Here is a 114566-nt window from a genome sequence, read left to right as displayed (position 1 = left end):
ACCCGGCTCGGTCCGGTGGTCGCCGGGATGGACGACCTCGTGCGGCACACCGAGGAGAACGGCCGGGCACTGTTCGACGTCGAGGGAGCGCCGATCGTGAACGCTGAGGCGGCGGCGCCGGTGCGCCTGCTCGGACAGTACGACAACGTGTGGCTCTCCCACGCTGCGCGCGATCGGGTGACCACGGCGCTCAACCGCAAGCGCTGGATGGGACCGAACGGCGGGATGGCGAACACGGTCTTCGTCGACGGCATGCTCGAGGGGCTGTGGCGGGTCCTCGACGACGCCCTCGAGTTCGAGCTGTTCCGTGACCTGACCCGTGCCGAGCAGCAGGAGCTCGACGCGGAGGCCGCGCGGGTCGAGGCGCTACTTGCCTCGTGACTCCGGTCCGGGGATCACCGGCACCCGCTCCACGCCGTACACCAGCGAGCTGTGCCGGAAGCCGAGGTCGGAGTCGGCCAGCTGCATCTGCGGGAAGCGGCGCACCAGCGCGGGGAAGGAGGTCCGCAGCTCCATGCGGGCCAGCTCGGAGCCGATGCAGCGGTGCAGGCCGTGGCCGAAGGCCAGGTGGCCGTGTGCCGGCCGGGTCGGGTCGAACGCGTCGGGCGCGTCGCCGAAGACCGGGTCGCGGTTGACGCCCGGGACCGAGACCAGCACCACGTCGCCCTTGTGCACCCGGTTGCCTCCCACGGTCATGTCCTGCTTGGCGAACCGCGGGAACGCCACCTGCACCACCGAGAGGTAGCGCAGCAGTTCCTCGACCACCGGGTTCACCGACTCGTCGTCGTCGCGCAGCCGCTCCCAGGTGGTGCGGTCGCCGAGCAGCACGGCCGTGCCCATCGCGAGCATGCCGGCACTGGTCTCCATGCCGCCGGTGAAGACCCCGTCGGCGAGCCCGGCCAGGTCGTAGTCGCTGATCTCGTCGCCGTGCTCGCGAAGGATCTGGCCGATCAGGCCCGGACCGGGCTCGGCGCGTTGCCGGCGGGTGGCCTCCTTGAGGAACTCCCGCGAGTCCGAGATGGCACCGAGCGTGCCGTAGCCACCCTCGGTGACGTCGAACCGGGCGCTGCCCAGCCCGCGGAAGATCTCGCGGTCGTGGTCGGGCAGCCCGAGCAGCTCGCAGATCACCAGGAACGGCACGGGGAACGCGAAGGTCGGCACGAGGTCGACGACCTCCTCATCGCGGGCACGCGCGGCGATCTCGTCCAGCTGTTGCTCGACGATGCGGGTCACCATCGGGCGGATGCGTTCGAGCCGGTGCATCGTGAACTCGGGCGTGATCAGCTTGCGCAGCCGCGTGTGGTCGGGCGGATCGGTGAAGCCGAGACCGCCGATGTCGCCGTCGGACGCGCCGCGCTTGCCGACGTACGGGCGGATGTCGGTGCTGTACGCCGTCGGATCCATCAGCACCTCGCGGCCCTCGTCGAGCCCGGTGACGAGCCACACGTTCATCCCCAGCAGGGCGGTGAGGTGATGGACAGGGGCCTCGCTGCGGGTCTCGGCGAGGCGGGGCTGGGGGTCGAAGCCGTTGCGGGCCAGGGGCCAGCCGAGTGCGTCGGGCACCTTGTCGAGCCGGGACAGGTCAATGGTCTGGGCCGGCATCAGACGCAGCAGGGTCTTGCGCACCAGCCCCTGCAGCTGTCGCTTCATCACACTCATGCCTCCAGCATCACCGAGTCCGTGCTGCCTCACATCGGGGTTCTCCCCGAGTGCGTCCCCCATTCAAACCCTCCTCCGGTCACGACCAACGGTCAGTGCCCGCCAACAACGCGGCCACTGCGGCCAGCCCGGCGGTGGAGGTGCGCAGGACCTCGCGTCCCAGGCGCACGGGGCGAACCCCCGCGGCCTCGAAGGAAGCGAGCTCCTCGTCACTGATGCCGCCCTCGGGACCGACCACCACCACCATGGTGACACTCCCCTGCACAGAGATCGCGGACAAGGGCTCCGTGGCGCCTTCGTGGAGCACGACGGCCACCCCGGCCTCGCCGAGCAGGGCGACGACGTCCTCGGTGGTGGCCAGCGGCGCCACCGTCGGGAACCAGGCGCGCCGGGACTGCTTGGCCGCCTCGCGTGCCGTGGCCGCCCACTTCGCGTGTGACTTGGCCACGCGGTCACCACGCCACACCGCCACCGACCGGGACGCTGCCCACGGCACGATCACGTCGACGCCGATCTCGGTGAGCACCTCGACTGCGAGCTCTCCGCGGTCACCCTTGGGCAGGGCCTGGACCACCGTGACCGACGGGGCCTGACGCTCCTCGTGGCGCGGCTCCGCCACCTCGACGGTGAACACCCGCTTGCCCGTGGTTGCCACGACTCCGCGGGCCGACGTACCAGCACCGTCGGTGAGCACGACGTGCTCCCCGACCCGGAGCCGGCGTACGGCGACCGCGTGGTGGGCCTCGTCGCCGGAGATCTCCACCACGTCACCTGCGGCCACACCCGCGAGGGTGGGCACCAGGTGCACGGGCAGCGACATCAGTGGTTGAAGGCGTCGCGGAGGCGACCGAAGACGCCCTTGTGGGTGGCCTGGACGCTGCCGTCGGGGGTCTCCTCGCCACGGAGGGCGGCGAGCTCGCGGAGCAGCTCCTCCTGGCGCGGGTCCAGGCGGGTCGGGGTGTCGACCACCACGGTCACGATGAGGTCACCGCGGCCGACGTTGCGCAGGCCGGGAACCCCGCGTGCACTGAGCGTCTGGGTGGCGCCGGACTGGGTGCCGGGCCGGATCTCGAGGGCGAAGCTGGTCTCGACATCGGAGTCGTCACCGGCCAGGTCTGCCTCGAGCGTCGGCAGGGTCAGGGAGGCACCCAACGCGGCCGCGGTCATCGGCACCGTCACCGTGCAGTGCAGGTCGTTGCCGTGGCGGGTGAAGGTCGGATGGGGAGCGACGTGGATCTCGACGAACAGGTCGCCGGCCGGGCCACCGCCCGGGCCGACCTCGCCCTGGCCGCTGAGCTGGACACGCGTGCCGACGTCGACCCCGGCCGGGATCTTCACGGTCAGGCTGCGGCGCGAGCGCACGCGACCGTCGCCGGCACACTCGCGGCAGGGGTCGGGGATGATCGTGCCGAAGCCGCGGCAGGCCGCGCAGGGGCGCAGGGTGCGGATCTCGCCCAGGAACGAGCGCTGCACGTGGGCGACCTCTCCCGCGCCGCGGCAGGTCTCGCAGGTGATCGGCTTGCTGCCCGGCGCGGCACCGTCGCCGTGGCAGGCCTCGCACTGGATGGCGGTGTCGACCTTGAGCTCGCGGGTGACCCCGAAGGCCGCCTCGGCGAGCTCGATCTCGAGGCGGATCAGGGCGTCCTGGCCGCGGCGCATCCGTGGTCGCGGTCCACGACCGCCCTGGCCGGCCTGGCCCTGGCCACCGAAGAAGGCGTCCATGATGTCGGTGAAGGAGAACCCGGCGCCCTGGCCGAACCCGCCGGCGCCCATGCCGCCGCCGAAGGGGTCGCCGCCGCGGTCGTACGCCGCACGCTTCTGGGGGTCGCTGAGCACCTCGTAGGCCAGCGAGACCTCCTTGAACTTCTCCTGGGTCTCGGGGTCGGGGTTGACGTCGGGGTGCAGCTGTCGGGCCAACCGTCGGTAGGCCTTCTTGATGGCGTCCGCATCCGCGTCTCGTGACACGCCGAGGAGTTCGTAGAGGTCCTGGCTCATGAGTCCTTCTGGTTCGTGGTGGTGATGATCGAGTGGGTCACGCTTCGTTGAGGATCCGCGAGACGTAGCGGGCCACGGCGCGAACGCTGGCCATGGTGCCCGGGTAGTCCATGCGGGTGGGACCGACGATGCCGAGGGTGGCCAAGGCCTGCTCCTGCGGGCCGTAGCCGGTCGCGATCACGCTGGTGGTGGCGAGTTCCTGGTAGGGGCCCTCGTGTCCGATGCGGACGGTCACGGCGTCGCCGTCGCCGGCCTCACCGAGGAGCTTCAGGAGCACGACGTGCTCCTCGAGCGCCTCGAGAAGGGGTCTGATGGTGGTGTCGAAACCGTCGCCGAAGCGGGCCAGGTTCGCCGTACCGCCGACGGCGACGCGAGCGTCGGAGCGGTGGTCGGACATCGCCTCGACCAGCGCGGCGACGACGGCCGTGGCCACGGGCCGGCCGGCTGGCGGCAGCTGGTCGACGACGTCGTCGAGGGCCAGGGCCGCGACGGCGATGACCTCGCCGATGGCAGCCCGGTTGACCAGGGTGCGCAGCTTCTGGAGATCGTCGTCGCCGAGGTCGCCGTTGAGGTCGAGCACGCGCTGCTCGACGCGACCGGTGCTCAGGATCAGCACCAGCAGCAGGCGGTTGGGGGTCAGGGCGACGATCTCGACGTGGCGCACGGTGCTGCGGCTCAGCGTCGGGTACTGCACGACCGCGACCTGGCGGGTCAGCTGGGCCAGCAGTCGCACGCTGCGCTGCACGACATCGTCGAGGTCGACCGCGCCCTCGAGGAAGGATGCGATCGCGCGCTGCTCGGCGGCGCTCATCGGCTTGACCGTGGTGAGTCGGTCGACGAAGAGGCGGTAGCCCTTGTCGGTGGGCACCCGGCCGGCGCTGGTGTGGGGCTGGGTGATGAACCCCTCCTCCTCGAGCGCGGCCATGTCGTTGCGGACCGTGGCCGGCGAGACACCGAGCTGGTGCCGCTCCACGAGGGCACGCGAACCGACCGGCTCCTCGGTCGAGACGTAGTCCTCGACGATCGCCCGGAGCACGGCAAGGCGGCGGTCCTCGACCATGGTCGTCCTCCTCGATGCTGGCACTCCGACTTTACGAGTGCCAATGCTACTCGGCAGGCCCCGCGAACGCCGAAGCCGTGCCGTGAGGGTCTGGTCACCCCATGTTCATTAGGTTAGGCTGCCCTAAGTTTCAAGTAGAGAGCGAGTCCATGACCACCACCAGCCCGTCGTCCGACCCGGCCAGCCTGGCCGCCCACGCCCGCAGCATCCTGTCCTGCCCCGAAGGCGTCAGCCTCGTGGTCGAGGGCGCCGAGTACGACCTCGACGAGGGCGTCTCACTGCACGACGACGCGGGCACGCCTACTTTCTTCGCGCCGTTCGGCTGCACCGTCGACCGGGCTGCGGGCGAGAACCGCAACGCCCTGCTGCGGGTCACCGGCCGACTCGACGCCGACAATGAGGTCCGCTCGCACGTCGTCCTGGCCGGCACCCTGCGGGTCCAGGGCGAGTGCTGCCACGAGGACACACTGCGAGTGGTCACGCTCGAGATCGGGATGGTCTCTCTCGTCCTGACCGGCGACGGCCATCCGGAGCGCCACCTCACCGTGCCGACCTCGCAGTTCCGGCACCCGGCCCACCGCCTGAACCGCGGCTACCTGCACAGCTGCGCGCAGCATGCCAACGAGTGCCACCAGGACGAGCTGCTTCGGGCGGTCGCCCTCGCCACGGGCACGCCGCTGGGCCAGCTGGCCGGCGTCACCCTGGCCGACCTGCGTCCCGCGGGCGTCAGCCTCCGGTGGATCGACGCCTCCGGCTCGCACTCGCGCGAGATCGCCTTCTCGGTGCCGGCCCGCAACCCCGAGGAGCTGGCCGGCCTGCTCAGCGCCCACCTCCACAGCGACCTCTGCTGACCCTTCCCGCGAACCGTGCATTCTTGATGCGCGAACCGTGGATTCTTGTGTCGCGAGCCTGCAGTTGTTGATGCGCGAGCCTGCAGTTCTTGCGGTGACGCGGCACGGCCGTACGGCGTCCGCGGGCCACGTCCTAGTCTGGCCGGATGGCTACTCCCCTGGTCGAGGTCGCGGATCGTGTCTGGGTCGCGCGACACGAGTGGTTCGACGTCAACGTCACGGTGATCGGTGGCACCACCGGCCTCGTGGTCGTCGACACCCTTGCCTCGACGCGCGAGATGCGCGGCACCCTGGACGCCGTACGACGCCTCGGTGAGGTGGTCGCCGTGGTCAACACGCACGAGCACTTCGACCACGTGCTCGGCAACTCGCTCTTCGACGGCCTCCCGATCCATGCGCACGAGGAGACGGCGGCCGCACTCGAGCGCTTCCGCGACGACCGGCCGGCGTACGACGGCGAGCGGGGCGAGGAGATCGACGCCTCCCCCGTCATGGTGCCCACCGACACGTTCTCGTCCGCGCGCGTGGTCGACCTGGGAGATCGACAGGTCGAGCTGCTCCACCCCGGTCGCGGCCACACCGCCGGCGACATCGTGGTGCGCGTGCCGGATGTGAACGTCGTGGTCACGGGCGACCTCCTCGAGGAGTCCGCGCCACCGGCGTACGGCGAGGACTCGTGGCCCATGGACTGGCCCACCTCGCTGGACCTCGTCATCTCGCTGATGACCGACGAGACGGTCGTCGTACCGGGCCACGGGGCGGTCGTGGACCTCGACTTCGTGCACGAGCAACGCGGTGGGATCGGCGTCGTCGCGGAGACGATCCGCGACCTCGCCGGGCGCGGCATCCCCGCGAGCCAGGCGCTGGCCGAGGGCGAGTGGCCCTGGCCACACGAAGCGCTGCGGCACGCCGTCGCTCGCGGCTACGAGCAACTCCCCCGCGCGTCGAAGCGGCTCCCGCTGATCTGATCGGGCTAGCGTTCGCAGGGTGTCTTCCCCCAACGACCGCTACGGATCAGACGTGCTCAACACCGACTGGCGCGCGCCCAAGAACGGCCGCGCCACCGAGGTGGAGGCCGACATCGGGTTGGTCGTCGAGGAGATCACCACCGACTGGTGCGGCGAGATCGTGGCCGTCGACCGCGACATCGACACGGTGACGCTCGAGGACCGCCGCAGCCAGCGCCGCACGTTCCCGCTCGGCCCCGGGTTCCTGCTCGAGGGCAAGCCGGTGATCCTGACCCGGCCGACCCGGTTGAAGACTCCCGCCAAGCCGACGCGTACGGCGAGCGGGTCGGTCGCCGTACACGGCGCGAAGGCCCGCGTGGCGCGGGCCAGTCGCATCTTCGTCGAGGGCCGCCACGACGCCGAGCTGGTCGAGAAGGTGTGGGGTGACGACCTGCGCATCGAGGGCGTGGTCGTGGAGTTCCTGGGCGGCGTCGACGACCTGTCCGAGCACCTCCGCGACTTCAAGCCGGGCCCGGACCGGCGGGTCGGCGTTCTCGTCGACCACCTCGTCCGCGGCTCGAAGGAGAGCCGGATCGCCCAGTCGATCGCGAAGTCCCCGGTCGGCAAGCACGTGCTCATCGTCGGCCACCCGTTCATCGATGTCTGGGCGGCGGTGAAGCCCGAGCGACTGGGCATCGCCCGGTGGCCCGACGTGCCGCGCAACATCGAGTGGAAGTACGGCGTCTGCCAGCAGCTCGGCTGGCCGCACCGCAACCAGACCGACATCGCCCGCGCCTGGCAGCACATCCTCGGCGGGGTGCGCGGCTTCCAGGATCTCGACCCGGCTCTGCTCGGCAGGGTCGAGGAGCTGATCGACTTCGTGACCGCTCCCTGAGGTCGCTGCCTGGCGCCAGACCGCAAGGACTGCAGGTTCGGACGTCAAGGACTGCGGGTTCGAGGCGCAAGAATCCACGGTTCGCGCATCAAGAATGCACGGTTGGTCAGATGAGGTCGCGGACGACGGCGTCGGCCAGCAGCCGGCCTTGCAGGGTCAGCACCAAGCGCCCCGGGTCGAGTGGGCCCTGGTCGTGTGGGTTCGGGTCGAGTGGGTTCGGGTCGAGTGGGTTCGGCTCGAGTGGGTTCGGCTCGAGTGGGTTCGGCTCGATGAGGCCGCGGGCGAGCAGGTCGGGCAGCAGCGCGCGGGCCTGGTCGTCGAGCAGGTCGAGTGACAGTCCGTCGCGGATCCGGATCTCCAGCAGCACGCGCTCGACCCGGCGGGTCTCGTCGTCGAGGACCTCCCGGGCCAGCGCGGGGCTGACTCCTCGGGAGATGCGCTCGGCGTACGCCGCCGGGTGCTTGACGTTCCACCAGCGAACCCCGCCGACGTGGGAGTGCGCGCCGGGGCCGACGCCCCACCAGTCCGCCCCCTGCCAATAGAGCATGTTGTGCCGGCATCGCGTGTCGACGCCGGTCGACCAGTTCGAGACCTCGTACCAGCCCAGTCCGGCCGCCGACAGGGCCGCGTCGGTGGCGAGGTACTTGTCGGCGTGGTCGTCGTCATCGGTCATCGGCACCTCCCCCCGGCGCACCCGACGGGCCAGCGCCGTGCCCTCCTCCACGATCAGCGAGTACGCCGACACATGGTCGGGGCGGCACGCCAGCGCGGCGTCGAGCGACTCCTGCCAGTCGGCTGCCGACTCCCCCGGCGTCCCGTAGATCAGGTCGAGGCTGACCTGGTCGAAGCCGGCCTGCCTGGCCCAGTCGACCACCGCCGGGACTCGCAACGGGTCGTGGGTGCGGTCGAGGGTCTTGAGCACATGTGGCACCGCCGACTGCATGCCGAACGACAGCCGGTTGAACCCGCCGTGACGCAGGGCCTCGAGGTCCCACAGGGCCACGCTGTCCGGGTTCGCCTCCGTCGTGACCTCGACGTCGTCGGCCAGACCGAACTCGGCGGAGATCGACGCGACGATGGCGGTCAGGTCGGCCGGAGGCAGCAGCGTCGGCGTACCGCCGCCGAAGAAGATCGTGTCGACGCGACGGTCGACGTCGCCGAGCACGGTGCGCGCCTGGCGGATCTCGGCGATCGCCGACTCGGCGTACGTCGCACGCGTGACGCCCTCACCCAGCTCGGTCGCGGTGTAGGTGTTGAAGTCGCAGTAGCCACAACGCACCGTGCAGAACGGCACGTGGACGTAGACGCCGAACGGGCGGTCGGCGGCCCCGGCCAGCGCCGATTCCGGGAGCCGGCCGTCGGCGGGAGCCGGGTCTCCGGGAGGCAGGGCTGAGGGCACCCGCCCATCCAATCACCGGGTGGCTCAAACCGGGACATTCAGCGTGGCCACATACCCCTTCTCGATCGAGCCGGTGACCTTGGCCATCTGCAACGAGTGGCCGTCGGAGAACACGTTGTCCTGGTCGAGAGGCGTCTGCTCCATGTTCGAAGCGCTCGTCCCGTAGCCGTCCGCGTTCGCGTAGACCTCGTCGCAGACGTCCTCGGGGAAGGCGAGCTGCGAGGTGCGCAGGCGGTTCGACGCACTCGTGGCGTCGTCGAGGGATGGGTAGATCTCGAAGTGGACGTGCGGCCACCTGCCCATGTAGGCGGCCGGGAAGATGGTGGTGAACGTGACGTTGCCCGACTCGTCGGCCGCCTGGACACCGCGCAGGTAGTTCTCTTCGGAGACGGCCTCGGAGTAGAGCGAGTAGTTGCCGTCGCGGTCGCAGTGCCACACGTAGACGGCCGCGCCGGCCAGCGCCGAGATCTTCTCGCCGTCGAGGTCGTAGACCTTCAGCTTGAGGGTCAGCGGTACGCCGGCGGCGACACCGGAGGCACTGCCGAAGCTGCTGGTGATGTCGCTGCGGACCACGCCGCTCTCGGTGAGCACGTTGACGCCGTTGGTGCCGTCGGCCGGGTAGGGGCCGTTGGTCTCCTCGGGGATCTCCCCCTCGGCGACGTCGACGCCTGAGTCCGCACCGCCACCGGCCGGTGGCGCCCCGCCTGCCGGCGGCCCGCCCTGCGCCGCGGACTCCGTGCCACTGACCACGGTCTTGTCCGACCCCTCGGCGCAGGCCACCAGACCCGCGGCGCCCACTGCGCCGAAGAGGGCGAGTACACCGCGCCGCGCCATCGGCCGCCTTCCGCTCTCGACGATGCGACCGAGGTCCTGCGACAGGCCCTCGTCGTGGGCATGGTCATGGCCGTCGCGCTCGCCGTCGTCGTGCACCGGGTTCATCGTCGTACCGCCTCCAGGAAATGCCGAATGGGTGTCGGCGGATCTCTCCGCCGACACCCATCAGAGCCGGTCGACCTGTGTGCCTGCTGTGCGTTGCCAGTGCCGGAGCACAGAGCCCCAGGCTCAGCCGTAGAAGGACGCGATGAGCTCCTTGTTGTTGTCCTCCACGACCTTGCGCTTGACCTTCATCGACGGCGTCAGCTCGCCGGACTCGATGCTCAGGTCGTGGTCGAGGATCTTGAACTTCTTGATCGTCTCCCAGCGGTTGAGGCGGCCGTTGAGCTCGTCGACGTACCCGCTGACCATCTCCTTGGCCTCGGGGCTGGTGACGACCTCGGTGTAGGAGGCCCCCTCCTTGCCGTTCTGGGCGGCCCAGTCGGTCATCTGGTCGGGGTCGAGGGTGACCAGGGCGGAGACGAAGTTGCGCTCGTTGCCGATCACCAGGAACTGGCTGGCGTAGGGGCAGATCGCCTTGAACTGCGACTCGATCGCCGACGGCGCGATGTACTTGCCGCCGGAGGTCTTGAAGAGGTCCTTCTTGCGGTCGGTGATCTTGAGGAAGCCGTCGTCGTCGAGCTCCCCGATGTCACCGGTGTGCAGCCAGCCGTCCTCGGTGAGCGCCTCGGCGGTGGCCTCCGGGAGGTTGTGATAGCCCTCCATGACGTGGGGGCCGCGCAGCAGCACCTCGCCGTCCTCGGCGATCTTCACCTCGCTGCCCGGGAACGGCGCGCCCACCGAGCCGAACTTGTACTGGTCGGGGTGGTTGACCGTGGCGCCGGCCGCGTTCTCGGTCATGCCGTAGCCCTCGAGCACCGTGATGCCCGCGGCGTGGAACCACTCGGCGACCTCACGGTTCAGCGCCGCGGAGCCGGAGATGAAGAACCGGACCCGGCCACCGAACCGGTCACGGACCTTGCTGAACACCAGCTTGTCGAACAGCCCGTGCTGGAGCTTGAGGGTCAACGGGACCGACTTGCCCTCGCGCTTGAGCCGGTCGACCTCGAGGCCCACCGCGAACGCCTTCTTGAACAGCTTCTCCTTGGCGCCACCCTCGGCAGCCTGCATGGTGACGATGCGCGAGTAGGCCTTCTCGAAGATGCGCGGGGCGGCACCCATGAAGGTCGGCTTCACGATCGCCAGGTTGTCGATGATCTTGTCGACCCGGCCGTCGACCGCGGTCGGGAAGCCGCAGGCCAGCTGGGTCGAGAGCAGCACCTTGCCGAACGAGTGGGCCATCGGCAGCCACAGGAACTGCAGGTCGTCCTCGTGGAGGATGTCCTGGGAGGCGATCGCCTCACCCTCGTAGACCCAGGCCCGGTGGCGCAGGCGGACGCCCTTGGGCCGGCCCGTCGTGCCGGAGGTGTAGATCAGGGTGGCGAGCTGCTCGGGGTCGATGGCCGCGGCGTGGTCGGTCACCGCTGCGGGGTTGGCCTCGAGGAACTCTGCGCCGATTCGCTCGAGCTCGGCCAGGTCGATCACCCAGTCGCCGTCGGCGGTGCCGTCGAACGTGACCACCTTGGCCAGGTGGGGCAGTTCCGCGCGGTGCTCGACCAGCTTGGCGACCTGGTCGTCGTCCTCGGCGAAGACCACGCGCGACTCCGAGTCGCTGAGGATGTAGGCCGTGTCGGCCGCGTTCGTCGACGGGTAGACCGTCGTCGTGGCGGCACCAGCGCACATCACGGCGAGATCGGCGAGGATCCACTCGTAGCGGGTGCCTGCGGCGATACCGACGCGTTGTTCGGGCTCGATGCCCAGTGCCATCAGGCCTGCCGCGAGACGGGACACGCGGTCGCCCACCTGCTGCCAGGTGACGGACTCCCAGTTGTCGCCGACCGGGAAGCGGTATGCCTCACTGGCCGACGACTTCTCCACCCTGTCGAGGAACTGCACCGCAACGTTGCGGGGCATCGTCTCGACGAACGATGCGTCGTAGTTGATCGGCATCTCACTCCTGATGGTTCGGCTGTGCGGGCGCGGTCGTCTGACACGACCCACCCTCGTGTACGTACCAGTAACCTAGATCACCGAGGCACCTCGCGCACGCGATCCCGCCCACCAGTCGCACAATGGGCGCAAAAGCCCATGAATCAGGCAGTGCCCCGCACGGACGGCCGGCTGCACCGGCGCGGTCAGCGACCACCGGCGACCCGCAGGGTCGTGCCGGTGACGTAGGACGCGGCGTCGGAGAGCAGCCAGGCCACGGCCTCGGCTATCTCGTCGGGTGTTCCAGCCCGGCCCAACGGCACACTCCCTCCCACCCGCTCGAGCCGGCCGGGATCACCCGCGTCCGCATGGATGCGGGTGTCGACGAGGCCGGGAGCCACCGCCACGACCCGCACCCCGTCGGCGGCCACCTCCTGCGCCAGGCCGACCGTCAGCGCGTCGATGCCCGCCTTGGCGGACGCGTAGTGGACGTACTCCCCTGGCGCGCCGAGGGTCGCCGCGCCGGAGCCGATGTTGACCAGCACGCCTCCTGCCCCGCCGTACGAACGGCCGAGGGCGCGCACGGCCGCTCGGGCCACGAGGATCGCGGCGGTCAGGTTGAGCTCGATGCTGCGACGTACGACGTCGACGGGGGTCTCGGCGAGTGGCGCGATGTGCAGGGTCGCCCCGGCGTTGTTGACCACGCCGGTCAGCGGACCGGCCCCGGACGTGGCGGCCGCGAACAAGGCATCGATGCCGTCATCGGTGGTGAGGTCGCCGCGCACCACTGTGCAGGAGGCACCCGCTTCGCGCACGGCCGCCGCAGTCTCCGACGCGGCGACCTCGTCGCGGGCATGGCCCAGCACCAGGTCATGGCCGTCGGCCGCGAGTCGCAGGGCCGTGGCGGCACCGATCCCGCGCGTGCCGCCGGTGACGAGGGTGACCGGTCGTGTCATGGAGCCAGTCAACCAGTCGTCCGCGTCAGTCCTGGACCGCCTTGGCGAGCGTGACGCACTGGGTGATCCACTCCCGGTCCCCAGCGGTGAGCGGGCCGCCGGCACGCTCGGCGTCCTGCACCGCCCACATCGCGTTGTGCACCATGCGTACGACGACCCAGTCGCGAGTGCGCTCCTCGTCGAGCTCCGCGTGGTCGACCAGCGTGTGGAAGCGCCGGCGTACGGCGTCGCGCAGGTCACCGCCCGCGACCATCTCGTCCCACCTGTTCCACAACATCGGAGCGACCTCGTAGTGCGGGTCGCCACTCATCGGCTTCGGGTCGATCACCAACCAGGGCTGACGATCGCCGGCCAGGACGTTCTCGTAGTGGAGGTCGCCGTGGATCAGCGTGCCGGTGCTGGCAGGGTCGTCGACGAAGGACTTCCCCAGCGCCGTGGCCTGCTCGACGAGCCGCCGCGGGATCGGGGCGTTGCGCGGCAGCCGCGACAGGTCGTCGTTCCACCGGCCGACGAACGAGGTCAGCGAGCGCAGCTGTGGGAGTGCCGGCAGGTGGATCCGCCGGTAGAGGCCGGCCACCACCTCGCAGGCCTCCAGGTCCCAGAGGTCGGTGAGGTCCTCGGGATGCAGCCGTTCGAGGAGCATCGCCCGGCGCCGCGGATCGGCGCGCAGCAGCGTCACCGCTCCATGACCGTGCCAGTGCTGCAGGGCCAGGTGCTCGTGGTCGGACTCCTCGGCGTCGGCGTCCGTGTGCAGCTTGAGCACCGCGGGCAGCCCCGACACGGTGCGCACCGGCAGGACCAGGGAGCAGAAGCCGTGCATCGACGCACCGTCGAGCGTCAGGTCCCACTCGGCCAGCACCTCGGCGGCCAGTCTGGGCAGAGCATCCAGCCAGTCGGCCCACGCGTCGCCCAGCCGGGCCTGCGCGCGCAGTCCGGAGGGGATCTCCACGACGTCACTGTTCACGTGGGCCAGCCTAGGAGTGCCCGTGTGACCCGTGGTTTGCGCGACCCGGAACTGGATAGTCTCCCCGCACCCACTGACCTCCCGGAAGCAGACGACATGAACCTGCAGGACCCGACCCGACCCGACGCTGTCATCCTGCTCCCCGCAGTGCCGGCCACCATGGCGGAGGTCTTCGGGGTGGTCTCCCCGGAGCTGGCAGCCGCCCTCGAGGGTGTGCCGCCGGTTCCCGCGCTGGCATCCCGGGTCAACGGGTGCGAGCTCACCCTCGGTGTCGTGGGTGCTCCGATCACCGACCGGGACCTGCTGGCCGACCTGTCCACGAGTCCACTGCGCGCCACCCTGGAGCCCGCCGTCGCCGCTCACCGTGCGTACGCCACCATCACGGCCCCGACCGACGATCCCTGGACCAGCTCGGACCTGGTCAGCAATCTGGTCGCCTACCTGCTGGACGACACCGATGCGAAAGCGGTCTGGTTGCCGCGCCAGATGATCGTGAACACCGATGTGATGTACGTCCACGACGTGGCCGAGGGTCAGCCCGAGCGCACCTGGTTCCGGGTGCACGCGATGCAGGGCAGCGCCGGTGCGGCGACTGCCTTCACCCGGGGCCTCGGTGCCTTCGGCTGGCCCGAGGTGCAGGCCACCAACTGGCCGGGAGGCCCGGCCGACGCCTTCACCGCACTCACCGAGGCACTCGGAGCTCGGGTGCGGGAGCGACGGGCCCTGGGCGCGGGCGAGCAGCTGGAGCTCGCCGGCACCCGCTTCAGCCTGCAGCCGGGAACCGACGTCGTGGGCCAGGGCCTGGACGTGCTCGACCTGGTCCCCGGAGGAGCGTCGACCGGGCCGACCGTCGCGGAGCCGGCCAGGAAGCGCGGCTGGTTCCGGCGCGGCTGACCCTGCTGCTACTTCTTGGACTTCTCCGTGGGCTGCGTGGTCGAGAGGGCGGCGACGAACGCCTCCTGCGGCACCTCGACCCGGCCGACCATCTTCATCCGCTTCTTGCCTTCCTTCTGCTTCTCCAGAAGCTTGCGCTTGCGGCTGATGTCGCCGCCGTAGCACTTGGCGAGCACGTCCTTGCGGATCGCGCGGATGTTCTCGCGGGCGATCACCCGGGCACCGATGGCGGCCTGGATCGGCACCTCGAACTGCTGCCTGGGAATCAGTTCCTTCAGCTTGCCGGCCAGCATCACGCCGTAGTTGTACGCCGCATCGCGGTGCACGATCGCGGAGAACGCGTCGACGGGCTCGCCCTGCAGCAGGATGTCGACCTTGACCAGGTCGGCGGCCTGGTCACCCGAGCGTTCGTAGTCGAGCGAGGCATAGCCCTTGGTGCGCGACTTCAGCTGGTCGAAGAAGTCGAAGACGATCTCGCCCATCGGCAAGGTGTAGCGCATCTCGACGCGGTCCTCGGAGAGGTAGTCCATGCCGCCGAGCTGACCGCGCTTGGCCTGACAGAGCTCCATGATCGTGCCGATGTAGTCGGACGGCGTCAGGATCGTCGCGCGCACGACCGGCTCACGCACCTCGGCGACCTTGCCGTCAGGGTACTCGCTGGGGTTGGTGCACTCGATGACCGTGCCGTCTTCCATCGTGACGGTGTAGATCACGTTGGGCGTGGTGGAGATCAGGTCGAGGTTGAACTCGCGCTCGAGCCGCTCACGGACGATCTCCATGTGCAGCAGGCCGAGGAAGCCGCAGCGGAAGCCGAAGCCGAGGGCACCGGAGGTCTCCGGCTCATAGGCGAGCGCGGCGTCGTTGAGCTGCAGGCGCTCCAGCGCATCGCGCAGATTGGGGTACTCGTCGCCGTCAATGGGGTAGAGCCCGGCATAGACCATCGGATTCGGATGCTTGTAGCCACCGAGGGCCTCGGTGGCTCCGTGGTGCTGACTGGTGACGGTGTCACCGACCCGCGACTGGCGCACGTCCTTCACGCCGGTGATGAGGTAGCCGACCTCGCCGACCCCGATCTCGCTCCCCTTCACCGGCTCGGGGCTGATCACGCCGACCTCGAGCATTTCGTGCACGACGCCGTTCGACATCATCTTGATGCGGTCGCGGTGGGAGAGCTTGCCGTCGACGACGCGGACGTAGGTCACCACGCCGCGGTAGGTGTCGTAGACGGAGTCGAAGATCAGTGCCCGCGCAGGCGCATCGGCGTCGCCGACGGGCGCGGGGGTCTGCTTGACGATCTCGTTGAGCAATGCCTCGACTCCGACGCCGGTCTTCGCGGAGGTGAGGAGTACGTCGGACACGTCGCAGCCCACCAGCCCGGCAAGCTCGGCGGCGTACTTCTCGACGTTGGCGCCGGGCAGGTCGATCTTGTTGAGCACCGGGATGATGTGGAGGTCCGCGCCCATGGCCAGGTAGAGGTTCGCCAGGGTCTGCGCCTCGATGCCCTGGGCAGCGTCGACCAGGAGGACGGCCGCCTCACATGCCTCGAGCGAGCGCGAGACCTCATAGGTGAAGTCGACGTGGCCGGGAGTGTCGATCATGTTGAGCACATAGTCGCCCGGCCCCGAGTCGATGCCGTGACTCGCGGCTGCTTCCTGCGTGACGGTCCATGGCATCCGGACCGCCTGCGACTTGATCGTGATGCCGCGCTCGCGTTCGATGTCCATGCGGTCGAGGTACTGAGCCCGGGCAGCCCGCGCATCGACGACTCCGGTGAGCTGGAGCATCCGGTCGGCAAGGGTCGACTTGCCGTGGTCGATGTGCGCGATGATGCAGAAGTTCCTGATGATCGCGGGATCGGTGTGGCCGGGCTTCGGCGCTTGCGAGGTCAACGGCGGCATGCTCTCTGGGCTGTGGTGCGGAGTACGACGTGCGGCTCGTCATTGTCCCATGACCCCGGGCCAGCGCCGAACCGACAGATCAGTGGCTCTGGCCGGCGGTGGGCACCCAGTAGCGTCGCTTGTCGCCACGGAGCGACTCGAGCGCCCCGCCGGAGGCCTCGATGGCCCGGATCGAGCCGACGTTGTCGTCGTCGCAGGTGACCAGGGCCGGGTCGATGCCGAAGCCGTGGGCCAGGGGCAGCATCCCTCGCAGCATCGCCGTCGCGTGTCCGCGTCGCCGGGCCGAGGGGCGTACGTCGTACCCGATGTGGCCGCCTATGTCCGCCAGGAAGTCGTTGAGTTCCTGGCGCAGCGCGATCCGCCCGAGGTAGGTCTCGCCGTCGACGTACCACCGGGTGGAGGTCAGTACCCAACGCTCGGGCAGGCGGGACCGGTCGACCTCCTCGGCGGCGAGCTGGTCGACGAAGGCTGCGAAGCCCTCGGCGCTGTGCCACGTGGCGGAGTACTTCTCGATCCAGCCGGCGGTCTGGGTGTCGCGGGCGCCCTCGGCGACGTACTCGTCCATCGCCTCGAGGAACGAGGCCATGACACGGGACGTGGGGCTGACGAGTTCCGGCATGCCTCACACGACATCACGTGGAGGGGCCGTCGCGCATCGCAATTATGTCCGGGAAGGCGGGTCGAGCCGTTCATCCGCGAGTCAACCGTCGCCGAACCGTTTCGGACGACGTCGTGCGGGTAGGGGCGGGGCGTCACCGCATCAACCATCCAGAAAGGGACTGCTCCCATGAGCAAGCTGATCACCCGAGCAGGTGTCCTGCTCGCCGCCCTCCTCATGACCGTCGGCGTCATGGCCGCACTGAGCACCGGCGCCACCGCGGCCACCGCGGCGCCGGCGGCCACGGTCGCAGCCGGCCCCGCCGCAAGCACGACTGCCGCTCCGGCCCGACTGGCCGCGCGACGCTACAACTGGGGGGCGATCGCCATATCGGACGGCGACTACGCCTGGGGCACGTCGTACGACTACGCCACCAAGCGCAACGCGCGCATCTCCGCGATCCGCCGGTGCCGCGCGCACTCCAACTACCCGTACAAGTGCGTGGTCAGGATGGTGATCGTGAACCAGTGCGGCGCCTACGCCTACAAGCGCCGCGCCGACGGCACGCTGCACTGGGGCTACGCTCGCTACTACTCGAAGGCCCGCACCATCCGGACCGCCAAGGCCCGCGCCGGCTACAACTCGCGGCTCCTGACGTGGGTGTGCACCACCCGCTGATCCGACACCCTCATGTGGACGCCGGTCCGCACCTCCGGGTGCCGGCCGGCGTCCTCGTGTCCGCCGTCGTGGCGCAGACAAGACCCCCAGGAGACCATCCCGCATGACCAGCACCCTCCCGGCCCGTCCAGCCAGCGGCACGACCGCGCGCCGGCTCGAGTGGCAGTTCCTCCCGCCGCACATCCGCGCGCTGGTCGAGGAGCACTGCGGCTCCCCCGTCGTCCGGGCCGACTCCCAAGGGGGCGGGTTCGCCCCCGGCTTCGCCTCGGTGCTGACGTGCGAGGACGGCACCCAGCACTTCGTGAAGGCCGCCTCGGTGAAGGCGCAGAGGATGTTCGCGCTCTCCTACCGCGAGGAGGCGCGCAAGCTGGGCATCCTCCAGGAACTCGTGCCCGCACCCCGTCTCCTGTGGTCGCACGACGACGACTGGGTGGTGCTCGGGTTCGAGTACGTCGACGCGCACCTGCCGGCGCGCCCCTGGCAGCGACCTGACCTCGACCGGCTCCTCGACGCACTGGAGGCGGTCGCCGACGTCGAGGCGCCGGCCGACCTGGCTCTGGACCTGATCGAGGAGGACCTCGCCGACCTGCCGGCGTACTGGGACGTGATCCGGGAACGGCACCCGAGCCTGGCCCATGCCGACGAGGCGGCCGACCTGGCCGCCGGGTTCGCCGAGGCCCTGCGTGGCGGCGCGGTGCAGCACACCGACATCCGCGACGACAACACCCTGCTCGGCCCCGACGGCGCCCTGTGGATCTGCGACTGGAACTGGCCGGTCCTCGGGGCGCCATGGTTCGACACGCTGTCTGCCCTGATCGGTCCCCGCGGCGACGGCCTCGACGTCGAGGCTGTCCTGGCCTCTCGCCGGCTGACCCGCGACGTGCCACCCGCACACGTCGACAGCGCCCTGGCCCTGCTCGCCGGGCACTTCCTGAAGTCCGCCGACGACCCGGTGCCGTCCAACTCGCCGCACATGCGCGCCTCCCAGGCCTGGCAGGGGGCCGCCGTGTGGTCCTGGCTCTCCGAACGCCGCAACTGGTGACCCGTCGCCAGTTCGCATCGACCTGTCGCCAGTTCGACCCGAACGACGGATTTGGGGCGTTCCGGGGCCGCTGATAGAGTTTCTCCTTGCATGTCTGGCGCCCTCTTCGCTGACACGCCACGGACCGGATTTCCCGCTGGTCCAACGGGCTTTACTCACCGGCCCACCCAAGACCTCATATCCCAGTCCGAACCAAGTGAAAGCGCAGCAAACGTGGCGAACATCAAGTCCCAGATCAAGCGCAACCGTCAGAACGAGCTTGCGCGCGAGCGCAACAAGTCGGTCAAGACCGGTCTGAAGTCGGCCGTGCGCAAGTTCCGCGAGCTCGCGGAGTCGGGCGACAAGGACGCCGCCGCGGCCGCCGCCGTCGACGCGAACAAGAAGCTCGACAAGGCCGCCTCCAAGGGCGTCATCCACAAGAACCAGGCCGCGAACCGCAAGTCGGCCATCAGCAAGAAGGCCGCCTCGCTCTGAGGTAGCCCTTGCCGCAACCAGGCGCCGTCCCCGTCAGGGGTCCGGCGCCTTTTTGCATGCCGACCCGTCGTGAACTCGAACCGACCCGTCGCCAGTTCGCGAACTCACGACGGGTCGCGAGCAAGGTCAGCGGCCGGGACGCTGCTCGCGCAGACCGGCGACCGTGAGCACGAGTCGTTCGAGGGTGTAGGCCGCATCGTGGGCCGCGCCCTTGATGTCGGCGTCGGCCTGGGCAATCGCGCGGATCGCCGAGCCGAGACCATCGGGGGTCCATGAGCGTGACTGGTCGCGCAGCGTGCGCAGCTTCCAGGGCGGTACGCCGACCTCACGGGCCAGGTCGGCCTCACGCATGCCCCGCGGCGCGGAGACGTAGCGGGCCAGGCCCCGCACACCACCGGCGAAGGCGGACGTGATCAGCACCGGAGGCGTGCCCCCGTCGAGAGCCCAGCGCAGCTCCTCGAGAGCAGGCGCCCGACGCCCGAAGAACGCGTGGTCGGCGACGGCGAACGACTTCGCCTCGGCGCGGCCACCGAAGTAGCGCTTGACCCGTTCGACGGTCAGCGCCTCCCCCGGGTAGTCGTTGACGAGCTGGTGGGCCGCAGCGGCCAGCGAGCGCAGGTCCTGGCCGATGGCCTGGACGAGGAAGTCGGCGGCGTCGTCGTCGAGGCGCGAGCCGTGCCCGCGCACCTCCGAGACCACGAAGCGGGTGAACTCGACGCCCTTGACCGCCTGCGACTTCACCTCGTTGACGGCGCCGACCTTGCGCAGCTTGGTGAGCACGCCGCTCCCCTTCTGCCCACCGCCGTGCACCAGCACCAACGCGATGTCCTCGGCCGGGGCCGCGCAGTAGTCGAGCAGCCCGGCCACCGACTCGTCGGGCAGGTTCTCCAGCCCCCGCACGACCACGCACCGGGTCGTGGAGAACAGCGACGGCGCCGCCAACTCCCCCAGCGTGGCGAGGGTGAGGTCATTGCCCTGGGCCTCGGAGAACTCGGCCTCCGCGTCGTGCTTTCGGACGGCGGCGCGCACTCCGACGACCGTGCGTTCGTTGAGGAACTCTTCGCTGCCGGTCACCAGCGTGACTCGGCCGAGGACGTCTGCTGCGCGTGGTTCTGCCATGGTGCGCCAAGCCTGCCACAGCCCGCCGACAGCGCCGACCCGCGGTGCGGCGGCCGGCCCGCCAGCCCGAGTCCGCGGGGCCATTCAGTCGCCGGTGGAGACCCGGAGCCTTCCGTCATTCAACGCGACAACCACGTCGCCGTCCCGGTCGGTGCGGAAGACCCGGGCTCCGGAGTCGCGCAGCGGTTCCATCGTGGAGGCCGCCGGGTGGCCGTAGTCATTGTCCTCGCCCACCGACGCGATCGCGATCGCCGGATCGAGTGCGACCAGGAAGTCCATCTCCTGGTAGCGGCTGCCGTGGTGAGGGATCTTCAGCACGTCGACGCGCAGGCCCGGGTAGGCGGCCGCGAGTCGGGCCTGCCCGTCGGGCTCGACGTCACCGGTCAGCAGGATCCGGACCCCACGGATCTCGGCCAGCACCACCAGGGAGGCGTTGTTCGGGTCGCCGGCCAGCAGCGTGCCGGGCACGGGGCCGATCACCTGCATGCGCACGTCGCCGATCTGCTGCACCTCGCCGTACGCCGGGGTGCGGATCCGGCCGTCGGTCTCCGCCTGGACCGCGGCGAACCGCTCCTCCGGCTCCGGGAGCCCGCTGACGAGTACGGCGCCCACCCGGCGCCCACCCACCGTCTCGGCGAAGCCGTCGACGTGATCGGCGTGGAAGTGACTGAGCACGATCGTGGGCAGCACCTTCACGCCCAGTCGGTCGAGGCAGTGGTCCATCGAACCGGACTCGGGTCCGACGTCGACCAGCACGGCCTGCCCGTCGCCGGCGTTCAACGCGATCCCGTCGCCCTGCCCCACGTCGCACACCGTCATCAACCACCCCTCGGGCGGCCAGCCCGGCGACGGCAACGGCACCAGCACGACCAGCACCATCAACAGGCAGCAGGCCAGACCCGAGGAGCGGTGGGCCAGCAGCCTGCCGAGCGTGACTGCCAGCCCCGCGCAGATCGCGGTGAGCACGCCGAGCGCGATCCAGTCGGTGCCCCACTCGATCGCGGGGAGCGCCAGCCCTGCGGCGCGGTCGGCGATCGCGATGATGCCGCGCGCGCAGAGGCAGGCCAGCCACCCGGGCACCATGCCGGCCCCGCTCCACACCAGGCCGATGACTCCTCCGAGCAGCCCGCACACCGTGGCCGGGGCGACCAGCGGCCCCGCAGCCAGGTTTGCCAGCACCGCGACCAGGCTGACCTGGCCCGAGATCGCGGCCACCAACGGAGTGCAGGCCAGCTGTGCCGCGGTCGGTACGGCGATCGCCTGGGCCATCCACATCGGCATCCAGTGCGCCAGGGCACGCGACCACACCGGCGAGAGCAGCAGGATGCCTGCCGTGGCCAGCACGGACAGCGCGAACCCGACGGTCGTGGCCAGCCACGGGTCGAGCAGCAACAGGCCCACCACGGCCACGCCGATCGCCCGCACGCCTCGACCGGTGCCGTTCGAGCCCATCCCGAGCAGTGCGACCGTGCCCATCGCGGCGGCCCGCACCACGCTCGGCTCGGTGCGGGCAAGGAGGATGAACCCGACGATGCCCGCCGCCCCGAGTGCGTACTGCCAGCGACCACGCACCCCGCACCAACGGCCCACCACCAGCAGGAACCCTACGACCAGCGTGAGGTTGGTGCCGGAGACGGCCAGGAGGTGGGTCAGCCCGGAGGCCCTGAACTCCTCCTGGACCTGGTCGGGCAGACCCTGGTCATCGCCGTCGACCAGGGCCGGCACCAGGTCGCGGGCCGGGGCCGGACCGACCGAGGAGGACTCCCTGATCGCGTGGCGCAGCGCGGCGGAACCGCGCCACAGGACCGAGGGTGGGTCCGCCCGCGGCGGTGGACCGAACGGTGTCAGCACCGCCGCCACGTCGTGTCCCCCGGCCGGCGCCAACCGGCCGCGCACGGTCATGGTGCTGCCCAGCTCGACGTGCGCCCACGACTCGTCGGCGATCAGCAGCACCGGCGTGTGCACGTCGTACGACGACCCGCGTGCGCCGAGCACGGAGACGGTGCCCCGCATGATGATGGACGTGGCGAACTGCCCCTGCACCGGTCGCGGGTCAGAGGTCACGGTCACCCGCGCGGAGACGGCGGTACGGGTCTGGGACAAGGCCGCAGCCGGACCGGACCGCACGGCCAGATCGCGCAACGCAGCACTGGTCCCGACGGCCAGTGCGATCAGGAACCAGGCCACGACGGCACGCCGCAGCGCCGCCGTCTCGACCAGGCGGAAGACCACCAGGCTGACCAGCGCGCCGGCCACGGCCGAGGGAACGGGCGCGAGCAGTCCTCCCACACCTCCCAGCCAGGCGGCCAGCCCGGCGGCCGGCATCCGCAGGTCGGCGACCTCCGGCACCTCCGCCAGTCGGAGCAGGTCACCGGTCCGCATCAGAGCGTGACGTGCGGCGCCAGGTCGGCCAGCGTCTTCTCACCGATTCCGTCGACCTCGAGGAGCTGGTCGACGCTCTGGAAACCTCCGTTCGTGTCGCGCCACGCGATGATGGCCTCGGCCGTGACCGGACCGACCCCGGGCAGCTCCTCCAGCTCGGTGCTGGTCGCCGTGTTGAGGTTGACCAGCTCGCCTGCCGGAGCACCGGACGGCGGGGGCGACGTGGCCGCGACGCCGGGCGGCGCCGGCACCCCGACCACGATCTGTTCGCCGTCGACCAGGGGCCGGGCCTGGTTGAGACCGCTGAGGTCGGCGCCGCGCCGGACGCCACCGGCAGCCTTCAGGGCGTCGACCACGCGGGCACCGGGCTCCAGCACGACGATGCCGGGGCGTCGCACCTTGCCGGTCACGTCGACGACCAGTTCGGTGGCCGGGGACGCCGATGCCGAAGACATCGGCGCCGACGCCGAGGGCACCCCACCCACCGGCGTTGCCAGGGCGGCACCACCCACCGGCTCCGCGACCGGTGCCCCGGCGTCGTCGCGGATCACCCACCACGCCGTGATCGCCAGACCCACGGCGACCAGCACGGCCAAGGCCGCCACCTGGCCGGCCGTGAGGGCCACTCGACCACGGAAGGCGGAGACGTCGACCCACGAGCGCGTCGTACGCCGGGCGGCGTGGCGTCCCGGCACGGGCAATGCCGGCGCCGGCAGATCGACGGGAGCGTCGGGACCGGACGCCCGTGGAGAGCCCGGCACGACCGACGACTCGGGCAGGGCCGGCTCGGACAGAGGCGGCACTGACGGTGGCGGGACCCAGCCGTCGTCGTCGTCATCAGGCGCGATCGCCGACTCACGCGCCAGCCGCAGCTCACGCACGTGCGTGTGCCCGTCATCGCCGGGCCCGGCGTCGGGGGACGGCGACCGCGGCGGGGACCCGGACGGCGACCGAGTCTCGGGGCCGGAGTGCGCGCGCAGCTCGGCGCTCAGCAGCTCCAGCCGACGGGAGACGGCTTCGGCGTGCGCAGTGGACTGACCTCGGGGACGCATTCCACGACCGTAGGAAAACCCGAGGGCGAACGACAGGGCACCCACTCCGCCCTGTGGACAGGAGCGTGAATCGCGTGCAGCTCAGTGCACGACAGTGCTCAGGCGCCGGTGGGCATCACACACACGGCGACCATTCCGGGGCCGACGTGGGCGCCCAGGACGGCGCCCAGCTCGACGGTCCGGACCGGTGCCTGCAGGCCGAGCCGGGCGGCCAGCTTGTTCGCGAGCTGCTCGGCCCGGTCCGGGCTGGCCAGGTGGGCCACGGTCAGCTCGACCGGGTCCTCCCCCGCGGCTTCGGCTGCAAGGTCCTCGAGTCGCGCCAGGGCCTTGCCCGCCGTACGCACCTTCTCGAACGACTCGATGCTGCCGTTCTCGATGCGCAGCAACGGCTTGACCGCGAGGGCCCCACCGAAGAACGCGGCGGCACTGCCCACGCGGCCGCCGCGCCGCAGGTACTCGAGGGTGTCGACGTAGAACAGGGACGTCGACGACAGGGCCCGCTCCAGGCCGATCTTCCCGGCCTTCTCCGCACTGGCGCCCCCCTCGAGGGCCCGCACGGCGGCGATCGCGGCGTACCCGACCGCCGGACCGACCTGCTGCGTGTCAACCACGTGCACCGGGATCGTCGCGTCACGCGAGGCCATCAGCGCGGACTCGAAGGTGCCGCTCATCCGGCTCGAGAGGTGGAACGTGACGATCTCGTCGTACCCCTGCGCAGCGAGGTCCGCGTAGACCTCGAGCATCCCTGCCGGGCTCGGCCGCGACGTGGTCACCGGCGTGAACGACTTCAGGGCCGCGGCCACCATCTCGGGGCTGGCGCCCTCGTCGACGCCCTCGTCGTAGGAGGTCGCGCCGATGATCACCTGCAGGGGAATCACGACGATTCCGTGGGCCGCGGCCTCGTCGTGCGTCAGTGTCGAGGTGGAGTCGGTGACGACGGCGACACGACGCTCAGGCATGCCCGAACCCTATCGTGGCGGGGCAGATTCACAGGCGAGCCTGTGAATCTGCCCGAATGCCGTGAAGCTTCACGTCATTCGGGCAGAAACGCACGGGCAGGTCAGCCCGCGACGATGTTGACCAGCTTCGGGGCGCGCACGATCACCTTGCGCACGGTCTTGCCCTCCAGCGCCTTGACGATCGCGGGATCGGCCAGCGCCGCCGCCTCCAGGTCGGCCTCGGAGACGTCGGGAGACACGTCCAGACGGGCCTTCACCTTGCCCTGGACCTGCACCACCGCGACCACGGAGTCCTCGACCAGCAACGCCTCGTCGACCACTGGCCAGCCGGCCCGGGCGACCGTCGGCTCGTGGCCCAGTCGGTGCCACATCTCCTCGGCCGTGTACGGCGCGACCAGCGACAGCATGATCGACACCGCCTCGGTGGCCTCACGGACCGCCGGGTCGGCCGGGCCGCAGCCGGAGTCGATCGCCTTGCGGGTCGCGTTGACCAGCTCCATGATGCGGGCGACCAGCACGTTGAACCGGTACGACTCCACCAGAGCGGCACCGTCGTGCAGCGTCCGGTGGGTGACCTTGCGCAGCGCCACGTCGCCGGCCGCCGGGTCGGCGCCGGGCTCGGAGGCCACGTCGCCACTCAACCGCCAGGCGCGTTGCAGGAACTTCGCCGAACCGGCCGGAGACACGTCGGCCCAGTCGATGTTGTCCTCGGGTGGGCTCGCGAAGACCAGGGTCAGGCGTACGGCGTCGACACCGAACTCCGCAAGTTGGTCCCCCAGGTTGATGCCGTTGCCCAGGGACTTGCTCATCTTGCGACCGTTGTTGATCACCTTGCCCTGCGACAGGTACGCCGAGAACGGCTCGTCCCACGAGATCAGCCCCATGTCGCGCATGGCCTTGGTGAAGAAGCGGGCGTACAGCAGGTGCAGGACGGCGTGCTCGTCACCGCCGATGTACAGGTCGCACGGGCCCCACTTCTCGGCCAGCGCGGGGTCGAAGGCCCGGGTGTCGTCATTGGGCGACAGGTAGCGCAGGAAGTACCACGACGAGTCCACGAACGTGTCCATCGTGTCCGTGTCGCGCTTCGCGGGTCCGCCACACGTGGGGCAGGCGACGTTGACCCAGTCGGTGGCCGCGCCCAGAGGCGAGACCCCCTTGGGCTTCAGGTCCGCACCACGCAGGTCGGGCAGTACGACGGGCAGCTGGTCCTCGGGGACCGGAACCTCGCCGTCGACCGGGCAGTGGATGATCGGGATCGGGGCACCCCAGTAGCGCTGGCGCGACAGCAGCCAGTCACGCAGCCGGAAGTTGACCGTGCCGCGGCCCAGGCCGGCGTCCTGCAGGTAGGAGATGGTCGTCGACTTGGCCTCGTCGACCGGCAGTCCGTTGATGTCCAGCGGGGCGTCCACGCCGGCCGCGGGCGAGTTTATCGTCGGCCCCTCGCCGTGGAAGGCCTCGCCCTCGAAGTCGGCCGGCGGCTCGGTGGTGCGCACGATCGGCAGGCCCATCTGCGTGGCGAACTGCCAGTCGCGCTGGTCTCCGCCGGGCACCCCCATCACCGCGCCGGTGCCGTAGTCGGCCAGCACGTAGTCCGTGGCCCACACGGGGATCTGGGCACCGGTGACCGGATTGGTCGCCGTGACGCCCAGGTCGACGCCGGTCTTCGGACGGTCGGTGGACAGCCGCTCGATCTCGGTCTCCCGGCGGATCTCCTCGCGGTACGTCTCGAACTCCGTGCGGCGCTCGTCGGTCACCAGCTCCTCGGCCAAGGGCGCGTCGACGGCCACGACCATGAAGGTCGTGCCGAAGATCGTGTCGGGCCTCGTGGTGTAGACCGTGACGGGTTCGGCCCGTCCCTCGATCACGAAGTCGACGTGCGCACCCTCGGAGCGCCCGATCCAGTTGCGCTGGGCGTTGACGACCTTGTCCGACCAGTTCTCCTGCAGGTCGTCCAGGCAGTCCAGCAGCTCCTGGGCGTACGCCGTGGTGCGGAAGTACCACTGGGTCAGCTCGCGCTTGGTGACCTCGGCGCCGCAGCGCTCACACGCACCGTCGACGACCTGCTCGTTGGCCAGCACGGTCTGGTCGTTCGGGCACCAGTTGACCGGGCTGTTCTTGCGGTAGGCCAGGCCCTGCTCGCGCAGCTTCAGGAACAGCCACTGTGTCCAGCGGTAGTACTCCGGGTCGGAGGTGTGCAGCCGGCGGGTCCAGTCGAAGCTCAGGCCGTACTTCTTGAAGGACTCGAACTGCGTCTCGATGTTGGCGTAGGTGTACGTCGCCGGGTGGGTGTCGTTCTTGATGGCGGCGTTCTCGGCGGGAAGGCCGAAGGAGTCCCAGCCCATCGGGTTCAGGACCTCGTAGCCCTTCTGCCACCAGTAGCGTGCGATCACGTCGTGCAGCGCGGTGACCTCGGCGTGGCCCATGTGCAGGTCGCCCGAGGGGTAGGGGAACATCGTGAGGGCGTAGCGCTTCTCGCGGGGCGAGTCGTCGTGCGCGACGAAGGGCGCCAGGTCCTCCCAGACCTGCTGCCACTTGTCCTGCGTCGCCATGACGTCGTACGTCGCCTCGCGGTCGGTGTCGACCGAATCGACCTGTGTCCGCTCGACCTGCTCACTCATCTGTTTCTCCTCGTGTCATCCCGCGTCCCGCATGTCAGTTCCGGCCGGCATCCAGGCAGTGCCTCTCGCACTGTCTGAGTGCACAAAAAAACCCTCCGGGCAGGGAGGGTGGCCGCGATGATCGTTCTCGATCAGCGCGGCTGGCGAAGAAGCAACCGCTGAGACATGCCACCATGTTACCGCAGGTCCCAGCCGGGGATTGGCCGGTACGAGCCATGGGCAGAAGACATGCACACCGGGGGCATCCGCCCCCGCCGAACACTCAGCCGGAACACCCACACCACTCCGCCGAACACCGAGGGTCCCCACCATGCGCCTGCGCTCCGCACTCCCCGTCGTCGTCTGTCTCGCAGCCCTCGTCCTGACCGGGTGCGACAGCGGCGACTCCACCGAGTCGGCCGTGGCCGGCGACCCCGCCAGTGCGCCCACGTTGAACGTGCCCGAGCCGACGACCTCTCCGACCGACGGGCCGAGCCTGTCACCGACCGTCCCCACCTCCCCGACCTCGCCGTCCACGGACGCCGACGTCACACCCGGCGGCACGGTGCTGAAGTACGGCGAGACCGCCACCGTCGCGCTGACCGACAGCGGGGACGGCGCGCTCGTCGAGTACACCGTCCGGAACGTCGCGATCGGCAAGGCCGGACCTCTCGGCCGCAACGCCCTGGTGACCATCGAGGTACGCGCCGTCGACGACCTGGCCAGCGCGCTGTCGCTGGGCGCGTTCGACTGGAAGGGCATCGTCGACACCGGTGAGGAGACGGTCTTCGGCATCGAGGAAGGGTGCGACGGACAGCTGCCGGTCACCGCGGCCGGTGAGAGCGGCACCATGTGCGTGGCGATGTCGGTCCCCGACGATGCCAAGGCCGTGACCGAGGTCCAGTACTCCGGCCTCGGAATGTCCGGTGACCCGATCGTCTGGAAGCCCTGAGGCCGTTCCACGGCGAGCCGCCGGAGCGGGTCCGGACCGTGATACCAATGTGCGCATGAGCCTCTCCGACCTGTTCCGACTCGACGACAAGGTGGCCGTCGTGACGGGCGCCTCCAGCGGCCTCGGGGTCGCCTTCGCCCAGGGCTTCGCGGAAGCGGGAGCCGACGTCGTGCTCGGCGCCCGCCGCGTCGACCGCCTCGAGGAGACCGCCGAGCTCGTGCGCGCCGCCGGACGCCGCGTGCTCACCGTCGCCACCGACGTCGCCGACCAGGCCCAGTGCCAGGCCCTCGTCGACGCGGCGATGGCGGAGTTCGGGCGGGTCGACGTGCTGGTCAACAACGCCGGCATCGGCACCGCCGTCCCCGCGACGCACGAGACGGTCGAGCAGTTCACCAGCGTGATCGACGTGAACCTCAACGGCTGCTACTGGATGGCCCAGGCCTGCGGCCGCGTCATGGAGCCGGGCAGCTCGATCATCAACATCAGCTCGGTCCTCGGCCTCACCACCGCCGGGCTCCCCCAGGCCGCGTACGCCGCCAGCAAGGCCGGGCTGATCGGCCTCACCCGCGACCTGGCGCAGCAGTGGACCGGCCGCAAGGGCATCCGCGTGAACGCGATCGCCCCCGGCTTCTTCACCTCCGAGATGACCGAGCAGTACCCGCCGGGCTACCTCGAGCAGCAGCAACAGCGCATCCCGGCCGGGCGCAAGGGAGACCCGCGCGAGCTGGCCGCCACCGCGGTCTTCCTGGCCTCCGACGCAGCGGGCTACATCACCGGCCAGACCCTGCCGGTGGACGGCGGCATGACGATCACCTGAGCCGGCGGCGACGTACCGGTCGGCGTCACGGCTCGATCAGGCCCACCCTGATCGCGTAGCGGGTCAGCTCCGTGCGGTCGCGCATGCCCAGCTTGGCGAGCACGTTCTCACGGTGCCGCTCGACGGTCTTGACGCTGATCGTCAGCTCCCGAGCGATCTCCCGTGACGAGTGGCCCTCCGCGATCAGCTTCACGACCTCGTCCTCACGCGGCGTGAGCACGGCACGGGGCAGGCGCTCGCCGCGGCTCAACCGCGCGAGGTAGTCGCGCACCAGCGTCGACTCCGCGCCCGGGTAGAGGAACGACTCGCCACGCAGTGCGGCCCGGCAGGCGTCGACGAGGTCGCGGTCGGCCACGGACTTCAGCACGTAGCCGCTGGCGCCGACCCGCAGCGACTCGAAGAAGTACTGCTCGTTGTCGTGCATCGAGAGCATCAGGATCCGCGGCGGATCCTTGCGCCGCGAGATCTCGCGGGCCGCCTGGAGTCCGGTGAGCCGCGGCATCGCCACGTCGAGGATCGCCAGGTCGACCTCGGTGGTGCGCAGCAGCTCCACCGCCTCGGCTCCGTCGCCGGCCTCGGCCACCACCTCGAGGTCGGGCTGCTGCTCGAGGATCATGCGTACGCCGCGGCGTACCAGCGTGTGGTCGTCGGCCAGGAGGATCCGCGCCGACCTGCTCACCACGGCACCTCCAGGCGTACGACGGTGCCACCGCCGTCACGACGCTCGACGGCCAGGTTCCCGTGCACCAACGACGCCCGCTCGCGCATGCCGCGCAACCCCGTGCCGGTCGCGCCGGATCGGATGCCGCGGCCGTCGTCGGCCACCGTGAGGACGACGTCGCCGCCCACCTGCGCCAGCGACAGCTCCACCGTGGCCGCCTCCGCGTGCCGCGCCACGTTTGTCAGCGCCTCCTGGGCGACCCGGAAGACGACCAGCTCGACGGCGTCGTCCAGCACCGGCAGCCCAGGCATGATGCCGCGACTCACGTGGGTGGAGGTGTGCGTGAAGAGCTCGGTGGTCAGTGCGGCCAGGGCACTGCGCAGGCCGAGGTCCTCGAGCACGTGCGGCCGCAGCTGACGGGCCACGCCGCGCACCTCGTCGAGACTGGCTCGCGTGGCTTCGCGGGCCCGCTCGAGGGAGGCGGCGGTCTCGGGTGGAGCCTGTTCGGCCAGCGCGCCCAGCTCGAGGAGCACGGCGGTGAGCGACTGTCCGACGCCGTCGTGCAGCTCCTGGGCGATGCGGGCCCGCTCGGCCTCCTGTGCCGCGAGGGCGGCCAGGCTGCTGTCGCGCTGCGCGGCCTCGATCCGGCCCAGCAGGTCGTTGACGGAGATCGCGAGCTCCCGCGAGATGCCGGACTCGGGGACCGGCAGTCTCTCGATCGGATCGGTCGAACGGGCCCTGTCCAGCTGGGCGACGAGTCGGTCCAGCGGCCTCAGGTTGCTGCCGACGAGCACGGAGTTCGCCACGATCATCACGGCCAGGCCGACGGCCAGCACGATGACCTCGGACCACAGGGGGCGTGGCGACACGGTGGCCGGGGAGAACGCGAGCAACGCCGTACCGAGGGCGAACAGCACACCGTTGATCAGGATCACCCGTGAGGAGAGCGAGACACCGTGGGCGCTGGTCATGCCGCCATGCTCACGCACCCGTCCAAGCCTGTCCACGCAATCACGGCCTCGCAGGCAGTTTTGGGGAGCAGACCCCATGTGTTGTGGCGCGGCAGTCGCGAAGACTGGAGACCAGCGGGGCCCCGCCTCGATGTCCTTGCATCGGATCCGGCGGGGCCACCGCACCAGCACGGCGCACAGGAAGGGGCGAGGCATGCTCGTCGTGGTTGTCGGGCTCGTCGCGGTCTCGGTGCTGCTCGTGTGCGTCGCGGCGTTCCTGCGGCGTACCTCCGAAGCGACGCCGGAGCCGCACCGACTCTGGGCGGTCGCCTCGGCCAACACCACGGACGGGGTCACCGCGCGCACGGGAGTCGAGTTCGTGGTGCACCTGCCCGGGGCGGTGGCCGACGCCGGAACACTCAGTGACGCGGTGGAGGACCTGCTGCGCCGCGGGATCGCGGCCTCACCTGCCCATGCGCTCCCCTCGATCGGCGATGACCCGGCCGGGTTGTCCGGCGCCACCGTGGCCGGCGTCGCGATCGAGAGCGCGGTCGTCACGTCGTCCGAGGTCGAGGTCACCCCCGAGCTGCGCCGCCTGATGCTCGACCGCACGACGCCGCACGGGACCGGCTGACCGGATGGGCGCACCTCCCTCATGGATCTGAACGTGGCGATCCTCGGTGCCACCCTGGTCCTGCTGGCCGGGGTGGCAGCCGTCCGCGTGTCCGCCCGTGCCGGTGTGCCCAGCCTCCTGCTCTACCTGGCCATCGGCCTCGCGATCGGCGAGGCCGGCCTCGGCCTGCAGTTCGAGGACGTCGACCTCACCATGCTGCTCGGCACCCTCGCCCTGGCCGTGATCCTGGGCGAGGGCGGGTTCAGCACGAAGTGGTCGGTGATCCGGCCCGTCGTCGGCCTGGCCGGGGTGATGGCCACCCTCGGCGTCGCGGTCAGCGTCGCGGTGACGTCGGCCATCGCCTGGCTGGTGCTCGACGTCGACGTGCGTACGGCGCTCGTGCTCGGCGCGGTCGTGGGTTCGACGGACGCCGCTGCGACGTTCTCCGTGCTGCGCCGGATGCCGATCAGGCCGCGGCTGCGGTCACTGCTCGAGGCGGAGTCGGGCTTCAACGACCCACCGGTGATCATCCTCGTCACGGTGGTGGTCAGCGACGCCTGGGACACCGCGAACCCGTGGCAGATCGGCGGCCTGATCGTCTACCAGCTGACCCTCGGCGTGCTGATCGGCCTGGTCGTGGCCTGGTTCGGCCAGCACCTCCTGCAGCGCAGCGCGCTCCCCTCCGCCGGGCTCTACCCGCTGGCCACGATCGCGATCATGTTCCTGGCCTTCGCCACCGCCGGTGCGGCCGGGGCGAGCGCGCTGATGGCGATCTACGTCGCCGGCATGTGGCTCGGCAATGCCGACCTGCCCCACCGGCAGGCCACCGCCGGCTTCGCGGACGGTCTCGGCTGGCTTGCCCAGATCGGGCTCTTCGTCCTGCTCGGCCTGCTGGCCAGCCCCTCCCGCCTGCCGGAGGCCTTCGCGTCCGCGGCGATCGTCGGCATCGGACTGACCTTCGTGGCCCGCCCCGTCTCGGTGTTCGTGTGCACGTCCTGGGCCCGGATCCCCCTGCGCGAACAGGTCTTCCTGTCGTGGGCGGGCCTGCGGGGCGCCGTGCCGATCGTGTTGGCCACCATCCCCGTGGCACAGGGACTGCCTGCTGCGCAACGCATCTTCGACGTGGTCTTCCTGTTGGTCGTGGCATTCACGCTGGTGCAGGCACCGACGCTGCCGTGGCTGGCTCGTCGTACCGGCGTGACCGTGGACTCCACACCCGAGGAGCTCGAGGTCGAGTCGGCGCCGCTGGAGCACATGCACGCCCACCTGTTGCAGTTCCGGGTCCCGTCGGGGTCGCAGCTGCACGGGGTCTACGTGAGCGACCTCCGGCTCCCACCCGGTGCCGCACTCGCCCTGGTGCACCGCGACCGGGAGCTGCTCAGTCCCGACGTACACACCTCGTTGCGTGGTGGCGACCACCTGCTGCTCGCGGTCCCGGACGACGCCCGGCAGGCCACCGAGGAGCGGCTGCGCGCGATCGGGAACCATGGCCGGCTCGCGGTCTGGTACGGCGAACGCCCGGCGCCAGCCCCGGCCTGAGCGGGGTGCCGACGAGGTCAGTCGCGGACGACGACGACCGGGCCGGAGGCGTGCCGGATGCACTGGTCGGCCACCGAGCCGAGGACCAGGCTCTTGAACCCGCCGCGCCCGCGGCTGCCGACCACGAGCACGTCCGCGGTCTCTGCCGCCTTGATGAGTGCCTGCGCCGACGGACCGCAGGCGACGTGCACGTGCACCTCGATCGCGGAGTCACCGACGATGCCGGCCACCCGGGCCTTCTCTGCCTCGAGCGTGGCCTCCTCGAGCTCGAGCATCGATGGAGTGATGCCCAGCGGGACGTCGTCGGGCCTGATCGCACTGGTGAAGGTCCAGGCCCGGATCACGTGGACGGCGCAGCCCCGACGCGCGGCCTCGCCCACCGCGTAGGTGATCGCGGCGGCCGCGGATCGGGATCCGTCGTCGCCCACCACGACGCCGCCCTCGGGAGTGATGTCGCGGTTGAGCTGGTCCCTGACGCCTGCCATGGGTCAACCATGCACCATCGCTGCGGTCGACGGCGAGGGTTCGGAGTGGTTCGCCCCGGTTCGGCAGGTCAGGTCAGGCGACGCCCCGACTGCTGCTCCGGGTGCGTCCCACGACCTCGTCGATGACGTCGAGGATCGCGTCGGGATCGTCGATCATCGGCACGTGGCCGCAGTCCTTGAGCGGCACGTGGCGCGCCGCCGGGAGTCGCAGGCGCGCCGTCCGGGACTGTCGGTAGGGCAACAGCCTGTCCTTGGTCCCCCACGCCACCGTGGTCGGCACGTCGACCTGCTCCTCGAATGCGTACCCGACGCCCGAACGGGCGGTCGGGAAGAATCCGCTGCTGCGCTTCATCGCCAGGCAGTCCTGGTACGTCGCCCACGCCGTCATGCGGTCCGGATGGGCATAGAGCGGAGCACCGACCAGGCGCCTGCCCGCGGCTGACCCGGCGACCAGCTGGAGGACCCGATCGGGCAGGGTCGCCGCGACTCGCATGAGTACAAGAGGGACCAGCGCCTGGAAGCGGTCGACGCGGCCGAAGAACCCGGCCGGGCTGATTGCGGTCACCGACGACGCCAGACCACGGGCACCGAGCTCGAGGGCGATCGCGCCACCGAGCGAGTTGCCGACGACGTGCGGGCGGTCGATGCCCCACTCCGCGAAGTTCGCCGCGAGGTCGGCGCACGCGTGGTCCATCGTGTAGGCCACGCCCTTCGGGTAGCCCGGGGAGTCACCGAACCCGGCGAGGTCGAGCGCGATCACGTCGTAGCGGTCGGCGAGACGGTCGAAGAGCGGCGCCCAAGCACCGCGCCGGTGACCGATGCCGTGGATCAGCACGACGGGTTCACCAGAACCGGCGCGATCATGGACCAGGTGGGACAACTGCATGTCGACAAGCCTCCTGAAGTACGTGTTACGTGGAGTCTCACATACTTCAGGTACGAAGGGAACAGGCACGACCGGCATTGCTGGAGGGAATCACGCAGGTTCCGCGTGATTCCCTCCAGCAGATCGACTGCCTGCGACTGTCTACGGAGTGCCGGGGAAGCGGGCGAACCGGACCCGGTCGACCCCGCCGACCGTGGTGAAGGTGCCGCCGACCGACAGCGAGTTCGGCGTCGGGGTGATCGCCCAGACCCCCATGTCGCCACCGACGGGGTTCGGGTCCCAAGGGGTCACCGTGCCGTCCGAGGCGTTCAGCGAGGCCAGGAAGCAGCGCTTGATCTTGTAGGTGACGATCTGGGAGAAGTGCCCGCCGATGTAGACCTCGGTCGCCGTGGGGTAGATCGCCTGCGTGTCACCGCTGGTCTTGCGGATCCACACCAGGTCGCTGGTCGCCGTGTCGTAGGAGAAGAGGCGGTTGTCGGGCGTCGAGAAGTAGAGACGTGAGCCGTCCGGGGAGAGGCCCAGCGTGATCGAGAGGTCGCTGCCCTCGGCCGGGTTGAACGCCGTGGCGTCACCGGTGGTCGAGGCGATCGCCCCCACACCGAACGGACGGTCGAGCCCGCCGAGCTTGGAGAACGCACCGGCCGCATAGACGACCGCGCCGTCCGGTGACACCCGGATCGACTTCACCCCGGCATTGGCGCGGGAGCGGAAGTTCGAGATGACGTCACCCGACGAGCTCAGCGCCACGAGCGAGGCACGGACGGTTCCGTCGATGCCGCTGAAGGTGCCACCCACGTAGAGCCTGTCGGCGTACGTCGTCAGGGCCGAGATGCCGGGCGACGTGCCCGTCGTGTCGGCCTGCCAGGTCGGGAGCGCGGTCCCGGTCGCGATGTCGACCGCCGCCAGGTTGGCGCGGGCAGCGCCTCCGGCCGTCGTGAACCTGCCGCCCACGTAGACGGTCGTGCCGTCCGCCGAGCCGGCCAGTGCCCGGACGATGCCGTCGGTCGACGGGTTGAAGGTCGGGTCGAGGGTGCCGTCGGCGCGGATGGCGGCCACGTTCGCCCGCGGCTTGCCGCCGACCGTCGTGAAGTCCCCTCCGATGATCGTCAGGTCGCCCACCTGGGCGATCGCGTAGACGGGGCCGTTGACCCGGGGCGTCGCGTCCGTGGTCATCGACGGACTCGCCTGTGTCGGCTGGGCGAACATCATCAATGCCATGGCGACCGCCGCGATCACCGTGCGTCGCCCACGTCGAATCAACAGCTCAACGTCCATCGTGCGGCCTCCCAGCTCGACGCTTCGGCCGCACGGTGCGTCCAGTGTCACGTTAGGTTTCGGGACGCCCCGCGAGCATGCCGCAATTTGGTGACTTCGCGGGCCGCACGTGGGCCCACGCCGGCGACAAGCCAGGAAGACCGCCTGCCGGCGTGCCGTTGAACATGCAGTTCGCACCTTCACCCGCCCCGGTCACGCTCAACAGCCGGCTCGCGGAGCCCAACTGCATGTTGAACGGCACGGCTCCCGGTGCACCAACGCAGAACGGCCGCCCGAAGGCGGCCGCTCTGAGATTTGGTGGAGCTGAGGGGACTCGAACCCCTGACCCCCTGCATGCCATGCAGGTGCGCTACCAGCTGCGCCACAGCCCCATCATCACCAGCCTTGCGGCTGACAACGTCGGGAAGTTTAACCAACGTCCGGTCGAGATGCGAAATCGGGGGTCGGCACGGCACTTGTGCGGCGCTGTTGACGGATCGCACGTCGAACGACGCGTGTGGAGCGACCGTCACCCCGCGTCACCCGGGAGGGGTGGGACGGGCGATCAGGTTGTAGGCCGCGAGCCGGAATCGACCACCCTCGTCGAGCTCCTCGAGCACCGCCCAACCGCAGTTGTCGAGGCCCTGGAGGCCGGAGGCCTGCTCGCCCGGCCAGTTGAGTGCGGCCATCAGCGCCACCTTCAGCGCCGCGCCGTGGGCCACGACGACGCCACACTCCCCCGCGTCCAGACCGGCCACGACGTCGTCGAGCCCGTCCGCGAAGCGGGACACCACGTCGGCAGTCGTCTCACCTCCGGGAACGGCCGTGAAGTGCCCGGCCCGGAAATCGGCGTACTCGGCCGGGAACTGCTCGGCGTACTCCGCCATGGTCAGCCCGGTGCGCGCCCCGAGGTCGAACTCGCGGAACCGCTCGTCGAGCCGCGCGTCGAGGCCGGTCTCCTTGGAGACGTACGCCGCAGTCTGGCGGGCGCGGGCCAGGTCGGAGGACCACAGCACGGTCGGTGCGTACGCCGCGACGTACGGCGCCACGGCGGACGCCTGCTCGTGCCCCGTGTCGTCGAGCTCGACGTCGGCATGCCCCTGCCCACGGCCGATCGCGTTCCACGCGGTCTGGCCGTGCCGGAGCAGGACGAGTCGTCGGGTCACTTCTCGTGGGAGACGACGTCTGCCGGCAGCTCGATGGCCGGACAGTCGCGCCAGAGTCGCTCGAGCGCGTAGAACTCGCGCTCCTCCTCGTGCTGCACGTGCACGACGATCTCGCCGTAGTCGATCAGCACCCAGCGTCCGTCGCGCTCACCCTCGCGACGGATCGGCTTGGCACCGATCTCGCGGAGCTTGTCCTCGATCTCGTCGACGATCGACTTGACCTGGCGGTCGTTGGAGGCCGAGGCCAGCACGAACGCGTCGGTGATCGCCAACTGCTCGGAGACGTCGAAGGCAATGATCTTCTGGGCCAGCTTGTCCGAGGCCGCACGTGCGGCGGCATGGACGAGCTCGACGGCATGGTCGGTGGCGGTCACTTCGTTGCTCCAGAGGGATAGAGGTCGTGCTTGGCGATGTATTGGACGACACCGTCCGGCACGAGGTACCAGACCGGTTCGCCGCGTTGCTTGCGGTCACGACAGTCGGTCGAGGAGATCGCCAGGGCGGGAATCTCGACCAGCGTCACCCGTTCGTGCGGGATCGAGGCCAGGGTCTCGGCCTCCATCTCGTAGCCGGGCCGGGTGCAGCCCACGAAGTTGGCGAGCTTGAACAGCTCCTCGACGTCACGCCAGGTGAAGATGTTGGCCAGCGCGTCCGCCCCGGTGATGAAGTAGAGATCGGCGTCGGGCAGCTGCTCGCCCAGGTCGCGCAGCGTGTCGATCGTGTACGTCGGACCGTCCCGGTCTATGTCGACCCGGGAGACGGTGAACCGGGGATTCGCCGCGGTCGCGATCACCGTCATCAGGTAACGGTGCTCCGCCGGTGACACCACGCGATCCGACTTCTGCCACGGATCGCCGGTGGGCACGAAGATGACCTCGTCGAGGTCGAACCACGCCTGCACCTCGCTGGCCGCGACGAGGTGTCCGTGGTGGATCGGGTCGAAGGTGCCACCCATCACCCCCACGCGACGGCGTTCGCCCATGATCAGCTGTGCTCGCGCCCGCCGCCGATGGCAATCAGGATCAGCAGTGAGGCCAGCAGGAGGCCGAGCGCGATGGCGCCGACGACGTACGGGCTGACGGCGGGCTCACTGTGGGCCTCGGCGGCGATGATGGTCAAGGAGGTCAACGACATGGCCGCGATCCTATCGTGAGCCGGGCGTCGGCCACGCCACCGGACGCCGATCCGGATTCACCGGCACCGGACTCAGTGGAACAGGCTGGTCAGACCGGCCAGGATCACCCACGACTGGATGCTGCGTCCGACGAAGATGGTGGTGACGTACATCGTCATGTTGAACCGCAGGGCGCCGGCGATCGCACCCATCACCAGCAGGGGTGGCGCACCGACCAGGGCGCTGGAGAACATGAAGGCCGCGGCCAACCTCGGCCGGGCCTCGATACGCTTCTCCCAGCGGTCGAAGCTGTTCTTCCAGCGCTCGGACTCCATGCGCTTGCGCATCCACGGCAGCTGCAGCGACTTCTGCGTGCCGTGGTACCACAGCACCTTGCCCAGGGCCTGGCCCGCGCCCGCCGCAATGGCGACCGGGAGGGCGGCACTCTTGGGGATCTGGGTGGCGAGAGCCACCAGGTAGACCTCGACGTTGAAGATCGGCACGACGGCCGAGAGGATGCTGAAGCCGAGTGTGCCGAAGAACGCCTTCATGCCCCGGCTCCCCCGAGTCGCACCCCACGCATGACAGGGACGCTACAGGCTGTTGCCTCAGCGGATGTGACCGTCCCCCGTCACGACGTATTTCGTGCTGGTCATCTCGACCAGTCCCATGGGGCCGCGGGCGTGCAGCTTCTGGGTGCTGATGCCGATCTCCGCACCGAAGCCGAACTCACCCCCGTCGGTGAATCGCGTGGACGCGTTGACCAGCACGGCGGCCGAGTCCACGGCCGTGGTGAAGCGCCGGGCCGCCGCCTGGCTCTCGGTCACGATCGCCTCGGTGTGCTGGCTGCTGTTGGCGCGGATGTGCCGGATCGCCCCCTCGATGTCGGGGACGACGGCAGCCGCGATGTCGAGGCTGAGGAACTCCTCGGCGTAGTCCTCGTCGGTGGCCGGCACCACCCCGTCGTACTCACGGAAGCGCTCGTCGCCGTGGATCGTGACGCCCTTGTCCTGCAGGGCGTCGATGATCGTCGGCAGGAAGTCATCGGCGATGTCCTCGTGCACCAGCAGGGTCTCGGCCGCGTTGCACACGCTCGTGCGGTGGGTCTTGGAGTTGACCACGATCGCGACCGCCTTCTCGAGGTCGGCGTCGACGTCGACGTAGACGTGGCAGTTGCCGACCCCGGTCTCGATCACCGGCACCGTCGACTCGGCGACCACGCTGCGGATCAGGCCGGCACCTCCGCGCGGGATGAGTACGTCGACCAGGCCGCGCGCCCGCATCAGCACCTTGGCGCCCTCGTGGCCCTCCCCCGGCACCAGCTGCACGACGTCGGGGTTGAGGCCGAGTCCCTCGATCGCCGCGCGGAGCACCTCGACGATGCGGGTGTTGGAGGAGAGCGCGGAGCTGGAGCCCTTGAGCAGCACCGAGTTCCCGGACTTGAGGCAGATGCCTGCGGCGTCGGCGGTGACGTTGGGACGGGCTTCGTAGATGATGCCGACCACGCCGAACGGCACCCGCACCTGGCGCAGCTCGAGGCCGTTGGCCAGCGTGCTGCCGCGCACCACCTCGCCGACCGGGTCGGCCAGCCCGGCGACGTCGCGGAGGCCTTGGGCCATGCCCTCGATGCGCTCGCGGTCGAGGCGCAGTCGGTCGATGATGTTGGGCGGCGTGCCGGCCTGCTCGGCCCGGGCGATGTCGTCGCGGTTCGCGGCCACGATGGACTCGGTCCCGGCCTCCAGCGCGTCGGCCATCGCCGCCAGCACGGCGTCCTTGGTCGACCTGGTGGCGATCGCGAGATCGTGGCTCGCCTCCCGGGCGCGCTCCGCGACTGTCCTGACGTCCTGCTCGATGCTCACTCCTTGAGCCTAGTCGGCGAACGACGCAACCATCGGGGTGTCTCAGGCGTCTGACACAGCAGGGAGTCCATCCATCGGGAGGCAACACGTGAAACGTTCCAGGCTCGTCATCGCCCTTGCTGCTCCACTCACCGCACTCGCCTGTGTCGCCGCCGGCAGCACGGCCGGGGCGGCACCGACCCTGTCCACGGCATCTTCCGGGGCCTCGGGCGTCTCGACCGCCGACGCGGCAACCCCGTCACCGCTGCGACTGACGGCGCCCCGCCTGGTCGAGGGCTACCTGTCCGGCACGCGGGTCGAGTTCGACCCGTCGCTGCGACTGGTGGCGCAGGGTGCCCCCTTCGAGATCAGGTCGAAGCGCACGGCGTACGGCGCCCCGATCGTCACCACCTGGCACCACGGGGGCGAGGTGGTCACCCTTCCCCGGCGTACGGTCACCGACTTCGCGGGCCTGCCCGGCTTCCTGCGGATGGACTTTCGCAAGGGCGGCGAACTCGTCACCACCCGCTACCGGTCCGGCTGCCTGAACAGCTGGTCCACCGAGAGGGCACACCCCGATGCCCCGCTGCGCTCGCCGTACCCCCAGAGCTGCTCGACCAGCCGCATCATGCTCGGCTCGGTGATGGGCATCCAGGAGGGCTACGCCACACGGCTCGACTCCTGGATGCGGCTGAAGCTGGCGCCGGGGCGCTACCAGGTGACGGTGGCGGTCACCGCGAAGTACCGCACCCTTTTCGGCATCCCCGCCTCGGACGGGGTGAAGACCTTCACCCTTCGGGTCACCAAGGACGCACCCGACTACGACGATCACGAGCGTCGGACCGTCACGCCGTCGTTGCGACCAGGCACGACCGAGCCCACCAGGGCGGCAGCCGGTGCACCGGGCGAGCCCCAGCCCGACCTGCGCTCGATCCCCGCGTTCGGCATCCGGGTGGACGGCTCGGGCAACTACCTGCAGTTCTCCGCGAACGTGTGGAACGCCGGCAACAGTCCCCTCGTCGTCGACGGCTTCCGTCGGCCGAACGAGGACATCATGGACGCCTACCAGTACTTTCTGGACGCCGACGGCAACCAGGTCGGCTATCGCCTGGTCGGCACCATGGCGTGGGACGACAAGGACACCCACCAGCACTGGCACTTCCGTGACTTCGCCCGCTACCGCCTGCTCGATGCGCACAAGGTGGGCGTGGTCCGCTCGCGCAAGGAGGCGTTCTGCCTGGCCAACACCGACGCCATCGACTACACCGTCGACGGCGCCGACTGGCAGCCCGACACCACAGACCTGCACACCGCGTGCGGTGAGCGCGACTCCCTCAGCATCCGCGAGGTGCTGGCCTCGGGCTCGGGTGACACCTACGCGCAGTTCCGGGCGGGTCAGTCGTTCAGCCTGAAGGGGCTGCCCAACGGGGTCTACTACATCGCGGTCGAGGCCAACCCGGTGCACAACCTGGTCGAGAGCGACACCACGAACAACGTCGCCTACCGCAAGGTGCTCATCGGCGGACGGCTCGGTGCCCGCACGGTCAAGGTCTACCCGATGAACGTCGACTGACCCGTCGCCAGTTCTCGCCGACCCGTCGCCAGTTCCCGTTGACCCGTCGCCAGTTCTCGTGGTCCCACCGAATTCACGACGGGTCGACCGAAACTGACGACGGGTCGATCAGGACTGGCGACGGGTCGACCGAAAAGAGGAACGCCGCGTCCTCCCCGACGGGAGGACGCGGCGTTCGTCGTACGACGTGCTGGCGGCGAGGGGTCAGCCCTTGCGCTGGTTGATCGCCTCGGTCAGGGCCGGGAGGACCGTGTGGAGGTCACCGACGACACCGAAGTCGACGAGCTCGAAGATCGGGGCCTCCTCGTCCTTGTTGACGGCCACGATGGTCTTCGAGGTCTGCATGCCGGCGCGGTGCTGGATCGCACCGGAGATGCCGTTGGCGACGTAGAGCTGCGGCGAGACGACCTTGCCGGTCTGGCCGACCTGGAAGGTGTGCGGCTTCCAGCCGGAGTCGACGGCGGCACGCGAGGCGCCGACGGCGGCACCGAGCGAGTCGGCGAGCGCCTCGATCGGGTCGAAGTTGCCGCCGGTGCCACGACCACCGGAGACCACGATGGCGGCCTCGGTGAGCTCGGGGCGACCGGTCGCCTCACGCGGCTGCGAGGCCACGATCTGGGCGGTCTTGGCCGCGTCGGAGATCGTCGCGGCGAACTGCTCGACGGCACCGGCACCGGCCACCTCCTCGGGGGCAGCCGAGTTGGGCTTGACCGTGATGATCGGCGTGCCCTTGGCGACCTTGGCCTGCACGGTGAACGAACCGGCGAAGACCGACTGGGTGGTGACACCGCCGTCGGTGACGTCGGTCGCGTCGGTGATGACACCCGACTCGATCTTGATCGCCAGGCGACCGGCGATCTCCTTGCCCTCCGCGGAGGACGGGATCAGGATCGCGCCGGGCGAGGCCTGGGCGGCGATCTGGGCGAGCACCTCGGCCTTGGGGGCCACGAGGTAGCCCTTGATCTCGGCGTCGTCGACGACGTAGACCTTCTCGGCACCGAACTTCTTCAGCGCCTCGACGGGGGCCTCACCGGAGCCGATGAAGACGGCCGACGGCTCGCCGAGGCGGCGGGCGATCGTCAGGAGCTCGTTGGTGGTCTTGCGGACGTTGCCGTCGACGTGGTCGACGAGTACCAGGATTTCAGACATGTTCAGGCTCCTCAGATGAACTTCTTGGAGGCGAGGAAGTCGGCCAGCGCCTTGGCGCCCGAGCCGTCCTCGTCGGTCACGATCTCGCCGGCGGTGCGCGGCGGGCGGGCCGTGGTCTCCTCGACCGTGGTCCAGGCGGCGTCGAGGCCGACCTGGCCGGCGTCGACACCGAGGTCGGCCAGCGTGTAGGTCTCCAGCGGCTTCTTCTTCGCCGCCATGATGCCCTTGAAGGACGGGTAGCGGGCCTCACCGGTCTGGTCGGTGACCGACAGCAGGACGGGCAGCGTGGCACCGATGACCTCGGTGGCGGCGTCGCCGTCGCGCTTGGCACGGATCTGGTCGCCCTGGGTCTCGACGACCGAGGCGAAGGTGACCTGCGGCAGGCCGAGGCGCTCGGCGAGCATTGCGGGGACGAGGCTGGTGCCGGCGTCGGTGGAGGCCATGCCGGTGACGACGAGGTCGGCAGCGCCGTTGCCCTCGGCGATCTTCTCGATCGCCTTGGCGAGGATCAGCGAGGTCGCGACGGCGTCGGAGCCGGCGATCGCGTCGTCGGTCACCAGGACACCCTGGTCCACACCCATCTGGAGGGCCTTGCGGACGGCGTCGGTGGCCTTCTCGGGGCCGATCGAGAGAGCGGTAACGGTGACGTCGTCACCGGACTTCTCCTTGATCTGGAGTGCCTGCTCGACGGCGTACTCGTCGAGCTCGGACAGGAGCCCGTCGACGCCGACGCGGTCGACGGTGTTGTCCGACTCGAACCGCCGGTCGGCGGTGGCGTCGGGGACATGCTTCACGAGGACAACAATGTTCATGGTGGCGCGGCCTGGTCGGCCCCTCCTGTGCAAGTGGATACGACACGCCGCGGCTGCGGCGAGAACGATTGTGCTGTGAGGTTACCGGGTGGTCGCGGCGTGACGGAACAGCGTCCACGGCGAGATAACTCACAACCGACGGGCCGTACGACGTCCGCCGTGCCTTGACGCAACGGTGGAGAGCACTGACTGCAGCGACCTTCACCGAATCCGGGTTCGGGCGCGGCCGTGTCTGGCGCGAGGAGACACACCGAAAGAGGCCCGGCACGTGGCACACACCATCCACACACCGGGCCTTCGGCTCGTCAGCGCCCCACGGCGCTGCGTCGTACGGTCAGGGGCGGATGACCTTGTCGAGCACCTTGCCGATGACCAGCCACACCACCGCGCCGATGCCCCAGTTGAAGAGGGCGTTCTTGATCTCGGCGTTCTTGCCGGTGAACTCCTTGATGCCGTTCTCCAGGCTGAAGATGCCGAGGTCGAGTCGGCCGGCCCAGTCGCGCACGAACTCGACGAGCCCGTTGTCGGCGTTGGCCTTGAGCGCATAGGTCAGGGCGCCGAGCGCCAGGATCAGCGCGAACACGGCGCACAGCAGCCACACGACCTGGGCGACCCGGGTGCGCACTGACCCGAGGCTGATCTCGATCGGTGCCTTGCGCGAAGAGGGCTTCTCCTCGGCCTTGCCCTTGGTCTTGTCCTGGTTCTCGGCCACTACCGATCCCTTCGTTGGTCTCAACTCTCCAGCACGAACATTAGGGTCAACGCGCCGTCGGTGCAGGAGTCACGCGCCGCGGAACTCCGCCTTGCCGGGGCCGTTCTCCACGAACGACGACATCCCGATGGTGCGGTCCTCGGTGGCGAAGAGCGCTGCGAACTGCGCCCGCTCGATCTCGAGGCCGGTCTCGAGGTCGACCTCGAGTCCGCGGTCGATGGACTCCTTGGCCGCGCGGACGGCGTACGACGCGGCGCCGGCGAACTGCGCGGCCCACTTCACGGCCTCGGCGTACACCTCGTCGGCCGGGACGACGCGGTCGACGAGGCCGATGGCCAGCGCCTCGTCGGCCTTCACGAACCGGCCGGTGAAGATGAGGTCCTTGGCCTTGCTCGGGCCGATCAGGCGGGTCAGTCGCTGGGTGCCACCGGCGCCCGGGATGATGCCGAGGAGGATCTCGGGCTGGCCCAGGGTGGCGTTGTCGGCGGCGATGCGCACGTCGGCGCAGAGGGCCAGCTCGCAGCCACCGCCGAGGGCGTAGCCGGTGACCGCGGCGACGACCGGCTTGGGGATCTTCGCCACGGCCGTGAACGCGGACTGCAGGCCACCGGAGCGGTCGACCATCTCCGTGTAGGACATGTCGGCCATCTCCTTGACGTCGGCGCCGGCGGCGAAGACGCGCTCGCCGCCGTAGACGACCACGGCCTTGACGTCAGCGCGTGCCGTGGCCTCGGCGGCGGCGGCCCGGATCTCCTCCTGGACCTGCTTGTTCAACGCGTTCATCTTGGGTCGGTCGAGGCGGATGGTGCCGACGCCGTCGGCCACCTCGAGCCGGACGAATTCGCTGGTGCCGGCGGTCTCGTTGGTGCCCATGTGCGGTTGCAACTCCTGACGTGGTTCGGGTGACGGATGCGACTCTAGTGGGCGGGCTCGTGGACAATGTCGCGGGTGACTCCCGGAATCTGGACCCACCCAGGGCAACACGCCGCCGTGTGGCCTGGGCGCAACTACCCCCTCGGCGCCACCTGGTCGGCGGAGGCGACGAACTTCGCCGTCCACGCGCCGGCCGCGACCGGCGTGACCGTGTGCCTCTTCGACGAGCACGGCGGTGAGAAGCGCCATGCACTGACGGAGCAGTCCCTGGGCATCTGGCACGGAGCCATCCCGGGCGTGCCGGTCGGCACGTTGTACGGCTACCGCGTCGACGGGCCGTGGCACCCCGAGTCGGGGCTGCGGTTCAACCCGGCACAGCTTCTGCTCGACCCCTTCGCCCGTGCGGTCTCCGGGGCGGTCACGCATGATCCGGCAATCTATGCGCACCAGCTCGAGGCGCCCGACGAACGCAACGACACCGACTCCTCGCCGTACGTCCCGCGCAGTGTCGTGGTGCACGACGACTTCGACTGGGGCGGCGACGCACCCATGCACCGCCGCTGGCGCGACACCGTCATCTACGAGCTGCACGTCAAGGGCATGACCGCGCTGCACGACCGGGTTCCCGAGGAGCTGCGCGGCACGTACGCCGGGCTGGGCACCCCGGCGGTGACCGACTACCTCAAGGACCTCGGCGTGACCGCCGTCGAGCTGCTGCCGATCCACCAGTTCGTCTCCGAGCCCCGGCTCATGGAGAACGGTCAGGTCAACTACTGGGGCTACAACTCGATCGGTTTCTTCGCGCCGCACAACGGCTACGCCGCCTCCGGCGACCGCGGCGAGCAGGTCACCGAGTTCAAGGCCATGGTCAAGGCGCTGCACGAGGCCGGGCTCGAGGTGATCCTCGACGTCGTCTTCAACCACACCGCCGAGGGTGGCGCGCTCGGGCCGAGCCTCTCGTTCCGCGGCCTCGACGACCGCGGCACCTACCAACGGGTCCGGCCCGAGCCGAACGAGGACGACACGCCGCCGCCGTACGACGACACCTACTGGGACGTGACCGGGTGCGGCAACACGGTCGACGCCTCGAACCCGCACGTGCTGCGGCTGATCCTGGACTCGCTGCGCTACTGGGTGACCGAGATGCACGTCGACGGGTTCCGCTTCGACCTCGCCTCGGCGTTGACCCGGGTGCGGCAGGAGGTCGACATGGACTGTCACCTGCTCACCGCGATCGGCCAGGACCCGGTCCTGCGGCACGTGAAGCTGATCGCGGAGCCGTGGGACGCGTCGATGGACGGCTACCGCGTGGGTGAGTTCCCGCCGCCGTGGGTGGAGTGGAACGACCAGTACCGCGACACGATCCGCGACTTCTGGCGCGGACACTCGGCCGGCATCCGCACCGTCGCGACACGCCTGGCAGGTTCGTCCGACCTGTACGCCGACGACGGCCGCTCGCCGTACTCGACGGTCAACTTCGTGACCGCCCACGACGGGTTCACCGTGCGCGACCTGGTCACCTACGACCACAAGCACAACGAGGCCAACGGTGAGGACAACCGCGACGGCACCGACAACAACCGCTCGTGGAACCACGGCGTCGAGGGCGAGACCGACGACGCGGAGATCGTCGCGTTGCGGCGTCGCCAGGCGGCCAACCTGATGGCGACGCTCTGCCTGTCGAACGGCACGCCGATGCTGACCGCGGGCGATGAGCGCGGGCGCACCCAGCACGGCAACAACAACGCCTACACGCACGACGACGAGACCTCCTGGATCGACTGGCGGCCCGACGACGCGTGGCTCGACGTCTACGAGGTCACCAAGGCCGCGCTGCGCCTGCGCCGCGAGCACCCGGCGCTGCGCCAGCGCCACTGGTTCGAGGGACGTCCGGCGATCAAGGACGGGCCGAAGGACCTTGCCTGGCTGCACCCGTCCGGACGCGAGATGACCGCCGACGACTGGTTCGACGAGTCACTCGCGGTGATCGGCATGTTCGTCTCGGGGGCACCGCTGCGCTCCCCCGGCCCCCGCGGCGAGCAGCAGGTCGACCGGTCCTTCATGATCTGGCTCAACGGCTCGGGCGACAGTGTCACCTTCACGTTGCCCGAGAACGAGTGGGTGCAGAGCGGCGAGGTCGTGCTCTCCACCGACCCCGATCAACCCCCGGGCGCCGCGGTGAAGGCCGGTGGCGCGATCGAGCTGGGCGCCCACTCCGTCGTCGTGCTCCGCCAGACCTGAGCCCCGAGGCTGAGACTCACTGGCCGTCGCACTGCTCGCGGAGGTCCTCGAGTGCCTCGTCGGCCTCGTCCATGTCGTTGCTCATGATGCCGCGCATGATGCGCTCGCCGGACTTGGCGAAGCCGGAGTCCTCACCCTCGGCAGCACGCGCATGACTGCCGATCGCCAGCAGCCGGTCGGCTTTGGTCGCGTCGAACTCGTCGAGCATCTCCTTGACGGACTCGTCATCGGGAAGCGCGTCGATGGACGTGCACGCGAGCTCAATGTCCGTCTCGGGGGCGGCGAAGGCGACCCGGCCGATCAGCAGGCCCACCCCCACCGCGAGGATCACACCGGCCACGACCAGGATCATTCGACGATTGCCAGGAGAAGCATCCATGGCGCCCACGCTAACAACGTTTGACCCCGTGACCGCGGGGCGGAAGGATCAGCGACCGTGACCCAGTGGCTCCGGTTGACCCGTCAGCACCCGTCGGCCGTCCTGCTGTTCGTGCAGCTGCTCGGCATCCTGGCCTACCCGTTCCTCGGGGAGGCGCCGGTGGGACGAGCCGTGTTCGGCACGTTTGCCCTTGTGGTGCTGGCGATTGCGGTGATGGCGATCCGGATGACCCCGGCGCTCAGCTGGGTGGCCGTGCTGCTGGGCGGGCCGGTGATCGTGTTGACCGTCCTCGAGGCCACCTCGCCCGACAACGAGGCGTTCGCGCTGTGGTCGGCGGTCTTCCACGCCGCGTTCTACTTCTACACGGCGTTCGCGCTGATCCGTTACATGTTCTCCGACACCGTGGTCACCACCGACGAGGTCTTCGCCACCGGGGCCACCTTCACCGTCCTGGCATGGGCCTTCGCCTACGTGTACGCCGCCACGCAGCTCATCTGGCCCGACTCGTTCAACGCCGCGGTCAACACTGCCGACCCGCGCTCGTGGACCGAGCTGCTGTTCCTCTCGGTCACCACGCTGACCAGCACCGGGCTCTCCGACATCACGCCGATCCGGCCGCACGCGCGCTCCTTCGTAATGATCGAGCAGATCGCCGGCATGCTCTACCTCGCCCTGGTGGTGGCCCGCATCATGGCGCTGCTGTCGGCCCGCGCGACCCGGCTGAGTGCCTCGCACGAGGAGGTTCGCGCCGAAGCATGGACCCCGGAGCCCGACGACGACCGGGCCGAGGGCTCGGGCACCGACGCAGCGCCGTCCTGAACGGGCCTTGCGGGTGGGCTTCCCCGGCGTCGCCGATGGCATCGACGTCGTGGGCGCGCACCGGTCCGATTCCTTCCAGCTCCGACGAGATCTCGTGCATCGGCCCGGACACGAGCTTCAGCTTGAGGTCGGCGGCGGTTCGGCGGGCGGATCCTCGGGGGCGAACCGGTCGAGCATGACCGAGACGCCGACCGCTGCCTCCCGGGCACTGGGAGTGAACCCGAGGACGACAGGCAGGAAGCGGTCCGACAGCAGGGCCCACAATCGGGCGTCGGTCGCGGCCACCACCGTCGCCGTGCGGGGCGTGCGCCGCAACAGCGCGATCTCGCCGAAGCCCTCTCCCGGGCCGAGGGTGGCCACCACGGCCCCGTCGCCGACCACCTGGACCTCGCCCACCTCGATCACGTAGTACCGGTCCCCGAGGTCACCCTGGGAGAAGACCACGTGGCCCGCCGGCACGTCGAGCGGCTCCAGACCCCGGGCCAGCTGCTCGACGGAGGGCAGCGGCAGCGTCCGCAGCATCGACACCTGCTGGAGGAGCTCGACGTCGTGGTCGTGCTCCCCCACCGTGCCGTCGAGGAGTCGCAGCCGTCGCCACGCGACCACCGCCAGGACGGGACACACGAGACCGATGCCGACCAGTGCGTAGCGCGGGCCGGAGATCGCGACCACCCAGGACGCGGCCACCGCCCCGATCCCGATGAACACCGCGACCAGACTCTCCAGGACCCCGAACACCCGGGCCAGCACCTCGTCGGGCGCCAGCCGACCGAGCAGGGTGAAGCCCGCGACGTCGATCAACGCGTTGCCGACGCCGACGAAGGCCACGAGGAAGAGGGCCGGCCACTCCTCGGGGAAGGCCCCGACGAGCGCGAGCGGGAGCCCCCACAGTGCGACGCCCACCGCGAACCAGGCGCCCAGTCGGCGGGTGCCGACGAGAAGCGAGGCGGCAAGTGAGCCGAGCACGGCACCCACACCGACGGCCGCCATCAACGTGCCGACCCCGGCGTCTCCCGTGCCGAGCAGCTCGAGGGGAACCACGACGGAGAGCACGGTCAACGCGCCCCGGGTGAAGGACTGGGCCGCGGCGAGACCGAGGATCAGGGCCAGGTCGGCGTTCCGGAGCACCGCACGCACTCCCTCAGCGGCCTCTCGGACGAGCCGAGGCCGGGCCGCTGCCGAGGGTCGGGGCGGAGCGTCGTACGACAGCCGGAGCAGGAGCCCGGCAGCCCACAGGGACGAGGCTGCCGCCATTGCGAAGACCACGGCCACGTCGGTGAGCCCGAGCAGCACCGCCGCCAAGAGCGGGCCCACCAAGGTGGCGGCGGAGTCGAGGAAGCCTCGGACCACGTTGGCACTGGCCAGCTCGTGCCCGGTGTGGCACAACGAGGGCAGCAACGCGGAGTGTGCCGGCCGGAACAGGGTCGCCGCGATCGTCGAGAGCACAGCCAGGACGTAGATCACGACGGGCGGGCCCGCGAGTGCGGCAACGACTGCCGCTCCGGCGGTCGCGACTCCTCGCACCGTCGACACCACGATCAGGACCCGTTCGCGACGTCCGCGGTCGGCGAGGGGCGACAGGAGCGGGGCGATGAGCGCGGAGGGCGCCATCCGCAGGAGCCCGACCAGGCCCACCGCGGTCGCGCCACCGTCGCGGTAGGCGACGATGCCGAGGGCCACCGTGAAGGCCCACTCGGCGGTCCAGGCACCGAGGAAGCTCAGCTGGGCCCGGCGCAGGTCGGGGTTGCGGGCGTTGCTGGTGAACGCCGCAGCGGCGCCGGCCAGCCGGTTGCGACCCGCAGAGTCCCTCACGGACCGACTGTAGGTCCGCTCCGTCACCGTCGGTGCCGGAACGCCCCGATCAACCGGAGGGCCGACTCAGGGCAGGGCGACCAGTCCGAGCTCGGCGGGCGACGCCAACAGATCGTGACGCGGCAGGATGCGGACCGTGTAGCCGAAGGGGCCGGGCCGCTCCAGCGTGACCGCTCCGTCGAACCGGTGTCGGCCGCCGTCGTACGACGCCACCGGCTGCAGGGACTCCCCCACGGTGTCTGCCAGCGTGTCGTCAGCGGAGATCGTGCCGTGCACCAGCTGCACGTCGACGTCCTCGGGTGCGAGACCGCCCAAGGACACGAACGCGTGCACCGACAGGCGCGAGCCGACCTCGGGTGAGTCGGCGACGTCGTGGGACTCGACGTGCTCGACCCGCACCCCGGGCCACGCGGAACGCACCCGTTGCTTCCACTCCGCGAAGGCCGCTGCGCGCGCGTGGTCCGTGAGGTCGCGCGCGGTGCCGACCGTCGGGGCGTAGAGCTGCTCGACGTAGTCGCGCACCATGCGGCTCGAGAGCACCTTCGGGCCCAACGACTTGAGCGTGTGGCGCACCATCTCGATCCAGCGCGAGGGCACGCCGTCGTCGTCCAGGTCGTAGAACCGCGGCGCGATCTCCTCCTCGATCAACGTGTAGAGGGCACCGGCCTCGAGGTCGTCGCGACGGTCGGGATCGTCGATGCCGTCGGCGGACGGGATCGACCAGCCGTTGCGGCCGTCGTACCACTCGTCCCACCAACCGTCGAGGATCGAGAGGTTGAGGCCACCGTTGAGCGCGGCCTTCATGCCCGACGTACCGCAGGCCTCGTAGGGACGCAGCGGGTTGTTGAGCCACACGTCGCAGCCCGGGTAGAGCGGCTGCGCCATGGCGATGTCGTAGTTGGGCAGGAACACGATGCGGTGCCGCACCTCGGGGTCGTCGGCGAACATGACGATCTCCTGGATCAGCTTCTTGCCACCGTCGTCGGCGGGGTGCGACTTGCCGGCGATGACCAGCTGGATCGGGCGGTCCGGGTCGAGCAGCAACCGCTTCAGGCGCTCCGGTTCGCGAAGCATCAGGGTCAGCCGCTTGTACGACGGCACCCGGCGCGCGAACCCGATGGTCAGGACGTCGGGGTCGAGCGCCTCGTCGACCCAGCCGAGCTCGGCCTCGGCGGCACCCCGGTGCTCCCACGAGGCGCGCAGCCTGCGGCGGGCGTCCTCGACCAGTCGCTCACGCAGCAGCCGCTTGACCCTCCAGATGTCGGTCGAGGCGACGCGGTCGACGACGTCCCAGGCGCCGGGACTGTCGGTGGAGACCTCGCCGCCCACGGCCGAACCCAGCTCGAAGACCTCGCGGGCCACCCAGGTCGGGGCGTGGACGCCGTTGGTGATCGACCCGATCGGCACGTCTGTCTCGTCGAAGCCCGGCCACAAGCCGTTGAACATGCCGCGTGAGACGTGGCCGTGCAGCTGCGAGACGCCGTTGGCCCGCTGGGCCAGCCGGAAGCCCATCACCGCCATGTTGAACACACCCGGGTCGCCGCCCTCGTAGTCCTCGGCGCCGAGGGCGAGCACACGGTCGGACGGTACGCCCGGCACAGCGCCGCCGCCGTTGTCTCCCGAGCCGCCGAAGTACTGCGCGATCAGGTCCATCGGGAAGCGGTCGATGCCGGCCGGGACGGGCGTGTGCGTGGTGAACACGGTGCCGGCCCTCGAGACCTCGAGTGCCGTGTCGAAGTCGAGCCGTGGCCCGGCCTCATCGACGGTGAGCTCGCGGATCCGCTCGAGGCCGAGGAAACCCGCGTGGCCCTCGTTGGTGTGGAACACCTCGGGTGCCGGGGCTCCGGTCAGCCGTGAATGGGCCCGCAACGCCTTGACCCCACCGATGCCGAGCAGGAGCTCCTGGAGGAGGCGGTGCTCGCTGGTGCCGCCGTACAGGCGATCGGTGACGGTGCGCAGGTGCTCCGCGTTCGCCTCGGTGTCGGCATCCAGCATCAGCAGCGGCACCCGCCCGACCCGCGCCACCCAGACGCGGGCGTGCAGCGGGTCGTCGCCGGGGAGCGGAACCGTGACCGAGGCCGGTTCGCCGTCCGCCTCGCGCAGCAGCGAGATGGGCAGGCCGTTGGGGTCGAGGACCGGATAGGTCTCCTCCTGCCAGCCCTCGCGGGACAGGTGCTGGCGGAAGTAGCCGTGTCGGTAGAGCAGGCCGACGCCGACGATCGGGACGCCGAGGTCGGAGGCCGTCTTCAGGTGGTCGCCGGCGAGGATGCCGAGGCCGCCGGAGTACTGCGGCAGCACGGCGGTGATGCCGAACTCGGGAGAGAAGTAGGCGATCGACGTGGGCCAGGTGCCCTGCGTCGCCGCGGTCTTCTGGAACCAGCGGTCGCCGGTGAGGTACGTCGTGAGGTCGGCATGCACCGCCCGCATCTCGCCCAGGAACGAGTCGTCGGCCGCCAGCTCGTCGAGGCGCGCGGGCGGGACCGCGCCCAGCAACCTGACCGGGTCGTGGTGGACCGACTCCCACAGCTCGGCGTCAACGGCCCGGAAGAGGTCCTGGGTCGCGGGGTGCCAGGCCCAACGCAGGTTGGTGGACAGCTCCCCGAGCGGGTGCAGCGCCTCGGGCAGGACGGGCTGGACGGTGAACCTTCGGATCGCACGCATGGCCTGACGCTAGCCCACGGCACAACCGCCACGCCTCGGACAAATCAGCGTTCTACTTCCAGAGTTTCGACATCTAATCCAGAATGTAAAGACAACCCTGGGGAGGGAGAAGAATGGCAGACCCTGTCATGCAGGAGAGCAGGCTCGAGGGCAGGGAGACTGCCCCGCTCGTCTCATTGGTGCTGGTCGTGCTCGGCCTGCTCTCGGCCGTGGTGGGCCTGGTGCTCTTCGCCGGCAGCGAGCAGACCGGCAAGGGCTTCGCGTGGGAGTTCGCGAGTCCCGTGACCGCCGCGCTGATCGGCGCGGGCTTCCTCGGCGCAGTGCCGATGATGCTGGGTGCCGCGATGCGCGACCACTGGGAGGAGGTCCGGATCGCCGTGCTGCCCGCACTCTTGCTGGTCAGCGGGCTCCTCGTCGTCACCGTGATGCACCTGGGCGAGACCCGGGTCGGTGGCGGACCGGTGATCGCCTACGTGCTCTCACTCGGCTGGCTCGCGGCGATGGCTGCCCTGCCGTTCGCCATCCTGTCTGCCCTGGCCGCGCAGTCCCGTGAACCCGCACTGCCGATGGAGCGCCGCTTCCCGATCCCGCGTTGGGCGTTGCCGGCCATCGCCGTCGAGGGAGCGGCCGGTCTCGGTCTCGGGCTGGCCCTCCTCGTCGAACCGGGCTGGTGGATCCCGATGCTGCCGTGGGACCTGCAGGTCGTCGACGCCCGCGCACTCGGCGTGTGGGTGCTCGTCCTGGGCGTCGCCCTGCTCCAGGCGCTGGTCGAGGACGACCTCGAACGGGTGCGCCCGGGGCTGGCCGGCGTGATGATGATCGGCGCCCTCGGCCTGGTCGCGCTGGCCTGGCACCACGCTGCGATCAGCGGTCGGGGCTGGCCCACGATCGCAGCGGTCGCCCTGGTCGGCGGGATGTTCCTCACCGGCCTGGTCGGGCTCGTCCTGCACCGCCGGGCCGTCCGGGAGCAAGCGCTTCCGACAGCAGTCTGACCCGGGTCGCCCTGCCGTTTGCTTGTGGCGGGGCGATCCGGAAGTCTGGGGCCCATGGTCGGACGCATACCCGTGATGGACGTGACCCCGGTCGTGGACCTAGGCCGCCAGCCCGCCAAGGCCACCCTTGACGAGCCGTTCCCGGTGACCGCCTCGGTCTTCCGCGAGGGCCACGACAAGCTCGGCGCCGAGGTGGTGCTCACCGATCCTGCCGGCGTACGACGCCCGCCGGTGCGGATGACCCTCGACCCTGACGTGCCCGACCGCTGGACGGCCTGGGTGACCCCCGACCGCGAGGGTCCGTGGACCTTCGAGGTGCACGCGTGGTCCGACCCGGTCGCCACGTGGCAGCACGCGGCCGACATCAAGATCCCCGCCGACATCGACACCGAACTGATGTTCACCGAGGGACGACTGCTCCTCGAGCGGGTGCTGGCTGCCGTGCCCGCGACCGACCGCGCCACCCGCGACCTTGTCGGTTCCGCGCTCAAGGCCACCACCGACACGAGCCGGCCGGTCGCGGCGCGCCTCGCCGTGCTCCAGTCGCCCGAGCTCCGGGCCGCCCTCGTCGACCACCCGCTGCGCGACCTGGTCACCGTCGAGGGCCCGTACGCGGCGTACGCCGACCGCCGTCGCGCCCTCTACGGCAGCTGGTACGAGTTCTTCCCGCGTTCCGAGGGCGCCACCCTCGACCCGTTGACCGGCAAGGTGACCACCGGCACGTTCCGCACCGCGGCGAAGCGGCTCGACGCGGTCGCCGACATGGGCTTCGACGTGGTCTACCTGCCGCCGATCCACCCGATCGGCGAGGTCAACCGCAAGGGACCCAACAACACGCTGACCCCCGGACCCGACGACGTGGGTTCGCCGTGGGCGATCGGCTCGAGGGACGGCGGCCACGACGCCGTCCACCCCGACCTCGGCACGATCGACGACTTCGACGCCTTCGTCGCCCGCGCCGGCGAGCTCGGCATCGAGGTGGCGCTCGACCTGGCGCTGCAGGCTGCCCCCGACCACCCGTGGGTCACGACCAACCCGGAGTGGTTCACCACCCGCGCCGACGGCACCATCGCCTACGCGGAGAACCCGCCGAAGAAGTACCAGGACATCTACCCGATCAACTTCGACAACGACCCGACCGGCATCTATGCCGAGGTGCTCCGGGTCGTGTGCCACTGGTTGAAGCACGGCGTCCGCATCTTCCGCGTCGACAACCCGCACACCAAGCCGCTCGCCTTCTGGGAGCGCCTGCTCGCCGAGGTGCGCCGCATCGACCCGGGCGTGCTGTTCCTCTCCGAGGCCTTCACCCGGCCGGCGATGATGCACGGGCTCGGGGCGATCGGCTACCACCAGAGCTACACCTACTTCACCTGGCGCACCGGCAAGCAGGAGCTCGGCGACTACCTGCTCGAGCTGAGCCACGAGTCCAGCCACCTGATGCGGCCGAACCTCTTCGTCAACACCCCCGACATCCTCCACGCCTACCTGCAGTACGGCGGCCCGGCGGCGTTCAAGGTGCGCGCCACGGTGGCCGCACTGGGCGCCCCGAGCTGGGGCGTCTACGCCGGGTTCGAGCTCTTCGAGCACGTGGCGGTCAAGCCCGGGTCGGAGGAGTACCTCGACTCCGAGAAGTACCAGATCCGCATCCGGGACTGGGCCGCTGCCGACGAGCAGGGCCGCACCCTGGCGCCGTACATCACGAAGCTGAACGCGCTGCGGCGCGCGCACCCTGCGCTGCAGCTGCTGCGGAACGTGACCGTGCACCGCACCGACGACGACGCGATCCTCTGCTTCAGCAAGACCGGCCCGTCGCGTGGTCTCGAGACACGCGCTGGCGAGGGTTCTGAGTCTTTCGGTGGTCGAGTAGCGAGCGCCAGCGAGCGTATCGAGACCGACATCGTGATCGTCGTGGTCAACCTCGACCCGCACGCCACGCGGGAGACGATGGTGCACCTCGACCTCGCTGCCCTCGGCCTCGACCCGCACGAGGCCTTCGTCGTCCACGACGAGCTCACCGACCAGACGTGGAACTGGACCGAGCACAACTATGTCCGGCTCGACCCGTCGGTCGAGCCGGCCCACATCCTGACCGTGAGGAGCCCCCGTTGACCGAGAGCCAGAGCATCGGCGAGAGCACGATCGGCGACCAGCCGGAGTGGTTCAAGACCGCGGTCTTCTATGAAGTGCTGGTGCGCTCGTTCCGCGACTCCAACGGTGACGGCACCGGCGACTTCAAGGGACTGACCGAGAAGCTCGACTACCTCGAGTGGCTCGGCGTCGACTGCCTGTGGGTGCCGCCGTTCTTCACCTCACCGCTGCGCGACGGCGGGTACGACGTCGCCGACTACACCAACATCCTTCCCGAGGCGGGGTCGGTCGACGACTTCCACGAGTTCCTCGACGAGGCCCACAAGCGCGGCATCCGGGTGATCATCGACTTCGTGATGAACCACACCAGTGACGCCCACCCGTGGTTCCAGGCCAGTCGTGAGGACCCCGACGGCCCGTACGGCGACTTCTACGTGTGGTCCGACACCGACGAGCTCTACCAGGACGCGCGGGTCATCTTCGTCGACACCGAGCCGTCGAACTGGACCTGGGACCCGGTGCGCCAGCAGTACTTCTGGCACCGGTTCTTCAGCCACCAGCCCGACCTCAACTTCGACAACCCCAAGGTCCACGACGCCATGTTCGAGGCGATGGCCTTCTGGCTCGACATGGGCCTCGACGGCTTCCGCCTCGACGCGGTGCCCTACCTCTACGAACGTCCCGGCACCAACGGCGAGAACCTCCCCGAGACCCATGAGTTCCTCCGCAAGTGCCGCAGGTTCGTCGACGAGAACTACCCCGGGCGGGTGCTGCTGTGTGAGGCGAACCAGTGGCCCGCCGACGTGGTCGACTACTTCGGCAACCCCGAGGTCGGCGGCGACGAGTGCCACATGGCCTTCCACTTCCCGGTGATGCCGCGCATCTTCATGGCCGTACGGCGCGAGTCGCGCTACCCGATCTCGGAGATCCTCGAGCAGACTCCGGCGATCCCCGACTCGTGCCAGTGGGGCATCTTCCTTCGCAACCACGACGAGCTGACCCTCGAAATGGTCACTGACGACGACCGCGACTACATGTGGGACGAATACGCCAAGGACCCCCGCATGAAGGCCAACATCGGCATCCGCCGGCGGCTGGCACCCCTGCTCGACAACGACATCAACCAGATCGAGCTGTTCACCGCCCTGCTGCTCTCGTTGCCCGGCTCCCCGGTGCTCTACTACGGCGACGAGATCGGCATGGGCGACAACATCTGGCTCGGTGACCGTGACGGCGTACGCACGCCGATGCAGTGGACGCCCGACCGCAACGCCGGCTTCTCCTCGGCGACGCCCGGCAAGCTGCACCTGCCGGCGATCCAGGACCCGGTCTTCGGCTTCCAGGCGGTCAACGTCGAGTCACAGATGGAGAACGCCTCCTCGTTGCTGCACTGGACCCGCCGCATGGTCCACGCCCGTCGCCAGCACGACGCCTTCGGGCTCGGCACGTTCCACGACCTCGGCGGGTCCAACCCGAGCGTGCTGTCCTATGCGCGCGAGCACGGCGACGACGTCATCGTCTGCGTCAACAACCTCTCCCGCTTCCCACAACCGGTCGAGCTCGACCTGCGACAGTGGGAGGGCCGCTCCCCCACCGAGCTGCTCGGCGGGGTGCCGTTCCCCGCGATCGGCGAGCTGCCCTACCTCCTGACCCTCGGTGGCTACGGCTTCTACTGGTTCCGCCTGCCCAAGGAGGAGACCGCACCGTGACCGTGCACGACCACCTCACCGCCTTCGTCGAGTCCGCACGGTGGTTCGGCGGCAAGGGGCGCGCGTTCACCGTCACCTCGACCCGCCGTACGGGTGTGCTGCCGGCGTCCGACGACAGCCCCAAGGTCGCCATCGACCTGGTCGAGGTGACCTACGACGACGGCGACCGTGAGCTCTACCAGGTGCCGCTGTCGTTCCGCAGCGAGGCCGACGGCCGACTCGACCACGCCCTGATCGGCACCTGGACCGACGACGACTTCGGCGACTCGTTCGTCTACGACGCCGTGCACGACCGCGACGCGATGGGCCAGTGGCTGAGCGCCTTCGCCGAGGCCGGGTCCGACGCCTCCAGCCGGCGCGACCTGCTGGTCTTCCACCGGCTGCCGGGCCACGACCTCGACCTGACCGCACACTCGACCCTGTTCAGTGGCGAGCAGTCGAACTCCTCGGTCGCCTTCGGCGAGGACTGCCTGATGAAGGTGTTCCGCAAGGTGACGCCGGGGGTGAACCCCGACATCCAGATCCACCACGTGCTCACCGAGGCCGGCTCCGAGAACGTAGCCGCGCTCTACGGCTGGCTCGACACCGTCGACGAGGCCTCCGACTCGATCATCCAGCTGGCGATGCTCCAGCAGTTCCTCCGCACCGCCAGCGACGGGTGGGAGCTGGCGCAGGCGAGCGTGCGCAACCTGTACGCCGAGGCCGACCTGCACGCCGACGAGGTGGGCGGCGACTTCGCCTCCGAGAGCGAGCGGCTCGGTGCCGCCCTGGCCGAGACCCACCAGGTCCTGGCCGAGGCGTTCCCCACCGAGCAGTTCGCGGCGGCCGACGTCACGGCCCTTGGCCGGGGCATGCACGACCGGCTCACCGATGCCATCGAGATCGTGCCCGGCCTCGCCGACCACGCGCCGGCACTGCGGGCGATGTTCGACCGCTTCGGGTCGCTCGGTTCCCTCACCGTGCAGCGCATGCACGGCGACCTGCACCTCGGCCAGACGCTGCGCACGGTCAAGGGCTGGAAGATCGTCGACTTCGAGGGCGAGCCTGCCAAGCCGCTGGCCGACCGGCTGCTGCCCGATTCCGTGTGGCGCGACGTGGCCGGCATGCTCCGCTCGTTCGACTACGCCGCGGCCGTCGTCGAGCGCGCCTTCCGTGGCTCCGACGACACCGGCAACGCGCAGCGCGCGTACCGCGGCGAGGAGTGGACGCAGCGCAACCGCGACGCCTTCGTCACCGCGTACGCCGGCCGCGACCTCACCGACGACGAACGGCTGGTGCTGGCCGCCTACGAGGCCGACAAGGCCGTCTACGAATGCGTCTACGAGGCCCGCAACCGCCCCACCTGGCTGGACATCCCGCTCGCCGGGATCGCCCGGCTGACCGCCTGATCCACGCCCGAACCGAGGAGGTCCACCGTGCCGGTCCGACCGATCGACCACACCGAGCTCGAGCTGCTGGTCAGCGGCGGTCACGGCGACCCGCACGCAGTGCTGGGCGCCCACCCCCACGAGGGCGCGGTGACGGTGCGGGTGCTGCGCCCGCTCGCCTCGTCCGTCGAGGTGCTGCACGGACAGGAGCGCACCGCACTCGCGCATGAGCACGCGGGCGTCTGGGTCGGCGAGCTGCCGGTCTCCGAAATCCCCGACTACCGGATCGCGGTGGCCTACGACGGCGGCGAGCCCACGACGTACGACGACCCCTACCGCTACCTGCCGACGTTGGGCGAGACCGACCTGCACCTGATCAACGAGGGGCGTCACGAGCAGCTGTGGCAGGCGCTCGGCGCCCACGTACGCCGCTACGACAGCGGCGTGACCGGCACGTCGTTCGCGGTCTGGGCGCCCAACGCCCGCGGCGTGCGCCTGATCGGCGACTTCAACGGCTGGGACGGCCGGTCCACCCCGATGCGCCAGCTCGGCAGGTCGGGGGTGTGGGAGATCTTCCTGCCCGACGTGGGCGACGGTGCGACGTACAAGTTCGCCCTGCTCGGTCCCGACGGCCAGTGGCATGAGAAGGCCGACCCGCTCGCCTTCGCCACCGAGGTGCCGCCGCAGACCGCGTCGAAGGTGACCACCTCGGCGTACGCCTGGGGCGACGACCAGTGGATGCGGCAGCGCGCGCAGCAGCGGCACACCGAGGAGCCGATGTCGGTCTACGAGGTGCACCTCGGGTCGTGGCGCAAGCACGGTTCCGAGATGCTCGACTACGCCGAGCTGGCCGACGAGCTGGTGGCCTACGTGCGCGGTCTCGGCTTCACCCATGTCGAGCTGCTGCCGGTGATGGAGCACCCGTACGGCGGCTCCTGGGGCTACCAGGTGACCTCCTACTACGCGCCGAGCGCACGGTTCGGTGACCCCGACGGGCTTCGGTTGCTGGTCGACCGCTTCCACCAGGCGGGCATCGGCGTCCTGCTCGACTGGGTGCCGGCGCACTTCCCGAAGGACGAGTTCGCGCTGGCCCGCTTCGACGGCACGCCGCTCTACGAGCACCCCGACCCGTCGCTCGGCGAGCACCCCGAGTGGGGCACCTACATCTTCGACTTCGGCCGCAACGAGGTGCGCAACTTCCTGGTCGCCAGTGCGCTCTACTGGCTCGAGGAGTTCCACGCCGACGGCCTCCGGGTCGACGCGGTGGCGTCGATGCTCTACCTCGACTACTCCCGCGAGCCGGGCGAGTGGACCCCCAACGTGCACGGCGGGCGCGAGAACCTCGAGGCCGTGCAGTTCCTCCAGGAGCTCAACGCCACGGTCTACCGGCGGGTGCCCGGCGTGATGATGGTGGCCGAGGAGTCGACCGCCTGGCCCGGGGTCACCCAGCCCACCTCCGACGGCGGGCTCGGGTTCGGGTTCAAGTGGAACATGGGATGGATGCACGACACCCTCGCCTACGTGCAGCAGGACCCGATCCACCGCGTGCACCACCACGGGCAGCTCACGTTCCCGATGGTCTACGCCTACGCGGAGAACTACGTGCTGCCGCTCTCGCACGACGAGGTCGTGCACGGCAAGGGCTCGTTGCTGCGCAAGATGCCCGGCGACCGGTGGCAGCAGCTGGCCAACCTGCGCGCCTACCTGGCATTGCAGTGGGCCCACCCCGGCAAGCAGCTGCTGTTCATGGGGTGCGAGCTCGGCCAGGAGTCGGAATGGGCCGAGGCGCGTGAGCTCGACTGGTGGCTGCTCGACCACGTGGAGCACCGCGGCATGCACGACCTGGTCCGCGACCTCAACGGCGTCTACCGCGACTCCCCCGCCCTGTTCGCGCTCGACCACGACCCGGCCGGCTTCGCGTGGATCGACGCCAACGACGCGCAGCGCAACGTCTTCTCGTTCGTCCGGCGTGCGAACAACGGGCCCGACGTCGTCTGTGTCACCAACTTCTCACCGGTCCCGCACCACGACTACGTGCTGGGCATGCCTGCCGCCGGCGACTGGCACGAGGTGCTGAACACCGACGCCACCGCCTACAGCGGCTCCGGTGTCGGCAACCTCGGCCGGGTCGAGGCGGTCGTCGGGGAGTGGTCCGGCCAGCCGGCCCGCACCACCGTCGTGGTGCCGCCCCTGGCCACGATCTGGCTGCGCCGCGACGAGGAATCCTGACTTGTTCGACGCCGGACTCACACCGCTCGAGGGCGGGCACAGTGGCGAGACCTTCCTCGGCACGAGCGGCGGGGAGAAGGTCGTCGTACGCATCCTCGCGGCGCGGTCGGCACAACGCGGGCCGGACGCGGTCGACATCGACGCCGCCGTCCTGCGCCTGGTGCGCGGACTGCTGCCGGTGCCCGAGGTCCTGGAGGTACGCCGACCCGACCCGGTGGGCGACGTCCCCGGCATCCTGGTCACCTCGTTCCTGCCCGGCGAGCGGCTCGACCTCGTGCTGGCCGACGCCGACGAGACGTTGCAGGGCAGGATCGGCGTCCACCTCGGCGACGTGCTGACCCGGCTCACCCGGATGCCGTTCCTGCGCGGCGGTCCGTTCGTCGACGCGGACCTGCGGATCGGCTCCTTCGGGGCTGGGGCCGCCGACCTGCGCACGTTCGTCGAGCACGTCGTCCCCGGCTCGGCACTGGAGGCCTGGGCGCCGGAGGACCTCGACAGGCTGTTCGCGCTCGCCGATCACGCCCAGGACCTGCTCGACCCGATCGCCCGGCGCTGCCTGGTGCACAGCGACTTCAACCCGAAGAACCTGCTCGTCGACCCCGGGACGGGTGAGGTCACCGGCGTGCTCGACTGGGAGTTCGCGCACGCCGGCCTGCCGGTGACCGACCTCGGCAACCTGCTGCGCTTCGAGCACTCTCCCGCGTTCGTCGAGTCGCTCCTCGACACCGTCGAGATCGACGGCCTCCCCGGCCGCGAGGACGGCGGTGCCGGAACCAGCGACGACGGCACCGTCAACGCTGGTACGGGGCGGATCCACAGCGCCCGGCTGCTCGAGCTGGCCCGGGCCGCGGACCTCTGGGCGCTGGTCGACCTGGCCGGCCGCGCCGGCGAGAACCCGGTCGCCGCCCGCGCCCACGACCTCCTCCTCACCCTCACCCGCACCGGCGACCTGCACCCCGCCTGACCCCCACGAGCCTGCAATTGTTGATGCGCGAACCGTGGATTCTTGATGCGCGAACCGTGGATTCTTGATGGGCGAGATCTAGAGAGTGACGCAACACCCCGTTAAGCGAAGGGGTTGTTGTGACGAAGTCGATCGAGGTTCGTCGTCGGTTTTGGCAGGGCATCCGGGCAGGGTGCTCGGTGGAGGAAGCAGCGGTCGCTGTGGGTGCGTCGCGCACGTGGGGCGCGGAGGTCTTCGAGCAGGCTGGCGGGGTGAACCCATTCCCGGTTGCTGAACCCAAGGGCCGCTATCTCTGCGAGGCCGAGCGTGAGGAGATCATGCACCTCGATGCCCAGGGGGTGTGTCCGGCCGAGATCGCCCGGCGGCTGGATCGAGATCGCTCCACGATCGGTCGAGAACTCGATCGGGGGGACACGGTCAGTCGTGGGTACCGTGCCTCGGCAGGTCAGCGTGCGGCCGACAAGGCACGGCGGGGTCCACGGCGATCGAAGCTGGCCACGAACCTGCGGCTTCGCAGCGCGGTGCAGGAGGGACTCGAGCGGCACGACAGCCCGGCCCAGATCGCTGGCAGACTCAGACGCGACTTCCCCGACGACCCGGAGATGCACGTGTGCGCCGAGACGATCTACCAGTCGCTCTACATCCAGGCCCGTGGCGGCCTCAAACGAGAGCTCACCAAGCACCTGCGGACCGGACGGTGGATGCGCAAGCCCCGCCGCAACGAGGCGGAACGCCGCGGTCGGATCCCCGACATGATCATGATCAGCGACCGCCCCGAGGAGGTCGAGAAGCGTGACGTGCCCGGTCACTGGGAAGGTGACCTGATCCTGGGGTCGAAGGCATCCAACAGTGCTGTGGGCACGGTTGTCGAACGCGCCAGCGGGTTCGTGATGCTGCTGCATCTGCCCAACGGGCACAGCGCCTTGGAGGTGCAGAACGCCCTCGTCGCCAAGATGACCACCCTGCCCGAGCAGCTGCGGTTGTCGCTGACCTGGGACCAGGGCCGCGAGATGTGCAACCACGCGCAGATCGCTGAGGCGACCGGCTTGGACATCTACTTCGCCGACCCGCACTCGCCGTGGCAACGGGGCTCGAACGAGAACATCAACGGCCTGCTCCGCCAGTACATGCCCAAAGGCACCGACCTCTCCTTCCACGGTGCCGGACTGCTCGACAACTACGCCAGCGAACTCAACTCCCGGCCCCGCAAACGCCACGGATTCCGAACACCGGCCGAAGTCCTCGACGAGTTACTCTCCAAGCAGACAAACCAAGACGGTGTTGCGTGACTACCTAGATTCCGCCATGGGCGAGCCGCGGATTCTTGCGTCGCGAACCTGCACGTCCGGCGCCGTCAAGGACCGCAGGGCTTGGCGGTTCGAGGCGCAACAAGTGCCAGTTCGCGACGCAAGAAGTGCGGGTTGGTGAGGGATGGATAGGGTGGCGCCGTGACCGAGCAGCCGACCGCCGTGGCCGTCGTCGTCGAGACCACCTCTGACGGCGCCGCACGGATCAGTTGGGGCCCCGGCCTGCGCGAGCTCTCCCTCACCGAAGCGATCGAGACAGTCACCGCCGGCGTCAACGGCGCCCTCGAGGAGCACCATCGCGTCGAGGCCCACGTGCACGTCGACGACGACGCCGGGCTCCGGGTCGCCACCTGGTCGGGCCTGCGGCGCGAGGGCGTACGTCGCGACGCCGACGGCGAGTTCGTCGTACTCGCCCGGCTGGCCGACGACCCGCCGCTGACCGACGGCGCGGGCTTCCGGGCGATGCTCAATTCGTTCCTGCCACGCAAGCGGGCGATCGGCCAGATGCTGGTCCGCGACGACGCGGGCAGGGTCCTGATGTGCCGGCTGACCTACAAGAAGGACTGGGACCTGCCCGGGGGCGTGGTCGAGGTCGGCGAGTCACCGCGCCTGGCCACCGCACGCGAGCTGGCCGAGGAGCTCGGCGTCGACATCCCCGCCGGGAAGCTGCTGCTCACCGACTGGCTGCCGCCGTGGTCGGGCTGGGACGACGCGGTCTGCCTGGTCTTCGACGGTGGCGTGCACGACGCATCCCTGGTCGACGGCATGGTTCTCGAGGCACGCGAGATCCGGGAGGCTGCCTTCCTCACTCTCGACGAGATCCAGGAGCGGGCCGCCGACTTCACCCATCGGCGGGTGGCGGCCACGCTGGCCAACGCGGGTGACACCGGATCGGCGTACACCGAGTCCGGCCACCCCTGACCGTCGCCCGCTCCCCCGCAGTAACGCGGGGCCGTGGTCGCTCCACACGCGTCCTGCCACGGGCGAACCGACCACACCACCGCGCAAGTGCCGGGAAGAATCCGATGCCGGACCCAGGTCAGAAGAGCGCGGAAGCCAGGTTCTGCCGACCCCGGATCACTCGCGAGTCCTCGTTGCCCACCGCGGCGAACAGCCCGAGCAGGTGGGTGCGGGCCTTGTCGCGCTCGGCACCGGAGGTACGCCGGACCAGGTCGACCAGCCGGTTGAAAGCGTCGTCGACGTGCCCGCCGAGCATGTCGAGGTCGGCGACCAGGGTCTGCGCGTCGACGTCATCGGGAGCGGACGCCGCGGCCTCGCGCGCGGTGTTCAGGTCGACGCCCTGGGTGCGCTGGAGCACCTTCGCCATCGCCAGTCCTGCGGCGGCCTCGACGTCGGCCGGATTGGCGTCGACGAGCTTCTGGTACTCCTCGACCGCGAGGTCGATGTTGCCCTCGCCGAGCGCGTCCTGTGCGGCGGCGTAGCGGGGGTCGGCCTCGGGCTCGGCGTCCTCGTCACCCTCGGCACCGGTGGCCGGGAGCGGCTGGTGGCGGCCGGTGATGCCCTGGGCGGTGAGCTGCTGGGCCAGCTGGTTGAAGAGGGTTCGGAGCTCGTCGGCGCCGAGGGCGCCGGGGATCGGCTGGCTGGCCGGGCGACCGTCGATGATGACGAGCATCAGCGGCACCTGCGGGATCTGCATCGCCTGGGCGATCTGGGGGGACGCGTCGATGTCGACGAGACCGGCGAGGAAACGGCCGTCGTACTCGCCCGTCACCGCGGCCACGTCGCGGGCGTAGGTCGTGCTCTCCGGCGACTGGCCCGGTGAGTGGAAGACGAGGACGACCGGACCAGTCATCGACGACTCGAGCACCGACTGGAAGTTCGCTTCGGAGACCTCGACCGAGTAGGCGCCGGCAGCGCCACCCGAGGAACCGGGGGCGCCGGCGCCCGACGATCCGGCGGGCGGGGTTGCCGGACGGCGCAGCCCGGAGAGGTCGATCGCACCAGGACGGGAGAACGGCTGTTGACTCATGGGGACCATCTTCCCCGATGACTCAACGGCTGACGATCGTGCCCCTGTAGGAAGGCGCGTGGACCACGAGGTCGGCGCCGCGCCGGTGTCCGATCCGGGAGGTGATCACGAACGTCGGGAGGCATCCGCTGGCGTGGCTCACCCGCACCCGGCCGGCTCCGGAGACGGTGCTGTGGTGGACGTCGGCGGCCACCCACGAGAGATGGTCCACCACGGTCCTCGCGACGCCGCACCGGGCGCCGCGGCGGGCTTCCTGGAGGGCCCGGACGACCAGGCGCACACCCGACCCGCTGCGACTGACCCGTCCCGAGCACAGCTCACGGCCAGCGGTGCTGGAGTCGCGGCTGCCCCCCACGGCCGAGCACGTGGTCACCTTGTGGTCGGCAGCCACCTCGAACGTCGTGGCCTCGCTGCCCACCCCCACGACCCGGCGTACGGACAGGCCCTCACCGGCCCGCAGCACGCGCGAGCGCCGCGAGGTGGACACGCTGCGGTTCCACCACGGCACCACGGCCGACACCCAGAGCCGCGAGGTGCGACCGACCTGCCACGTGTTCGCGCTCTGGTAGCCGGAGGACGTCGGTCGCGGTCGCAGCCCGCTGGCCCACGCCCGACAGACCACGTCGCCCGTCGTCGGCGCCACGTAGACGAACCGCGCCACCAGACCGGTCGCGTGGCCGCGCATCACGTTGCGGGAGGCTCCCGCCGTGCGTACGCCGGCCGCGGTCGGCGTACACGTGAGGGAGAGGGAGGCGAGCAGCAACTGGTCGGGGGTCGTGCGGCCCTGCTCGGCCACCACCTTGGTGGCCACGTAGCGCCGCTCGCCGGCCGAGGCCCGGAAGCGCACCGAGAACACCGGGACGACACGGTCGCGGCGGTACGTCGGCAGGTACGCCGGGACGGTCCGGGTCCGGTCGGCCGTGCGGTCAAGATGGCTGCGGCCAGCATCCGGGGATGCGGCGGAGACCCAGACTGGCAGCGTGTCGTCGTCTGCTGCGGCGTGGCCCGGAAGTGCCACCGACAACCCCACGAGCATCGCGAACAGGGCACTCACCAGCCTCGACACAGCCCGCACACCCTGCCCTTGCACCCGTCCTCGCCCTGAACGCCGACACCCTACTCGGCCGACTCTGCGAATGCCGGGGTTTTCTGCAATGATGGGCCGCGGCCCGGCCGGCTACCCGGTAGTACACCTCTCGTGCGATCCACAACGCACCGAACGCGGTGACTGCTCCTGCCCGCGCCCGACCACCCACCCCTTGTCGTCATCGTTTCTCGGGAGGAGAACACGTGGCTGCCCCGTCGTACGACTTCACCGGGCGACGCGTGCTCGTGGTCGGCGGCACCCGTGGACTCGGCAACCTGGTGGCCCGCAACTTCTCTCGATACGGCGCCAGCGTCACGGTGACCGGCACCCAGTCGCTGACCTCGGCGTACGACGTCAACCTCGACGCGTTCTCCTACCTGCGTCTCGACCTGACCAGCCACGACTCGATCGTGCGCGTGGCGGAGCAGGTCGGCGATGTCGACATCGTGGTCAACGCGGCGAGCGCCCGCGTTCCGCACTCCAGCGACGTGCACGAGCAGGAGTTCGTCTCCGAATCGGTGCGCCTGGGTCTGCTCGGCCCGAGCCAGCTGACGCACCGCCTGCGCCACCGGCTCGGAGAGAGCACCATGCGCGGCGGCGGATCGGTGATCAACACCCACTACGTGCGTCGCTGGTGCGAGATGGCGGTCGGACCGGCCAACGCCCACCAGGAGATGCTCAACAGCACGGCCCGCCTTGCCGCCGCCTGGGCACCCAACGGCGTGCGCGTCAACGGCGTCGCCTCGACCGTCATGGTCCCGAGGCAGAGCCAGCTGCGGGTCCAGATCGACCGGCAGTCCGGGCCCCTGCTCACCCGCACCCGCACCCAGCGCACCGGCACCCTCCAGGACGTCGGCAGTGCCGTGCTCTTCCTGGCCAGCACAGGCGCAGCGTTCATCACCGGCCAGACCCTCATGGTCAACGGCAGCGGCGCCGGCGGCGCCCGCATGGCCTACTGACTCGCTGGGTAGGGTCTCCCGCGTGGGTGAAGTCTTCGCAGGCCGGTACGAACTCCTCGACCCGATCGCCATGGGCGGCATGGGCACGGTGTGGTGCGTCCTCGACCGTGCCGACCACCAGGTCAAGGCGGCCAAGATCCTGCGCCAGTCCGATGCGGCATCGCTGCTGCGCTTCGTGCGCGAGCAGTCCATGCGCATCGACCACCTCCACGTGGTCACGCCCCAGTCGTGGGCCGGCATGGACGACCGCGTGCTCTTCACCATGCCGCTGGTCCGTGGCGGGTCCGTGGCCGACCTCCTCAAGCAGTTCGGCGCCCTGCCCGTGCGCTGGGTGGCCCTCCTCGTCGACCAGACCCTGCAGGCGCTCGAGGCCGTGCACGGTGCCGGCATCGTGCACCGCGACGTGAAGCTGGCGAACCTGCTGCTCGAGCCCACCGGCGGCGGCCGGCCGCACGTACGACTGACCGACTTCGGCATCGCCGCACCGCTCGACGAACCGCGGATGACCCGGGCCTCGATGGTGATCGGCAGCCCCGGCTACATGGCCCCGGAGCAGTGGCGCGGCGCCGACCCCGACTTCCGCTCCGACCTCTACTCGGTCGGTCGGGTCGGCATCGAGATGCTCACCGGTGTGCGCCCCACCGCCGACTCCCCCGGCCTCGACGTCGACGCGCTGCGCACCGACGACGACAACCGCGACGCCCTGCTCGACCTCCTGGCCAGGGCCTGCGACGAGGACCCCGTGCAACGCCCCGCGTCCGCCGCCGACATGCGGGCCGATCTGGCCGCCCTGCGCCTCGACACCCTGCCCGCGGCAGCCGGCGAGACCGTCACCGTGCGCGACCACTTCGACGGGCTGGCCACGACGTTGCCCGGCTCCCCGACCGACACGTCCGCCTCGACCCGGCTCGACCACGGCACGGCGCCGGCGACCCGCGTCGACCATCGCCCGGCCCCCGGCACGCGCGTCGACCACGGTGCGGCCACGCGGGTCCAGCCCGTGGCGCCGGCCCAGGTGGGTTCACGGCTCCCGGCGTACGTCCTGCTGGTGGTGGGCCTGGTCGCCGTACTCGTGGGCGCCTGGCTGCTGCTCACCTGATCCCACGAACCTGCAGTCCTTGATGCGCGAGCGGGCAGTTCTTGCGCTCTCCGTACGTCAAGAACTGCCGGGTCGAAGCGCAACAGTTGCAGGTTCGTGTCAGGGGCGACGCAGGCGCAGGGCGCCGAGGGCGAGGCAGACCAGACCGGCCAGGCCGATGCCGAGCCCGGAGACGTGGCGGGCCGAGAGCCAGCCGGCACCGTCCGGCTCGGGTGCGGGGTTGCCCGAGGCCACCTCCGACCGCTTGCCGTCGCCGACCAGGAAGGGCTGGTCCTCGGCGTACGTCGGGGCACCGGCGATGTCGCCCTGTGCCTCGACGGTGAGCGCGAACTCGATCTCCGCAGGGCCACGCTCGGAGGCGGTCTCCTCCGGTACGACGACGCTCACGTAGTAGTCGCCGGGCAGGTAGGTGTTCTGGTCGTCGTAGCGGTTCAGGTAGCGCACCGGGCCGACACCGGTGTCGAGATCGAGCGCCGTGTCGTCGACTGATCCTTCGACATCGGAGTCGGAGTAGGCCGAGTCGAGGTCGCGGCGCATCGGGTTGTAGACACCCAGGTAGACGGTCGGCCCCGAGATGCCGAACTTCTGCTCGAGGTCACTCTCGGACAGGGCGTCGACGTGCAGCGCCGCGGCCAGGGTCTGGCCCCACTCGAGGTGCACCCGGTAGAGCCGCTGCTCGCCCTCGGTGACGGTGGAATCGTAGGTGCCCGAGTTGAGCAGGGGCGCCTCGTCGAACGACGTCGCGCCCTCGACGGTCCCGCGGTCGTCGCCGTCGGCCGGCGCCCGGAACGACGCCTCCGTCTCCGGTGGCGCCGGAAGCGTGTCGACAGCCGTGTCGGCATCCTTGAGCGGACTCTCCTCGACAACCTTGATCGTCATCGGCAACTCGGTCTTGCTCTCACGCGTCGTGCTCGACGGCCCGACCGTGAACCGGAGCCTGTCCGCCCGGAGGCAGTCGGAGTTGAGATCGGTCGCCCCGTCCGGACCGACCTCGAGGTCGACCCCGATCGCCGTGAACGGCGCCGCGTAGTCAGCGCTCGCGGTCTCGCTTCCGCAGGAAGTGCCGTTCAGCCCGAAGGCCTCGAGCTTGATCGACTCTCCGGAAGACAGCGGCGTCGCCGTGACCGAAGTGTGCACCGAGGTGAACCTGGCCGTCCGTTCGTACGCAAGCTCGTGCACGAACGCCTCACCGGGCTCGAACTTAGTGCTCCACAAGCCTGCTTCGACGACGGTCGGCTTGCGGTCGTCGGTGCTCGTCCCCACCGGTGTGCCGCCGAGGTCGACCGGATCGCCGGGATCGGCACTGGCAGCCGGCGCCAGAGCGACCATGCCCACCAGCGCGAGCGCGGCCGTGCGGCGTACGACGGAACCCGGGATCACGATCACGCCCGGCACCCTACCCAGATCTGGCCGGAATCCACCGATCAGAAGTCCCCGGCCGCATTGCGGACCGGACGCAGCAACGCCGACAGCTGGGTGAGCTCGTCGTCGGAGAGCGCCTCGAGGGCGAAGCCGGCCGCGATCAGGTCGGCCGTGGCCGCCTCGACGACGGCCCGGCCGGTCTCGGTGATCTCGGCGAGGACCGTGCGCCCGTCATCGGGGTGCCGACGGCGTACGACGTGCTCCGAGGCGACCAGGCGATTGATGATCGAGGTGATCGAGGTCGGGTGCACCTGCAGGCGCTCCCCCATCTTGCCCAGCGGCAGCGACCCGCGGGAGGAGAAGGTCAGCAGCACCAGCGCCTCGTAGCGGGCGAAGGTGAGCCCGTGGGGCTTGAGGATCGCGTCGAGACGGGCCAGCACCAGCTGCTGCACGCGCATCAGCGAGGTGACCGCGTGCATCGCCGTCTGGTCGCTCCAGCGCAGCCCCCACTGACGGGCGGCCTCGTCGATCGGGTCGAAGGGAAGGGGCATGGGCGGACCTAGTTGACCTTCGGGCCGCGGAGGCCGGAACGCTGGACGACCCGCTGGATCGACAGGTCGCGCTGGTCGGGCTGGCCGACGAAGCGGATGTCGCGCAGGCCCTGCTCCTGGGCGGCGGACTCGAAGACGAAGTGGCCGTAGCCGATGATGCGGCCCTGGAAGGGCTTGACCACGGTGATGTCGAGAATCCGGCTCAGCGGCATGGTGGCCAGGTGCTGGCTGAGCACGCCGTGGACCCGGAAGACCCGCATGTTGGTGATCACGAAGCGGTCGCGGAAGTGCGCCAGCGTCTTCCAGGCGGCGTGGGCCAGGATCACGAAGGCGAGCAGGAACGGGAACCAGGCGAGGTCGAGGTCGATGAACGGGAAGACCACCAGCAGCCCGATCGCAGCCAGGACCTCGAGCACCGGCAGGGTGTAGACGATCCAGTGGTGCATGACCTCGTCCACGATCACCTCGCCCTCCTCGCGGAGGAGGTGCTTGCGGATGTTCGGGTCCGTGAGGGCCTTGGTCAACCCCATGACCGTTAGAACAACTCGTTGAGGAAGCGGATCGTCGCCTCGAAGAGCTGCGTCGTCAGGGCCCATCCCTCACCGGCGCCGGCGCTGGCCAGCTCGGCGAGGCCGCTGGGGTCCTTGAACATGTAGAAGCCGATGAACAGGACGACGACGGCGAGTACGCCTTTCTTGGCGTCCATCTCAATCTCCATCCTCAGGTGAATCGTCGGGGCGTGCGTCTGCGCGCGTCGGAAACGCATGCCCGGTCATTGTGGCAACTCCGCCGCCGCGTGTCGCGGAGGCGCGCCCGGGCGCGTCATTCCAGGTGCGTGGCCAGGAGCTCGTCGGCCGCGGCCCACGGGTCACTGGCGCCACCGGCCACCCGGGCGGCCAGGGTGTCGAGCTCGGTACGCCGGTCGCTGATGCCGCCCCATCTCTGGCGCAGTGCGGTCAACGCGATCGCCTCGATCTCCTCGCGGGCACGGCGGGTACGCCGCCGCAACAGCTCCCCTGTGGACTCCAACCAGGCGTGGTGCTCGTCGATCGCGGTGACCACCTCGGCCAGGCCTTCGCCGTTCTGCGCCGTGGTCATCAGGATCGGCGGCTTCCACGCGCCTTCGGGCCGCTGCGACAGGGCGAGCGCGCCGCGCAGGTCGCGGCGTACGGTGCTGGCCCCGTCGCGGTCGGCCTTGTTGATCACGTAGAGGTCACCGATCTCGAGGATCCCGGCCTTCGCGGCCTGGATGCCGTCGCCCATGCCCGGCGCGAGCAGCACGATCGTGGTGTCCGCGAGGCCGGCGATCTCGACCTCGCTCTGGCCCACGCCGACGGTCTCGACCACGATCGTGTCGAAGCCCGACGCGTCGAGCACCCGCATCGCCTGCGGAGTGCTCCACGACAGACCGCCGAGATGGCCGCGCGAGGCCATCGAACGGATGAAGACGTCGCGGTCGGTCGCGTGGTCCTGCATGCGGACGCGGTCGCCGAGCAGCGCGCCGCCGGAGAACGGCGACGACGGATCGATGGCGAGTACGCCGACCCGCTGTCCGGCACCACGCAGCTCGGTGATCAGGGCGCTGGTGGTCGTGGACTTGCCGACCCCCGGGGAGCCGGTGATGCCGACGATCCTCGCCCGGCCCGAGTGCGGCGCCAGCAGAGCCATCACTTCGCGCAGCAGCGGGGACTCGTCCTCGACCAGGGAGATGAGGCGCCCGACCGAGCGCGGGTCCCCCGTGCGGGCCTTCTCGACGAGCTCGGGGACGGCAACGGCCGACCGACCACGGGGTCGGCCGGCCGTCGCTGCGTCAGGTGTGGAGACCAAGTCAGGCCTTCGCGGGGACCTTGATGATCAGGGCGTCGCCCTGACCGCCGCCGCCACACAGGGCGGCGGCACCGGTGCCGCCACCACGGCGCTGGAGCTCCAGCGCGAGGTGCAGCACGATGCGGGTGCCCGACATGCCGACCGGGTGGCCGATGGCGATGGCGCCACCGTTGACGTTGATCTTGTCGTCGGAGACGCCGAGCTGGCGACCCGACTCGATGCCGACGGCCGCGAACGCCTCGTTGAGCTCGAAGAGGTCGATGTCGGAGACCGCGATGCCCTCCTTCTCGGCAGCCTTGGCGATCGCGTTGGCCGGCTGCAGCTGCAGCGTGGAGTCGGGGCCGGCGACCTGGCCGGAGGCGCCGATCTCGGCGAGCCACTCGAGGCCGAGCTCCTCGGCCTTGGCCTTGCTCATCACGATGACCGCGGCGGCGCCGTCGGAGATCTGCGAGGCGGAGCCGGCGGTGATCGTGCCGTCCTTGGAGACCGGACGCAGGCCGGCCAGCGACTCGGTGGTCGTGTCGCCACGGATGCCCTCGTCCTGGCTGACCGTGACGTCACCCTTGCGGGACTTGATCGTGACCGGGACGACCTCGTCGTCGAAGACACCGTTCTTCCAGGCCAGCGCGGCACGCTGGTGCGACTGGGCGGAGAAGGCGTCCTGCTCCTCGCGGGTCAGCTTGGCGCCGGCGACGTTGTGGCTGTCGGTGAGGTTGATCATGGCCTGGTCGGTGAACTGGTCGTAGAGCGCGTCGTACGCCATCGAGTCGACCAGCGACGTGTCGCCGTACTTGAAGCCCTCGCGGGACTTCGGCAGCAGGTGCGGGGCCTGGGTCATCGACTCCATGCCGCCGGCCACGACGATGTCGTGCTCACCGGCGCGGATCAGCTGGTCGGCCAGCGCGATGGCATTGATGCCGGAGAGGCACACCTTGTTGATGGTGATCGCGGGGACGTCCATCGGGATGCCACCCTTGACCGCGGCCTGGCGCGCGGCGATCTGCCCGGCACCGGCCTGGATGACCTGGCCCATGATCACGTAGTCGACCTGGTCGCCGGCGACGCCGGCCTTCTCCAGGGCGCCCTTGATGGCGACGCCACCGAGATCGGCAGCGCTCAGGCTCTTGAGACCACCGAGAAGGCGGCCGACGGGCGTACGGGCCCCTGCGACGATGACGGACGACATGGTTGTTCCTCCTGCGTCAAACACGAATGGAATGCTTTCGAGCCTATCCCCGACCTACCCGTCGGCAACATGTGTCCCGGATGTGGACGTCGTCACGCTCTCTCCACCGTTTCGTACGACCATGGACCCATGACCGCACCACTGGAAGTCCCCGAGCACCTGTTCATCGCCATCGACCACGTCGGCATCGCCGTACCCGACCTCGACGTGGCGACCGCCTACTACCGCGACAACTTCGGCATGAAGGTCGTGCACGAGGAGGTCAACGAGGAGCAGGGCGTGCGGGAGGCCATGGTCGGCGTCGGCGACTCGGGCTCGTGCATCCAGCTGCTGGCGCCGCTCAATGACGAGTCGACGATCGCGAAGTTCCTCGGCCGCTCGGGCCCCGGGCTGCAGCAGCTCGCCTACCGGGTCACCGACGTCGAGCAGGTCGCCGCGATCCTGCGTGAGCGTGGCCTGCGCCTGCTGTACGACGCCCCCAAGCGGGGTACGTCGAACTCGCGGGTCAACTTCATCCACCCCAAGGACGCCGGCGGCGTGCTCGTCGAGCTCGTCGAGCCTGCTGCCGCGTCCGACCACGTCTGAGACGTCCGTCTCATCCGTCACTACTGGCGGTTAACGACCGCTATCTTGGGCCGAAATCCGCACCACTGAACTGATCAGGGAGTTCCTCCGTGCAGCACATTCTTGACGCAATCCTCGCCGGTGACACCACCTCCGAGGACTTCGCCAACCTCGAATTGCCCGAGTCCTACAAGGCGGTCACCGTCCACAAGGACGAGGTCGGCATGTTCGAGGGCATCGACAGCAAGGAGAAGGACCCCCGCAAGTCCCTCCACGTCGAGGACGTCGCGCTCCCCGAGCTCGGCCCCGGTGAGGCGTACGTCGCAGTCATGGCCTCGGCGATCAACTACAACACCGTGTGGACCTCGATCTTCGAGCCGGTCTCGACCTTCGGGTTCCTCGAGCGCTACGGCCGCCTCTCCGAGCTCACCAAGCGCCACGACCTGCCCTACCACGTGGTCGGCTCCGACCTCTCGGGCGTCGTGCTGAAGACCGGCGCCGGCGTGACCAAGTGGAAGGCCGGCGACCGTGTCGTCGCCCACTGCCTCTCGGTGGAGATGGAGAGCGCCGACGGCCACAACGACTCGATGCTCGACCCCGAGCAGCGCATCTGGGGCTTCGAGACCAACTTCGGTGGCCTCGCCGAGGTCGCCCTGGTCAAGTCGAACCAGCTGATGCCCAAGCCCGAGCACCTCACCTGGGAAGAGGCTGCCTCCCCCGGCCTGGTGAACTCCACCGCCTACCGCCAGCTGGTCTCGAAGAACGGCGGCCAGATGAAGCAGGGCGACAACGTCTTGATCTGGGGCGCGTCCGGTGGCCTCGGCGGCTTCGCCACGCAGTACGCCCTCAACGGCGGCGCCACCCCCGTGTGTGTCGTCTCCAACGAGGAGAAGGCCGCGATCGCCCGCAGCATGGGCGCCGAGCTGATCATCAACCGCTCCGAAGAGGCCTACAAGTTCTGGAACGACGAGGGCACCGCGCAGGACCCGAAGGAGTGGAAGCGCTTCGGAGCCAAGATCCGTGAGCTCACCGGTGGCGAGGACATCGACATCGTCTTCGAGCACCCGGGCCGCGAGACGTTCGGCGCCTCGGTGTACGTGACCCGCAAGGGCGGCACGATCACCACCTGTGCCTCGACCTCGGGCTACATGCACGAGTACGACAACCGCTACCTGTGGATGAACCTGAAGCGCATCATCAGCTCCCACTTCGCCAACTACCGCGAGTCGTGGGAGGCAAACCGCCTCATCGCCCAGGGCAAGATCCACCCCACCCTGTCGCGCACCTACACCCTCGACCAGGTCGGCCAGGCCGCCCTGGACGTGCACCACAACAAGCACCAGGGGAAGGTCGGCGTCCTCGCACTCTCCCCGGAAGAGGGCCTGGGCGTGCTCAACAACGAGCTCCGCGAGAAGCACCTGACGAAGATCAACGCCTTCCGCGGCATCTGATCGACCAAATCACACCCCGGTTCGCGCAAACTGCGCGAGCCGGGGTGTGTTCTTTTTCGTCCATCAGCCACACTTGGCACGCAACCCGGGACGCATCACCACTGACGGAGGAAAGAACCCCATGAGCAGCGACGACGGCCTGTCCATCTTCGACGAGGAGCCGACCAAGGGCGGCGCGCCCGAGGGCGCCGACGACGCCACGCAGGTGCTCCCCGTGGTGAAGCGCGAGAGTGATGAGAAGTCCTCGCCCCCCGAGACGGCGGCGAAGCCGATCCGGACGAGCACCACGGTCCGCCCGGCAGCCCAACCCGCCGGCCAGCCCTCGGCCAGGCAGGACTCCGCCACGCAGGCGCCGGCACAGTCCGCCCGTCCCGCCGCGCAGGTCCCGGCCCAGCCCACCGCGCCCTCGCAGGCCGCGGTTCGTCCTTCCGGAAGCCTGGTCAGCAACCCGAACCCCTCCCAGGCGCCCTCCTCGCCCGGCCAGTCCCGCCTTCCCACGCTTCCCGTCGTACGACGCAACGGCTACGACCAGGCCGCCGTCGACTCCCTACTCTCCCAGCTGACCAACGAGAAGGCCGGCCTCGGCAACAGCCTCGGCGCGTCCGAGAAGCGGGTCATCGAGCTGGAGTCCGAGCTGGCCGGCCTGCGCAAGCAGGTCTCCGAGGTCGAGGCGCCGTCGTACGCCGGACTCGGCGGCCGCGCGAACGAGCTGCTCCGCCTGGCCGAGGAGGAGGCCGAGGACATCCGCCTCCAGGCCATTCGCGAGGCCACGGAGATCCGTGCCCAGGCCACCAAGGACGCCAAGGCGATCCGTTCCGACGCCACCCGTGAGGCCGAGGACATGCGCACAGTCCAGCTCGCCGAGCTCGACGAGCAGCGCACCCGCCTGATCGCCGACGCGGAGCAGGAGCGCGCCCTGGCCCGCACCGAGGCCAACGACCTGCGCGCCGCTGCCAAGCGCGAGGCCGACCAGCTGCGCCTGGCCGCCACGCAGGAGAGCAACGACGCCAAGGTGAGCGCCGCCCGTGAGGCGGAGAAGTCCCGCGCCGCCGCCGACCGTGAGGTGCAGGAGGCCCGGCGCACGCTCGCGGTCGAGAAGGAGCGGCTGGCCAAGGAGGCCGCCGACCACCACTCGAACGCCACCGCCGAGACGCGTCGCCTGGTCGAGGAGGCCGAGCAGCGTGCCGTGGCCGCCGAGGAGCGCGCCACCGAGGCCAGCGCCCAGGCCGCGACCCACCGCCAGCAGGCACAGTCCGAGTCCGACGCCCTGCTCACCCGAGCCCGTCGTGAGGCAGAGCAGATCGTCGCCTCGGCCCGCAGCCAGGCGGAGAGCCTGACCGCGTCCGGACAGGCCGACGCCGACCGTGAGCTGGCCGCCGTGCGCGCCGAGGTCGACCGCATGACGAAGCGTCGCGACGCGATCACCGCCCAGCTCGGCGCACTCCGCGACGTCGTCGCCGGCTTCGACGACTGAGCGCATCCATGGCCCATCACGGGGATCACAGCCCTGACCTGGATGACGGGGTCGACGACGCGGCGCAGGTCGCCGCCGTGGCTGCCGAGCGCGCGGAGGACGCTGCCGAGCGAGCCGAGCTGGCCGAGGACGAGGTCGAGGAGCATCTGGAGAAGCACCACATCGGTGAGCGGCACCTCGGCCAGCCGGGTCCGCCGATCGGGCACTCGCCGTACTACATCGGCTTCTTCGGCGGCCTCGGCCTGCTGACGGCGTACTGGCTCGGACAGCAGGTGCTGGCGATCGGCTCGACGCTGGTCCTGGTCGTGGTCTCGATGTTCCTGGCGGCCGGCCTGAACCCGCTCGTCGAGTGGTTCGAGCGACGCGGCATGCGGCGCTCGATGGCCGTGCTGTCGGTGATCGTGATCGTGCTGATCGCGATCGGCCTGTTCATCTCGGCGATCGTGCCGGTGATCAGCGAGCAGGTCGCCGCGCTGACCAGCAACGCACCCCACTGGCTGGACCAGCTGCAGGAGAACAAGCGGGTCCAGAAGTGGAACGAGGACTACGACCTCATCCAGAAGGCCAAGGAGTACATCGAGGACGGGAACCTCGCGCAGCGCGCCTTCGGTGGTGTGCTCGGCTTCGGCCTCGCGGTCCTCTCGGCGCTGCTCAACGCGTTCATCGTGATCGTGCTGACGCTCTACTTCCTGGCGTCGCTGCCGAAGACCAAGGCCGCGTTCTACCGCCTCGCGCCCGCCTCGCGTCGCGACCGGGTCACCCGCCTGGGCGACCGAGTGCTCCAGGGCATCGGCGGCTACGTCTCCGGCGCCTTCGTCGTCGCGGTCTGCGCGTCACTCGCCTCGTTGGTGTTCCTGTTCATCGTGGGCCTGGGCGAGTACGCCGTCGCGTTGTCGTTCGTGGTCGGTCTGCTCTCGTTGATCCCGATGGTCGGTGCCACGATCGCCATGCTGATCGTGTCGGCGATCGGGTTCACGATCTCGCCGGGCGTCGGCATCGCCTGCCTGGTCTACTACGCGCTCTACCAACAGCTCGAGAACTACGTGATCTACCCGCGGGTGATGCAGCGCTCGGTCAGCGTGCCCGGCTCGGTCACCGTGATCGCGGCACTGGTCGGCGGAGGCCTGCTCGGCGTGGTCGGCGCCCTGATGGCCGTGCCGACCGCGGCCGCGATCCTGCTGCTCACCCAGGAGGTGTTCGTCCGCCGTCAGGACGAACGCTGACCCGTCGTCAATTCTGATCGACCTGTCGCCAGTTCTGATCGACCCGTCGTCAATTCTGATCGACCCGTCGCCAGTTCGCGAACTCGCGACGGGTCAGCGGGAACTCACGACGGGTCGGGGGCCCCGACCTCGATCCCGGCCCGGGGCTCACCCAGCTTCACGATCACGACCCCGGCGAGCACGAACACTCCCCCGGCCAGCTGCAGCCAGCCCGGCAGCTCGTCGAGCAGCAGCCAGGCGAAGAACATCGCGGCGATCACCTCGGTCAGGGCCACGAACGAGGCCAGTCGCGAGCCGAGTCGGCGTCCGGCCGCGATGCCGGTCGTGTAGGCCAGTGCCGCGGTCACGACGCCGAGCAGCACGAGAGGGACCCACCAGGGAACCTGCATGCCGTCGTACGACGCATCGGCGGTCGAGGCGGCCATCGGCACCACGCCGACGAGGCCGGCCAGGCCGAGGCAGGCGGCGCCCACCACGAGACCGCCCGCGCCCAGCACCAGCGGCGGCAGTCCGTTGTCCTCGTCGGCGGAGATCACGAAGTAGGTGGCCGCGCCGATCATCGCACCCAGTGCCCACAGCACGCCGGCCACACTCAGCGACGCACCGGAGACCACGTCGAGCAGCAGCACCAGGCCTCCCGCGGCCACGGCGGCACCGACCAGGGTGAGCGGGCCCGGCGCGTGCCCGTGCCGCAGCCAGAGCCAGACCACGACCGCAACCGGTGCGGTGTACTCGATCAGCAGCGCGACACCGACCTGCATGTGCGCGACCGCGTAGAAGTAGCACAGCTGGCAACCGGCCACGGCCACGACGCCGTACGCCGCCACCAGCAGGCCGTTGCGGCGCACCAGGTGCCAGCGACCGCGTACGGCGAGCAGTGCGGGCACCAGCAGGATCAGCGCACCGATCGACACGCGGACCGTGACCGCCGCGCCTGCGCTCCAGCCGGATTCGAGCAAGCCCTTGGCCAGGGCCCCGGAGAGTCCGAACGACGCCGCCGAGGCCAGCGCGAAGGCGAGACCGGAGCCGAGCCGCGATGACGAGACAGGTGTGAGGACGTCATGAGTCATCGCGGTCATGGCACATGACGCTACGCTCAGGCGTGTAAGGTGTCAACATGGTTTTCGCTCATGACACGGAGGTGTCGCTCCAGGCCGCCGTCGCCCTGGTCAACACCGCCGTCACGCCCGAGACCCTGACCACTGTCGCGGAGGCCGACGCGTTCTGGACGACCTGGGAGTACACCGGCCGCCACGAGCGCACCCGCGCGGAGCTGGACGACATCCGGGCCCTGCGACCGGTGCTGCGCGAGGTGCTGACCAGCGAGCGCGACCGCAGCGCGACGCTGGTCAACGAGCTGCTGGCCGAGGCCGGCGCACTCCCCCAGCTGGTGCGCCACGACGAGTGGGACTGGCACCTGCACGCCATCGCGCCCGACCGGCCGTGGGCGCAACGCATCATGGTGGAGACCGCGATGGCGATGATCGACGTGGTCCGCAGCGACGAGATGTCGCGCCTGGGTGTCTGCGCCGACGACGACTGCGACGGACTGGTGCTCGACCTCTCCCGCAACCGCTCGCGCCGGTTCTGCAGCACCACCTGCGGCAACCGGGCCGCCGTCGCCGCCTACCGGGCCCGCCAGGGCTGAGCCTCCGCGGACCACCGAACGAGCCCTGCCCACAGGAGGCTTGACCCTCCGGTGACCGGAGGGTGTTTGATCGTCGCCATGGCCACCACCGTCACCATCGGGGAGTTCTCCCGACTCACCTACCTCAGCGTGAAGACGCTGCACCACTACCACGAGGTCGGGTTGCTCGAGCCGGCCAGCATCGACGTCGGCAGCGGCTACCGGAGGTACGACCTCGACCAGGTCGGGCAGGCTCATCTGATCCGCCGGCTGCGTGACCTGAACATGCCGGTGGCGCAGGTGCGTGAGGTGGTCTCGGCTCCGAACCAGGAGACCAGCGACGCAGCACTCAAGGCGCACCTCACGCGCATGGAGACAGAGCTCGAACGCACCAGGGACGTCGTCGCCTCCCTGCGGCTGCTGCTCTCCCCCGGCCCGGCGCTCGCGGTGGACTACCGCACCGTGCCCGACCTCCCTGCGCTCGCCGTCTCCGCGATTGTCTCGATCGACGACATCTTCGAGTGGTCGGACGAGACGTTCGGCCGCCTCGCGATGGCTGCGGGGCGGCTCGGCATCGAGGCGAGTGGGCCGGCCGGGGCGACGTACGCCCGCGAGTTCTTCGAGGACGACGCCGGCGAGGTGGTCGCCTTCCTGCCGGTTCCTGCCGCCACCGGTGAGCCGACCGGGGACGCCGCGGTCACCCGCCTGGAGCTCCCCGGTGGCAGGTTCGCCGTCACGGAGCACGTCGGGCTGTTCGATGACTTCGATCGGACGTACGGCGCCCTGGGCAGTCACGTGGCCCGCAACGACGAAGGTCTGCCGGACCCGATCCGGGAGCGCTACCTGGTCGGCTCCGACGAGACAGATCACCCCAGCGAACACCGCACCGAGATCTGCTGGCCACTCCGGTCAGCATGACGCCCATGCTTCACCCGACAACAAGGAGCTCATCATGACCATCACCATGGCCGCCGTGACGTTCGACTGCAGCGACGCCGCTGCCCTCGCGGACTTCTGGTCCGCCCTCATGGAGGTGCCCGTCGACCCCGAGGCGACCGTGGACTACGCCAGCATCGGGATGGGCGGGAGCATCAGCCCGGCCCTCGTCTTCATGAAGGTGCCGGACCGGACGCCGGGCAAGAACGCCGTGCACCTCGACCTGGCTTCCTCCACGTGGACCGCACAGGTCGACCGTGCGGTGGACCTCGGCGCCAAGCGCCTGGGTGAGTTCGACGAGGCCGGGTTCCAGTGGGTGACGCTCGCCGATCCCGAGGGCAACCTGTTCGACATCGCCAAGGGTTGACACTCCGGCCGCGTCGCTGACCGGCGGCGGCGCGGCCGAGAGCGTTGCGGTCGAAGGCGGCGCCTTCGCCGGACTACGCCAACTCGACGAAGCGGGACAGCACCTGCCGGAAGATCTCGGGCTGCTCGGAGTGCACCCAGTGCCCGGCACCCTTGACCGTGACCCGCGACGCGCGCGGGAACCAGCGCAGCATCGCATCGGCGTACTCGTCGGTGACGTACGCCGAATTGGCGCCGGCGACCCACAGCACCCGACCCTCGTACGGCGCCACGTCGCCGAGCCGGTCCTCGGGCCAGCCACCCAGCACGTCGAGCTCACGACCGAGCAGCTCGAGGTTGGGCTGCCAGCGCCAGCCGGTGCCCTCACGTCGGAGGTTCTGCAGAAGGAAGCTGCGCACGGTCGTGCTGGGCGCGGCGACCTCGAGGGCCGCATCAGCGTCGGAGCGCCGCTCAAGGGAGTCGAGGTCCATGCCCTGCATGCCCTCGATGAACACGCCGAACTCGCTGCCGTTCGCGTAGTCCACGGGCGACATGTCGACCACGGCCAGCCGCTCGACCAGCTCGGGGTGGCGCAGCGCCAGCACCATCGCGATCTTGGCGCCCATCGAGTGCCCGACCAACACCACCGGGTCATCGGCCGAGAACAGCTCGGCGAGACGGTCGGCGAACTCGACGTAGTCGAGATGCTCCGTCCAGGCCGAGCGCCCGTGGTTGGGCATGTCGACCAGCGTCACCCGGTGATCGGGGGCCAGCGACTTCGCGACCTGCGTCCAGTTCTTGCCCTGGCCGAAGAGCCCGTGGAAGAACACGACCCGCGACCCGCTCTCGCCCATCTCGGTCAGGTACACGTCGCTCTGCGTCACGGGCACAGGCTACGGTGCGGTCGGCGTACCACGACGGGGTGGGCGCAATTGCCTTGGCAGGGACGGGCCGCTCCGTCATCGTGGGAGTCATGCCTGACACCGCAGCGCAGTGGTGTGCCCGTGTCGCGGCACGCCTGGAGGCCGACGGGCCGCGTCGCCCGCCATGCGGCTGGTCGAGGAAGCCGGCGGCACAGCGACGTCCGTGCCCGATTTCTGAGTCCGCGCAATAGCGGTCAGGAACTGGCCGGAAAGGACGACAGACTGGTGCTCCACCGACGAGAGGACATCCCATGCCCGCCCAGGCTCCCCCTGTCACCGACGAACGCGACGGCCTCCGCGCCTATGTCATCCAGCAACAGGACGCCTATCGCGCCGTCATCTTCGGCCTCACCGACGAGGAGGCCGGTCGTACGCCGACCACCAGCGCACTGAGCGTCGGTGCGTTGGTCAAGCACGCCACGCACAACCAGATCAGCTGGGCGGCCAGCGTGAACGCATCGCCCGGGCCGGTCGTCGACGACCGCCCACAGGAGGAGCAGTACGCCGAGCGCGAGCGCATGATCACCTGGCTCGAGGGCGACACGGTCGACGGGGCATTGAAGGCGTTCGATGACGCGAGTGCCGCGGTCCTCGAGGCGATTGCCGCCGTGGACCTCGATGCCCCGGTTCCGGTGCCGCCCGCACCCTGGAACCCCACCGACATCGCCCACTGGTCGGTGCGCTGGGTCTGGCTCCATTTGATCGAGGAGATGGCCCGGCACGCCGGTCACGCCGACATCATCCGCGAGGCGATCGACGGCGCAACGATGTATGAGCTGGTCGCGGCGCGCGAGGGCTGGACAGAGACGCCGTGGCTCAAGCCGTGGCGCCGGGCCGAGTGAAGGGGCCTGCCATGAGCGATGTTCGAACAGTCCAGATCACCTTCGACTGCGCCGATCCCCAGTCCCTGAGCCAGTTCTGGGCCTCGGCACTGGGCTACGTCAACCCCGGCCCACCCGGTCGCGAGGTGTCGGAGGGCACGGACGTCTTCGAGGCGTGGCACGAGTTCCTGGCCGAGGCCGGCGTACCCGAGAGCGAGTGGAACTCCGCGTCCGCGGCAGAGGACCCCGACGGCAACGGGCCTCGGCTTTTCTTCCAGCGGGTGACCGAGGGGAAGACCGCGAAGAACCGCGTGCACCTCGACGTACGCGCGGCGCCCGGTCTCGGTCCCGAGGAGCGGATGGCCGCACTGGAGGCCGAGTGCGAGCGACTCGTCGCGATGGGCGCCACCCGCGGCAAGCGCTTCGAGCCGTCCCCGCCGATGAGCAACGGCTTCATCGTGATGGCCGATCCCGAAGGCAACGAGTTCTGCCTCGACTGAGACAGTCCCTGACGTTTCGGTCCTCTGGAAGGGCCGAAACGTCAGGGACTATCGCGCGTCAGGGGCCGAAACGTCAGGGACTATCGGGCGGAGTAGTCGCGGAAGCCGCGCTTGGTCTTGCGGCCGAGGTAGCCGGCGGTGACCAGGTGCTCCAGCAGCGGCGCGGGCGCGAAGCCCGGCTCGCGGAACTCGAGGTAGAGCTCCTTCTGGATCGCCAGCGACACGTCGTTGCCGACCACGTCGAGCAGCTCGAACGGGCCCATCGGCAGCGCACAGCCCTGCTTCATGGCCGTGTCGATGTCGTCGGCGGTCGCGTAGTGCGCCTCGAGCATCTTCACCGCGTCGTTGAGGTAGGGGAACAGCAACGCGTTGACGATGAACCCGGCCCGGTCGCCACACGAGACGGCCACCTTGCCGACCTTGTCGCACAGCGCCCGCGTCGACTCGGCCACGTCGTCGGAGGTGGAGACCGTCGTGACGACCTCGACCAGCTTCATGATCGCGGCGGGGTTGAAGAAGTGCATGCCGATGACGTCCTGCGGCCGCGAGGTCACCTTGGCCATCGCGATGATCGGCAGCGACGAGGTGGTGGTGGCCAGGATCGCACCAGGCTTGCAGATCTCGTCGAGGTTCTCGAACAGCGTGGTCTTGATCGCGAGGTCCTCCGCGATCGCCTCGACCACGAGGTCGACGTCGGCCAGGTCGTCGAGGCTCGTGGTGCCGGAGATGCGAGCAAGCGCTGCGGCCTTGTCGTCCTCGGTGGCCCTGCCCCGCTGGATCTGCTTGTCGAAGTTGCGGGTGATCCCCGCGACGACGCCGTCGACCTTCTCCTGGGAGCGGCCGACGTACAGGACGTCGTGTCCGCTCTTCGCGAAGACCTCGACGATGCCGGACGCCATCGTGCCGGTGCCGACCACGCCGACGGTCGTGATGTCGTGGCGCAGCTGGGGCGCGTTGTCGGCCGACGGGGTCCGCTCGTCGGCGACGACCTTGGAGCTGTCGGGACCCTCGTAGGTGTAGAAGCCGCGGCCCGTCTTGCGGCCGAGCAGACCGGCGGTGACCATCTGCTTGAGGATCGGCGCCGGCGCGTGCAGGCGGTCGCGGCCCTGCTTGTACATCGTGTCCAGGATCTCGTACGCCGTGTCGAGGCCGATCAGGTCGAGCAGAGCGAGCGGGCCCATCGGGTAGCCACAGCCGAAGCGCATGGCGGCGTCGATGTCCTCGCGGGAGGCGTACTTGCCCTCGTAGAACGACACCGCGTGGTTGAGGTAGCCGAAGAGCAGCGTGTTGGCGATGAAGCCGGCCTTGTCACCGCAGACGACGGGGTTCTTGCCCACCTGCTCGACCAGCGACTTCGCCCGCTCGAGCACGTCGGCCTCGGTGACGACCGTGCGGATGATCTCGACGAGGTTCTGCACCGGAGCCGGGTTGAAGAAGTGGATGCCGACCACACGGCCGGGACGGCTGTTGGCCGTGGAGATCTCGGTGACCGACAGGGACGAGGTGTTCGTGGCCAGGATCGCGTCGGGCGCGACGATGTCGTCGAGCTGGCGGAAGATCGCCTTCTTGACCTCGAGCGACTCCACGACCGCCTCGACCACGAAGTCGGCGGGCGCCAGGTCGGCCATCGAGGTGCCAAGCGAGATGCGGTCGAGCAGGGCCTTCTGGTCCGTCTCACTGAGCTTGCCGCGCGCCACGGCGCGTCCGGTCGAGTGCTCGAGGTGCTGGCGGCCACGCGCCACCCCCTCGTCGTCCTGGTCGACACCGATGACGGTGAAGCCGTTGCGGGCGAAGACTTCGGCGATGCCGGCACCCATGGTGCCGAGGCCGATCACGCCGACGGTGGAGATCTCGCGAGGGGCAGTGGGCTCAGGCGCTGCGGTCGTCATGCATCGAATGATGGCATGACGTCCGCAGCACCCGATCCGCTCCCACGGATCGGGACAAACCGCCTCTCGGGCGGCCTGACCCGTTGGTTCTCGGAATCAGCTGTAGTCGTGGAAGCCCCGGCCGGCCTTGCGACCGAGGTGACCGTCCGCGACGACCTTCTCGAGTCCGGCGGCCGGCGTGAAGCCCGGCTCCTTGAACTCGGCGTACAGCTCCTGCTGGATCGCCAGCGACACGTCGTTGCCGACCACGTCGAGCAGCGCGAACGGGCCCATCGGGAACCCGGCCTTCTCCTTGATCGCCGCGTCGATCTCCTCGAGGTCGCCGCGACCCTCGTCGATGACCTTGACGGCGTCGTTGAGGTAGGGGAACAGCAGCGCGTTCACGATGAATCCCGCGCGGTCGCCGCACGACACGGCCACCTTGCCGACCTTGGCGGTCAGCGCACGCACGGTCTCGTCGACCTCGGGGCTGGTCAGCTCGGTGGTGACCACCTCGACCAGCTTCATGATCGCGGCCGGGTTGAAGAAGTGCATGCCGATGACGACCTCGGGTCGCCCGGTCACGCCGGCCAGCTCGGTGATCGGCAGCGACGACGTCGTGGTGCTCAGGATCGCGCCCTGCTTGACGATCCGGTCCAGGTCGCGGAAGAGCTCGGTCTTGACGGCCAGGTCCTCGGCGATCGCCTCGACGACCAGGTCGACGTCGGCCAGCGCCTCACGCTGGGTGGCCGCGGTCAGGCGGGCGAGTACGTCGGCCTTGCCGGCCTCGTCGAGCTTGCCGCGCGAGATCGCCTTGTCCAGCGACTTGGTGATCGCCGCGACCACACCGTCGGTCTTCTCGGTCGAACGGCCGACGAACACCACGTCGTAACCGCTCTTGGCGAAGACCTCGACGATGCCCGACGCCATGGTGCCGGTGCCGACCACGCCGACCGTGGTGATCTCGTGGCGCAGCTGCGGCGCGCTGTCGGCGGAGGGAGTCTCGTCGTCGGCGACGACCGCGCCGTCGGCGTACGTGTAGAAGCCGCGACCCGACTCCTTGCCCAGGCGACCCTCGGCGACCAGCTCGTCGAGCAGGTCCGCGGGCTTGTGCAGGTTGTCGCCGGACTCGGCGAACCGGGCGGCGAGCACGTCGCGCACGACACCGAGACCGAGCTCGTCCAGGACGGTCAGCGGGCCGGACGGGTAGCCGCAGCCGAAGCGCATGGCAGCGTCGATGTCCGCGCGGGTGGCGTACGACGTCTCGTACATGCGCACGGCGTGGTTGAGGTACGGGAAGACCAGCTCGCGGAAGGTCTGCTCAGTGGTGTCGGTCATGGCGAAGACTGTAAACGTCGTTCCTACCCATGAGTAGCCGAAGTTCACCCATCGGACCGTAGCGTTCGTCACGCCTGCGGGTAGCCTGCTCTCCCGTGAGACTCGTTGTAGCCCGTTGCCAGGTCGACTACGCCGGCCGACTGACCGCTCATCTGCCGATGGCCACCCGCGTGCTGATGATCAAGGCCGACGGTTCGGTCCTCGTCCACAGCGACGGCGGCTCCTACAAGCCGCTGAACTGGATGTCGCCTCCCTGCACGGTGAAGGAGCTCGTCAACGACGAGGGCCACCTCGAGTGGAACGTCACCAGTCGCAGCACCACCAAGGGCCCGGAGGACACCCTGCGCATCGTGCTCGAGGAGATCCACCACGACTCCGAGCACGACCTCGGCATCGACCCCGGCCTCCAGAAGGACGGCGTCGAGAAGCACCTCCAGGAGCTCCTCGCCGACCACCCGGCCACCCTCTCCCCCGGACTCACGCTGGTACGCCGGGAGTTCCCGACGGCGATCGGCCCGGTCGACCTCATGTGCCGCGACGAGAACGGCGAGTCCGTGGCCGTCGAGATCAAGCGCCGCGGCGACATCGACGGGGTGGAGCAGCTGACCCGCTACCTCGAGCTGCTCAACCGTGACCCGCTGCTCTCCCCCGTGCGCGGCATCTACGCCGCTCAGGAGATCCGGCCGCAGGCCAAGGTGCTGGCCGGCGACCGCGGCATCCACTGCGTGACCGTCGACTACAACGCCCTGCGCGGCCTCGACGACCCCACCGACAGGCTCTTCTGACCCACGTCCGCGAGGTCGGGCACGCGTGCTGACATGATGCGCGCCATGCAGATCTTCCACATCGCCGAGAAGTCGCGCTGGGACGCCGCCAAGCTGGCCGGCTCCTACGCGCAGTCGACGTACGGCCGCACCCTCGAGGACGAGGGCTTCATCCACGCGTCGCGCGAGGACCAGTGGGAGACAGTCCGCGAGCGCTACTACGCCGATGCGCCGGGCCCCCTGGTGCTGCTCACCATCGAGACCGACAAGCTCACCTCGGAATGGCGCGAGGACACGGTCGGCGACACGACGTACCCGCACATCTACGGCCCCCTCAACCCGGCGGCCGTGGTCCACGAGAAGCCGTTGCCGAGGCTGCAGCGGCACGGGACGGCCCGACCGCAGGAGTCCTTCGCGAAGCTCTTCTTCGCCGAGATCATCACGCGGATGTGCGCCGCGGTCCTGGTCATGGCGCTGGCCATCGCCGGCCACTACGCAGCCGTCGGCATCTTCGGCGAGGACCGGGGACTCCTCGGCGTGATCGTCGGTGCGGTGGTGGGCCTCGCCATCGTGGTGCCGCTCCTGCACCGTCGCAACGCCCGCCTGAAGGCCTAGCGACCCTCAGGCGTTGACGAGGTCCGCGACCTCGTCGGCGCATCCCCACGACATCGTGACGCCGGCGCCGCCGTGCCCGTAGCAGTGCACGACGCGCCCGACCCTCTCGACGCGCACCGCGGGCCGCACCGGCCGGAGCCCGACCTTGTGCCGCAGCACCTTGGCGCCCTCGATCTCGGGCATGATCCGCGCCGCACGGGCCAGGATCTCGCGGGCGGTCCCGGGTGACGGCGTCCGGCTCCAGTCCCCCTCGTCGGACGTGCCGCCGATGACGACGTCGCGCGAGCGGGGTACGACGTACGTCGGCCCGTCGTCGTCGATGGCCCACCGGTCGATGCCCCGTTGCTCGACCACCACGACCTGGCCGCGCACCGGCACGACGGACTTGTCCGAGGCCAGGTGGCGCGCGCCGAGTCCGGCGCAGTTGACCACGAGGTCGCCACCGGTCGGCAGCGCCTGCAGGTTCATCCTGGTGATCGTGCCGCCGAGCTCCTCGACGCGCTCGGCCAGCCAGCGCAGGTAGAGGGGCATCTCCACGACCGGCGTGGTGAACGTCCAGCCGTCGACGAAGCCGGGCGGGAGCGAGGTCTCACGGTCGAGCGAGGGCACTGCCGCGCGCCACCACGGCTCTGCCTTGCGGGTGGTGAACACCTCAGTGCCGGTGACCATGCGGACCCCGGTCGCGCGGTCGCCGGCCAGGCCGACGAACTCGGCGTACGACGCCCCCGACCAGGCCGTCACCCGGTCCTGCGGCAGCGCCCGGTAGGGATACCAGATGGCCGCGGCGACCGAGCTCGTCGTCTCCAGGGGCAGGTCCCTGGCCAGTACGTCGACCCGGTGGCCGGCCTCGAGCAGCCTGATGGCGCAGGTGAGCCCGACGACTCCCGCCCCGACCACGTTCACGCGTGCCATGGGGAGAGTCTGCCGTAGACCCGCAAGGGTTGTCGGTGAACTCTCCCCACGGGCGCGTGGTGCGGGGCTCAGCGGTTGAAGCGGGGCAGGTAGCGCACGTGCCACCCGCCCACGCGGGACGCCGCGGCGTCGCTGAGGACGACCTGCTTGCGCGCCGAGATGACCCACTTGCCGTTGCGGTAGGCGTAGGTCTCCGCCTGACCGCCCCAGCGGTTCCCATTGCCCCGCGTGACGCCGGTGTGCACGAGACGGATCTCGCCGTTCGCGTTGCGCGTCCGCCGCACGCCCTCCTGGACCATCACCGTGCTGTCGACGGTCCACTGGGGACGAATCGGAGACCGCTCCAGGACGAGGCGCCCGTTGCGCCAGGTGACGATCGAGTGCCACGCGGTGTGCGCACCCACCCCGGTGAGGATGCTGATCTCCGACCCCTTGACCGGGTCGATCGGCGCGTCACCGTGGTAGACGCACGGGTTGCCCCACGAGGTGTAGAGGTCCTTGGTGCCCGCCACCCGCGTCCCCATGGTCACGCGCACGGAGCACACGTTGGCCGACTTCCTGCGGATCGAGATGCCGTCGATCGTGCCGTCACCGTCGACGTCGCTCGCCGTCGACATCAGGCGCCACTTCGAGGTGCCGGCGTACGGGTTGACCACCTGGGCGTCGACACTGACCTTGGCCGACGCTGCGGTGCGCACCGCCGTCGGTGCCGAGGCATGTGCCGGCGACTGGGCCAGCACGGTGCCCATGGTCGCGGTCAGGGCCAGGGTCATCAGAGACTTCTTCACGAGGTTCCCCCATCGCTGCGGGTCCGCTGTTCGGACCATCACTTGAGGAGACGCACTCGATCCCGGATTGGTTCGCGCCAATCTCGCGGAGCGGACCCGGGAGGGGTCAGGCGGCCTTGGCGAGCTTATTCGCGGTCTTCTTGTCGACCTTGACCAGCTTGCGCTTCTTCACGGTGTAGCCCGAGGGAAGCGTGCCTTCCTTGAGCATGCGCAGCGGGCAGCGCTTGCAGCGGTCCTTGGACACGCAGCACTTGCTCTTCGGCTTCTTGGACTTGCCCACCCGAGGATCGTACCAAGCGCGCTTAGGCGTGCCTTACCTTCTGTGACGTACGCCGCACGCCCGGCCCGACGACCTACAGCCCGTTGGCCCGCCGGATCACGTCGACGATGCCGCCCATGATCTCGGTGAGCCCGAAGTCCTTGGGGGTGTAGACCGCGGCGACACCGCTGGCCACCAGCGCCTTGCCGTCGGACTCGGGGATGATGCCGCCGACGATCACCGGGACGTCGCCCATGCCGGCCTCCTCGAGGCCCTTCAGCACGGCCGGCACCAGCTCCATGTGCGAGCCGGAGAGGATCGAGAGCCCGACGCAGTGCACGTCCTCGGCCACCGCAGCGGCGACGATCTGCTCGGGCGTCAGGCGGATGCCCTGGTAGATGACCTCGAACCCGGCGTCACGGGCGCGGACGGCGACCTGCTCGGCACCGTTGGAGTGACCGTCGAGGCCCGGCTTGCCGACCAGCAGGCGCAGCCGTCCGCCGAGCTCCTCGCCGGTGGCGGTGACCTTCTCGCGCACGGCGGTCAGCTCGGCGCCGGCCTCGGCCACACCGACTGCACCGGAGACACCGGTGGGGGCCCGGAACTCGCCGAAGACCTCGCGCAGGGTGCCGGCCCACTCGCCGGTGGTCGCGCCGGCACGGGCGGCGACCAGGGTCGCCTCCATCAGGTTCCCGGTGCCCTTGGCAGCCTCGGCCAGGTCGGCCAGCGCCTTGGTCACGGCAGCGTCGTCACGCTCGGACTTCCAGGCCTCGACGGAGGCCTTGGCGGCCTCCTCGGCCTTGGGGTCGGCCGTCATGATCGCGTCGTCCAGGTTGGCGGTCAGCGGCGAAGGCTCGGTGGTCTCGAAGCTGTTGACGCCGACGATCTTCTCCTCGCCGGACTCGATGCGGCCACGGCGGGCGGCGTGTGCCGAGACCAGTTCGGACTTCATGTAGCCCGACTCGACCGCGGCGATCGCACCGCCGAGGGCCTGCACGCGGTCCATCTCGGCCTTGGCGCCGGCGACGAGCTCGTCGACCTTCGCCGCGATGACGTGGGATCCGTCGAAGATGTCTTCGTACTCGAGCAGGTCGGACTCGAAGGCCAGCACCTGCTGCAGGCGCAGCGACCACTGCTGGTCCCACGGACGCGGCAGGCCGAGGGCCTCGTTCCAGGCCGGCAGCTGTACGGCGCGGGCACGGGCGTTCTTCGACAGCGTCACGCCGAGCATCTCGAGCACGATGCGCTGGACGTTGTTCTCCGGCTGGGCCTCGGTCAGGCCGAGCGAGTTGACCTGGACGCCGTACCGGAAGCGGCGCATCTTCGGGTCGCTCACCCCATAGCGCTCACGGGTGATCTCGTCCCAGAGCTGCACGAAGGCCCGCATCTTGCAGGTCTCCTCGACGAAGCGGACGCCCGCGTTGACGAAGAACGAGATGCGGCCGACGACCTTCTCGAAGTCCTCCTCGGAGACCTGGCCCGCGGCCTTGACCGCGTCGAGGACCGCGATGGCGGTGCCGAGCGCGTAGGCGAGCTCCTGGGTCGGCGTGGCACCGGCCTCCTGCAGGTGGTAGCTGCAGATGTTGATCGGGTTCCACTTGGGGATGTAGTTGACCGTGTAGGCGATCATGTCGCTGATCAGGCGCAGGGAGTGCTCGGGCGGGAACACGTAGGTCCCGCGGGAGAGGTACTCCTTGATGATGTCGTTCTGCGTGGTGCCGGCGAGCTGCTTGGCGACCTCGGCCGGGTCCAGCGTGGGGTTCTGCTCCTCGGCGGCCACCTGGTACATCGCGAGCAGCCACATGGCCGTCGCGTTGATCGTCATGGAGGTGTTCATCTCCGTGAGCGGGATGTCCTTGAAGAGCTTGCGCATCTCCCCCATGTGCGGGACCGGTACGCCGACCTTGCCGACCTCACCACGCGCCAGGGGCGAGTCGGGGTCGTAGCCGGTCTGCGTGGGCAGGTCGAAGGCCACCGAGAGTCCGGTCTGGCCCTTCGAGAGGTTGTTGCGGTAGAGCGCGTTGGACGCCTCGGCCGTGGAGTGGCCGGCGTAGGTGCGCATCACCCAGGGGCGATCCTTGGCCACGGGCTTCTCTGCAGAGCTCATGGGCTGAGCCTAGAGCGTCCGTTAACTTCCGGTAACCGGTCTCACGTGTGGCAATGACTACACCGGGCAGGATGGGCGCATGCCCGAGAACCAGCCTCGTCCGCCGCATCCCGCTCCCCCGCCCTGGCCGGGAAAGCAGTGGCCGGCGCAGCACCAGGCCCCGCCGTGGCCGCCCTACGCACCGCTTCCGCCGAGGCCGGAGAGCACACTGCGCGCGCCACTCGTCTGGACGGCCGTCTTCAGCTCGCTCGGCGTGATCATGGTGGTCGGCACCTTCGCGTTGATCCTGGTGCTGGTGCTCGGGTTCGTCTACGCCCTGATCGTGGCCGCGAGCGGGGCCGAGAACTGGAGCCTCGGAGGCTTCCTGGGCGATTTCATCAGCAGCGCGTTCGGCCCGACCCTCGTGCTCGTCCTCATCGCCTCCGTGATCGCGTTCGTCCTGTCTGCCGGCGTCCTGGTGCTGCTGCGCCTGAACACGGCCGTACGCCGGTGGGCGCCGGCACTGCAAGGGCTCTGCTCGGCGGCCGTCGTCTACGGCGCGGCAACGTTGCTGCTTGCGATGCTGTCCCTTGCCGGGCAGCTGCTCAGCTCATGAGCCACTCGGCCCGCTGGCCACGACGAGGTCAGGCGGAGATCGGCTCGCGTTCGACCTCGACGAGTCGGAAGAGGTGGGACATGTGCAGGAGTCGGCGTACGGAAGGACCGCAGCCGCGCAACCGGAGGTGGCGGCCCTGGCGCTCGGCCGTGCGCGTGGCGACGGCAAGCACCTTGAGGGCGGTGAGGTCAACGGTCGACACGTCGGTCAGGTCGACGACGACGTCGTCGAGGCTGGCGCTCATGTGCTCGTAGATCGCGGTGCGCACTTCCATGGTGCTCCGGACGTCGAACTGTCCAGCAAGCACGAGCGTGGATCCGTCTCGCATGATGTCCATCTCGCCTCCCTTCGCGGTGACACCCGATTGCCACCCATCGAACTCTGGTGTTCACAGACTATGACGCGTCACACACCAAAAGCGTTGCCCCTGCGGCCATTAATTTCCACTGAGTTTCCCGGGTGCACCCTGTGCGAACGCCTTGCGACCGGACCGTCCGCTATGTGGCGGGTGTGACGCATGTGGTTTCGCGATCAACCTTCTCGGACCGGTCCGCGAGGCCGTCGGTCCGGCGCACTAGGCTCGGGCGCATGGTCAACCTCACCCGCATCTACACGCGCACCGGCGACGCCGGGCAGACCCGTCTCGGTGACATGAGCGTCGCCTCGAAGAACGATCTGCGCCTCGAGGCCTACGCAACCGTCGACGAGGCCAACGCGGTGATCGGGGTGGCGCTCGCCCAGGGCGATCTCGACGCCGACGTCGTCGCCGTCCTGACCACGATCCAGAACGACCTCTTCGACGTCGGTGCCGACTTCTGCACCCCGATCGTGGAGAACCCGGAGTACCCACCACTGCGCATCGAGCAGGACTACATCGATCGCCTCGAGGGTTGGTGCGACCAGTTCAACGAGCCGCTCGAGAAGCTGCGCTCGTTCATCCTCAACGGCGGCACCGTCGGCGCGGCCCACCTCCACGTCGCGCGCACCGTCGTACGCCGGGCCGAGCGGTCGGCCTGGCTGGCCTTCGCCGAGCACGAGGCCACGATGAACGTGCTGGCGATCAAGTACCTCAACCGACTCTCGGACCTGCTGTTCATCCTGGCCCGGCACGCCAACCGTGAGAACGGTGACGTCCTGTGGGTCCCCGGCGGCGAGCGGTCCTGACCAACCGTGGGTTCCTGCGCCTCGAACCGTGGGTTCTTGCGCCTCGAACCGTGGATTCCTGAGGTACCTGCCACTGATCAACCGGGGCGGACCTCACGACGGCCCGACTCACGTGCCGCGGGTACGACGAACGCCGACGGCACGAGGAGTACGACGACCACCAGCAGCGCGCGCAACGTGCCGACCTCCTCGGCCAGGAAGCCGAGCAGGGGCGGGCCGGCCAGGAACGCCGTGTAGCCGATCGTCGAGACCACGCTGACCCGTGACGCCGCATGCTCCGGGTCGTCGGCGGCGGCGCTCATGCCGACCGGGAAGCCGAGTGAGGCACCCAGTCCCCACAGCAGGATGCCGGAGACCACCAGGGCGGGGTGTCCGCCGAAGACGATCAGCAGGAGTCCGGCCCCGGCGGCCAGCATCGTCGACCAGAGCACGCCGACCCGGCCGTGCCGGTCGATGAGCCGACTCCCCCAGAAGCGCCCGACGGTCATCGCGGTGACGAACAGGGCGAAACCAGCGACGCCGACCCAGTGCTCGACGTCGTAGCCGTCGACCAGGGCGACCGCCAGCCAGTCGTTCGCGGTGCCCTCGGTGAGGGCCAGCGCCAGGACCATCAGGCCGATCAGCAAGGTTCGTGGCTCGGTCCAGGCGCCGAGAGCAGAACCGCTGCGGTCCGGCAGCTCACCCTCCTCGAGGGCGCGAGGCAGGAATCGGCGGACCAACGGGCCCACCAGGCAGACCGCGAACAGGGCGACCGCGCCGAGGTGCACGGGCATCGGCAGGTGCAGCCCGGCGGCCAGGGCGCCGAGCAGCGCACCCGCCACCGTGCCGAGACTGAAACCGGCGTGGAAGCGCGGCATGATCGTGCGCGCCAGCTCGTGCTCGACCGCGGCGCCCTCGACGTTCATCGCGACGTCCCAGGTGCCGGTCCCGATGCCGTAGAGCAGCAGTCCCGCGGCGGTCACGGCGGTGTGCTCGAAGACCCCGGCCCCGAGCGCGACCAGCACCAGGCCGACCCCGTCGACGCAGGCACCGATCAGCACGACTCGCGCGGCCCCGACCCGGTTGACCAGGGCGCCGGTCAACGGCAGCGCGAGCAGGGAGCCCACGGACAGGGCCAGGAGCAGCAGCCCGAGCTGACCGTTGGAGAGGTCGAGGCGCTCACGGGCGTCAGGGATGCGGGAGACCCAAGAGGCGAAGCAGAAGCCGTTGAGGGCGAAGACCGCGGCCACCGCGTTGCGGGCGGCCAGGGTGGGCCCGGACGTGCCGGTCACCACGGGCGTCAGAGCCGCGGCCGGCGCTGGTTCCAGTCCGCGCCGGGAGGGGCGGCCTCGAGCCACGACTGGAAGCCCATCAGGGAGCTCGGACTCATCGCGAACTCGATGGGGCCGCCCTCGGACTCGACGACGACGATCACGTGCTCGGCGTACAGGGACATCTGTTCGGTGCCCTCGGCGTCGCGGCGACCGGCGTAGACCAGGTCGGTGCGCAGCCAGCTGCTGCGCGGCCGGGGCGAGAGCGAGAAGATGCGGAACCACTCGAGCCGCTCGCCGGAGTAGCGACCGAGTCCGAGAACCCAACCGCGCCCGGTCTGTTCAGACCGGGCGCGGTGGCTCAATTCAAATGTGCCGCCGTTGCGGGAGAGCGCGCGGCGACGAACGACGAGCGCAACTCCGTAGACGACAACGAGGACGAGGATGATGCCGACAGAGTCGACCAACCACTGCCAGAGCGGCATCCATCCCTCCCTACCAAAGCGACGCGTGGCGTCACTCTAGCGGGCGATGCTGCCCTCGTCTCAGGAGGCCCTCTCCGCTGCCCTGATGCGGGCCTCGGCACTGCGGACGGCCTCTTGTGCGGCGTCGTCGTTCTCCCCGGCGGCCTGGGCGCGCTCGAGGTCGTGACGGGCCTTCTCGAGGTCGATGTCGTGCGACATCTCGGCGTACTCGGAGAGGATCGAGACACGGTTGTTGGCGACCGAGAGGAACCCGGTCTCCACAGCTGCGACCCAGGTCTCACCCTCGAGCGTGCGGATGTCGACGACGCCCTCGATCAGCAGCGAGAGCATCGGCGCGTGACCGGGCAGGACACCGACGTCGCCCTCGGTGGTGCGGGCGATGACCATCGAGGCCTCGCCCGACCACACCAGGCGATCGGCGGCGACCAGCTCGACCTGCAGCGGGTCGGAGGTTGACTCAGCCATCAGAGCGACTTCTGGATCTCGGCCCACTTGGCTTCGACGTCCTCGAGCCCACCGCACATGAAGAAGGCCTGCTCGGCGACGTGGTCGTACTCGCCGTCCGCAATCTTCGTGAACGCCTCGACGGTGTCGCCGATGGAGACCGTGGAACCCTCGATGCCGGTGAACTGCTTGGCGACGTACGTGTTCTGCGAGAGGAACCGCTGGATGCGGCGGGCCCGCGACACGATGATCTTGTCCTCTTCGCCGAGCTCGTCGACACCGAGGATGGCGATGATGTCCTGGAGCTCCTTGTTGCGCTGCAGGATCGACTTGATGCGGACCGCGGTGTTGTAGTGGTCGTTGCCGATGTACTGCGGGTCGAGGATCCGCGAGGTCGACGTCAACGGGTCCACGGCCGGGTAGATGCCGAGCGAGGCGATCTCTCGCGAGAGCTCGGTGGTCGCGTCCAGGTGGGCGAAGGTGGTCGCCGGCGCCGGGTCGGTGTAGTCGTCGGCGGGAACGTAGATCGCCTGCATCGAGGTGATCGAGTGACCGCGCGTCGAGGTGATCCGCTCCTGGAGCTGACCCATCTCGTCGGCGAGGTTCGGCTGGTAACCCACGGCGGACGGCATGCGGCCGAGCAGCGTGGAGACCTCGGAACCGGCCTGCGTGAACCGGAAGATGTTGTCGATGAAGAGCAGCACGTCCTGGTTCTTCACGTCGCGGAAGTACTCCGCCATCGTGAGTGCCGACAGGGCGACCCGCAGACGCGTGCCCGGCGGCTCGTCCATCTGGCCGAAGACGAGGGCGGTCTGGCCGATGACGCCGGCCTCTTCCATCTCGACGATGAGGTCGTTGCCCTCACGGGTGCGCTCGCCGACACCGGCGAACACCGACACACCACCGTGGTTCTTGGCCACACGGGCGATCATTTCCTGGATCAGCACGGTCTTGCCGACACCGGCACCACCGAACAGGCCGATCTTTCCACCGGTCACGTAGGGCGTGAGCAGGTCGATGACCTTGATGCCGGTCTCGAACATCTGGGTCTTGGACTCGAGCTGGTCGAAGGCCGGAGCCTTGCGGTGGATGCCCCAGCGCTCGCTGACCTCGAGGGTCTCGCCCTCTTCGAGGTTCAGGCAGTCACCGGTGGTGTTGAAGACCTTGCCGAGCGTGGCGTCGCCCACCGGCACGGTGATCGACTCACCGGTGTCGATGATCTGTCCGCCACGGACCAGGCCGTCGGTGGGCTTCATCGAGATGGCGCGCACCATGCCGTCACCGATGTGCTGGGCGACCTCGAGGATGATCGTCTTGGTCTCGCCGTTCAGCTCGAACTCGCACGTGAGTGCGTTGTAGATGCCGGGCATCGAGTCGGTCGGGAACTCGATGTCCACGACCGGGCCGATGACGCGGGCAATGCGGCCGACACCACCCGCGGTGGTCTCGTTGCCCTCAGTAACAGTGGCAGTCATTTATCTCACTTCTCCGCTTCAGTCTTGGCCGGCGTTGGCGTCGGCAAGGGCGTTGACGCCACCGACAATCTCGCTGATTTCCTGGGTAATGCCGGCCTGGCGGGCCTGGTTGGCAATACGCGTGTACTTCTTGATGAGCTCGTCCGCGTTGTCCGTCGCAGCCTTCATCGCCTTCTGACGGGCAGCCAGCTCGGAAGCGGCAGCCTGCAGGTGGGCGAAGAAGATGCGGCTCTGGACGTAACGCGGCAGCAGGGAGTCGAGGACGTCGGCAGGCGACGGCTCGAACTCGTAGAGCGGCAGCAGCTCCGACTCCTCCGGGGCTTCCTCACCTTCGACGACCTCCAGGGGAAGCAGACGAACGGCGGTCGGCTCCTGGACCAGCATCGAGCGGAACCGCGTGTAGACCACGTGCACCTCGTCGACTCCGGGAGCAATCCCCTCGTCGGCCGCGGTGTCGTCGTCATTGAGGAACGCCTGGATCAGCGTCTCGCCGATGTCGTGCGCCACGTCGTACGTCGGCTGGTCGGAGAAGCCCGTCCAGCTCTGCACGATCGGGCGCCCGCGGAACCGGAAGTAGGCCTCGCCCTTGCGTCCGGAGACGTAGAGGTCTGCCTTCTTGCCCTCACCGCGCAGCTTCTCGAGGAGGCGCTCGGCCTCCTTGAGCACGCTCGAGGAGTAGGCGCCGGCCAGACCGCGGTCGCTGGTCACGATCAGCACCGCGGCCTTGGTCGGGTTCTCCGGCTCCGTGGTCAGGGCGTGGTCGACATTGGAGTACGTCGCCACGGCCGAGACCGCACGGGTCAGCTCACGGGCGTACGGCGCTGCCGCCTGCGCCCGCTGCTGTGCCTTGATGATGCGGGACGCGGCGATCAGCTCCATGGCGCGCGTGATCTTCTTCATCGACTCCGTCGACTTGATCCGCGCACGGTACTCGCGCACCGAGAGGGCCATCAGAGATCACCCCCGCCGTGGACGCCGTGGTAGCCAATGAACACGTCAGCCCCGCTTCTGCTTGACGATCTGCTCCTGCTCGACGTCCTCGTCCTCGAGAGCGACGTGCTCTTCCTTGCCGGCCTTGATGGACTGGCCGTCGGAGGTCTCGAACTGGTCGAGGAAGGAGTCGTACGCAGCAGTCAGCTGGTCCTCGGTGGAGTCCTCGAACTTCTGCGTCTCGCGGATGCCGGCGAGGATGCCCTCGTGCGAACGGCGCAGGTAGTCGAGGAACTCGTTCTCGAACCGGAGGACGTCCTCGGTCGGGACCTTGTCGAGGCGGCCGGAGGTTCCGGTCCACAGCGACACGGTCATCTCCTCGACCGGGTACGGGGAGTACTGCGGCTGCTTGAGCAGGGCCATCAGGCGCTGGCCGCGGTCGAGCTGCTGGCGCGAGGCCGCGTCGAGGTCGGAGGCGAACATGGCGAACGCCTCCATGGCACGGAACTGCGCCAGGTCGACCTTGAGCGAACCGGTGACCGCCTTCATCGCCTTCGTCATGGCCGAGCCACCCACGCGGGAGACCGACACACCGACGTCGATGGCCGGACGCTGGTTGGCCGCGAACAGGTCGGACTGCAGGAAGATCTGGCCGTCGGTGATCGAGATGACGTTGGTCGGGATGAACGCCGAGACGTCGTTGGCCTTGGTCTCGATGATCGGGAGGCCCGTCATCGAGCCCTTGCCCATCTCGTCGGAGAGCTTGGCGCAACGCTCGAGCAGGCGGCTGTGCAGGTAGAACACGTCACCCGGGTAGGCCTCACGGCCCGGCGGACGACGCAGCAGCAGCGACACGGCGCGGTAGGCCTCGGCCTGCTTGGTCAGGTCGTCGAACACGATCAGGACGTGCTTGCCGTCGTACATCCACTGCTGGCCGATGGCCGAGCCGGTGTAGGGGGCGAGGTACTTGAAGCCGGCGGAGTCGGAGGCCGGGGACGCCACGATGGTGGTGTACTCCAGCGCGCCGGCCTCTTCCAGGGCGCCACGCACGGAGGCGATGGTCGAACCCTTCTGGCCGATGGCGACGTAGATGCAGCGCACCTGCTTGTCCGGGTCACCGGACTCCCAGTTGGCCTTCTGGTTGATGATCGTGTCGATGGCGATCGTGGTCTTGCCGGTCGCGCGGTCACCGATGATCAGCTGGCGCTGGCCGCGGCCGACCGGGGTCAGGGCGTCGATCGCCTTGATGCCGGTGGCGAGCGGCTCGTGCACCGACTTGCGCTCCATGACGCCGGGCGCCTGGAGCTCGAGGGCACGACGGCCGGTGGTCTCGATCTCGCCGAGACCGTCGATGGCGGTGCCGAGCGGGTCGACGACCCGGCCCAGGTAACCGTCGCCGACGGGGACCGAGAGGACCTCACCGGTACGGCGTACCGGCTGACCCTCCTCGATGCCGTCGAAGTCACCCAGGATGACGACACCGATCTCGCGGGTGTCGAGGTTCAGGGCCAGGCCACGGGTGCCGTCCTCGAACTCGAGCAGCTCGTTCGCCATCACCGATGGCAGGCCCTGGACGCGGGCGATGCCGTCGCCGGCCTCGGCCACGATGCCGACCTCTTCACGGCTCGCGGTGTCGGGCTTGTAGTCCGACACGAAGCGCTGCAGCGCGTCCCGGATCTCGTCCGGACGGATCGAAAGCTCCGTCATCACACTTCCTTATCTTGAGTCTGCTCGGTTCAGTTCAGGTACTGATGGTTGGTCAGCCGGAAAAATCAGCCGGCCAACTTGCGGCCGGCGTCACTGAGCCGGCTGGCAACGGTGCCATCGATGACGTCGTCGCCGATCTCCACACGGAGACCTCCGATGACGTCGGGGTCGATGACCTCGTTGAGGTGCACTGCACGGCCGTACTGCCGGGCAAGTGCGTCGGTGAGGCGCTGGCGGTCCGCGTCGGTGAGCGGGCGGGCCACTCGGACCTCCGCCACGCTCTCGCTGTGGACGGCTGCGGCGACCTGCTGGTACTCAGCGAGGGCCGCGGAGACCGTCCGGTAGGTGCCGGCCAGTGCCTGCTTGGTCAGCGTCACCGTGGCCGGCAGCGCCTTGCCGTCGAGCAGGTCACCCACGAGGGCGACCTTGTCGTCGGAGGTGCGCGCCGGGTCGGACAACGCGTCACGGAGCTGGGGGTTCGCCTTGACCAGCTGGCCGACCACGAAAAGTTCGTCCGCGAGGCGGCCGGCCTGGTCGCCGGACGACTTCACGGTCGCGATCTCGCTGAGTCGCTCCAGGGCGTCGGCGAGGTTCCGGCCGACCGTCCAACGGCGACCCACTGCACTCTTGACGAGCTGCAACGTGCCGCCGTCCGCCTTGCCACCGAACAGGTCCTCGACCAGGCCGGCCTTGGCCTCGGGCGGGACCGTCGTGTCGGTGAACACGCGACGGAGGGAACCGTCGGACCGCACCACGAGCGCCACCGCGAACAGGTCGTCACCGACCCGCTCGGCGTCGGCGCCACCGGAGAGCGTGCTCTCCAGCTCACCCGACAGTGCGGCCAGTGCGTCGGCCGAGGCTCCCCGAAGCAACATCAGTTGGCTCCCTCGAGCTCGGCGAGGAAGCGGTCGACGACGCGGCTCTGGCGAGCTTCGTCATCGAGGCTCTCCCCGACGATGCGACCGGCCAGGCCGGTCGCCAGGGAGCCGACCTCGGCGCGGAGCGAGGTGACCGCCTGCTGGCGCTCGGCCTCGATCTGGGCCTTGCCGTGCTCGACGATGCGGGTGGACTCGGCCTGGGCCTGCTCCCGCATCTCCGCCACGATCGTGGCGCCCTGCTCACGGGCCTCCTCACGGATGCGCGCCGCTTCGTGGCGTGCCTCCGAGAGCTGGCGGTCGAGCTCGGCGAGCTTGGCGTCCGCCTCGGCCTGCTTGGTCTCGGCGGCCGCGAGGCCACCTTCGATCGCCGAGGTGCGCTCGGAGAACGTCGCCTCGAAGTTCGGCACGACCCACTTCTTCACGGCGAAGAAGAGGAGGCCGAAGACGACGAGCGAGAGCACCATCTCGATCGGGTGGGGCACGAGCGGGTTGAGCTCGTGTCCTTCCTCTGCTGCGAGGATGGTCAGAGTCTGCATGAGCAGGTCCTTCTTCCGGGTCCTAGATCAGGCGTGATGGCCGACGCGTCGACTAAAGGACGAACGCGAGGGCGATACCGATGATCGCGAGCGCTTCGGCGAGCGCGAAGCCCAGGATGGCGATGGTCTGCAGGCGGCTCTGGGCCTCCGGCTGACGGGCGACACCGTTGATGTAAGCGGCGAAGATCAGACCGATACCGATACCGGGGCCGATAGCGGCGAGGCCGTAGCCGATCATGTTGGCGGAGCCTTCGATAGCCATTGCAAGCACGGCTTGTTCCTTTCGGTTATTTCCTGGTTGGAAACTTTGGGGGGCGGGGCAGGAGCTGGGGTGGTGCGGGAGCGTGGTGGTCAGTGCTCGTCTGCGAGTGAGCCCTGGATGTACATGGCGTTCAGCAGGACGAACACGTAGGCCTGCAGGAACTGGATCAGGAGCTCGAGGAACGAGATCACGATGAAGAGCAGCCAGGCCAGGATCCCCACCGGGGCGTACTGGATGGACATCTCGGTGATGAGGTACTGGCCGCCGAGGGCGAACAGGATGAGCAGCATGTGGCCGGCGAACATGTTGCAGAACAGACGCAGGGCCAGCGTGACCGGCCGCACGAGGATGTTCGACATGAACTCGAGCGGGACGAGCAACGGGTACATCGCCGGGCTCACGCCGGACGGGACACAGGTCAGCTTCAGCCAACCGACGAAGCCGTGCTTCTTCACCCCGGCGCCGATGTAGACGAACCAGCTCATCAGAGCGAGCGTGTAGACCAGCCCCGCACGCGAGAAGGTCGGGAACTGGAAGAACGGGACGCTCGCGAGGAGGTTGTTGATCAGCAGGAAGAAGAACAGCGCGAAGAGGTACGGGACGTACGGCAGGAAGTCCTTGGACCCGATGATGTCGCGGCCCATCGAGTTGCGGACGAAGCCGTACCCCTGCTCGCCGACGTACTGCAGCTTGCCGGGAACCATGGCCCGCTTGCGCGAAGCGGCCCAGAAGAAGACGAACACCAGGCCGGCCACGAGGACCAGCTGAATCATCGGCTTGGTCACGCCGAGGTACATGTGCTCGCCGAGGAACTCGAAGGTCTTGTCCGGACCGATGGGTGGGAGGTTGAAGTCCCCCGGGCCGGGCGGCGTGAAGCCGTCGGCGCGTGTCACGGACGTCGCGATTGAACTCACGGTGTCTCCTGTGTCGGCAGCTGCGCTACTTGTGGTCTGTGAATGGTTGTCTGAATCTGGCCCAGGTCATGTAGATCCCGAAGCCTGCACCGAGCAGGATCCCGATCGCCACGATGTAGGTGGTGCCCAGCCAGCGATCCAGTCCCCAGCCGAGCGCTCCATACAGGAACACGCCGGCAACGATGTATCCGAACGCATGCCACGGGTCGCCCTGTGGTTCGTTGGAGGAACGCTTGTCGGAGTGCGCGGTCGGAGGTTTCTGCTGAGCCATCGCGAACCGGACAATAGCAGTCGCGGCGACTCATCGCGCACCCGCGTCCGTCAGGTCGTACGCCGGCAGGCGCAGACGCGTGGTGAGAACGATCTGGGACACCATCCAGCCCACCGTGCCGACGATGACGGCACCGGCGAGCCAGCGGCCGTCGAGCACGTCGTCGACGAGCCCGGAGTCGGCAAGTGCGTAGAAGATGACCCCGATCAGGACCACCTGGAGGGTGTAGGTCAGCAGCGCGATCAGCAGGGACGCCGCAGGGCTGATGCCGGCCACGAGGTTGACCAGGAACGATCCCCCGGCGAACACGAGCACCACGATCAACGTGCCGGCCAGTGCGCCGTACGCCGCCGCGGAGTCGGCGACCAACGCACCGGTCACACTGGCGAGGGCGCCGAGGAGGAGCGCTCCGACGGCCGCACCGAGGAGCACTGACTCACCGCTGCGGGTGAGGTTGCGCTTCGACTCGGTCGTCATGATGGCGGCCGTTTCTCTTCGGGGATTCGGGCGGTCTTTCGAACGCTTGTGAAAAGTAGCACAAAGTCCGTGCGGGGTGCCAATCGGGTCTCGATATGCTCGCTGGCGCTCGCTACTCGACCACCGAAAGACACGGGATGCTCGCTGGCGCTCGCTACTCGACCACCGAGAAGCGCGTCAGGCATCGACCGGATCCAGCCTGTTGACCCGCGGCAGGACGAACGTCAGCGCCACCGTGGCCACGAACCAGAGCAGCAGCGCGACCCACGTCAGCGGGCTCGCGTAGAGGCTGGCCAGCACCGTGCCGAAGCCGATCAGCCCCGCCCACAGCCAGATGATCAGCACGGCGCGACGGTGGGAGTGCCCGATCTCGAGCATCCGGTGGTGCAGGTGCTGCTTGTCGGGGTGGTAGAACATCTGGCCCCGACGGGTACGGCGGATGACGGCCAGCAGAAGGTCGACGAACGGCACGATCAGGATCGACAGGGGCACGATGATCGGCAGGAAGGTCGGCAGCAGGCTGGCCTGCGATCCCCCACCGCCCCGGGTGACGTCGGTGGCCGAGAACTGGCCCGAGAGCGTCAGCGCCGAGGCCGAGAGGAACAGCCCGAGCAGCATCGAGCCGCTGTCGCCCATGAACAGACGGGCCGGGTAGAAGTTGTGCGGCAGGAAGCCGGCGCAGGCGCCGCCCAGTGAGGCACTCAGCAGGGCTCCGGTCACCGCCAGCGACTGGTCGTTGAGGTTGGCGATCTGGTAGCAGAAGACGAACAGCGCGCAGGCGCCCAGGCCGACCACGCCGGAGGCCAGTCCGTCGAGGCCGTCGATGAAGTTCACCGCGTTGACCGTCGCCACCACCGTGAGCACGGTCAGGAGCGCGCTCTGGGACTGGTCGATGGAGAACTGTCCCCCACCGGGCGCCGGGAAGAAGAGGTACTGCACGCCGAACGCGATCAGGAAGCCCGCGGCGAGCACCTGGCCGCCGAGCTTGGTCAGCGCGTCGAGCTCGATCAGGTCGTCGAGGACGCCGACCATGCAGATCAACGCTCCGGCGATCAGCACGACGCCGGCGTCGCGGAACACGTTGGGGGCGCTGAGCGAGAGGAAGGGCAGCTGCCGGGCCACGAAGTAGGCCGCGGTCAGGCCGCCGAGGAGGGCCAGGCCGCCGAAGTAGGGAATCGGCACGGCGTGCATGTCGCGGTCGCGGACCTTGGCGACCGCGCCGGTGCGCAGCGCGATCTCGCGGGCGATGACGGTGAGCAGGTAGGTCACCGATGCGGCGACCAGGAAGACGAGGAGGTACTCGCGCATCAGTCGGTTTCCGTGAGGGCCACGTCGAGCGGCTCCAGCACCTCGTTGATCGCGTCGACCCCGATGCCCCCGGCTCGCAGCAGCCGCGGCTGCTCCCCGGTGACGTCGATGATCGTCGAGGGGACGCCTCCCCGGGAGGGTCCGCCGTCGACGATGACGTCCACCGACTCACCGAGCATCTCCTCGGCCTGGTCGGCGTCGAGGGCCGCCGGTCGGCCGGTCAGGTTCGCCGAGCTGACGGCGAGCGGGCCGGTGCGTTCGAGGATGGCCAGGGCGATCGGCTCGTCGGGCATCCGCACCGCGACCGTGCCGCGGGTGTCACCGAGGTCCCACTTGAGCGAGCCCTGCTCCGTGCAGACCAGGGTCAGCGGTCCGGGCCAGAAGGCGTCGACCAGCGCCCGCGCCCAGGGGGCCACGCCGGTGGTCAGTGCGTCGAGGGTGGTCGCGGCGCTGACCAGGACCGGTGGAGGCATCTCGCGTCCGCGTCCCTTGGCCGCCAGCAGGGCCGTCACGGAGTCCGCGTCGAATGCGTCGGCAGCCACTCCGTAGACGGTGTCGGTGGGAAACACGACCAGCTCGCCTCGTCGTACGGCCAGGGTGGCTGCGGTGACCGCGGCCTCGAGCTCCGCGTCGTCGGTGGTCGGGTACTTCACGGGGCTATCGTGCCAGCCGGGCCGTCACGTAGCGCGCGCGACCTGCCAGATCGAGGTGATCGCGTACCTCGGCCCAGCGACCGGTGGCGGCGAAGACCGCCGGCGCGGAATCGGCCTGCACGTCCGCGTGCTCCGCACCCACGACTCCCCCGTCGCACAGCAGCAGGCCGGCCCGTTCCTCGAGCACCCGCATGGCGACCAGTCCGTCGTCGCCGGAGAAGAGGGCCAGGTGCGGATCGTGGTCGCGCGCCTCCGGGGCCACGGACTCCCACGCCTCGAGGGGAATGTAGGGCGGGTTGCAGACCACGACGTCGACCGTGCCGGCGAGGTCGTCGTACGCCGTGGCCATGTCGCCTTGGCGCAGCTCGACGCCGGTGCCGGCGAGGTTGCGTTCGGCCCAGCGGTGCGCGGACTCGTCGAGCTCGACGGCATGCACCCGGGCCTCCGGGACCTCGTCGGCCACGGCGCGGGCGATCGCACCGGAGCCGGTGCACAGGTCGACCACGACCGCTGGGCGGCCGGTGACCCGCTGTGCCTGCTCGATCGCCCAGCCCGCCAGCAGCTCGGTCTCAGGCCGCGGCACGAAGACCCCCGGGCCGACGGCGAGCTCGACGTGACGGAACGCGGCCACGCCGGTCAGGTGCTGCAGCGGCTCGCGGTCGGCACGACGCCGGACCAGGAGGTCGTACGCCGCACGGCGTTCGTCGTCCAGCTCCGGCGGGTTGACCACCAGCATCGTCCGCGTGGTGCCGAGCACGAAGGCCAACAGCTCGGCGGCGTCGAAGTCGGGACTAGCCACTCCGGCTGCCGTCAGAGTGGCGGTGGCTCCGCGGAGCACGTCACGCACGGCGCTCACGACTCGAGTGCATCCAGCCGGGTGGCCAGGTCGGCCTGGACACAGCTGTCGATCACCGGCCCGAGATCGCCGTCCAGCACGGTGTCGAGGTTGTAGGCCTTGTAGCCGGTGCGGTGGTCGGAGAGGCGGTTCTCCGGGAAGTTGTAGGTGCGAATCCGCTCGGAGCGGTCGACCGTGCGGATCTGGCTCTTGCGCGCGGCGCTCGCCTCGGCGTTGGCCTCATCCTCGGCGGCGGCAAGCAGTCGCGCGCGGAGGATGCGCATCGCGGACTCCTTGTTCTGCAGCTGCGACTTCTCGTTCTGGCAGCTGACCACGATGCCGGTGGGGAGGTGCGTGATGCGCACGGCGGAGTCGGTGGTGTTGACGCTCTGGCCACCCGGACCACTGGAGCGGAAGACGTCGATGCGCAGGTCGTTGTCGTCGACCGTCACGTCGACCTGCTCGGCCTCGGGCATCACCAGGACGCCTGCGGCGGAGGTGTGCACGCGGCCCTGGGACTCGGTGACCGGCACCCGCTGGACGCGGTGGACTCCGCCCTCGAACTTGAGCAGGGCGAACGGCGCCTCACCGGGCTCGGGAATTCCCTTGGCCTTCACGGCAACGGTGACGCTCTTGTAGCCGCCGAGGTCGGACGGCGTCGCGTCGAGCACCTCGGTCTTCCAGCCACGCTGCTCGGCATAGCGGGTGTACATGCGCAGCAGGTCTGCGGCGAAGAGGGCCGACTCCTCGCCGCCCTCCCCCGACTTCACCTCGAGCAGCGCATCCTTGGCGTCGCTCGGGTCACGGGGCACCAGCAGGTGCCGCAGGTGCTCCTCGGCGCGGGTACGACGCTCGGCGAGCTCGACCGCCTCGTCGGCGAACGCCGGGTCCTCCCCCGCCAGCTCACGGGCCGCCTCGATGTCGTCTCCGAGCCCGAGCCATTCGTCGTAGGTGCGGGCGATCGCGGACAGCTCGGCGTAGCGCTGGTTGAGGGTCTTGGCCAGCCGCTGGTCGGCGTGGGTCCCGGGCTCGGCGAGCCTGGCCTCGATCTCGCGGTGCTCGGCGAGCAATCCCTCGACAGCCTCGAACACGGCGTACTCCTCAACGGCAACAGGCGTGTGACACGAACACGGACAAATGCAAGACGCCGGCCACCCGCACACGTGCGGGGACCGGCGACTCGGAGAAGCTAGTTGGCTTCGGTCTTCTCGGCAGGCTTCGCGGCCTTCTTGGCGTAGCGGGCCTCGAAGCGGGCGACGCGGCCGCCGGTGTCGAGGATCTTCTGCTTGCCGGTGTAGAACGGGTGGCACGCCGAGCACACGTCGGAGTGGATGGAGCCGCTCGTGACGGTGCTGCGAGTCGTGAACGAGTTGCCACAGGTGCAGGTCACCTGGGTGTCGACGTACTCGGGGTGGATTTCCTTCTGCATGGTGTCCTCGCTAACAGGGTCGCCGGGTCGCCACCACCGGATGTGGGAGCGTGAACCGGAACCAGCGCACAATTGTGCCACCGTCTGCAACCATCGCACCAATCGGGCTATTCCCGCGTCCGGCAGACGCTCAGGCGAACGCGCGCACCTGCGGATCACGGCGTACGACGACCACGAGCAAGATGAGCGCGAGGACCACGGCGCAGACCATCACGGCCCCCATCGGCACGGTGGTCGTGCTGTCGAACAGCCCGACCACGGGTGCCACGACTCCCCCGACACCGAACTGCAGGAAGCCGAGCACGGCCGCAGCCGAACCCGCTGCTTCACCGTGGCGGCTCAGGGCCAACGCCGGGACGTTCGGCATGATCAGCCCGGCGCAACCCAGCAGCACCGCCAGGGGAAGCAGGGCGCCGACGAGGCCGCCGATCCCGGTCAGGCCGGTCAGCACCAGGGCGATGGCGGCCACCAACGCGACGACGATCGAGGTCGTCATCACGTCGAGGATCCGGAACCGGCGCAACAGCGCCGGGTTCACCTGGGACATCACGATCAAGGCCAGGGCGTTCGCACCGAAGACCACGGAGAACTCTGCTGCACTCAGATCGAAGCCCTCCTGGAGAACGAACGAGGCCCCCGAGATGTAGCTGAACATCGCGGCCATCATCAGTCCACCGATCAAGGCAAGCGCGAGGAACGCCCGGTCGGCCAACAGGGAGCGATAGGTCCCCAGGCTCGAACGGATCCGCGCCGGGCGTCGCCGCTCGGGCGGCAGCGTCTCGCGAAGCGCCACCGTGGCGAGGATGACCATCAGCGCGGCCGCCACCGCGAGCACGACGAAGATGCCACGCCAGGACGTCCAGCCGAGCACCACGCTGCCCAACGTGGGGGCCAGCATGGGTGCGGCCCCCATCACCAGCATGAGCCGGGACATGATCCGCGCCACCGCGATGCCCTCGAACTGGTCACGGACGACGGCCATCGCAGTCACGGAGACCGCGGCACCGGCGAAGCCCTGCACGAGGCGGGCACCCGCGAGCATCTCGACCGAGGGCGCCAACGCGCACAGGACGGACGCCGCGGCATGGACCGCAAGGCCAGTGACCAATGGCCGCTTGCGCCCGAGGGCGTCGGACAGGGGCCCGATGACGAGCTGCCCGAAGGCAAGTCCGAGCAGCATCCCGGTCAGCGTCAGCTGGGCCTGCGACTCCCCGGCCGACAGGTCGTCTCTCAGTCCCGGGAGCGCCGGGAGGTACATGTCGATGCTCAGCGGTCCGAGGGCGATCAACGCACCGAGCACCAGCACCACCTGCGCGTGGCTGCCGGTCGGTTCCGACGAGGTCCTGGGCGCGGTCGTCGGAATCGTTGAGGTCACGACAGGGATCAACCCTGGACGGCGTCGTTTTCTTCCCGGTTGGCTCCCCTACCGTGGCTGCGCACCGGCAGGTGGATGGTGACGAGGGTGAACTCGTTCTCCACGGATTCGAACGACACCCGTCCGCCGTGCCTGGCCAGGATCACCTGCACCATGCGGACTCCGAGCCCAGTGCCGCCGATCTGGCGGCTCACGGCATTCGACCCACGGAAGAAGCGGGAGCCCAGGCGGTCGAGGTCCTGGGACGGGATGCCGATGCCGTCATCGCGCACGGTCAGGGTCGCCTCCTCGCCGTCCGTGCGCAGTCGCACCTCGACGTTGCCGTCGTCCAGGGAGAACTTCACCGCGTTCGAGACCACGTTGAGGATGGCCCGCGACAGCTGGGTCTTGTCCGCCAGGACGCGGATCAGGACGTCGGGCACGTCGACGACGAACCGGATCCCCCGGTTGGTGGCCGCGATGCGCAGGTCCATCACCACGTCCTCGACGACCGCGGCAAGGTCGACCTCGGTGAGAGTGGTGTGCCGGGCCTCGGCGTTCGACAGGCTCAGCAGATCTTCCACGAGCACACTGAGACGACCGACGTTGCGCTCCACGACGTCCCACATCTGGACGGTCCCCGGGTCCGGATCGTCCATCTCGTCACGCAACAGCTCGAGGTAGCCGCGGATGCTGGTCAGTGGTGTGCGCAGCTCATGGGAGACGTTGGAGACGAAGTCGGTCTTGGCCTGGTCGAGGTCGAGGAGCCGGGACCTGGTCTGGGCCTCGACCTGTTGGCCGCGCTCACTCTCCGCTGCCAGGACGTTGAACGCCCTGGCCACCGCCGTGATCTCGCGCGGGCCGCTGACCGGCGCCCGTGCCGAGGTGTCTCCCGCCGCGAGGGCGCTGACCGTGCGTTCGAGCTCCGACAGGGGGTCCCCCACCCGACGACACAACCGACGGCCCAGGAACCAGCCCAGCAGCGCGGCCAGGAGAGTCAGGGTGACCATCGCGATGATCGCGCGGCGATACGCCAGCCGGGCCCGGTGTCGGGCCTCGTCGCCCTCGGCCTCGAGGGAGTCATCGATCTGCACGTTCACTGCCCGCAGGTCGTCGAAGACGGCCTTCCCCTCGGCGAACCGGCCCGGGTCGTAGCCGGTCGCTCCCGGGGCGTCGGCCAGCCGAGGCCGCGCGTAGACGACCTGCCACTGCTCCGCCAGCTCCTCCTGACGCGCGACCAGCCCCTTCAAGTCGGGGCGGATGTGGTCGTGCTTCCGCAGCTCCGTGGCGGTGTCGGGGAGCGCTCGGAGGGCCGCACGGTAGGGCGCCAGCGCCGACTCCTGCCCGTCGATCACCCAGCCACGGACGCCGGTCTCGGCATCGGTCATCAGCTGCATGAAGTCGCGGTTGGCCTTCTCGCCGGGGGCGACCTCGTCGGCCACCCGGTTCACCGACAGGTTGGTCCGGTAGACACCGATCACTCCGAGGATGCCCAACACCAGCATCAGCAGAAGGATCGGGGTGACCAACCGCGCGATCAGGCGCCCCACGGTGTCGCGCTCGATCATGCGTCACCCCCGAAACCGCGGCGCTTCATCTCGCCCCACACGGGGGTGGACTTCCGCATCGCCTCCACGGCACCTCCGGCTCTCCACAACGCGGTGAGCTGGCGATAGCCGAAGTTCTCCTCCACCGCACCCCGGACCGCACGCATCAGGTCGCCGGCTCCGCGATACCGGCGGTAGGACATCTCCTCGGCCAGGAGCGCGGTCAACGTCAACAGGAAGGCGTAGAGGATCGACGCGGCGAGCAAGAGCACCACCAACCACAGGTCGACCAGGTCGTGCCCACCCAGCCAGCCGGCGTGCTCGAGGCCGAGAAGTGCCATCACCACCATGAAGTAGGCCACCCCGAAGAGCTCGAGGAACGGGGCGAGCAGCTCGAAGAGCACGAACCACGGCATGGTGACCATCCCGATCACGCCGTACTTCGGGCGCAGCAGCATGCCCCGGTGCCGGCCCAGGATCTCGGCGAGGCCGCGGTGCCAGCGACGCCTCTGCCTGGCCAGCACCGCACGCTCCTCCGGCGCCTCGGTCCACGCGACCGGTTCGGAGACGAAGACCACCTTGCCGTCGATGCCCTCGTCGCCCATCCAGCGGTAGATCCGGACCACGAGCTCGGCGTCCTCGCCGATGCAGTCGACGGCGAGCCCGCCGACCGCCTGCAGCACGTCTCTGCGGAAGATGCCGAACGCACCCGAGATGATCAGCAGGCCTCCGGTGGCCGACCAACCGGCACGGCCGATCATGAACGCGCGGAGGTACTCGACCACCTGCACGCGCGACAACCACGTGCGCGGCATGCGGACGTCGGTGACCCGTCCCTTGCTGACCGTCGAGCCGTTGGCGATGCGGATCACTCCCCCGGCTGCCACGACCTGCTCGGGATTGTCGGCGAACGGGCGCGAGACGTGGAGCAGGGAGTCGGGGTCGAGCAGGGAGTCCGCGTCAACCATGCAGACCAGTTCCTTGCGGGCCATGTTGATGCCCACGTTGAGCGCGTCGGCCTTGCCCCCGTTGGTCTTCGTGACGAGGACCAGGTTGTTGCTGCCCTGCCTGGAGAGATAGGTGCCCAGCACCTCGCTCCCACTCGCCACCACGTCGCCGACGACCAGGGGCATCTCGATGAGGTCGAAGGCCTCGACGAGGCGTGCCACCGTGTCGTCCTTCGAACCGTCGTCGACGACGACGATCTCGAAGTCCGGGTAGCGCATCGCCTGCATGGCGCGCACCGACTCGACGATCGTGGCCTCCTCGTTGTACGCCGGCATCAGCACGGACACGCCACGCGCCAGCGGCTCGCCGAACGTCTCGTCGTACGCCGCAAACTCGATGCGTCGCCGGTAGCCGACGAAGTCGGTCACCGCGAGGAAGGTGAGCACCAGGAAGCTGGTGTTGATCAGGAGCGAGTAGGCGATGAAGAACCAGCCCACGGCCTCGATGATCGTGGTGAAGCCGTCGACCCAGGTCATCGGGCGGCCTTCCGCAGTGCGTCGACCGCGAGGGCCTCGCGGGCGTACGGCGACGCGTGCTCCTGCAGCACCCGGCGGCCGGCCTCGCCCAGTCGCAGCAGGGCGCCGGCCAATGCTCGCGCGGTCAGCCGGGGCGACGAGGAGAGCGCGGAGCCGAGTCCGTCGGCGGCCTTGGGATCACCGATCTCACCGAGCGCACGGGCAGCCGCCCTGCGCACCCGGTCGCTGTCGGTGTCGAGCCGCGCGATCAGTGAGCCGATCGCCCGGGGCGCACCGATCAGCCCGAGCGCGATGGCGGCCTCGGCCTGCACGCCCTCGTCCACGCAGTCGAGTGCCCGGGTGAGGACGGGAACGGCGGCAGCATCACCGATCAGCCCGAGCGCGATGACCGCGAGCTCGGTTGCCCGGCCGGGTGCACTGCGCAGGCCCTCCTCGACGCAGCCGCGCAGGTCGGGTGCGGCGTCGATGCCGATGCGTTGGAGTGCGGAGACGACGTCGCGGGTCAGTGCGGGATCGTCGGAGGTCGCGAGGATGGCGGGTACGGCGGCGGGGTCGCCGATGCTGCCCAGTGCCCGCAGTGCCACCCGGCGGACCAGGAAGTGACGGTCGTGCAGGCAACCGGTGAGGGCGGCTACGTCGACCGGGTCGCGCAGGGCACCGAGACGGTGGGCCCCGCGGCAGCGCGCCACGGAGGACCTCCGCCGCAGGAGGCGACGGGCCCTGTCCGCGGCATTCCTCTGGCGGACCAGCTCGACGAGTCGCTCCCGCGTGTCGCCGGAGACCTTGGGCAGCAGGCTGAACACCTGGTGCTCGGCACGGTCCCACTCGCCTCCTTGGAGGGCGGCGAGCTCACGCCGAGCCCGGGCTGAGTCCTCCGGGTCACCGAGCACCAGCTCGAACACCAGCCCACGCGTGGCCTCGTGCTCCCGGGTGTGCCGGACCGTGCGCAGCCCCGAGGTCACGCGGAGCGCGAGAAGCAGGACGACCAGCAGGACTGCGGCGACGAGGAGCGCGACCACCAGGCCGATGAGGAGGGTCACGCACCGCTCCGGGCCAGGACTGCGGCGACCCGTGAGGCGAGCTCCCGCGGTGAGAACGGCTTCGTGATGTAGTCGTCGACCCCGACCGCGAAGCCCTGTTCGATGTCGGACTCCTGGGCCCGCGCAGTCAGGAGGATGATCGGCAGCCTGGCCGTGGCGGGCTCCGCGCGCAGTGCCCGAGCGGCGTCCAGACCGCTCATACCCGGCATCATGATGTCGAGCAGGGCCAGGGCAGGCTTGTCGGCGCGGCACGCCTCCACGGCGGCCGCACCGTCACTGACGGCGGACACCTCGTGCCCCGCTTGCCGGAGCTTGAAGACGACGAGTTCACGAATGTCCTCGTCGTCATCTGCCACAACGATCCTCGCCATGTGGCAACCCTAGGGCTTCGGGCCCGGGAAACTGCTCAGTCAGCGGTCCCCGGGGCAGGTGTCGTCTTCTGCACCTGCATCAGGAACTCGATGTTGGTCTGCGACTTCCGCAGGCGTTCCAGGAGCAGCTCGAGGGCCTGCTGGCCGTCGAGCCCGGAGAGAACCCGACGCAACTTCCACACGATGGCGAGCTCTTCCTCGCTCATCAGCATCTCTTCCCGGCGAGTGCCGGACTGGACTGCGTCGATGGCCGGGAAGATCCGCTTGTCCGCGAGATCGCGACGCAGGCGCAGCTCCATGTTGCCGGTGCCCTTGAACTCCTCGAAGATCACCTCGTCCATCTTGGAGCCGCTCTCGATGAGCGCCGTGGCCAGGATGGTCAGCGACCCGCCGTCCTCGATGTTGCGGGCGGCACCGAAGAACTTCTTCGGCGGGTAGAGCGCAGCCGAGTCGACGCCGCCGGAGAGGATCCGGCCGCTCGGCGGGGCGGCCAGGTTGTAGGCCCGACCCAACCGGGTGATGCCGTCGAGGAGTACGACGACGTCGTGGCCGAGCTCGACGAGCCGCTTGGCCCGCTCGATCGCCAGCTCGGCGACCGTGGTGTGGTCGCTGGCCGGCCGGTCGAAGGTCGAGGAGATGACCTCGCCCTTGACCGAGCGCTCGAAGTCGGTGACCTCCTCAGGACGCTCGTCGACCAGCACCACCATCAGGTGACACTCGGGATTGTTCGTCGTGATCGAGTTCGCGATCGACTTCATGATCATCGTCTTGCCGGCCTTGGCGGGCGAGACGATGAGGCCGCGCTGGCCCTTGCCGATCGGGGCCGCGATGTCGATGACCCGGCCGATCAGGTTGGTCGGCTCGGTCTCGAGGCGAAGCCGCTCGGTCGGGTAGAGCGGGGTCAGCGTGGAGAAGTCGACCCGGCTGCGTGCCGACTCCGGGTCGGCACCGTTGACCGCGTCGATGCGGACCATCGGGTTGAACTTCTCCTTGCGCTCGCCCTCGCGGGGCTGGCGCACCTGGCCGACGATCGCGTCACCGCGGCGCAGTCCGAACTTGCGGACCATCGACAGGGAGACGTAGACGTCCTCGGCGCCCGGCAGGTAGCCGCTGGTGCGCACGAATGCGTAGTTGTCGAGGACGTCGAGGATGCCGGCCGCCGGCACGAGTACGTCGTCCTCGAGGATCGTGGTGTCGGGCTCGTTGCGGCCGCCACGGGTGCTGCGCTCCGGACGCTCGCCGCGCTCGGAACGGTCGCGGCCCCGACGACGACGGTTGCGGCCACTGCCCTGCTCGTCACGGTCGGACTGATTGTCCTGCTGGCCGCCCTGCTGGCGG

At 69.7% G+C, this 114566-nt stretch carries 111 protein-coding genes, 1 tRNA gene and 1 pseudogene (1 of these 113 only partly in view); 38 read left to right on the top strand and 75 right to left on the bottom strand.

The annotated features are described in order from the left end of the window. Positions 1-381 carry the final stretch of a winged helix DNA-binding domain-containing protein gene (locus ASD66_RS23820; protein ID WP_056892472.1) on the top strand. It extends 663 nt beyond the left edge of the window, so only the last 381 of its 1044 coding nucleotides appear in the window; its start codon lies beyond the left edge, outside the window; it ends in the stop codon at positions 379-381. Here the strand turns inward: ASD66_RS23820 and ASD66_RS23815 are convergent. The 4 genes from ASD66_RS23815 to hrcA form a co-directional block, all read right to left on the bottom strand. Further along, positions 367-1659 (bottom strand): cytochrome P450, encoded by a 1293-nt coding sequence (locus ASD66_RS23815; RefSeq protein WP_056892471.1) that lies wholly within the window; start codon positions 1657-1659, stop codon positions 367-369. The genes ASD66_RS23820 and ASD66_RS23815 overlap by 15 nt on opposite strands. A 79-nt stretch (positions 1660-1738) precedes the next feature. Further along, positions 1739-2479: a 16S rRNA (uracil(1498)-N(3))-methyltransferase gene (locus ASD66_RS23810; protein WP_056892470.1), complete on the bottom strand. Its 741-nt coding sequence runs from the start codon at positions 2477-2479 to the stop codon at positions 1739-1741. Beyond that, on the bottom strand, positions 2479-3654 hold the full coding sequence (gene dnaJ / locus ASD66_RS23805; protein ID WP_056686678.1) for a molecular chaperone DnaJ: 1176 nt from the start codon (positions 3652-3654) through the stop codon (positions 2479-2481). The genes ASD66_RS23810 and dnaJ overlap by 1 nt, the downstream gene beginning before the upstream one ends. A 37-nt stretch (positions 3655-3691) precedes the next feature. After that, positions 3692-4714, bottom strand: coding sequence for a heat-inducible transcriptional repressor HrcA (gene hrcA / locus ASD66_RS23800; protein ID WP_056892469.1), 1023 nt, complete (start codon positions 4712-4714; stop codon positions 3692-3694). 149 nt (positions 4715-4863) lie between these two features. On the opposite strand from hrcA, the gene ASD66_RS23795 reads away from it, so the two are divergent. The 3 genes from ASD66_RS23795 (at position 4864) to ASD66_RS23785 (ending at position 7407) form a co-directional block, all read left to right on the top strand. After that, positions 4864-5565: a hypothetical protein gene (locus ASD66_RS23795; RefSeq protein WP_056892468.1), complete on the top strand. Its 702-nt coding sequence runs from the start codon at positions 4864-4866 to the stop codon at positions 5563-5565. 146 nt (positions 5566-5711) lie between these two features. Further along, positions 5712-6533, top strand: coding sequence for an MBL fold metallo-hydrolase (locus ASD66_RS23790; RefSeq protein ID WP_056892467.1), 822 nt, complete (start codon positions 5712-5714; stop codon positions 6531-6533). Positions 6534-6552: 19 nt separating this feature from the next. Then, a complete protein-coding gene (locus ASD66_RS23785; RefSeq protein ID WP_056892466.1) occupies positions 6553-7407 on the top strand; it encodes a DUF3097 domain-containing protein in 855 nt (284 codons plus the stop codon). A gap of 106 nt (positions 7408-7513) precedes the next feature. Here ASD66_RS23785 and hemW read toward each other — a convergent pair whose 3' ends face one another. The 5 genes from hemW to ASD66_RS23760 all read right to left on the bottom strand — a co-directional run bounded on the left by hemW (position 7514) and on the right by ASD66_RS23760 (position 13588). Further along, positions 7514-8806 carry a radical SAM family heme chaperone HemW gene (hemW, locus tag ASD66_RS23780; RefSeq protein ID WP_082599707.1) on the bottom strand — a complete coding sequence of 431 codons (1293 nt, stop codon included), beginning with the start codon at positions 8804-8806 and terminating at the stop codon, positions 7514-7516. Positions 8807-8830: 24 nt separating this feature from the next. Beyond that, on the bottom strand, positions 8831-9745 hold the full coding sequence (locus ASD66_RS23775) for an intradiol ring-cleavage dioxygenase (protein WP_056892464.1): 915 nt from the start codon (positions 9743-9745) through the stop codon (positions 8831-8833). Positions 9746-9868: 123 nt separating this feature from the next. Next, entirely contained in the window at positions 9869-11689 is a 1821-nt protein-coding gene (locus tag ASD66_RS23770; RefSeq protein ID WP_056892463.1) for an AMP-dependent synthetase/ligase, read from the bottom strand. 185 nt (positions 11690-11874) lie between these two features. Continuing rightward, entirely contained in the window at positions 11875-12624 is a 750-nt protein-coding gene (locus tag ASD66_RS23765) for an SDR family oxidoreductase (protein ID WP_056892462.1), read from the bottom strand. Between the two features lie 25 nt (positions 12625-12649). Beyond that, positions 12650-13588: an aminoglycoside phosphotransferase family protein gene (locus ASD66_RS23760; protein WP_235530253.1), complete on the bottom strand. Its 939-nt coding sequence runs from the start codon at positions 13586-13588 to the stop codon at positions 12650-12652. A 96-nt stretch (positions 13589-13684) separates the two neighbouring features. Between ASD66_RS23760 and ASD66_RS23755 the strand changes: the two genes are divergently transcribed. After that, entirely contained in the window at positions 13685-14482 is a 798-nt protein-coding gene (locus ASD66_RS23755; protein WP_056686645.1) for a hypothetical protein, read from the top strand. Positions 14483-14490: 8 nt separating this feature from the next. Here ASD66_RS23755 and lepA read toward each other — a convergent pair whose 3' ends face one another. After that, on the bottom strand, positions 14491-16380 hold the full coding sequence (lepA, locus tag ASD66_RS23750; RefSeq protein WP_056686642.1) for a translation elongation factor 4: 1890 nt from the start codon (positions 16378-16380) through the stop codon (positions 14491-14493). A 79-nt stretch (positions 16381-16459) separates the two neighbouring features. Continuing rightward, entirely contained in the window at positions 16460-16999 is a 540-nt protein-coding gene (locus ASD66_RS23745; RefSeq protein ID WP_056892460.1) for a GNAT family N-acetyltransferase, read from the bottom strand. A 168-nt stretch (positions 17000-17167) separates the two neighbouring features. On the opposite strand from ASD66_RS23745, the gene ASD66_RS23740 reads away from it, so the two are divergent. The 3 genes from ASD66_RS23740 (at position 17168) to rpsT (ending at position 19172) form a co-directional block, all read left to right on the top strand. After that, complete coding sequence (locus ASD66_RS23740; protein ID WP_056686637.1) at positions 17168-17656, top strand: DUF4189 domain-containing protein; 489 nt, start codon at positions 17168-17170, stop codon at positions 17654-17656. Positions 17657-17759: 103 nt separating this feature from the next. After that, a complete protein-coding gene (locus tag ASD66_RS23735) occupies positions 17760-18698 on the top strand; it encodes a hypothetical protein (RefSeq protein WP_056892459.1) in 939 nt (312 codons plus the stop codon). A gap of 213 nt (positions 18699-18911) precedes the next feature. Continuing rightward, positions 18912-19172 (top strand): 30S ribosomal protein S20, encoded by a 261-nt coding sequence (gene rpsT, locus ASD66_RS23730; protein WP_056686631.1) that lies wholly within the window; start codon positions 18912-18914, stop codon positions 19170-19172. A 126-nt stretch (positions 19173-19298) separates the two neighbouring features. On the opposite strand, the gene holA is transcribed toward rpsT, so the two are convergent. The 5 genes from holA to leuS all read right to left on the bottom strand — a co-directional run bounded on the left by holA (position 19299) and on the right by leuS (position 27302). Continuing rightward, complete coding sequence (gene holA / locus ASD66_RS23725) at positions 19299-20291, bottom strand: DNA polymerase III subunit delta (RefSeq protein WP_056892495.1); 993 nt, start codon at positions 20289-20291, stop codon at positions 19299-19301. 84 nt (positions 20292-20375) lie between these two features. Continuing rightward, the gene (locus ASD66_RS23720; RefSeq protein WP_235530251.1) at positions 20376-22673 is read right to left on the bottom strand and encodes a ComEC/Rec2 family competence protein; all 2298 of its coding nucleotides are present in this window, start codon (positions 22671-22673) and stop codon (positions 20376-20378) included. Next, a complete protein-coding gene (locus tag ASD66_RS25490) occupies positions 22673-23725 on the bottom strand; it encodes a ComEA family DNA-binding protein (protein ID WP_056892458.1) in 1053 nt (350 codons plus the stop codon). Before ASD66_RS25490 ends, ASD66_RS23720 begins: the two co-directional genes overlap by 1 nt. A gap of 98 nt (positions 23726-23823) precedes the next feature. Then, a complete protein-coding gene (locus ASD66_RS23710) occupies positions 23824-24684 on the bottom strand; it encodes a DegV family protein (RefSeq protein WP_056686622.1) in 861 nt (286 codons plus the stop codon). A 101-nt stretch (positions 24685-24785) separates the two neighbouring features. Continuing rightward, the gene (gene leuS / locus ASD66_RS23705; protein WP_056892457.1) at positions 24786-27302 is read right to left on the bottom strand and encodes a leucine--tRNA ligase; all 2517 of its coding nucleotides are present in this window, start codon (positions 27300-27302) and stop codon (positions 24786-24788) included. Positions 27303-27612: 310 nt separating this feature from the next. On the opposite strand from leuS, the gene ASD66_RS23700 reads away from it, so the two are divergent. Beyond that, positions 27613-28233 carry a hypothetical protein gene (locus ASD66_RS23700; protein ID WP_056686616.1) on the top strand — a complete coding sequence of 207 codons (621 nt, stop codon included), beginning with the start codon at positions 27613-27615 and terminating at the stop codon, positions 28231-28233. Between the two features lie 55 nt (positions 28234-28288). After that, positions 28289-29050 (top strand): SDR family NAD(P)-dependent oxidoreductase, encoded by a 762-nt coding sequence (locus ASD66_RS23695; protein WP_056686612.1) that lies wholly within the window; start codon positions 28289-28291, stop codon positions 29048-29050. A gap of 25 nt (positions 29051-29075) precedes the next feature. Here the strand turns inward: ASD66_RS23695 and ASD66_RS23690 are convergent, their stop codons facing one another. Together ASD66_RS23690 and ASD66_RS23685 are read right to left on the bottom strand one after the other, a co-directional pair. Beyond that, on the bottom strand, positions 29076-29729 hold the full coding sequence (locus ASD66_RS23690) for a response regulator (protein WP_056686809.1): 654 nt from the start codon (positions 29727-29729) through the stop codon (positions 29076-29078). After that, positions 29726-30682, bottom strand: coding sequence for a sensor histidine kinase (locus tag ASD66_RS23685; RefSeq protein ID WP_056686609.1), 957 nt, complete (start codon positions 30680-30682; stop codon positions 29726-29728). Before ASD66_RS23685 ends, ASD66_RS23690 begins: the two co-directional genes overlap by 4 nt. A 193-nt stretch (positions 30683-30875) precedes the next feature. Here ASD66_RS23685 and ASD66_RS23680 point away from each other — a divergent pair, with 193 nt between their 5' ends. Together ASD66_RS23680 and ASD66_RS23675 are read left to right on the top strand one after the other, a co-directional pair. After that, complete coding sequence (locus ASD66_RS23680) at positions 30876-31295, top strand: hypothetical protein (protein ID WP_056686606.1); 420 nt, start codon at positions 30876-30878, stop codon at positions 31293-31295. A gap of 33 nt (positions 31296-31328) precedes the next feature. Next, entirely contained in the window at positions 31329-32813 is a 1485-nt protein-coding gene (locus ASD66_RS23675; protein WP_235530244.1) for a potassium/proton antiporter, read from the top strand. Between the two features lie 17 nt (positions 32814-32830). Here ASD66_RS23675 and ASD66_RS23670 read toward each other — a convergent pair whose 3' ends face one another. From ASD66_RS23670 to ASD66_RS23630, 10 genes are all read right to left on the bottom strand, one after another. Continuing rightward, positions 32831-33298: a universal stress protein gene (locus ASD66_RS23670; protein WP_056686601.1), complete on the bottom strand. Its 468-nt coding sequence runs from the start codon at positions 33296-33298 to the stop codon at positions 32831-32833. A 73-nt stretch (positions 33299-33371) separates the two neighbouring features. Continuing rightward, positions 33372-34184 carry an alpha/beta fold hydrolase gene (locus ASD66_RS23665; RefSeq protein ID WP_056686598.1) on the bottom strand — a complete coding sequence of 271 codons (813 nt, stop codon included), beginning with the start codon at positions 34182-34184 and terminating at the stop codon, positions 33372-33374. A gap of 141 nt (positions 34185-34325) precedes the next feature. After that, positions 34326-35459: a hypothetical protein gene (locus ASD66_RS23660; protein ID WP_056686595.1), complete on the bottom strand. Its 1134-nt coding sequence runs from the start codon at positions 35457-35459 to the stop codon at positions 34326-34328. Between the two features lie 295 nt (positions 35460-35754). Beyond that, a tRNA-Ala gene (locus ASD66_RS23655) sits at positions 35755-35830 on the bottom strand. A 147-nt stretch (positions 35831-35977) separates the two neighbouring features. Next, positions 35978-36604: a histidine phosphatase family protein gene (locus ASD66_RS23650; RefSeq protein ID WP_056892456.1), complete on the bottom strand. Its 627-nt coding sequence runs from the start codon at positions 36602-36604 to the stop codon at positions 35978-35980. Further along, a complete protein-coding gene (gene rsfS / locus ASD66_RS23645) occupies positions 36601-36978 on the bottom strand; it encodes a ribosome silencing factor (RefSeq protein ID WP_056686589.1) in 378 nt (125 codons plus the stop codon). Before rsfS ends, ASD66_RS23650 begins: the two co-directional genes overlap by 4 nt. Continuing rightward, positions 36975-37586, bottom strand: a complete 612-nt coding sequence (nadD, locus tag ASD66_RS23640) for a nicotinate-nucleotide adenylyltransferase (protein ID WP_056686586.1) — start codon at positions 37584-37586, stop codon at positions 36975-36977. Before nadD ends, rsfS begins: the two co-directional genes overlap by 4 nt. A 2-nt stretch (positions 37587-37588) precedes the next feature. Further along, positions 37589-37738, bottom strand: coding sequence for a hypothetical protein (locus ASD66_RS24630; RefSeq protein WP_156388885.1), 150 nt, complete (start codon positions 37736-37738; stop codon positions 37589-37591). A 72-nt stretch (positions 37739-37810) separates the two neighbouring features. Continuing rightward, the gene (locus ASD66_RS23635) at positions 37811-38269 is read right to left on the bottom strand and encodes a hypothetical protein (protein WP_056686582.1); all 459 of its coding nucleotides are present in this window, start codon (positions 38267-38269) and stop codon (positions 37811-37813) included. A 57-nt stretch (positions 38270-38326) separates the two neighbouring features. Further along, positions 38327-39577, bottom strand: a complete 1251-nt coding sequence (locus ASD66_RS23630; RefSeq protein ID WP_056892455.1) for a glutamate-5-semialdehyde dehydrogenase — start codon at positions 39575-39577, stop codon at positions 38327-38329. 88 nt (positions 39578-39665) lie between these two features. Between ASD66_RS23630 and ASD66_RS23625 the strand changes: the two genes are divergently transcribed. Beyond that, positions 39666-41129, top strand: a complete 1464-nt coding sequence (locus ASD66_RS23625) for a lysyl oxidase family protein (protein WP_082599705.1) — start codon at positions 39666-39668, stop codon at positions 41127-41129. 204 nt (positions 41130-41333) lie between these two features. Here the strand turns inward: ASD66_RS23625 and ASD66_RS23620 are convergent, their stop codons facing one another. The 4 genes from ASD66_RS23620 to ASD66_RS23605 all read right to left on the bottom strand — a co-directional run bounded on the left by ASD66_RS23620 (position 41334) and on the right by ASD66_RS23605 (position 44675). Continuing rightward, positions 41334-42278: an electron transfer flavoprotein subunit alpha/FixB family protein gene (locus ASD66_RS23620; protein WP_056686572.1), complete on the bottom strand. Its 945-nt coding sequence runs from the start codon at positions 42276-42278 to the stop codon at positions 41334-41336. 11 nt (positions 42279-42289) lie between these two features. Continuing rightward, positions 42290-43090 (bottom strand): electron transfer flavoprotein subunit beta/FixA family protein, encoded by an 801-nt coding sequence (locus ASD66_RS23615; protein ID WP_056686568.1) that lies wholly within the window; start codon positions 43088-43090, stop codon positions 42290-42292. A gap of 334 nt (positions 43091-43424) precedes the next feature. Next, complete coding sequence (locus ASD66_RS23610; protein ID WP_235530240.1) at positions 43425-43802, bottom strand: hypothetical protein; 378 nt, start codon at positions 43800-43802, stop codon at positions 43425-43427. Positions 43803-43871: 69 nt separating this feature from the next. Continuing rightward, positions 43872-44675, bottom strand: coding sequence for an enoyl-CoA hydratase/isomerase family protein (locus ASD66_RS23605; RefSeq protein WP_056686565.1), 804 nt, complete (start codon positions 44673-44675; stop codon positions 43872-43874). Positions 44676-44750: 75 nt separating this feature from the next. Between ASD66_RS23605 and glgX the strand changes: the two genes are divergently transcribed. Beyond that, positions 44751-46916 (top strand): glycogen debranching protein GlgX, encoded by a 2166-nt coding sequence (gene glgX / locus ASD66_RS23600; protein ID WP_056686802.1) that lies wholly within the window; start codon positions 44751-44753, stop codon positions 46914-46916. Positions 46917-46932: 16 nt separating this feature from the next. Here glgX and ASD66_RS23595 read toward each other — a convergent pair whose 3' ends face one another. Then, positions 46933-47295, bottom strand: a complete 363-nt coding sequence (locus ASD66_RS23595) for a hypothetical protein (RefSeq protein ID WP_156388884.1) — start codon at positions 47293-47295, stop codon at positions 46933-46935. A gap of 57 nt (positions 47296-47352) precedes the next feature. Between ASD66_RS23595 and ASD66_RS23590 the strand changes: the two genes are divergently transcribed. Further along, positions 47353-48114, top strand: a complete 762-nt coding sequence (locus ASD66_RS23590) for an ion channel (protein ID WP_082599704.1) — start codon at positions 47353-47355, stop codon at positions 48112-48114. Positions 48115-48231: 117 nt separating this feature from the next. Here the strand turns inward: ASD66_RS23590 and ASD66_RS23585 are convergent, their stop codons facing one another. Continuing rightward, positions 48232-49926 (bottom strand): MFS transporter, encoded by a 1695-nt coding sequence (locus ASD66_RS23585; protein ID WP_162254309.1) that lies wholly within the window; start codon positions 49924-49926, stop codon positions 48232-48234. Positions 49927-49992: 66 nt separating this feature from the next. Further along, positions 49993-52587 carry an alpha-glucan family phosphorylase gene (glgP, locus tag ASD66_RS23580; RefSeq protein WP_056892451.1) on the bottom strand — a complete coding sequence of 865 codons (2595 nt, stop codon included), beginning with the start codon at positions 52585-52587 and terminating at the stop codon, positions 49993-49995. Positions 52588-52700: 113 nt separating this feature from the next. Here glgP and ASD66_RS23575 point away from each other — a divergent pair, with 113 nt between their 5' ends. From ASD66_RS23575 to ASD66_RS23540, 8 genes are all read left to right on the top strand, one after another. Beyond that, a complete protein-coding gene (locus tag ASD66_RS23575) occupies positions 52701-53579 on the top strand; it encodes a hypothetical protein (RefSeq protein WP_156388883.1) in 879 nt (292 codons plus the stop codon). A 54-nt stretch (positions 53580-53633) separates the two neighbouring features. Then, the gene (locus tag ASD66_RS23570; protein ID WP_056892449.1) at positions 53634-55688 is read left to right on the top strand and encodes an alpha-1,4-glucan--maltose-1-phosphate maltosyltransferase; all 2055 of its coding nucleotides are present in this window, start codon (positions 53634-53636) and stop codon (positions 55686-55688) included. Next, positions 55685-57376, top strand: a complete 1692-nt coding sequence (gene treS, locus ASD66_RS23565) for a maltose alpha-D-glucosyltransferase (RefSeq protein WP_056686547.1) — start codon at positions 55685-55687, stop codon at positions 57374-57376. The genes ASD66_RS23570 and treS overlap by 4 nt, the downstream gene beginning before the upstream one ends. Next, positions 57373-58764 carry a maltokinase N-terminal cap-like domain-containing protein gene (locus ASD66_RS23560; RefSeq protein WP_056892448.1) on the top strand — a complete coding sequence of 464 codons (1392 nt, stop codon included), beginning with the start codon at positions 57373-57375 and terminating at the stop codon, positions 58762-58764. The genes treS and ASD66_RS23560 overlap by 4 nt, the downstream gene beginning before the upstream one ends. A 27-nt stretch (positions 58765-58791) precedes the next feature. Next, complete coding sequence (gene glgB / locus ASD66_RS23555) at positions 58792-60972, top strand: 1,4-alpha-glucan branching protein GlgB (RefSeq protein WP_056686541.1); 2181 nt, start codon at positions 58792-58794, stop codon at positions 60970-60972. Position 60973: 1 nt separating this feature from the next. After that, positions 60974-61936: a phosphotransferase gene (locus tag ASD66_RS23550; protein WP_056892447.1), complete on the top strand. Its 963-nt coding sequence runs from the start codon at positions 60974-60976 to the stop codon at positions 61934-61936. 251 nt (positions 61937-62187) lie between these two features. Then, positions 62188-63225 carry an IS30 family transposase gene (locus ASD66_RS23545; protein WP_156388882.1) on the top strand — a complete coding sequence of 346 codons (1038 nt, stop codon included), beginning with the start codon at positions 62188-62190 and terminating at the stop codon, positions 63223-63225. Between the two features lie 159 nt (positions 63226-63384). Beyond that, on the top strand, positions 63385-64164 hold the full coding sequence (locus tag ASD66_RS23540) for an NUDIX domain-containing protein (protein ID WP_056892446.1): 780 nt from the start codon (positions 63385-63387) through the stop codon (positions 64162-64164). Positions 64165-64282: 118 nt separating this feature from the next. Here the strand turns inward: ASD66_RS23540 and ASD66_RS25590 are convergent, their stop codons facing one another. Both ASD66_RS25590 and ASD66_RS23530 read right to left on the bottom strand, forming a co-directional pair. Further along, complete coding sequence (locus ASD66_RS25590; protein WP_056892445.1) at positions 64283-65233, bottom strand: tetratricopeptide repeat protein; 951 nt, start codon at positions 65231-65233, stop codon at positions 64283-64285. A gap of 22 nt (positions 65234-65255) precedes the next feature. Beyond that, entirely contained in the window at positions 65256-66287 is a 1032-nt protein-coding gene (locus ASD66_RS23530; protein WP_156388881.1) for a hypothetical protein, read from the bottom strand. A 236-nt stretch (positions 66288-66523) separates the two neighbouring features. Between ASD66_RS23530 and ASD66_RS23525 the strand changes: the two genes are divergently transcribed. Both ASD66_RS23525 and ASD66_RS24625 read left to right on the top strand, forming a co-directional pair. Beyond that, positions 66524-67279: an SDR family NAD(P)-dependent oxidoreductase gene (locus ASD66_RS23525; protein ID WP_056686527.1), complete on the top strand. Its 756-nt coding sequence runs from the start codon at positions 66524-66526 to the stop codon at positions 67277-67279. A 22-nt stretch (positions 67280-67301) separates the two neighbouring features. Beyond that, entirely contained in the window at positions 67302-68378 is a 1077-nt protein-coding gene (locus tag ASD66_RS24625; RefSeq protein ID WP_056892443.1) for a serine/threonine-protein kinase, read from the top strand. Positions 68379-68477: 99 nt separating this feature from the next. On the opposite strand, the gene ASD66_RS23515 is transcribed toward ASD66_RS24625, so the two are convergent. From ASD66_RS23515 to ASD66_RS23495, 6 genes are all read right to left on the bottom strand, one after another. After that, a complete protein-coding gene (locus tag ASD66_RS23515; RefSeq protein ID WP_056892442.1) occupies positions 68478-69764 on the bottom strand; it encodes a hypothetical protein in 1287 nt (428 codons plus the stop codon). 38 nt (positions 69765-69802) lie between these two features. Then, complete coding sequence (locus tag ASD66_RS23510) at positions 69803-70291, bottom strand: MarR family winged helix-turn-helix transcriptional regulator (protein WP_056686517.1); 489 nt, start codon at positions 70289-70291, stop codon at positions 69803-69805. A gap of 8 nt (positions 70292-70299) precedes the next feature. Continuing rightward, positions 70300-70821: a PH domain-containing protein gene (locus ASD66_RS23505; protein ID WP_056686514.1), complete on the bottom strand. Its 522-nt coding sequence runs from the start codon at positions 70819-70821 to the stop codon at positions 70300-70302. A gap of 5 nt (positions 70822-70826) precedes the next feature. After that, positions 70827-70997 carry a hypothetical protein gene (locus ASD66_RS24620; RefSeq protein ID WP_156388880.1) on the bottom strand — a complete coding sequence of 57 codons (171 nt, stop codon included), beginning with the start codon at positions 70995-70997 and terminating at the stop codon, positions 70827-70829. A gap of 116 nt (positions 70998-71113) precedes the next feature. Further along, on the bottom strand, positions 71114-72118 hold the full coding sequence (gene meaB / locus ASD66_RS23500) for a methylmalonyl Co-A mutase-associated GTPase MeaB (protein ID WP_056892441.1): 1005 nt from the start codon (positions 72116-72118) through the stop codon (positions 71114-71116). 1 nt (position 72119) lies between these two features. Beyond that, on the bottom strand, positions 72120-73304 hold the full coding sequence (locus tag ASD66_RS23495) for an acetyl-CoA C-acetyltransferase (protein ID WP_056892440.1): 1185 nt from the start codon (positions 73302-73304) through the stop codon (positions 72120-72122). A 129-nt stretch (positions 73305-73433) separates the two neighbouring features. Between ASD66_RS23495 and mce the strand changes: the two genes are divergently transcribed. The 4 genes from mce (at position 73434) to ASD66_RS23475 (ending at position 78016) form a co-directional block, all read left to right on the top strand. Next, on the top strand, positions 73434-73889 hold the full coding sequence (gene mce / locus ASD66_RS23490; RefSeq protein WP_056892439.1) for a methylmalonyl-CoA epimerase: 456 nt from the start codon (positions 73434-73436) through the stop codon (positions 73887-73889). A gap of 89 nt (positions 73890-73978) precedes the next feature. After that, positions 73979-75319 (top strand): crotonyl-CoA carboxylase/reductase, encoded by a 1341-nt coding sequence (gene ccrA, locus ASD66_RS23485; RefSeq protein WP_056892438.1) that lies wholly within the window; start codon positions 73979-73981, stop codon positions 75317-75319. Between the two features lie 121 nt (positions 75320-75440). Continuing rightward, complete coding sequence (locus ASD66_RS23480; protein WP_056892437.1) at positions 75441-76793, top strand: hypothetical protein; 1353 nt, start codon at positions 75441-75443, stop codon at positions 76791-76793. An 8-nt stretch (positions 76794-76801) separates the two neighbouring features. Then, positions 76802-78016, top strand: a complete 1215-nt coding sequence (locus ASD66_RS23475; RefSeq protein ID WP_082599702.1) for an AI-2E family transporter — start codon at positions 76802-76804, stop codon at positions 78014-78016. 104 nt (positions 78017-78120) lie between these two features. Here ASD66_RS23475 and ASD66_RS23470 read toward each other — a convergent pair whose 3' ends face one another. After that, a complete protein-coding gene (locus ASD66_RS23470; RefSeq protein ID WP_056892436.1) occupies positions 78121-79095 on the bottom strand; it encodes an EamA family transporter in 975 nt (324 codons plus the stop codon). A 38-nt stretch (positions 79096-79133) separates the two neighbouring features. Between ASD66_RS23470 and ASD66_RS23465 the strand changes: the two genes are divergently transcribed. From ASD66_RS23465 to ASD66_RS23455, 3 genes are all read left to right on the top strand, one after another. Next, the gene (locus ASD66_RS23465; RefSeq protein WP_056686496.1) at positions 79134-79664 is read left to right on the top strand and encodes a CGNR zinc finger domain-containing protein; all 531 of its coding nucleotides are present in this window, start codon (positions 79134-79136) and stop codon (positions 79662-79664) included. A 78-nt stretch (positions 79665-79742) separates the two neighbouring features. Then, complete coding sequence (locus ASD66_RS23460) at positions 79743-80561, top strand: MerR family transcriptional regulator (RefSeq protein WP_056686796.1); 819 nt, start codon at positions 79743-79745, stop codon at positions 80559-80561. Positions 80562-80595: 34 nt separating this feature from the next. Then, a complete protein-coding gene (locus ASD66_RS23455; RefSeq protein WP_056892435.1) occupies positions 80596-80946 on the top strand; it encodes a VOC family protein in 351 nt (116 codons plus the stop codon). Between the two features lie 73 nt (positions 80947-81019). On the opposite strand, the gene ASD66_RS23450 is transcribed toward ASD66_RS23455, so the two are convergent. Next, on the bottom strand, positions 81020-81808 hold the full coding sequence (locus ASD66_RS23450) for an alpha/beta fold hydrolase (protein WP_235530238.1): 789 nt from the start codon (positions 81806-81808) through the stop codon (positions 81020-81022). A 290-nt stretch (positions 81809-82098) separates the two neighbouring features. Here ASD66_RS23450 and ASD66_RS23445 point away from each other — a divergent pair, with 290 nt between their 5' ends. Together ASD66_RS23445 and ASD66_RS23440 are read left to right on the top strand one after the other, a co-directional pair. After that, the gene (locus ASD66_RS23445) at positions 82099-82689 is read left to right on the top strand and encodes a DinB family protein (RefSeq protein ID WP_056892434.1); all 591 of its coding nucleotides are present in this window, start codon (positions 82099-82101) and stop codon (positions 82687-82689) included. An 11-nt stretch (positions 82690-82700) separates the two neighbouring features. Next, complete coding sequence (locus ASD66_RS23440) at positions 82701-83168, top strand: VOC family protein (RefSeq protein ID WP_056892433.1); 468 nt, start codon at positions 82701-82703, stop codon at positions 83166-83168. 80 nt (positions 83169-83248) lie between these two features. On the opposite strand, the gene ASD66_RS23435 is transcribed toward ASD66_RS23440, so the two are convergent. Together ASD66_RS23435 and ASD66_RS23430 are read right to left on the bottom strand one after the other, a co-directional pair. Next, on the bottom strand, positions 83249-85057 hold the full coding sequence (locus ASD66_RS23435; RefSeq protein ID WP_056892432.1) for a 3-hydroxyacyl-CoA dehydrogenase family protein: 1809 nt from the start codon (positions 85055-85057) through the stop codon (positions 83249-83251). Between the two features lie 96 nt (positions 85058-85153). Next, positions 85154-86374: a 3-hydroxyacyl-CoA dehydrogenase NAD-binding domain-containing protein gene (locus ASD66_RS23430; protein ID WP_056892431.1), complete on the bottom strand. Its 1221-nt coding sequence runs from the start codon at positions 86372-86374 to the stop codon at positions 85154-85156. A 95-nt stretch (positions 86375-86469) separates the two neighbouring features. On the opposite strand from ASD66_RS23430, the gene nucS reads away from it, so the two are divergent. Together nucS and ASD66_RS25080 are read left to right on the top strand one after the other, a co-directional pair. Beyond that, positions 86470-87159 carry an endonuclease NucS gene (nucS, locus tag ASD66_RS23425; RefSeq protein ID WP_082599701.1) on the top strand — a complete coding sequence of 230 codons (690 nt, stop codon included), beginning with the start codon at positions 86470-86472 and terminating at the stop codon, positions 87157-87159. 45 nt (positions 87160-87204) lie between these two features. Further along, positions 87205-87753 carry a DUF952 domain-containing protein gene (locus tag ASD66_RS25080; protein ID WP_082599712.1) on the top strand — a complete coding sequence of 183 codons (549 nt, stop codon included), beginning with the start codon at positions 87205-87207 and terminating at the stop codon, positions 87751-87753. Between the two features lie 6 nt (positions 87754-87759). Here the strand turns inward: ASD66_RS25080 and ASD66_RS23415 are convergent, their stop codons facing one another. The 4 genes from ASD66_RS23415 to ASD66_RS23405 all read right to left on the bottom strand — a co-directional run bounded on the left by ASD66_RS23415 (position 87760) and on the right by ASD66_RS23405 (position 91819). Next, positions 87760-88665: an FAD-dependent oxidoreductase gene (locus tag ASD66_RS23415; protein WP_056892429.1), complete on the bottom strand. Its 906-nt coding sequence runs from the start codon at positions 88663-88665 to the stop codon at positions 87760-87762. Positions 88666-88733: 68 nt separating this feature from the next. Further along, a complete protein-coding gene (locus ASD66_RS23410; RefSeq protein WP_156388879.1) occupies positions 88734-89453 on the bottom strand; it encodes a hypothetical protein in 720 nt (239 codons plus the stop codon). A 106-nt stretch (positions 89454-89559) separates the two neighbouring features. Then, positions 89560-89733, bottom strand: coding sequence for a hypothetical protein (locus ASD66_RS25075; RefSeq protein ID WP_200950172.1), 174 nt, complete (start codon positions 89731-89733; stop codon positions 89560-89562). 73 nt (positions 89734-89806) lie between these two features. Then, the gene (locus tag ASD66_RS23405) at positions 89807-91819 is read right to left on the bottom strand and encodes a protein meaA (protein ID WP_056686467.1); all 2013 of its coding nucleotides are present in this window, start codon (positions 91817-91819) and stop codon (positions 89807-89809) included. Positions 91820-91898: 79 nt separating this feature from the next. On the opposite strand from ASD66_RS23405, the gene ASD66_RS24610 reads away from it, so the two are divergent. Continuing rightward, positions 91899-92414: a hypothetical protein gene (locus ASD66_RS24610; RefSeq protein WP_156388878.1), complete on the top strand. Its 516-nt coding sequence runs from the start codon at positions 91899-91901 to the stop codon at positions 92412-92414. A 28-nt stretch (positions 92415-92442) separates the two neighbouring features. Here ASD66_RS24610 and ASD66_RS23395 read toward each other — a convergent pair whose 3' ends face one another. Next, entirely contained in the window at positions 92443-92751 is a 309-nt protein-coding gene (locus tag ASD66_RS23395) for an STAS domain-containing protein (protein ID WP_056892426.1), read from the bottom strand. Between the two features lie 251 nt (positions 92752-93002). Here ASD66_RS23395 and ASD66_RS23390 point away from each other — a divergent pair, with 251 nt between their 5' ends. Then, a complete protein-coding gene (locus tag ASD66_RS23390) occupies positions 93003-93578 on the top strand; it encodes a cob(I)yrinic acid a,c-diamide adenosyltransferase (protein WP_056686458.1) in 576 nt (191 codons plus the stop codon). A gap of 77 nt (positions 93579-93655) precedes the next feature. On the opposite strand, the gene ASD66_RS23385 is transcribed toward ASD66_RS23390, so the two are convergent. The 23 genes and pseudogenes from ASD66_RS23385 to rho all read right to left on the bottom strand — a co-directional run. After that, the gene (locus ASD66_RS23385) at positions 93656-94849 is read right to left on the bottom strand and encodes an MFS transporter (protein ID WP_235530237.1); all 1194 of its coding nucleotides are present in this window, start codon (positions 94847-94849) and stop codon (positions 93656-93658) included. Positions 94850-94857: 8 nt separating this feature from the next. Then, the gene (locus ASD66_RS23380) at positions 94858-95313 is read right to left on the bottom strand and encodes a DUF2550 domain-containing protein (RefSeq protein WP_056686452.1); all 456 of its coding nucleotides are present in this window, start codon (positions 95311-95313) and stop codon (positions 94858-94860) included. Between the two features lie 60 nt (positions 95314-95373). Then, a complete protein-coding gene (locus tag ASD66_RS23375) occupies positions 95374-95778 on the bottom strand; it encodes a F0F1 ATP synthase subunit epsilon (protein ID WP_056686450.1) in 405 nt (134 codons plus the stop codon). Then, positions 95778-97232 carry a F0F1 ATP synthase subunit beta gene (gene atpD, locus ASD66_RS23370; protein WP_056686447.1) on the bottom strand — a complete coding sequence of 485 codons (1455 nt, stop codon included), beginning with the start codon at positions 97230-97232 and terminating at the stop codon, positions 95778-95780. Before atpD ends, ASD66_RS23375 begins: the two co-directional genes overlap by 1 nt. Positions 97233-97250: 18 nt before the next feature. Continuing rightward, on the bottom strand, positions 97251-98183 hold the full coding sequence (locus tag ASD66_RS23365) for a F0F1 ATP synthase subunit gamma (protein ID WP_056686446.1): 933 nt from the start codon (positions 98181-98183) through the stop codon (positions 97251-97253). A 45-nt stretch (positions 98184-98228) separates the two neighbouring features. Then, positions 98229-99869 (bottom strand): F0F1 ATP synthase subunit alpha, encoded by a 1641-nt coding sequence (gene atpA / locus ASD66_RS23360; RefSeq protein ID WP_056686441.1) that lies wholly within the window; start codon positions 99867-99869, stop codon positions 98229-98231. Between the two features lie 65 nt (positions 99870-99934). Beyond that, the gene (locus tag ASD66_RS23355) at positions 99935-100744 is read right to left on the bottom strand and encodes a F0F1 ATP synthase subunit delta (RefSeq protein WP_056686439.1); all 810 of its coding nucleotides are present in this window, start codon (positions 100742-100744) and stop codon (positions 99935-99937) included. Beyond that, positions 100744-101283: a F0F1 ATP synthase subunit B gene (locus tag ASD66_RS23350; protein WP_056686436.1), complete on the bottom strand. Its 540-nt coding sequence runs from the start codon at positions 101281-101283 to the stop codon at positions 100744-100746. The genes ASD66_RS23355 and ASD66_RS23350 overlap by 1 nt, the downstream gene beginning before the upstream one ends. A gap of 52 nt (positions 101284-101335) precedes the next feature. Then, on the bottom strand, positions 101336-101545 hold the full coding sequence (gene atpE, locus ASD66_RS23345) for an ATP synthase F0 subunit C (RefSeq protein ID WP_056686433.1): 210 nt from the start codon (positions 101543-101545) through the stop codon (positions 101336-101338). An 89-nt stretch (positions 101546-101634) separates the two neighbouring features. Next, positions 101635-102459, bottom strand: coding sequence for a F0F1 ATP synthase subunit A (gene atpB, locus ASD66_RS23340; protein ID WP_235530236.1), 825 nt, complete (start codon positions 102457-102459; stop codon positions 101635-101637). Positions 102460-102484: 25 nt separating this feature from the next. Continuing rightward, complete coding sequence (locus tag ASD66_RS25480) at positions 102485-102730, bottom strand: AtpZ/AtpI family protein (protein ID WP_056686425.1); 246 nt, start codon at positions 102728-102730, stop codon at positions 102485-102487. 30 nt (positions 102731-102760) lie between these two features. Beyond that, entirely contained in the window at positions 102761-103207 is a 447-nt protein-coding gene (locus tag ASD66_RS23330) for a hypothetical protein (RefSeq protein ID WP_056686423.1), read from the bottom strand. A gap of 177 nt (positions 103208-103384) precedes the next feature. Continuing rightward, positions 103385-104515, bottom strand: a complete 1131-nt coding sequence (locus ASD66_RS23325; protein WP_056686420.1) for a glycosyltransferase family 4 protein — start codon at positions 104513-104515, stop codon at positions 103385-103387. Further along, positions 104515-105168, bottom strand: coding sequence for an L-threonylcarbamoyladenylate synthase (locus ASD66_RS23320; protein WP_056892424.1), 654 nt, complete (start codon positions 105166-105168; stop codon positions 104515-104517). Before ASD66_RS23320 ends, ASD66_RS23325 begins: the two co-directional genes overlap by 1 nt. 4 nt (positions 105169-105172) lie before the next feature. Beyond that, entirely contained in the window at positions 105173-106024 is an 852-nt protein-coding gene (prmC, locus tag ASD66_RS23315) for a peptide chain release factor N(5)-glutamine methyltransferase (protein WP_056892423.1), read from the bottom strand. Next, positions 106021-107094 carry a peptide chain release factor 1 gene (gene prfA / locus ASD66_RS23310; RefSeq protein WP_056892422.1) on the bottom strand — a complete coding sequence of 358 codons (1074 nt, stop codon included), beginning with the start codon at positions 107092-107094 and terminating at the stop codon, positions 106021-106023. Before prfA ends, prmC begins: the two co-directional genes overlap by 4 nt. 98 nt (positions 107095-107192) lie before the next feature. Continuing rightward, positions 107193-107432, bottom strand: coding sequence for a 50S ribosomal protein L31 (rpmE, locus tag ASD66_RS23305; RefSeq protein ID WP_056686409.1), 240 nt, complete (start codon positions 107430-107432; stop codon positions 107193-107195). 130 nt (positions 107433-107562) lie between these two features. Then, on the bottom strand, positions 107563-108807 hold the full coding sequence (locus ASD66_RS23300) for a multidrug effflux MFS transporter (protein ID WP_082599700.1): 1245 nt from the start codon (positions 108805-108807) through the stop codon (positions 107563-107565). Positions 108808-108815: 8 nt separating this feature from the next. Then, the gene (locus ASD66_RS23295) at positions 108816-110354 is read right to left on the bottom strand and encodes an ATP-binding protein (protein WP_056892421.1); all 1539 of its coding nucleotides are present in this window, start codon (positions 110352-110354) and stop codon (positions 108816-108818) included. Continuing rightward, positions 110351-111817, bottom strand: coding sequence for a glycosyltransferase family 2 protein (locus ASD66_RS23290; RefSeq protein ID WP_056686403.1), 1467 nt, complete (start codon positions 111815-111817; stop codon positions 110351-110353). Before ASD66_RS23290 ends, ASD66_RS23295 begins: the two co-directional genes overlap by 4 nt. Next, positions 111814-112857 (bottom strand): HEAT repeat domain-containing protein, encoded by a 1044-nt coding sequence (locus ASD66_RS23285; protein ID WP_056892420.1) that lies wholly within the window; start codon positions 112855-112857, stop codon positions 111814-111816. Before ASD66_RS23285 ends, ASD66_RS23290 begins: the two co-directional genes overlap by 4 nt. Continuing rightward, entirely contained in the window at positions 112854-113228 is a 375-nt protein-coding gene (locus ASD66_RS23280; protein ID WP_056686397.1) for a response regulator transcription factor, read from the bottom strand. Before ASD66_RS23280 ends, ASD66_RS23285 begins: the two co-directional genes overlap by 4 nt. Positions 113229-113263: 35 nt before the next feature. Continuing rightward, a pseudogene (rho, locus tag ASD66_RS25475) lies at positions 113264-114566 on the bottom strand (transcription termination factor Rho); the annotation flags it as partial.

It is taken from the genome of Nocardioides sp. Root151 (genome assembly GCF_001427925.1).
Classification (GTDB): domain Bacteria; phylum Actinomycetota; class Actinomycetes; order Propionibacteriales; family Nocardioidaceae; genus Nocardioides.
This window is presented reverse-complemented; position numbering and strand designations above follow the sequence as displayed.

Coding starts and splice junctions, on each gene's coding strand:
- ASD66_RS23405 (WP_056686467.1), bottom strand. CDS start 91,819: ATGAGCTCTGCAGAGAAGCCCGTGGCCAAGGATCGCCCCTGGGTGATG.
- ASD66_RS23495 (WP_056892440.1), bottom strand. CDS start 73,304: ATGTCGTCCGTCATCGTCGCAGGGGCCCGTACGCCCGTCGGCCGCCTT.
- nadD (WP_056686586.1), bottom strand. CDS start 37,586: ATGGGCGAACGCCGTCGCGTGGGGGTGATGGGTGGCACCTTCGACCCG.
- ASD66_RS23665 (WP_056686598.1), bottom strand. CDS start 34,184: ATGCAGTTGTCCCACCTGGTCCATGATCGCGCCGGTTCTGGTGAACCC.
- atpD (WP_056686447.1), bottom strand. CDS start 97,232: ATGACTGCCACTGTTACTGAGGGCAACGAGACCACCGCGGGTGGTGTC.
- ASD66_RS23575 (WP_156388883.1), top strand. CDS start 52,701: ATGGCAGACCCTGTCATGCAGGAGAGCAGGCTCGAGGGCAGGGAGACT.
- ASD66_RS23480 (WP_056892437.1), top strand. CDS start 75,441: ATGAGCAGCGACGACGGCCTGTCCATCTTCGACGAGGAGCCGACCAAG.
- ASD66_RS23765 (WP_056892462.1), bottom strand. CDS start 12,624: ATGACACGACCGGTCACCCTCGTCACCGGCGGCACGCGCGGGATCGGT.
- ASD66_RS23595 (WP_156388884.1), bottom strand. CDS start 47,295: ATGGATGCTTCTCCTGGCAATCGTCGAATGATCCTGGTCGTGGCCGGT.
- ASD66_RS23325 (WP_056686420.1), bottom strand. CDS start 104,515: ATGCGCGAGTACCTCCTCGTCTTCCTGGTCGCCGCATCGGTGACCTAC.
- ASD66_RS23710 (WP_056686622.1), bottom strand. CDS start 24,684: ATGCCTGAGCGTCGTGTCGCCGTCGTCACCGACTCCACCTCGACACTG.
- ASD66_RS23695 (WP_056686612.1), top strand. CDS start 28,289: ATGAGCCTCTCCGACCTGTTCCGACTCGACGACAAGGTGGCCGTCGTG.
- ASD66_RS23295 (WP_056892421.1), bottom strand. CDS start 110,354: ATGATCGAGCGCGACACCGTGGGGCGCCTGATCGCGCGGTTGGTCACC.
- ASD66_RS23680 (WP_056686606.1), top strand. CDS start 30,876: ATGCTCGTCGTGGTTGTCGGGCTCGTCGCGGTCTCGGTGCTGCTCGTG.
- lepA (WP_056686642.1), bottom strand. CDS start 16,380: ATGCCGCCGTTGACCTCGCAAGCGCCGAAGCCCGGCCACACCGATCCC.
- ASD66_RS25480 (WP_056686425.1), bottom strand. CDS start 102,730: ATGGCTCAGCAGAAACCTCCGACCGCGCACTCCGACAAGCGTTCCTCC.
- ASD66_RS23775 (WP_056892464.1), bottom strand. CDS start 9,745: ATGAACCCGGTGCACGACGACGGCGAGCGCGACGGCCATGACCATGCC.
- ASD66_RS25490 (WP_056892458.1), bottom strand. CDS start 23,725: ATGCGTCCCCGAGGTCAGTCCACTGCGCACGCCGAAGCCGTCTCCCGT.
- ASD66_RS24610 (WP_156388878.1), top strand. CDS start 91,899: ATGCCCGAGAACCAGCCTCGTCCGCCGCATCCCGCTCCCCCGCCCTGG.
- ASD66_RS23395 (WP_056892426.1), bottom strand. CDS start 92,751: ATGGACATCATGCGAGACGGATCCACGCTCGTGCTTGCTGGACAGTTC.
- ASD66_RS23290 (WP_056686403.1), bottom strand. CDS start 111,817: ATGACCTGGGTCGACGGCTTCACCACGATCATCGAGGCCGTGGGCTGG.
- ASD66_RS23745 (WP_056892460.1), bottom strand. CDS start 16,999: ATGCCGGAACTCGTCAGCCCCACGTCCCGTGTCATGGCCTCGTTCCTC.
- ASD66_RS23435 (WP_056892432.1), bottom strand. CDS start 85,057: ATGACGACCGCAGCGCCTGAGCCCACTGCCCCTCGCGAGATCTCCACC.
- ASD66_RS23440 (WP_056892433.1), top strand. CDS start 82,701: ATGAGCGATGTTCGAACAGTCCAGATCACCTTCGACTGCGCCGATCCC.
- dnaJ (WP_056686678.1), bottom strand. CDS start 3,654: ATGAGCCAGGACCTCTACGAACTCCTCGGCGTGTCACGAGACGCGGAT.
- ASD66_RS23790 (WP_056892467.1), top strand. CDS start 5,712: ATGGCTACTCCCCTGGTCGAGGTCGCGGATCGTGTCTGGGTCGCGCGA.
- atpA (WP_056686441.1), bottom strand. CDS start 99,869: ATGACGGAGCTTTCGATCCGTCCGGACGAGATCCGGGACGCGCTGCAG.
- ASD66_RS23795 (WP_056892468.1), top strand. CDS start 4,864: ATGACCACCACCAGCCCGTCGTCCGACCCGGCCAGCCTGGCCGCCCAC.
- ASD66_RS23330 (WP_056686423.1), bottom strand. CDS start 103,207: ATGACGACCGAGTCGAAGCGCAACCTCACCCGCAGCGGTGAGTCAGTG.
- ASD66_RS23510 (WP_056686517.1), bottom strand. CDS start 70,291: ATGCCCCTTCCCTTCGACCCGATCGACGAGGCCGCCCGTCAGTGGGGG.
- ASD66_RS23475 (WP_082599702.1), top strand. CDS start 76,802: ATGGCCCATCACGGGGATCACAGCCCTGACCTGGATGACGGGGTCGAC.
- ASD66_RS23430 (WP_056892431.1), bottom strand. CDS start 86,374: ATGACCGACACCACTGAGCAGACCTTCCGCGAGCTGGTCTTCCCGTAC.
- ASD66_RS23620 (WP_056686572.1), bottom strand. CDS start 42,278: ATGTCTGAAATCCTGGTACTCGTCGACCACGTCGACGGCAACGTCCGC.
- ASD66_RS24620 (WP_156388880.1), bottom strand. CDS start 70,997: ATGGACGCCAAGAAAGGCGTACTCGCCGTCGTCGTCCTGTTCATCGGC.
- ASD66_RS23470 (WP_056892436.1), bottom strand. CDS start 79,095: ATGACCGCGATGACTCATGACGTCCTCACACCTGTCTCGTCATCGCGG.
- atpE (WP_056686433.1), bottom strand. CDS start 101,545: ATGGCTATCGAAGGCTCCGCCAACATGATCGGCTACGGCCTCGCCGCT.
- ASD66_RS23460 (WP_056686796.1), top strand. CDS start 79,743: ATGGCCACCACCGTCACCATCGGGGAGTTCTCCCGACTCACCTACCTC.
- rpmE (WP_056686409.1), bottom strand. CDS start 107,432: ATGCAGAAGGAAATCCACCCCGAGTACGTCGACACCCAGGTGACCTGC.
- ASD66_RS23465 (WP_056686496.1), top strand. CDS start 79,134: ATGGTTTTCGCTCATGACACGGAGGTGTCGCTCCAGGCCGCCGTCGCC.
- ASD66_RS25590 (WP_056892445.1), bottom strand. CDS start 65,233: ATGAGTCAACAGCCGTTCTCCCGTCCTGGTGCGATCGACCTCTCCGGG.
- ASD66_RS23375 (WP_056686450.1), bottom strand. CDS start 95,778: ATGGCTGAGTCAACCTCCGACCCGCTGCAGGTCGAGCTGGTCGCCGCC.
- ASD66_RS23415 (WP_056892429.1), bottom strand. CDS start 88,665: ATGGCACGCGTGAACGTGGTCGGGGCGGGAGTCGTCGGGCTCACCTGC.
- ASD66_RS23635 (WP_056686582.1), bottom strand. CDS start 38,269: ATGAAGGCGTTCTTCGGCACACTCGGCTTCAGCATCCTCTCGGCCGTC.
- ASD66_RS23685 (WP_056686609.1), bottom strand. CDS start 30,682: ATGACCAGCGCCCACGGTGTCTCGCTCTCCTCACGGGTGATCCTGATC.
- hrcA (WP_056892469.1), bottom strand. CDS start 4,714: ATGGTCGAGGACCGCCGCCTTGCCGTGCTCCGGGCGATCGTCGAGGAC.
- ASD66_RS23720 (WP_235530251.1), bottom strand. CDS start 22,673: ATGCGGACCGGTGACCTGCTCCGACTGGCGGAGGTGCCGGAGGTCGCC.
- ASD66_RS23670 (WP_056686601.1), bottom strand. CDS start 33,298: ATGGCAGGCGTCAGGGACCAGCTCAACCGCGACATCACTCCCGAGGGC.
- ASD66_RS23570 (WP_056892449.1), top strand. CDS start 53,634: ATGGTCGGACGCATACCCGTGATGGACGTGACCCCGGTCGTGGACCTA.
- ASD66_RS23700 (WP_056686616.1), top strand. CDS start 27,613: ATGCGCCTGCGCTCCGCACTCCCCGTCGTCGTCTGTCTCGCAGCCCTC.
- ASD66_RS23815 (WP_056892471.1), bottom strand. CDS start 1,659: ATGAGTGTGATGAAGCGACAGCTGCAGGGGCTGGTGCGCAAGACCCTG.
- ASD66_RS24630 (WP_156388885.1), bottom strand. CDS start 37,738: ATGTCGTTGACCTCCTTGACCATCATCGCCGCCGAGGCCCACAGTGAG.
- ASD66_RS23445 (WP_056892434.1), top strand. CDS start 82,099: ATGCCCGCCCAGGCTCCCCCTGTCACCGACGAACGCGACGGCCTCCGC.
- leuS (WP_056892457.1), bottom strand. CDS start 27,302: ATGAGTGAGCAGGTCGAGCGGACACAGGTCGATTCGGTCGACACCGAC.
- ASD66_RS23605 (WP_056686565.1), bottom strand. CDS start 44,675: ATGGGCACCAACGAGACCGCCGGCACCAGCGAATTCGTCCGGCTCGAG.
- ASD66_RS23365 (WP_056686446.1), bottom strand. CDS start 98,183: ATGGCCCTCTCGGTGCGCGAGTACCGTGCGCGGATCAAGTCGACGGAG.
- mce (WP_056892439.1), top strand. CDS start 73,434: ATGACCGCACCACTGGAAGTCCCCGAGCACCTGTTCATCGCCATCGAC.
- ASD66_RS23355 (WP_056686439.1), bottom strand. CDS start 100,744: ATGTTGCTTCGGGGAGCCTCGGCCGACGCACTGGCCGCACTGTCGGGT.
- ASD66_RS23660 (WP_056686595.1), bottom strand. CDS start 35,459: ATGGACGTTGAGCTGTTGATTCGACGTGGGCGACGCACGGTGATCGCG.
- ASD66_RS23455 (WP_056892435.1), top strand. CDS start 80,596: ATGACCATCACCATGGCCGCCGTGACGTTCGACTGCAGCGACGCCGCT.
- ASD66_RS23350 (WP_056686436.1), bottom strand. CDS start 101,283: ATGCAGACTCTGACCATCCTCGCAGCAGAGGAAGGACACGAGCTCAAC.
- ASD66_RS23810 (WP_056892470.1), bottom strand. CDS start 2,479: ATGTCGCTGCCCGTGCACCTGGTGCCCACCCTCGCGGGTGTGGCCGCA.
- ASD66_RS23740 (WP_056686637.1), top strand. CDS start 17,168: ATGAGCAAGCTGATCACCCGAGCAGGTGTCCTGCTCGCCGCCCTCCTC.
- ASD66_RS23390 (WP_056686458.1), top strand. CDS start 93,003: ATGGTCAACCTCACCCGCATCTACACGCGCACCGGCGACGCCGGGCAG.
- ASD66_RS23380 (WP_056686452.1), bottom strand. CDS start 95,313: ATGCCGCTCTGGCAGTGGTTGGTCGACTCTGTCGGCATCATCCTCGTC.
- ASD66_RS23615 (WP_056686568.1), bottom strand. CDS start 43,090: ATGAACATTGTTGTCCTCGTGAAGCATGTCCCCGACGCCACCGCCGAC.
- ASD66_RS23755 (WP_056686645.1), top strand. CDS start 13,685: ATGAACCTGCAGGACCCGACCCGACCCGACGCTGTCATCCTGCTCCCC.
- glgP (WP_056892451.1), bottom strand. CDS start 52,587: ATGCGTGCGATCCGAAGGTTCACCGTCCAGCCCGTCCTGCCCGAGGCG.
- holA (WP_056892495.1), bottom strand. CDS start 20,291: ATGGCAGAACCACGCGCAGCAGACGTCCTCGGCCGAGTCACGCTGGTG.
- ASD66_RS23735 (WP_056892459.1), top strand. CDS start 17,760: ATGACCAGCACCCTCCCGGCCCGTCCAGCCAGCGGCACGACCGCGCGC.
- ASD66_RS23505 (WP_056686514.1), bottom strand. CDS start 70,821: ATGGGGTTGACCAAGGCCCTCACGGACCCGAACATCCGCAAGCACCTC.
- ASD66_RS23280 (WP_056686397.1), bottom strand. CDS start 113,228: ATGGCGAGGATCGTTGTGGCAGATGACGACGAGGACATTCGTGAACTC.
- ASD66_RS25080 (WP_082599712.1), top strand. CDS start 87,205: ATGCAGATCTTCCACATCGCCGAGAAGTCGCGCTGGGACGCCGCCAAG.
- ASD66_RS23770 (WP_056892463.1), bottom strand. CDS start 11,689: ATGCCGATCAACTACGACGCATCGTTCGTCGAGACGATGCCCCGCAAC.